Origin of the sequence: Cryptosporangium sp. NPDC048952 (genome assembly GCF_043197895.1) — a bacterium.
In the GTDB taxonomy this organism is placed as follows: Bacteria; Actinomycetota; Actinomycetes; order Mycobacteriales; family Cryptosporangiaceae; genus Cryptosporangium.
Window position 1 is genome coordinate 334,953 of sequence record NZ_JBICTY010000002.1, and the last position, 111,931, is coordinate 446,883.

Consider the following 111,931-nt stretch of genomic DNA (forward strand, 5'->3'; position numbering starts at 1 on the left):
GTCTGGATCTCTCCCCACGCGAACGGCCACATCCAGGCCGTGGGCACCGACGACGCCGGCCGTCGCCAGTACCGCTACCACGACGTCTGGCGCGAGAAGCGCGACGAGGCCAAGCACGACCGCGTGCTCGAGGTGGCGCGCCGGCTACCGAAGCTACGGCGCACCGTGGCTCGCCACCTCGACCACCGCGACCTCGACCGGCAGCGGGTGCTCGCGGCCGGCGTGCGCCTGCTCGAGCTGGGCCTGTTCCGTATCGGCGGTGAGGTGTACGCGGCGGAGAACGGCAGCTTCGGCCTGACGACGATCCGCAAGAAGCACGTCACCCTGCACAACGGCGCGATCCAGTTCCAGTATCCGGCCAAGAGCGGCATCGAGCGCAGCATCGAGGTGCGCGACGAGTCCGTGCGCCGCGTGGTGATGTCGTTGCGTCGTCACCAGAAGGACGAGGACGACCTGCTCGCCTATCGCAGCCACGGGCGCTGGTACGACGTCAAGAGCGACGACGTCAACGACTACCTGCGGGAGAATGCCGGGGTCACGCTCACCGCGAAGGACTTCCGCACGTGGCACGCGACAGTGCTGATGGCCGTCGAACTCGCGCTGGCCGGTGACCCGCCGGACGCCCAGCGGGCCCGCGACAAGGTGGTGCGGGCCGCGATCGAGGACGTGTCGGACTACCTCGGCAACACACCCACCGTCGCGCGCGCGTCCTACGTCGACCCGCGAATCATCACCGCCTACGAAGAGGGCCGGTCGATCCGGCCGACGATCGACCGCCTCGGCCACGACGACCCGAACGTCCTGGCCGCGAAACCCGCAGTGGAAACCGCCGTGCTTCGCGTACTGGGATCGAAATAGTCTGGGGCCCAAATAGTCTGGGAGACGTGGAACCCGAGCGAGTGCTGCCGCTGGTCGTCCGCGTCGAGAAGACCTCGCCGCCCACCCGCACCGACGCGCTGGAGGCCGCCGCGCGGGCGGTGCTGCTGATGGTGACGACGTCCGAGCCGGAGTGGCGGGAAGCGGTCGACGCCTGGGCGGGCAACCGGATCCGCAAGGTCGTGCGCCGGGCCCGCGGTGCGGAGTGGCGGCGCGCGGAAGCCCTTCCGGGGATCACGGTGACGCGGGGTTCGGCGGAGGTGCGGGTCTATCCGCCGATCCCGCTCGACGAGTGGCCCCGGGACCTCGCGCGGCTGCAGGTGAGCGGCACGGAGCTGGACGACCCGACGGCGCCGGGATCGCCGACGCCGAATACCCCGCTCGTGCTGCTGTCGCCGGACGTCGCCATGACCGCGGGCAAGGCCATGGCCCAGGCGGGCCACGCGGCCCAGCTCGGGCTCTGGTCGCTGGAGCCGTCCGTGGCCGAAGCCTGGGCCACGGACGGCTTTCCCCTCGCGGTGCGCACGGCGACGAAGGCCCAGTGGGCCGCCACCGACGGCCCGGTGGTGCACGACGCCGGCTTCACCGAGGTCGACCCCGGTTCCGCCACCGCCGCGTTCGCGTGGAAATCCGCGGGCTAGTTCTCCCGCGGCTTGCCCTCCGACCAGGGCGGCATGTCCTCGTTCGCGATGCGCTCGGCGTTCGCGGCGAGCACGGCCTCGCGGGCGTCCGGTTCGAGCTTGTCGACGTAGAGGATGCCGTTGAGGTGGTCGGTCTCGTGCTGCAGGCATCGGGCGAACAGCCCGGTGCCGTCCAGCCGGATCGGCCGGCCCTCGATGTCCTGCCCGGTCACCGACGCCGTGGCGGGTCTGGCGAGCGGGGAGAACTCGAGCGGCACCGAGAGGCAGCCCTCGTCGTCCTTGTCCTCCTCGACGCCCTCCGCGGGCGGGAGCAGCACGGGGTTGACGATCGCTCCCACGTGGTAGAAGCCGGTGTCGTCCGGGCAGTCGTAGACGAACACCCGGGCGTCCACGCCGATCTGGTTCGCGGCCAGGCCCACGCCTTCGGCGGCGTCCATGCTTTCCAGCATGTCGGCGACGAGCTGTTTCAGCCCGTCGTCGAATTCGGTGACCTCCTGGCACGGCCGGTGCAGCACCGGGCTGCCGTGCACGGTCACCCGGCGTGGCCGGCCCTCGGGCAGGCCGACTTCGGCCGCCCATTCGTCGATGTCGAGTTCATTCGGCACCCCAGCATTATCCCGACCCCGTCGTGAACCCCCGCGTTCACCTCATCGGAACTCACGCTCCGTGGTGTGGGGGTGGTCACCCGGCGAAGTGGGTACGAGCCTCTCCATGACTCAGACCCCCTCTGACCCGGCAGCGCACGAGCGCAGTGGCGCCGACGTTGCCTCCGCCATCGGCGCCGCCGAGAACGACAGCGCGCTGCACGAGACCCACACCCATCCGGAGCGGACGAAGAGCGGCGAGGCGCACGTCGAGCAGGCGCAGGGCGACCCGGACATGACCGAGGCGCCGTCCGAGCGCGAGCCGGAGCCCGGTCCGTCGGCCGCGTCGGCGCAGTCCGTGCGGGGCGCACGGGTGAGCGATCAGGTCGCGGGCGACTAGCTCGCGCGCAGGGCCTCGATCACGCTCTCGATGTGGCGGCGGATCGCCCGTTCCGCGCCGCCGGGGCTGCGGGCGCAGATCTCGTCGATGATCGCGAGGTGCTCCGGCAGCGACACCTGGGGACGCCCGGGACGCAGGGCCAGCCGGAACTGGTGGCGGACGTTCTGCGCGCGCAGCCGCGCGAGCACGTCCGCGGCCACCGGCTGGTCGGCGATCTGGCGGATACGGTCGTGCAGCCGCTGGTTGAGCTGGGAGTACGTGAGGACGTCGCCGGTCGCCACGGACGTGCGCATCGCCTCGCCGATTTCGCGGAGTTCGGCGATCTGGGTGTCGGTGACGCGCGCGGCGGCCTTGGCCGCGCACAGGCCCTCGACGACCATTCGCACCTCGGTGATGTCGATCGCCTCGGCGGTGCTCACCGCGCGGACGCGGGCACCGCGGTTGGCGATGCGTTCGACCAGGCCCTCGTGGGCGAGCATGAGCAGCGCGGTGCGCACGGTGCCGCGGCTGGCCGCGTAGCGGTCGGAGAGTTCGGCCTCGACCAGCCGCTGATCGCCGACGAGCTCCCCGGCGAGGATCGCGCTCCGGATGCCGTCCGCCACCCGGTCGGCGTCGGGTGGCGCGAGCGGTTCCGGGTCAGGCAGCGTCACGTATCGATCTCCGAGTCTGATTCGGGGGCATCCAGATTGTTAACATTATCGGGTCGTTCCTGGCACCCTCCCGCGCTGAAGAACCAGGCCCACCGTTTCCCCGGCCGCGGCGCGAACGTCCGGCGCAGATCGTGCGCGACGACGGGACGGCGGCGTCGGAGTGGGAGCTGATCTCGTGGACGGCGGCCGAGCGGGCCAAGGGTCAGGCCTGCGGGCTCACGACGATCGAGTCATTCCATACTGACGGGACTCCGCCGACTGAGTGAGCCACGTCGTGACGTCGGCCGCGGTCTGCGGGCGGCTGATGAAGTAGCCCTGCGCGGTGTCGCAGCCCCACTGGCGCAGCTTGTCCAGCGCGCCGGCGTTCTCGACACCCTCGGCGACCACGGCCATGCCCAGCGCGTGCGCGAGCTGGATGCTCGACCGGACGATCGCCGAGGCGCGTTCCTCGGTCTCCAGGTGGGTGACGAACCGCCGGTCCAGCTTCAGCTCGCCGGCGACCAGCAGCCGGTGCAGGTGGGCGAGCGTCGAGTGGTCGGTGCCGTAGTCGTCGATCGACACCTTGATGCCCAGCGTGTGCAGCTCGCGGACGGTGGCGTGGGCCGGTTCGGAGTTCTCCATCGCCGTGGTCTCCGTGATCTCGAGCGTCAGCGCGTTCGCGGGCAGCCCGCGTTCCCGCAGAATGCCGACGACGAGGTCGGTGAAACCGGGTGACTCCAGGTCGGCGGCGGACACGTTCACCGCGATCGCGAGTTTCAGGTCCGTCCGCCGCCAGGCCACGCACTGGTCCATCGCCTGCGTCAGCACGTTCAGCGTCAGCGACGGCATCGCTCCGATCTCCTCGGCGATCGGCAGGAACGCGTCCGGGTAGAGCAGGCCGTGCACCGGGTGCTGCCAGCGGACCAGCGCCTCGACCGCGCTCACCGCGTCGGTGTGCAGGTCGAGCTTGGGCTGGTAGTGCAGCACCATCGCCGGTCCCGTGATGTCGCGGCGCAGGTCCTGGGCCAGCTGCAGGTGCCGGCGGGCGGCTTCGTCGTCGTTCGTGCGGTAGAACGCATGGCCGCCGCCGGCGCGCTTGGCGCAGTACATCGCGATGTCCGCGTGCCGCAGCAGCATGTCCGCGGAGACGTTGTTCCCGTCCGCGCTGGCGATGCCGATGCTGACGTCGATCTCGATCGGGACGCCCGCGATGTCGAACGGCCGGCGCAGCGTCGCACGGATGCGTTCGGCGAGGCCGACCATGGCGTCGTCGGCGAGGTTGCGGCTCGCGCAGACGATGACGAACTCGTCGCCGCCGAGCCGGGCCAGGAGGTCGTCGTCGCGGGTGACCTCGCGGAGGCGATCGGCGGCCTGCCGGAGCAGTTCGTCGCCGGCCTGGTGTCCGAACGAGTCGTTGACCTGCTTGAACCGGTCCAGGTCGAGGAGCAGGCCGACGACGGTGCGCTCCTGCGGTGCGGCGCGCAGTCCGTCGAAATGATCGGCGAAGCCGCGCCGGTTGGCCAGGCCGGTGAGCGGGTCGCGCCGTGCCTCCCGCTGCCGGGCCTCGCCGGCCGCGGTCAGTTCGCGGAACGAGATCCGGAAGCGGACGACGACGAGCAGCAGCGTCACGCCGGCCAGCGTCACCGAGGGGATCGAGAGATGGGCGCGGCTGGCGACCAGCAGGATGACGAGTGACCCGCCCGCGCAGGCGCCCGCCAGGTGTCCGGTCCGGATCGCCGCCGGGCGCCCGGACCCGGTGGCGGGATCAGTCGCTATCCAGCTCGAGACGCCGAGGACGCCCAGCGACAACGCGTACAGGAGATCGACGTAGGAGCCCGGCTGGTACCCGCCGTCGAGCACGTAGGCGGTGTCGGCCCCGGCGAGGACCGCGATACCGCACGTGAACACCGTCAGGTCCCGCCGCCCGCGCCAGCTGCCCACGGCGAGCCCGGAGATCAGCGTGCCGACCATCAACGCGTCGGCGATCGGGTAGGCCAGCAGGACCACCCCGGCGAAACCGGCGACCCGCTCGACGTCACTCAACGCGTCGACGACCACCGCGGAGAACACCGCGGCGCCGCCGGCCCCGGCCACCGCACCGTCCAGCAGTGTGACGCCGGTCGCGACGCCGACCCGGAGGAACTGATAGATGCCCAGGTAGAGGAACGGGTACACCGACAACCAGCCGAGATCGGCCCAGGAGGGGAACGGCAGCGTCTCGTCGCCCCAGGTGACCGCCCAGGAGTACACCGAACCCGAGGTGTAGAGCGCGAAGCCGATCGCGATCCACGTCCACGGCCACCGCGACGCGCCTCCGCGAACGGCGGCCAGCACCATCAGGATCGTCGTCGCGATGTAGGCACCGACGGTCAGCGTGGCGACAGTCAGCGGGGTTCGGTGGACCACCTGCGGGACGCAGGCCAGTACGGCGAAGCTCACGACGAGGACGAGGTGCAGCACGCGGAACGCGCCGGTGGCGCGTCCTGCGGTTCTGCCCGATCGTGATGTGTCGCCCACTGCCGCTCCGTGCGCGCCGACTACTCGCTCTCCCGATCGGCAGGAACCGGGACGACCTGACCGCTAGCCCGATGGGTAATCGGCGAGGCCGGCCGCGAGGCGGTCGTAGATGCGCACGACCTGGGGACGCAGCCAGGTCGCGACGTCGGCGGGCGGCACGCCGGAGCGTACGCGCAGGCCGGCGGCGCGTTTGATCGAGCGTTCCGCGCCGAGCAGGGCGGCGGCGACAGCGGCGGGCAGCGGGTCGTCGGGGTCGCTGCCGGCCTCGGTGGCCAACTCCCCGGCGAGCACCTCGAGGTAGTGGTTGCGGAGCTGGTGCCAGCGGCGGGCGAGCACCGCCGACTGCTCGACCAGCGCGACCGCGCTGCGCCGCTGGGTGCCGGGCGGGGTGGCCGCGAGTTCGTCGCAGTAGGCCAGGGACACCGCGCGGAACGACTCGAGGACGCTGGTGCCGGGCGGCCGGTCACGCACCGCGGCGATCAGGCCGCTCTCGCGCTCGTCGAACCGGCTGAAGACCAGGTCCTCCTTGGCGGGGAAGTAGTTGAACACCGTCTTCTTCGAGACGCCGGCCGCCTCGGCGACCTCCTCGACGGTGACCGCGTCGAAGCCCCGTTCAGCGAACAGGCGGGCGGCGGCCGCGGCGATGTCCTCGCGCGCCTGCTGCTTCTTCCGCTCGCGGAGCCCGGTCACGGGTGTCAGCGTACCGCTTGACTTCACCTGGTAGAAGTTTACACTCGGTGTAAATTTACGGAGGAGTGCCATGCACGCAGTGGAAGCGGTCGGCCTGGAGAAGCGGTACGGCGAGTTCGAGGCCGTCCGCGGCATCGACCTGACCGTGCACGGCGGCGAGATCTTCGGGTTCCTCGGCCCGAACGGCGCCGGCAAGTCGACGACGATCAGCATGCTCTGCACGCTCGTGCGCCCGACCGGAGGCACCGCCCGGGTCGCGGGGTTCGACGTCGCGACCGAGCGCGACGCGGTGCGGCGTCGCATCGGGCTGGTCTTCCAGGATCCGACGCTGGACGGCTACCTGACCGCCGAGCGCAACCTGCGGCTGCACGCGGCGCTCTACGGCGTCCCGAAGGACGCCGTCGACGGCCGGCTGCGCGAGGTGCTGGAGATGGTCGGGCTGTGGGACCGGCGCAGCACGAAGGTGCGCACGTTCTCCGGTGGCATGAAGCGCCGGCTGGAGATCGCCCGCGGGCTGCTGCACTCACCGCGGGTGCTGTTCCTCGACGAGCCGACCGTCGGGCTCGACCCGCAACCGCGCAGTTCGATCTGGAGCTACATCCGCGAGCTCAAGAGCACCGAGGACATCACGATCTTCCTCACCACCCACTACATGGACGAGGCGGAGTACTGCGACCGGATCGCGATCATGGACTCCGGCCGCGTGATCGCTCTCGACACCCCGGCCGCGCTCAAGGCCGGGGTCGGCGAGGACCGGGTACGGATCGAGACCGACGACCACGCCGCGACGATCGCCGCGCTGGAGTCCACGTTCGGGGTGGTGGGCGCGGTGTCGGAAGGTGCTGTCACGTTCGGGGTCCGCGAGGGCGAGCACTTCGTGCCGCGCCTGTTCGCGGAGTTCCCGTTACCGATCCGCGCGGTCAGCGTCGCCCGGCCGAGCCTGGACGACGTCTTCCTCTCGTTCACCGGCTCCACGATCCGTGACGCCGAGGCCAGTACATCGGAGAAATTCCGCAACAGCGCGTTCGTGCAGATGCGGAGGGCCCGGTGACGGCGACTTTGGCACCTGCGGGTGTGCGGGTTCCCGGGCGGTCGGTGCGCGGGGACCTGCGGGCGATCGGCATCGTCTGGCAGCGCGAGCTGATCCGGTTCTCCTCCGACCGGCTGCGGATCGCGACGTCGCTGATCCAGCCCGTGCTGTTCCTGTTCGTGCTCGGGAGCGGCCTGTCGCGGCTGACCGGCGGCAGCACCGAGGGCGTCGATCTGCGGACGTTCATCTTCCCCGGCATCCTCGCGATGTCGGTGATGTTCACCGCGATGTTCTCGGCCGCGTCGATCGTCTGGGACCGGGAGTTCGGGTTCCTGCGCGAGATGCTCGTCGCGCCGGTGCGCCGCAGCGCGATCGTGCTCGGCAAATGCCTCGGTGGGGCCACGGTGGCCGGATTCCAGGGGCTGGTCGTCCTGGCGCTCGCGGGGTTCGTGGGCGTGCCCTACGACGCCGCGCTTCTCGTCGGCGTGTTCGCGTGTCAGTTGCTGTTGGCGTTCACGATCACCGCGTTCGGCGTCATGATGGCGGCGCGGGTGAGCCAGATGCAGTCGTTCATGGCGTTGACGCAGATGCTGATCATGCCGCTGTTCTTCCTGTCCGGGGCGTTGTTCCCGGTGTCGGGGCTGCCGCGGTGGCTCACGGTGCTCAATCGGATCGACCCGTTGACGTATGCGGTGGATCCGATGCGCCGGATCGTGTTCAACCACCTCGATCTGCCGGCGGCGGCGGTCGCGCGCCTGGATCCGGGGGTGACGTGGGGCGGGTGGCACGTGCCCGGGTGGCTGGAAGCGCTGGTTGTGGCCGTGCTCGGGGTGACGTTCCTGGCGGTGGCGATCGTGGAGTTCAGTCGGCCGGAATAGTGTGACCCGTGTGACTCCTGGCCCGGCTGTCACGTTGGGTCAAGAGTCCGTTGCGCTCGGTGTTGGTATCTGTGAGCGGGTTAAACGGACGTTCAGAGTACGCTCCGCGTCCTGTGAGGAACGTTTCCGTTCCCGCTGGTCACGGGCACTCTTCGCAGCATGCGATGGGTGAAGGCGGCACTCCTGTTGATCGGTAGCTTGGCGCTCGCGGGGGCCAGCTACGTCGTGTTGGACAATATCGCCGTTCCTGCGGCGATTGCTATCATCGGCGTCATCGTGGCGTGTATGTCGGTTGCGCTCGGCGGCTCCGACGACGGCGCGGCGCCGGTCGCGAACCCCCGCGCGGGCGGCTCGGTCCGGTCCCAGTCGCCCAACCGCGTGCTACCCCAGCCGGCCGACCCCACCCAGTACCCGCCGCAGCCCCAGGGCTACGCCCAGGAACCCGCCCAGGCGTACCGGCAGGAGCCGGGGTATCACCAGGGGCACGTGCAGGGGTACCCGCAGGCGCCGCAGCAGGGGTGGGGGCCCCGGGTGGATCCGGACGAGGCCGCCTGGCGCGAGGCCCAGCGCCGCTGACGCCCCCCACGACCGAAAAAACTCGTTCCTGCTCGTCCCCCGAAAAACAGCCTCCACGCACCGCCGCGTGGAGGCTGTTTCGCGTTCCGCAGCGGCGTGATCGCTCAGGGTGACATCTTCCTCATGATGTGACGTGAGCTACTGGGCAGTGCGCACGCGCACCCCTGCGACGCCCGTATATTCCACTGTGGTCGGTGGCACGCCGGGTGCCGCCGCCTCTCCGCACCCTTGTGATCCGTCGCGACCTCGAAGGGGCTCATGAGTCGACGACGCGCTACGACGTGTGCCGGACAATTCCACGGTGGGGGGCATCCCGGCGATGGCTGAACGCACCCTGCTCCGTGCCGTGCTCGACCAGCGCGGCTGGGCGAGCTGGCCGGTGTTCGAGATGCACTTCGCCGACGCCGCCCGCCGGGTCGCCGAGCGCACGGCCGCCGCACCCATGAGCATCTCCCAGGCCACGTTCAAGCGCTGGCTCTCCGGCGAGCGCGACCCTCGCAGCCTCGCCGGCGTCGTGCTCGAGGAGATGCTCGGCGTCGAGACCGAACTGCTGTTCCGCCCGGCCCCGGCGCACGACGTCGTCCTGCCGCGCCCGCTGGGGCTCAGCGAGCGGGCCGCCGCGCTCGCCCTGGATGCCCGCTGGGGCAACTCACTGCTGTTCCCCACGTCCCCGGCCGCCGGTGTGGACGGTTCCTGGCGGATGGACGGCCTGGGACTCTTCGACGGCACGTCGGTCGCCGTCCAGGCCTACGAGGGCACGGCCCTCACCGACGAGCTGGTCGGGATCGGACCCGACGACTACCCGCACCTGCGGTCGTTCGTACGGCCGCTGCGCCCGGCGCTGGTACTGGCCGCGCTACGCGCCCCCGCCGGCACCGGGCTGTACGCGATGGATGCCGCGCACGTCCGGCGGCAGCTGACGCTCGACCGGCCGGTCGACGTGCTGCCGATCCCCGCCGCGTACCGCCTCGACGACCTCACCTACGGCTTGACCTGGGCCCTGACCAACCTCGACGACGGGCTCTGCGCGGACGACGCGGCGCTGCGCGTCGGAGCCGCCGACCTGGACACCCAGCTCGTCCGGCCGCTGACCGCGGTGGCGCGGGCGGCGCTGCCGGGGTTGTCGTCGGTCGGTGCGATGTGGCTCGGTTCCCGGCACTGTGCCCGGCACGCGGTGCGCCGGATGCCCGAGGAAAGCGACGCGCTGGCGTTCTGGCACCGGGAGTGCCGCGGCGAGGAGTCCGCCGCGCGGCTGTTCTTCCGGCACGACGTGCTGCGCGAGGGCCTGCGGCGCACCACGGGCGAGACGGTGGCCGCGTACTGCGTCCCGGCGGCCGCGGTGAAGGACAGCCCCACCTTCGAACGGCTGCTGCTGTTCGCCTCGATCGCGCTCACCGAGTCCTACGGCGTTCCGACGTGGGTCTGCGCCGAGCCGGAGTACAGCCAGGTCGACGAATTCCTGCTGGTTCCGGGCCAGCGGGCGGTCGTCGGCAACTGGTTGCGTACGCCTGACGTCTGCCAGGTCGACGTCACCGACCGGAAGGCGGCGTTGCGGACCTACGAAGACGCCGTCGACCATGCCCGCGCGCGCAGCGTGGCCACCGGCGCCACCACCGGGGTCCGGTTGCGCGCGCTGGCCGACCACCTCGACCTGGACTGGTCCTGGGTGACCCGGCGGGCCCGTGAACTGAGCGAGTACGGGCTCGCCGACATGCTGCGGCCCCGCAGCCGCCTCCTGACGCTGAGCCAGGTCGATCGCGTCCTGGCATTCCTCGGAAAGCTGGATTCCGATGTATGACCCCTCTTCCTCGCACCGCGAGCCCACGGCCGACGCGAGCTCCGGGGACGCACCGACGTTCTCCGAAGCCCGCCGCGCGGATGTTCTCGCGCGTGAGACGCAGCCCCGCGAAGGGCTGACCCGGGAGCCGCACCCGCCGGGTGGTGTGCACGAATCGTCGAGTTCGCCGTCCGGGCTGCGGGCCCGGCTGTGGTGGACGGTCGTGCTCGCGCTGGTCGTCGTCGCGCTGATCGGGGCGGGCGCCGCGGTCACCACCGCGGTGTTCGAGCCGTCGATCTGGGTCGCGGTCGGCGCGGCCGCCGGGTGGCTCCTGGTGCTGCTCGGAGCGCTGCTCGGCGTCAACGCCGCGGTGCGACCGATCGGCGCCCAGCTCGCGGCCGAGCGCGCCGCCCGCGCCACCGCCGAGCGTGCGGCGTGGGAGGCGCAGTGGCGCGACAACACCCACCGCACCGCGATGGAGGAGCACCAGCGCGCCACGGCGGCCGCCGTCGCGCAGGTCAACGCGGCGCTCACGGAGTCGGTGCGCGAGCTGGTGCGGGTCGCCGACGCGATCCGCGACGGGCAGACGCCCGACGCCGGACCCCCGGCGGTGTCGGTCGAGGGCTGGCCGGCGTCGCTGGCGGAGCTGCAGGTCGGCGTGCAGCAGCTGCTCAACGCCTCGTTCGGCGTCGCGACGCTGACCGCGAGCCACCAGCCGGTCGGCGTGCTGATCACGCTCGCGCGGCGGCTGCAGCCGCTGATCCACCGCGCGATCAAGGAACTCGACGCGCTGGAGAACCAGGTCGAGGATCCGGACATGCTCAACGCGCTGTTCCAGCTCGACCACCTGGTGACGCGGGCCCGGCGGCAGGCCGAGAGCATCGCGGTGCTCGGTGGGGCGACCGCGCGGCAGATCCGCAAACCGGTTCCCGTGTACACGGTGCTGCGGCAGGCGATCGCTGAGATCGAGCACTACGGCCGGGTGAAGGTGCTGCGGCCGGTGCAGGGGATGGTGACCGGTCACGCGGTGACCGAGGTCATCCACCTGATCGCGGAGCTGATCGAGAACGCGACGGTGTTCTCGCCGCCGGATTCGCGGGTGCAGGTGCAGGTTGATCTGGTGCCCGACGGTCTGTCGATCGAGATCGACGATCTCGGGCTGGTCATGCCCGCGGAGGTGCGGCAGCGGATGAACCAACTGCTCACGACGCCCGAGGCGCTCGACGTCGGGGAGCAGCTCAAGGACGGGCGGATCGGGCTGATCGTCGTGGCCGCGATCGCGCGTCGGTACTCGATCCGCGTGCGGCTCGAGCGCAACGAGCGCGGCGGCAACCGCGCCCTGGTCGTGCTCCCCGCGAAACTCCTGGCCGAAGAACCTCTCCGCCGCCAGGACCTGGGTCCCTCCGCCCTCCCACCGGCCCCGGTGGCAGTAGCTGCCGCCCCCTCCGCGCCCGAGCGGCTGTCATCCGGCGCCACCGCGCCGGGCCTGCGCTCGGCCGCCTCCGCGGCGCCCGCGTCCGGCGAGCCCGCGGCCGCCCAACGCGAGGCCATCACGGCCGCGCCAGGGCGGTACGCGACCGGCCCGACCGCAGCGCCGACGTCGCCGGCGCCCACATCGGGCGGCTCGTCGACGTCGGGATCGTGGTTGAGTCCGTTCGTGCCCACCGGGCAGAACCCGGCGGAGACGGCCGCGCCGCGGCCGGAGCGGGAGAACACCGGCGGGATCGGACTCTCCGAGGCCGACCGGCAGCGCCTGTCGGAGCTGGGACGCGTGGCGTTCGGCGATGTCGACCGCGGACGCCCGACGGCCCCCCGCGGCACCGCCGCGGTGAACCCACCGGCCGAGCGCAACCCCGACCCGTCGCGCCCGCCGCTCCCGCGGCGCGACGGCCAGCACATGGCCCCCGAACTACGCGGCACCAACCCCGCGCGCGCCGAGGGTCCGGAGCCCGGCGCGCACAACCCCGGCCTGTTCGCGTCCTACCAGCGCGGACGCGAACGGGCAGACACCGAGGAACCGCCGACGGGCAACTGACCGCCGGCTGAGTTCGTCACCCCTCGAAGAGAGTTCTCCGCGATGACCGAGATGTATTCCACCCCTGCTCCTGCGAACCTCACCTGGCTCCTGGACGAGTTCACCCGCGACACCCCGGACGTGCGCACGGCGATCGCCGTGAGCGTCGACGGGATCTCCACGTACGCCAACACCGGCATGTCGATGGCGGACAACGAGCGGCTGGCCGCGATCACGTCCGGGTTCCACAGCCTCGCGCTCGGCATCGGCGCCCACTTCGAGGGCGGCGTCGTCCGGCAGGTCGTCGCCGAGCTGGACAACCTGCTGTTCTTCGTCGCCGCGGCCGGCCGCAACACCCTGCTCGCGGTGCTGGCCGCTCCGCACGCCGACGCGGGCATCGTCGGCTACGAGATGACCCTGCTCGCGCGCCGCGTCGGCGACTACTTCGCCACCGCGTCCCGCATCGGCAGCCACCGCATCGATGACTTCGCCGGGTGAGGGGCGTCCTCGGCCGTGGGTCGAGGACGACGACACGGAGGCGGTGCGCCCCTACGCCGTGACCGGGGGACGCACCACCCCGAGCGTGCCGGTCGACCTGATGGCGCTGGTCCGGGCCACCGGGTCGGTGCCGGAGCACCACCTGGACCCCGACCAGCTCTACGCGGTGCACGCCTGCGCCCGGGAACCCCGGACGGTCGCGGAGATCGCGGCGGCGCTGCGCCGGCCGGTCCAGGTCACCAAGATCCTGATTTCCGACCTCATCGGGCTGGGTGCCGTCCGCCTGCGGACACCCGTGGCCGCTGCCGGTGGACACACTTCCGAACGCCTCCTGGAGAAGCTGCTCGATGGTCTCGAAAATCTCTGAGTCCGACCCGGACGAGTCGTTTCCGTTCGTCCCGCTCAAGGTGTTGGTGGCCGGTGGGTTCGGCGTCGGCAAGACGACGCTGATCAAAGCCGTCAGCGAGATCACGCCCGTGACCACCGAGGCCCTGATCACCACGGCCAGCGCCGCCCTCGACCGCCTCGAAGGGATCGAGGGCAAGACCACCACGACCGTCGCGATGGACTTCGGCCGGATCTCGTTCCCCGCCCAGCAGCTCAAGCTCTACCTCTGGGGGACGCCCGGCCAGGACCGTTTCTGGTTCATGTGGGACGAGTTGGCGCTGGGGGCGGTCGGCGCCATCGTCCTGATCGACACGCGGCGGCTGGCCGACAGTTTCCCGGCCGTCGAGTACTTCCTCTCCCGCGACCTGCCGTTCGTCGTCGCGGTCAACGAATTCGACGGCGCGTACCGCTACACGCCGGACGAGATCACCGAGGCGCTGGCGCTGCGTGCGGATGTGCCGGTCGTCCACTGCGACGCCCGACTGGCCCGCTCGGTGACCGATGTGCTGATCGCGGTCGTGCGGCACTCGCTGCGCGTCGCCGCCACCGTGAATGGAGTATCTGATGCCGTTTGACGACGAGACCGGATTGGATCTGCCCCGCGAGGACGCCAACGCGCCGCAGCGCGTCGCCCGGCTGCGGGAGCTGGGGCTCTACGACACCCCCGACGAGGGGTTCGACGAGCTCGCGGCGAAGCTGGCCGCGGACGGTGCGAGCCTGGCCGGGATCGACTACGCGCCGTACGCGATGGTGAACTTCCGGACCGACCGGCACCAGTTCTTCGCCGGGCTGCACGTCCCGGCGGAGCTGGTGCCGTCGTCGGACGGCGACGGGGTCTCCCGGGTGATGGACCTGCAGCACGGTTACTGCCCGGAGGTGGTCGGCCGCGGAAAAGCCCTCGTTCTCGACGACGTGTGCGCGCACCCGCGGTTCGAGTCGAACGAGGTGGTCGACCTGATCGGGATCCGGTCGTACCTCGGGGACGTGGTGCACGATCCGCGGACGGGGATCGTGCTGGGTACGGCGTGCATCGTCGACACCGAGCGGCGGGCGTGGGGGCGGGCCGGGCTGAAGCTGATCAAGGACACCGTCGCCCAGATCGAGTCCCGCATCTGGGACATCGGTCGCTGAAGTGGTGGGTCCGGGCCTCACCGGTGAGGCCCGGACCGGTGTCAGACAGCTTCGATGAGCGGTTCGACGTGCAGGGGGACCACCTCGGCCGGTTCGGGAGTGGTGAAGCGGGTCGACCAGGGGGTGCCCTTCACGGTGCCCAGGGCGTACTCGGCGAGGCGGAGGCGCTGGACGGCGGAGGTGCCCGCGGGCGGCAGGATGTGGAACGCGTCGCGCTGGTAGCGGGCGATCGGGGAGTCCTCGGGGAACAGCCCGTGGGCGCCGTGGATCTCCACCGCGAGGCGCGCGGAATCCAACGCGTACTCCGCGTTGATCAGCTTCGCGTTCTGCAGCTCCGCGTCACACGCGACACCCGCGTCGAGCAGGTGCGCGGCGTGGTAGGCCACGAGCCGCGCGGTCATCAGCTGCGACTGCATGCGCCCGATCTGGTCGCGGACGGTCGGCAACTCGGCCACCGGCTTGCCGTACCGGTGCTGCCACTGCGCGAACCGCACGGTCTCGGCGACCAGCGCCTCGTGGATCCCGAGCGACACCGCGGTGAGGTTGGGCCGCCCGACCAGGATGCTGGAGGAGTAGGCCACGTCCAGCCCGTCACCTTCGACGCCGAGCAGGTTCTCCACCGGCACGCGGCAGTCGTCGAAGATCAGCTCTCCGAAGCTGAAGCCGGGCAGGCCGACGGCCGGCCGGTGCGGCGCGAGCGAGAAGCCGGGCCGGTCGGCCTCGACGAGGAACGCCGACAGGCTGCGGCCCCCGCGCTCACCGGTGCGGGCCACGACACCGTGCAGGTCACCGACGTGGCTGTTGCCGACGAACGCCTTGCGCCCGTTGAGCACGTAGGAGTCGCCGTCGCGTCGCGCGGTCGTCGACATGCCCAGGACGTGGCTGCCGGACGTCGTCTCGGTGACCGCGATCGTCGGCAGGCAGTCGCCGGCGGCCACCGCGGGCAGCCACCGCTTCTTCTGCGCGGGCGTGCCGAAGTGGATGATCTTCGCGACGCCGAGCTGGGAGGCCTGCGCCATCGCGCCCATCGCGCCGCTGACGCGGGAGAGCTCCTCGATGATGATCGTCTTCGCGACGTGCCCGGCGCCCATGCCGCCGTGGTCGGGGTCGATCGCGGCGCCGATCCAGCCCTGCCGCGCGATCAGTCTGGACAGTTCGTGCGCGACGCCGCGGTCGGCCTCCATGTCGGGAACGCGGGGGCGGACCTCGGTCTCCGCGAAGGCCCGCACCTCGTTTCGGATCCGGTCATGGGATTCGGTGGCGAAATAGCCGTCCATACACAGCCTCCGTCGCGAGTCGCCGCCCGGGAAGCGCCCGTAGGGGGCGCGTGCCGGATCGACGACAAAGTGCTGTAGGGGGTTCGACGCCGGTGGTGACTGCTCCGTCCTGACTGGCGCCGGAGTCAACCCTGGCGTGTGCGGGGACGCCGCGCATCCGTTGCAGGGGGTCATTCGAGGGTCACTTCTGGTATTCCCCGGTGCTCGGGTTCCCGCTGTTGGGGGCGCGGACCGGGGCGAGTCGCGCGAAAAGTGCACAGCGGATGTTCAGCTCCTGAACCCCGAATGCGCCCGGACCGGCACGTTGGCCTGTCCGCTACCGACCGGCAGGCCGGATCGATGCCCGGCCTGTGGTTTCTGCATCTCGTTGGGTCCGGCGCGCACACCGTGGCACTCGGGGCGCATTGGAGGCTTTGGGGTGATTCAAGTGATTTGCTAGGGACATGCTCAAGCCGTTCCCCGATGCCTCGGCGCCGCCGCTCATCCACGTCGGCCGGGAACCCGTGTACGACCGCGAGGGGCAGGTCGTCGCTTACCGGCTGCGGTTCCGGGACACCGCCGACGGCGCGGAGGCCACGCCGGCGCGGACCGCCGCGCTCAGCCGGCTGATCGTCACCGCGTTCACCGAGTTCGGCCTGGACGAGCTGGTCGGGCAGGCGGAGTGCTTCGTCACCGTGAACCGGGACTTCCTGACCGGTGCGGTGCCGGTGCCGTTCGCTCCGGGCCGGGCGTCGCTGCTGCTCGCGGAGCCGTTCGCGCTGGACGACGCGTCGCTCGCAGGCGCCGCGGCGCTGGTGCGGCGGGGGTTCTCGCTCGCGGTGGATGTGCGGGGCGGGGAGTGGGGGCCGTTGCTCGAACCCCTGTTCGGGTTGATGTCGTACGTGACGCTGCCGGTGCCGGACGACGCCGACGAGTTCCGGACGCGGTGGGCGCGGTTTCCCGGGGTGTGCCTGATCGCGGAGCCCGGCTCCGATCGGGCCCGGGCGCTCGAGCGGGGATTCGAGCTGTTCCAGGGGACGCTGCGTGGGGCCGGTGCGCCGGGGGTCGCGTCGCGGCCGCGGTTGTCGACGACCGCCGCCGCGCGGTTGCGGCTGATCGCGCTGCTGAGTCGCGAGGACGTCGACATCGACGACGTGAGCGAGGCCGTCGCGCAGGACCCGGCCGTCAGTTACCGGTTGCTGCACGCGGTGGGGGCGGCGGCGTCCGGGCAGACGACGCGGGTGATCTCGCTGCGCGAGGCGGTGATGCTGCTCGGCCTGGACCGGATCCAGGGGTGGGTGACGCTGATGCTGCTCTCGGACGGTGCGGCGTTGGACAAGCACGCGGCGTCGGTGGTGCTGGGGCGGGCGCGGTTCTGCCGGAATCTCGCGGGGGCGTTCGGGGCGTCGCCGGGTAGCGCGTTCACCGTGGGGCTGCTGTCGGGTCTGGCGGAACTGCTCGCCCTGCCGGTCGCGCAGCTCGTGGCCGCGCTACCGCTCGCGGAGACACTGGTCGGGGCGCTGGTGTCCGGCGAGGGCGCGCTCGGCACGGTGCTGCGTACCGCGGAGCGCTACGCCGACGGCGTCGTCGACCGCCTACCGGGCGTTCTCGCCCCACCCGACCTCGTCCACGCCCAATTCGGCGCCCTCCGCTGGACCAATCACCTACTCGCCGCCGCCTGAGCGGCCATCATCGTCGGGTGGATCAGTGACCGGCCGCCGGTGGCCGGGTCAGCGGCCCGCGCGGGACACCAGGCCCTCGGCCAGTTCCGGCGGCAGGGCGGCGGGGTGCAGGACGCCCAGGCGCTGGGTCGCGCGGGTCAGGGCCACGTACAGGTCGTTGCGACCGCGCGGCGAGGCGTCGATCATCGCGGCCGGATCGACCACCAGCACGACGTCGAACTCGAGGCCTTTGGACTGAGCCGCACCCAACACGACCATCGACGCCGTCAGATCCGGGTCGGCCCCGGACGACGCCTCCGGCAACGCGGCCGCGATGGCCGCCGCCTGCGCGTCGGGCGCGATCACGGCCAGCCGCCCCTCGTGCAGCCCGGCCAGCTCCTTGCGGGCGACCTCCGCGACGTCCGCGGGCGTCACCGCGACGCACTCCCAGGGCGGCACCCCGGCCTCCCGCACCGCCGACGGCGGCTCGGAATCGGCGTCCAGCGTCTCCAGCAGCGGCAGTGTGATCGCCATGATCTCCGCCGGCGTCCGGTAGTTGACCGACAGCCGGCTCAGCCGCCACCGGTCACCGACGAACGGTTCGAGCGCCTCGTCCCACGAGTCCAGCCCACCGGGGCTCGACGTCTGCGCGACGTCACCGACCAGCGTCATCGACCGGGTCGGACAGCGGCGCATCAGCACCCGCCACGCCATCGGCGAGAGCTCCTGTGCCTCGTCGACGATCACGTGCCCGAACGTCCACGTGCGGTCCACCGCGGCGCGCTCGGCGACCGTCCGGCGGTCCGCGACCCGGCTGCGCTCGGCCAGTCGCCGGGCGTCGATCAGGTCGGTGGCAGTGAGAATTTCCTTGTCCTCGGTGCGCGACCCGGCCGCCACGTCCAGCACGCCCTGCGCGTACGCGATCTCCTCGTCACGGGCCTGCGACGCCCGCGCCCGCACCGCCCGGTCGTCCTCGCCGAGCAGTTGGGCGGCCTCGTCGAGCAGCGGGACGTCGGCCACGGTCCACCCACTGGGCGACCCGATCCCGGCCGCGCGCACCAGCAGCGCCTGCTCGTCGTCGCTGAGCAGACCGTCGGCGGCCGACGCGAGCCGCGCGGGGTCGGAGAAGAGCTGGGAGAGCAGCCGCTGCGGGGTCAGCTGCGGCCACAGCGCGTCGCACGCCGCCGCGACCCGCGGGTCGGCCGCCGCGATCGCCCGCAGGTCCAGCGCGGTCTCCGAGTAGGGATCGACCTCGTCCTCGGGCGAGTCGGAGAACCCGAGGCGCTCCAGGTCCCCGCGGGCCGCCGCGTCCAGGTCGACGCCGCCGAGCAGCTGCGCGGACTCCGCCTCGAGGCGGTCGGCCAGCCCCTGGGCCTGCGCGGCCAGCTGCCGGGCGACCTCGTCGAGCACCAACCGGACGAACACCGGACGGGCCTTGTTGTGCGGACGGCGGGTCTCGCGGGCCTGGTCGGCGGCCGCGGTCCAGAAGTCCGGCTCGAGCGTCACCACGTCGTCGCCGACGCGCACGTCGAACGGCTCACCGCGCGGCCCCTGGCGGTCCCGGACCGCCGCCGCGACCACCTGCGCCATCACCGGCCGGCCCTTCACGGCCGCCGCGGCCGCGGCTTCCGCGCGGTTCGCCACCACACCCGGGAACAGCTCGCCGACGGTGGAGAGCAGCACGCTGGTCTCACCGAGCCCTGGCAGCACCTGACCGATGTAGCGCAGGAACGTCGGATTGGGACCGACCACCAGCACACCCCGGGTCGCGATGCGCCCCGAGTGGTAGAGCAGGTACGCGGCGCGGTGCAGCGCCACCGCCGTCTTGCCGGTACCCGGCCCGCCCTGCACGACCAGTACACCGGTCTGGTCGCTGCGGATGATCGTGTCCTGCTCGGCCTGCAGCGTCGCCACGATGTCGTGCATCCGGCCGGTGCGGCTGCTGTTGACCGCCGCCAGCAGCGCGGCCGCACCGGAGAGCTGCTCGCGTCCGGCGTCGGGTGCGCCGTCGAGAACCTCGTCGTCGAGCGAGACGACCCGCCGTTCGCGGGTGACGATGTGCCTGCGGCGGTGGACGCCTTCCGGCGCGGCGCTCGTCGCGACGTAGAACGGGCGGGCGGCCGGGGCTCGCCAGTCGAGCAGCATCGGGTCCGCGTCGGCATCGTCGGCCGGGAGCCCGACGCGGCCGATGTAGTGCAGCCCACCGTCGCTCAGGTCCAGGCGCCCGAAACACAGGCCGTGCTCGGCCGCGTCGAAGCGGGAGAGCCGGGAGGCGTACTCGCTGAATGCCGAGTCCCGCTCGGAGCGGGCCTGCGCGGTGCCGCCGGACTGCGCGGCCACCTCGGCCAGCCGGGAGCGCGTCGCGTCGCGCAGCTCGTCGAGCCGTGCGTAGAGAACGGTCAGCCGGTTCTGCTCGGTGTCCAGGTCTGTCGTGCCACTGTCCGCGAGAGACAAAAGTCCACCCTCGTGTGTTCGCCGATTGGTGCGGGCTCGATCGTGCGCGTGCGCAACGTCAAAGACCAGTCTTGTTGTTCCCGGAGAGTTCGATCGGACCGGGTGGCCGGTGACCGGATCGTTCCGGTTCGGGGCGTCATCGGGTCTGGTCCGGGGTGCGGGCGCGGGTCGAGGATTCTCGTCATGACCAGTGCATTGTTGGTGATCGACGTCCAGGAATCGTTCCGGCAGCGCGCGTCGTGGGCGGCGGTGTCGAATCCGTTCGTGGTGGAGCGGATCTCCTCGCTGGTGGACGCAGCCCGGTCGCGCGGGGAGCTGGTGGTGTGGGTGCTGCACACCGAGCCGGGCAGCGGGGGACCGTTCGACCCCTCGTCCGGGCACGTGCGGCTGATTCCGCCGCTGGCCGCCACGGCCGGGGAGCCGGTGGTGTCGAAGACGTCGCGGAACGCGTTCACCACCACCAACCTGCAGCAACTGCTCACCGAGGCCGGGGTGCGGGAGGTCGTGGTGACCGGCATCCAGACGGAGCAGTGCTGTGAGACGACGGCGCGGCTGGCCGCGGACTACGGGTACGAGGTCACGTTCGTCACCGACGCGACGGCGACGTTCCCGATTCCGCATCGGGACGCCGATGCCACCGGCGTCGACGCGATCCTGGGAGACCCGCGCACGCTCGGGACCAACGCGATCGTCGAGCGCACCGAGTACGCGCTGGCCGGACGGTTCGCACGGATCGCGAGCACCCGCGAGCTCGTGGCAGACTGACCGGATCGTGCGCCGGGTCGTGTTCTTCCTCGTGCCGGGCCTGCACCTGCTCGATCTGGCGGGCCCGGCGCAGGTGTTCTCGGCGCTGTCCGGGTTCGGCTACCCGGTCACGTTGCACTTCGTCGCCGAGCGCGCGGAGGTCACCAGCGCTCAGGGTCTGCCGCTGCGCGCCGAGCCCGACTGGCCGGCGCTCTCCCGCGACGACCTCGTGATCGTCCCGGGCTGGCGCATCCGCGCCGAGCTCTGGGAACGCCGCCCGGGCCCGGTCTCCGCGGGCGTCGGCGCGGCGGGCCGTTCGGGCGGCCGAGTCGAAGCGGAGTGGATCACGCCGGAGATGAGTGCGGGGGCGCTCGGGCAGCTGCGGGCTCATCATGCGGCCGGGGGGACGGTGGCGAGCGTGTGTGCGGGGGCTGATGCGCTCGGGCGGGCCGGGCTGCTGGACGGGCGGCGCTGCACCACGCACCACGAGATCCAGCGGGAGCTCGCGCGCCGGTACCCGCGGGCCACGGTCGTGCCCGACGTGCTGTACGTCGCCGACGACCGGGTCGTCACGTCCGCGGGGATCGCCAGCGGCATCGACCTGGCGCTCGGCATTGTGGCGTCCTGGCACGGCCCGGCGGTCGCGGCCCGGGTGGCCCGGGAGATGGTGGTGTACGCGCGCCGCAACGGCGACGAGCCCCAGGAGAGCGTGCTGCTGCGCTACCGCGCGCACCTGTCCGACGTCGTGCACCGCGTCCAGGATCTGATCGACGCCCGGTACGCCGACCCGCTCCCGCTGCGCGCGCTCGCCGACGCCGGGGGAGTGAGCGACCGCACGCTGACCCGCCTGTTCGACCGCGCGACCGGTCTCACGCCCCTGCGCTACCAGCAGCTGCTGCGCCTCGAACGCGCCGAACACCTGATCGGCCAGGGCAGCACCGTCGAATCGGCCGCCCGGACGGTCGGCTTCACCGACGCCCGCATGCTCCGCCGCCTCCGATCCCGCCCGTCCGCCTAGGCCCTGTCCTGCGAATCTCGCTCGCAGCGAGACCCGGCTGAGCGGAGCCGCAGCCGAGCATGGATTCGCAGGACAGGGCCTAGCTGGGGACGGTGGGCGTCAGGTTGCGGGAACGCGGCCTAATGTGGAGCCGACCGGGAGGCACATCGACGGGGGAGAGCTCCATGACCACCGTGTTCCGGTTGGACCGCGGAACGCGTGACCGCTACGCACAGCTCGTCCGGTTCCATCACGACATGTTCGCCGACGCCTGGGGCGACATCGCCCCGGTCGAGTTCGCCATCGTGGCCTGGCGGATCGCTACTCCGCCGCTGGCCTCCACCCGCGCGTACGTGCGCTGGCACCGCCGGGTGCTCGCCGCCGAGGCGGTCCGCAACTCCTGGGACGGCACGCTGATCGCCCGGGTGCAGCTCGTCGCGCCCTCGCCGGTGAACCTGGACGCGTTGCCGCCGGTGGCGTCCGCGACGCCGCCGACCAGCCCGTTCGGCGACGACCGCACCCGCGAGGAGGACGAGGGCGCCTGGCGGGGCTGGCCGAACACGTTCGGGCAGTTCGTCACCCCGACCGACCGTGACCTCGCGCGCGGCCCGTTCCTGCGCGCCAGCGTGCTGGTGGAGGCGCCGCTGCCACTCACCGGGCTGCCCGAGGCACCCGAGGGGCCGGTGGAGGGCTTCGAGCAGGACGCGGATCGGGCGGTCGCCGTGCTGGCGCGGGCGATGGACCGGTTGGTGGGTCCGATCGTCGCCGGCCTGGAGTCCAGCGGTCCGGACGTTCCCCTCGATCGTTCACCCTGACCCACCACCGCCCACGGTGGCTCGCCGAGTGGCGTCGATCAAAATAACAAGCCCAAACGCACGTCCCGCACCCGGCCCACCGGACCTCACGCGCCGACTACGTCGGCACACGCTTTCTCCCAGCGGGCGCGGCGCTCGGCGGTCAGGTAGGCACTGTCGGGCGGGAGCTGGCCGGACGCGGTGAGGCGGGCGTAGGAGAGCAGGTGCGCGGCCGGGGACGCCAGGTCGTGCGCGGGTTGGGCGACGAGGGGTTCGAGGACGGCGTCGGGGAAGCCCCAGAGTCCGACGAGGTAGGCGCTGGCCTGCGCGGACGTGCAGCCGAACGCGGCGACTTCCGCGGTGGCGCGCTCCCGGGGGTCCGTGATGCCGCGGAGGGTGGCCCAGCCGTCGGGGCGGGCGGTGACCTGGGCGAGCAGTCCGATGTCGTGCAGAACGCCGGCGAGGAAGACCGCGCTGGCCTCGGTGCGGTCGAGGTTTTCGGCCGACGCGAGGCGCCGGGCGAGTGCGGCGGTGCGCATGCTGTGGGCGGTGAGTGCGTCGAGGTCGAAGCCGGGGGGCAGGGGCGCGTCGGTGCGGTAGGCGCCGCTGGCCAGCGCGAGGGCCTGGAGGGTGTCGACGCCGAGCAGGACGACGGCTTCTTCGAGGCTTTCGACGTGGCTGGGTGGGCAGAAGAGGCCGGAGTTGACGAGTTTGAGCACGTCGGTGGTGGTGGTGAGGTCGCGGCGGACGATGGCGGCGAGGCCTGCGGCGTCGGTTTCGGCGGCGATGAGGTCGGTGTAGATGGTGGGGGGCTTGGGGAGGGTGAGGACGGGTCTTTTACCCCGTGCGGTGGTCACCTGGTCGACGGCGGCCAGCAGGTCCTCGGGTGCACACGGTTTGACGAGGAAGCGGTGGGCGTGGGCCAGGACGCGCAGGAGTGATTCGCGGTCGGTGCGGGCGGAGAGCACGAGGCGGGCGTGGGGGCCGTCGGCGGTGAGCAGGCCGGCGAGTGGGGGTTGGGCGGCGTCGCACACCAGTACGTCGACGGGGAAGTGCTCGACGGCTTCGGCGGTGGTTGCGGCGAAGACGACGTCCCAGTGGGGGCGGGCGCTGCGCAGGATGCGGCGCAGGGCGGCCAAGGCGTGGGGTTCGTCGTCGGCGAACAGCACTCGGACGCCGGTCACCGCACCTCGCCTATCCGTGGGAACCCTTCCTGGTTAAAGTAGGTTATTCCGGACGAAACGTCATTCTGGGGGCGCAGTGGCGCAGCGGATCCTGCTGGTGGACGACGAGCCCGGGGTACTCGACGGGCTCCGTCGAACATTGTCGGCGAAGTACCAGGTCGAAGCCGTGCTCAACCCCGCTGACGCGCTCAAGAAGCTCGAGCACAGCCGCGGCGGCTCGAACCCGTTCGCGGTGGTCGTCTCGGACATGATGATGCCGGAGATGACCGGATCGGAGTTCCTCCGCGCGGCCTCCGAGGTGGCGCCCGAGGCGGTGCTGATCCTGCTGTCGGGCAAGGCGGACGTGCGTTCGACGATCCCGGCGATCAACACCGGCCGGCTGTTCCGGTTCATCGCCAAGCCGTGCAGCCCCCGGGACCTGCAGGCCGCGATCGACGACGCGTTGCGGCAGTACCAGGTGGGCAAAGCCGGCACGGACCTGCTGGAGAAGACGCTGTCGGAGTCGGTGAAGGTGCTGGCGCAGGCCCTCGCGATGGCCAGCCCGGAGACCGGGAGCCGGATCACGACGATCAGCGAACTGGTCGGTGGGGCCGCCCGGCAGCTGGGGCAGTCCCACAGCTGGGAGCTGCGGATGGCCGCGCGGCTCTCCCAGCTCGGCCTGGTGTCGATTCCGGCGGAGGTGCTGCAGCGGGTCGAGGGCGGCATCGAGGGCAGCGCCGGGGAGAAGGCCATGTACCGGTCGCACCCGGACGTGGCCCGGAACCTCCTGGCGGGGATCCCCCGGTTGGAGCGGGTCGCCGAATGGATCGGGTCGCAGACCGCGGACGCCACCGCACCCCCGCCGAAGGGCGCCCCGGACCCGGACGACCGCGCGGAGCTGCAACGGCAGATCTTCCTCGTCGCGTGTGAATTCCTGGCGGCCAAGGACATCGGGGAGTGGCCGCCGGAGTGCGCGGCGCGGCTGACCGGCGGGGGCCGGTACCGCACCGACGTCATCCAGGCGGTGCTCAAGACCGCGCTGGAGCGCGACGCGGCGCCGGACGCGATCTCGGTGCAGATCAACCAGCTGAAGGTCGGAATGCGGTTCGTCCGTGACGTGAAGGCCACGAACGGCGCCACACTGGTGCGTAAGGGCGATCGGGTGACCGACACGGTGCGGGTGCGGCTGCAGAACTTCAAGACCTACGTCGGGGTGATCGAGCCGCTGCGTGTGACGCCGATCAAAGAGACGCTCTGAGGCCGGCCGCCCGGGCGATCGCCAGGGCGGCGGTGCGCACGGCGACGCGGGCGGCGACCTGCACGCCCTCGTCCTTGGGCCCGACCAGCGAGATCGCGCCCAGCGGCTCCCCGCCGCGGCCCAGGATCGGGGCGGCGACGCTGGAGACCGTGGCGGGGCCGGTGCCGACCGGGTTGGGTCCGGCCACCGCGCACACGCCCGCGGACCGGACGGTCGCCAGCAGCTGACGGATGCGGGGCGGGTCGGCCGCGGCGGCCAGCGCCTCGTCGCGGACCTGCTCGGGGGCGTGCGCCAGCAGCGCGATGCCGATGCCGGTCTCGGTGAGCGGGAGCCGCCCGCCGACCCGGTACTTCACGGCGGTCGCGTCCCGCGCCGAGAGGCGTTCCACCAGCACCGCGGTCTGCCCGTCGCGGACGCCGAGCAGGATGTGCTGGCGGGTGACGTGGTGCAGGTCTTCCAGGAACGGCAGCGCGGCGGCCCGCAGGCCGTGGCCGCGGGGTGCCAGTGAGGCGATCTCGAGCAGCTGCAGCCCGACGACGAAGTCGCCGTCGGCGGTGCGTTCGAGCGCGCCGACCGCGACCAGTTGCGTCGCGATCCGTGAGGTCGTGCTTTTGGGGAGCACGGCGCGGGCGGCGAGCGTGGCCAGCGGCAGGGCCTGGCCCGCGTCGGCGAAGGCGCCGAGGATGCGGAACGCCCGGTCGATGATCGGTTCGCCCTGCGGTGGGCGTCCCGAGCGGCGGGCTGACGTTCCACTCATCGGAACGGCTGCTGTGTGCGGCGGGTCATCTGGCGCACCTTAACCGGCGTGACATCCACCGTGCTGATCGCCGGCGGCGGCCCGTCACGGGGTGGCGTCGATCGTGGTCGAACCGCGCACGGAGATCAGCTGGGCCCGGCCACGACCTCGCCGACCTCGATGGAAGGAAGTCTTATGCGGATAGCTGTTCGCGCCGGACGGACCGTGGTGATTTCCCCGGACGGCGCCAATTGTGTCGACGTTGCGAAGGCCAGTGACGGGGCGTTCGGGCCTGATCCGCGCGCGGTGTACTGGGCGTGGGACGCGTTCTCGGCCTGGGCGGCGTGTGTTCAGGACTTCGGCGAACCGTTACTGATCGAGGAACTCGGACCGCCGTCACCCGATCCCCGCCAGGTCTTCGCGATCGGCCTCAACTACCGCGACCACGTGCTCGAATCCGGTCTGCAGATCCCGGCGTCCCCGTCGGTGTTCACGAAGTTCACCGGCAGCTTCGCCGGCCCGGTCGGTGACCTGGTGCTCCCCGCGGGCACCGTCGACTGGGAGGCCGAGCTCGTCGTGATCATCGGCCGGGAAGCCGACCGTGTCGCGGCCGGGGACGGCTGGTCGCACGTGGCGGGCCTCACCGTCGGTCAGGACTACTCCGAGCGGGCGCTGCAGCTGGCCGGGTCCCCGCCGCAGTTCTCGCTGGGCAAGTCCTACCGCGGGTTCGCGCCGCAGGGACCCTGGCTGGTCACACCCGACGAACTCCCGTCGTCGCTGACCATCACGTGCACGATCAACGGCGAAACCGTCCAGCACGGCGACACGTCCCAGCTGATCTTCGGAATCCCGGAGCTCGTCGAGCGGCTGTCGGCCGTCGTGCCCCTCTACCCGGGGGACGTGATCTTCACCGGCACCCCCGCCGGGGTCGGCGGCACCCGCACTCCGCCGCGTTTCCTGCGCCCCGGCGACGTCGTCGAGACCACGATCGAGGGCATCGGCACGATGCGCCAGCGCTGCGTGGAGCCGTCATGACGCTGCACGGGCTGACCGGCATCACGCTCGGGGTGCCCGACGTGGCCGCCGCGACCGCGTTCTACACCGACTTCGGGCTCACCCCGCTGGGCGATGGGCTCTTCGCGACCGCGGACGGGGGTCAGCAGCTCTCCGTGGCCTATTCACCGCAGCGGCGGTTGATCGCCCTCGGCGTCGGGGCCGATGATCCCGACGATCTGGACCGGGTCGCGCGGAGTTTGGCCCGCCTGGGAGTCACCGCGGAGCGGTCGGCGGCCGCGGTGCGGGCCACCGACCCGGGCACGCGGGTCGCCGTCACTGTTTCGCTCGCTCCTCGGGTCGGGTCCACGCCGCTCGCGGCTCCCGCGATCAACCGGCCCGGCGAGGTGGCCCGCCCCAATGCCCGGGCCGACGCGGTGCTGCGCGAGGGACCGGTGCGGCCCCGCAAACTCGGGCACGTCGTGCTCGGCTCCACCGACCAGGACACGTCGCACCGGTTCTTCACCGACGGCCTCGGGTTCCGGGTCAGCGACACGGTGCCCGGGATCGCGGCGTTTCTGCGCTGCTCGACAGACCATCACAACGTGCTGGTCCAGAGCGCCCCGGTGAGCTTCCTGCATCACACCTCGTGGCAGGTCGACGACGTCGACGAGGTGGGGCGCGGCGCGAGCGCGATGCTCGAGGGCGACCCGGCCCGGCACGTCTGGGGCCTCGGCCGCCACGCGATCGGCTCCAACTTCTTCTGGTACCTCAAGGACCCGGCAGGCAACTTCGCCGAGTACCACTCCGACCTCGACTGCATCGTCGACGACGCCCTGTGGACGCCCGGGGTCTGGGAGGGCGCCCGGTCGCTCTACCAGTGGGGCCCGCCGCCCCCGCCGTCGTTCCTCGCCCCCGACGACCTCGCCGCCCTGATGACCGGAGCCCACAGTGGTTGATTTCGCATCCCACGCCTATCCCGAACAGCATGTCGACCTCGGTGAGGTCCGACTCAACTACGCCACCGCCGGCTCACCCGAAAACCCCGCGCTGCTGCTGATCCCCGAGCAGACCGGCTCCTGGTGGGTCTACGAGGAAGCGATGGGCATCCTCGCCGAGAACTTCCAGGTGTTCGCCGTGGACCTGCGGGGCCAGGGCCGCAGCACCTGGACACCGAAGCGCTACAGCCTCGACAACTTCGGCAACGACCTGGTGCGGTTCCTCTCGGTGGTGGTGGGGCGCCCGGCGATCGTGGCCGGCAACTCCTCCGGCGGTGTGCTGGCCGCGTGGCTCTCGGCGTACGCGCTGCCCGGGCAGGTCCGCGGCGCGCTGTGCGAGGATCCGCCGTTCTTCGCGTCCGAGCTCGTGCCCGCGTACGGACACTCGATCCGGCAGGCCGCCGGGCCCCTGTTCGCGCTGTTCCGCGACCACCTGGGTGACCAGTGGAGCGTCGGGGACTGGGCCGGGTACTGCGCGGCGGCGAACGCGTCGTCGTCGCCGATGGCCGGGTTCTTCCGCGCCGAAGAGATTCCGCAGCACCTCAAGGAATACGACCCGGAGTGGGCTCGCGTCTTCTACGAAGGCACCGTCGCGTTGCACTGCCCGCACGAACTCATGCTGACGCAGGTCAAGTCGCCGATTCTCGTGACGCACCATGCGCGCTCGATCGATCCGGTGAGCGGGTCGCTGATCGGGGCGCTGTCCGACGAGCAGGCCGGGCAGGCGCGGCGGCTGATCGCGTCGGCGGGCGTGCGGGTCGACTACGAGTCGGTGCCGGATGCGCTGCACATGATGCACCAGTTCGAACCGGCCCGGTACGCGAAGATCCTCAGCGGGTGGGCGGCCACGCTCTAGGTGTTCCAGTGGGTGGGGCGGGGGAGGCGGGCGGGGATCGTTGTGGTGTGGTCGCCGCGGGCGGCGGCGAGCTGGGACGGGGTGAGGAACAGCGCGGTGAAGAGGTTCGCTCCGCGCAGATCGGCGTCGCGGAGATCGGCGCCGGTGAGGTCGGCGCCGCGCAGATCGGCGTTCCGCAGATCCGCGGCGATCAGGTAGGCGCCGCGCAGGTTGGCGCCCCGCAGCGCGGCTCCGCCCAGCCGCGCCCCGATCCGATCCGCCCCCGCCCAGTCGACCGGCCCGCGCCGGCCCCGGCGTCGTCGTTTCCCGGTGCGGGCCAGGGCGCTGGCGGCGCGGAGGAGGGGGGTGACCTCGGCGCGGAGTGCGTCGGTGTCGCAGGACTCCAGGTCGGTGGGGGTGCCGTCGGCGAGGTGGCGGAGGCGCTCGGCGGCGTCGTCGAGCGCGGGGTGGAGGTCTGCGGCCGCGGGCAGGCCCAGGGCCTCCTCCACGTACCAGCGCAACTCGTGCAGCCGCCGCACCACCGGGAAAACCTCGAACATGCTCGAGGCGACGTCCGGCGAGTCGCGCCACGAGCGACCACCGAACGTGTGCTGGGTGACGTGCTGGCCGGCACCGAGGCAGTCGAACACCGTGCAGCCGGTGTACCCGGAGGTACGAAGGTCCGCGTGGATGCCGCACCGGTCGTCCGCAGTGAGGTTTCCGCACGGGCGGCCACCGGGCTTGTCGACAGCGAAGTCCGCGGACCGCGCGAACGGCAACGCCACGCAGCACAGCGCGGCGCACCGCCGGCAGTCGGGCCGCAGGTCGCCGGGGGGTGTGGTCACTGTCCCAGCGTCCGTTCCGGCGCGTCCCACGTCGATCCGGCGCGCCACTCCACCCCGAACGCCTCCTCCCCGAGCACAGCCACCAGCCTCTCCCGAGCCACCCCGGCCTCCGGCAACCCACCCCTCATCGGCCGGCTGAGTGCAGTGTCCCCACGGTGCGGGGTGACTCCGTGGCGTAGGGCCCAGGCCGCTCCGAGCGCTCGGGCGCCGTGAGGGGCGCGGGCCTGGCTGCTGGCGCACCAGGCGGCGTAGCGTTCGAGCACGTCGGCGCGGAGGGGAGCGTCACCCGTGCGGGCGGACAGGAGCAGCGCCCGAGCGTGCCACTCGCCCGCAGTGGGCGACCCCCGCTCGGCCTCGACCCGCGCCAGGCAGGAATGCAGCTGCGCCGTGAACCGCACCGCCGCCGGCGGCCCCACCACGGGTGCCCGCTGCGGTGGGGGTTCGTCGGTGGCTAGTAGCGACAGGGCGGTGTGGTGGTGGGTGACGGCCGTGGGGAGGTCGCCGTGGTAGCGGGCTACCTCGCCACGGGCGTGGGCGATACGGGCTCGGAGCAGGCTGTCTTCGGTGCGGGCCGCGAGCGCGTCGGCGCGGGTCAGGGCATCGGCGGCGCCGTCGAACTCGCCCAGGCGCCCGGCGAGCGTGGCGATCTGGACGAGCAGCTCCGGGATCTCGCTGAGCCCGTCGAGCTCCACCGCGAGCGCCTCGGCCTCGCGTAACGCCGCCAGGGCCGCAGCGGGGTCGTCCGCTCCGGTGACCATCGCGATGCTGGACGCCGCCAGCAGCAACCCCCAGCGCTCGCCCAGCGGCGTGAACAACGCCCGTGCCGCGGCGAACGCAGCGTGCGCGCGGTCGGCGTCACCGGCGTCCCAGGCCGCGTGCCCGGCCAGTACTCGGCTGGCGGCCCGGCACCACGGATCCGGGTGCTGCGCGAACCGGACCGCGGCCGCCTCCATCCAGGCGGGCCCGCCGGTGTCCGGCGACCCCACCCCACCCCCGAGCCACGCGACCGCAAACATGCTCGCCGGGTGATCCAGCCCCGCCACCGCCTCCCACACCCCACCCGGCGCCCCGAACCCCTCCCCGGCCCGGACGGCGGTGTGGGCCCCGGACGAGTACGAGGCGCCGGGGGCAGGGGCTGTGGGAGGCCAGGGGCCTGCTGTGGCGGCCAGGAGGCAGAGGGCGGTGGCGGTGTCGGGAGTGGGGGACACCTCGCCGAGGGTGAGGGCCTGGGTGGCCCAGGTGGCGGCGGTGCGGCGCTGGCCGGTGAGCCACCAGAACCACAGGCGCGCCGCGACCAGCCTGCGTACCACCCGCACGTCGCCGGCGGCGAGCGCGCGGGACGTCGCCGCGTCCAGGTCCGCGTGCCACGCCTGGAATCGTGCGATCGCGCCCAGCTGGTCGCCGGTGCGCAGGACCGGTTCGTCGCGCTCCACGACGTCGAGAAGGTAGGCGGTGTGGGCAGCGGCCACGTGCGCACCCTCCCCGGCCTCCGCGAGCCGTTCCGCGGCGTAGGCGCGGACGGTCTCCAGGAGTCGGTAGCGACGTCCGTCGGGGCCGTCGACGGGAACGACCAGCGACCGGTCGACCAGGTCCCCGACGACGTCGGGCAGGTCGGTGCCGGGACCGCAGACCGCGTCGATCGCGGCCAAGGGGGCGGGGCCGGCGAACAGGGCGAGCCGTCGCAGGAGGGTGCGCTCCGGGGCGGTGAGCAGCTCCCAGCTGCCGTCCATCACCGCGCGCAGGGTGCGGTGGCGCGGGACCCCGCCGCGGCTTCCCCGCCCGAGCAGCGCGAACCGGTCGTCGAGCCGGGACGCGACCTCGGTGAGGCTCAGCGACCGTAAGCGGGCCGCGGCCAGTTCGATCGCCAGTGGCAGCCCGTCCAACGCCGCGCAGATCCGCGTCACCTCCGCCGCGTTCTCGGCGGTCACCGCGAACCCGGGCCGCACCGCCGCAGCCCGTTCCGCGAACAACCGCACCGCCGCCGCGCCCGGCGCCCCCTCCTCGATCGCGGACGCGACCGGCAACGGCGATACGGGGCACAGCGCCTCGCCCACGACGCCGAGCGCCTCCCGGCTGGTCACCAGTGCCCGCACCCCCGGAGCCGCGGCCAGGACCCGCGTCACGAGCAACGCCAGCGGCTCCACGACGTGCTCGGCGTTGTCGAGCACCAGCACCAGCCGCCGGGTACGCAGCAACTCCGCGAGCTGCTCCACCGGCTCGCCCTCGGCCGGGGCCAGCACCACGGTGGGGCGCGCCAGCACCGACAGCACGGCCGACGCGAGCGCGTCCACCGACGCCCCCACGCCGGCCAGCTCCACGAGCCACACCCCGTCCGGCGCGGCCGGCGCCGACACCGCCTCGAGTGCCAGGCGCGTCTTCCCCACACCCCCGGGCCCGGTGAGCGTCACCAACCGGCCGGACGCGAGCAGCTGCACCACCCGGGCCAGCTCGGCGGAACGCCCCACGAAGCTCGTCAGCGACGCCGGCAGGTTGCCCCCGCGGGGCAACACCTCGGCCGGAGCCTCCTCCCGCAGCGCCGCCAGGTGCGCCTCCCGCAGCTCCTGCCCCGGATCGACGCCGAGCCGGTCGGCGAGCATCCGGCGGGTGTCGGCGAAACGTTCGAGCGCATCCGCGCGGCGCCCCGCCGCGACCAGCGCCTGGATCAGCCGCGCCGCCAGCCCTTCCCGCAGCGGGTGGGCGGCACATGCGGCGGTCAGTTCGGTGACCAGCGCGGTGGCGTCGACACCCAGTGACAGGTCCGCCGCGACCCGGCCCTCGAGCGCGGTGAGCCGCAGTTCCTCGGCCTGCGACGCGGCGGCCAGCACGAACGGTGCGTCCCCGGCGTCGGCCAGCGCGGGACCGCGCCACAACCCCAGCGCTTCGCGCAGCAGCGACGCGGCGACCTGGGCGTCCCCGGAGCGCAACGCGGACGTACCGGCTGCGACCAGGCGCCCGAACTCGTGCAGGTCCACCAGGGCAGGGGAGAGGCTCAGCCGGTACCCCGCCGGGTGCGACCCGATCGCGTTCCGGCCGGGTGGGCCGGCCCGGTCCAGGTCACGCCGTAGCCGCGACACCGCCGACTGCAGCGCGTTGCCCGGTGCCGCCGGCGGCCGGGCGTCCCACAGGTCGTCGACGAGCCGGTCCACGGTGACCAGCCGCCCCGGGTCGAGCGCCAACCGACACAGTAGAGCGCGCTGCCGCACCCCGGTGACGGGAACCGCAAGGCCCGCGGAGTCACGCACCTCCACGGCGCCGAGCAGCCCGATGTTCATGGACACGATTCTGTCCCATCCCACCGACAAGGTAAGTAATAACAAGCCCATACGCCTGAACACGCTCAACCACCCACACCAAACGCACCCGAGCGGGGGAGGCCGCCTCGTGACGGCGCTAGGGTGTGCGACATGGCCGAGGAAATCGACGCGGAAACACTCGCGTTCGCCCACCGCATGTTCGACGCCGCACGCGAGGGCAACACCGAACTGCTCGCAGGCAACGTCGACGCGGGCCTGCCGGCCAACCTCACCAACGACAAGGGCGACACGCTGCTGATCCTCGCGGCGTACTACGACCATCCGTCGACGGTGTCGGCGCTGGTGGAACGCGGCGCGGACGTCAACCGCGCCAACGACAAAGGCCAGACACCCCTGGCCGCCGCGGTGTTCCGGCGTTCGAAGGCCAACGTCAGGACGCTCTTGGACGCCGGCGCCGACCCGAATGCGGGCGGGCCCTCCGCTCTCGACACGGCCCGCTTCTTCGACATCCCCGAGATGTTGGAACTCCTCGAATCCTGACCCCGTAGTAACAAGCCCATACGTCAGAACACACGCGCCCGAAGAGCAACAGCTCACACCGGAGGGACCGGTCCGCTCTCCCGCAGGGGAGGAGCGGTAGCGTCGACACTCGGAAGAAATCGACGGTGGGAGGCGTAATGGTGCAGGGACCAGTGACGGTCACGGTCACCGGTGCAGCGGGCCAGATCGGCTACGCGCTGCTGTTCCGGATCGCGTCGGGGCATCTGCTCGGTGCGGACGTTCCGGTGAAGCTGCGGCTGCTGGAGATCACCCCGGCTCTCAAGGCCGCCGAGGGTACCGCGATGGAGCTGGCGGACGGCGCCTTCCCGCTGCTGCAGAGCGTCGACATCTCCGACGATCCGCGGGTGGCGTTCGACGGTGCGAACGTGGCGCTGCTGGTGGGTGCCCGTCCCCGTAGCAAGGGCATGGAGCGGGGTGACCTGCTCGAGGCCAATGGTGGCATCTTCAAGCCGCAGGGCGCGGCGATCAACGAGGTCGCGGCCGACGACATCAAGGTGCTGGTGGTCGGTAACCCGGCGAACACGAACGCTCTGATCGCGCAGGCGCATGCGCCGGACGTGCCGGCGGAGCGGTTCACGGCGATGACGCGTCTGGACCACAACCGGGCGATCTCGCAGCTGGCGGCGAAGCTCGACGTGCCGGTGACGGCGATCAAGAAGCTGACGATCTGGGGTAACCACTCGGCGACGCAGTACCCGGACCTGTTCCACGCGGAGGTCAACGGGAAGGTCGCCGCGGAGCAGGTCGACGAGGGCTGGTTGCGGGACACGTTCATTCCGACGGTGGCCAAGCGCGGTGCGGCGATCATCGAGGCGCGGGGCGCGAGTTCGGCGGCGTCCGCGGCGTCGGCGGCGATCGATCACGTGCACACGTGGGTGAACGGTACGGCTGAGGGTGACTGGACGTCGGCGGCGATTCCGTCGGACGGTTCCTACGGTGTGCCGGAGGGCTTGATTTCGTCGTTCCCGGTGACGGCGAAGGACGGCAAGTTCTCGATCGTGCAGGGCTTGGAGATCGATGCGTTCTCGCGTGAGCGGATCGACGCGTCGGTGGCTGAGTTGGGTGAGGAGCGCGACGCGGTGCGCGGCCTGGGCTTGATCTGAGTCTTTCGTTCAATAGGGGGCGGCCTGCGGCCGCCCCCTATTGTGTGTCTGGTGACGGTCGATTTGCTCCCACTTGCGGTTTTTTATCTCGACGCCGGGCGGGCCGGCGTGCGGGGCAATGCGGTGTTCGAGGCGCTGCGGACGCCGGAGCTGGATGCCGTGGTCGCGTCGGTGGGGCCCGGTGAGGAGCGGGTGGTCCGGGTCGCGGGGGCGACGTATCTGGTGAAGGCCGGGCCGGGCTTGGGTGTGGTGGTCGACGTGTCGGGTGTGGTGGCGTCGGAGCATGAGGCGGCGCACGCGACGCGGCTGGAGTCGATCGGTGCGTTGGCGGCGGGGTTGGCGCACGAGATCAACACGCCGGTGCAGTACGTGTCGCACAACGTGGTGTTTCTGCGGGAGGCGTTCGAGTCGGTGTTGCCGGGCGTCGAGGACGAGTATCTGCGGGCCGAGGTGCCGGCGGCGCTGGAGCAGACGCTCGAAGGTGTGGAGCGGGTGGCGGGGATCGTGCGGGCGATGAACGAGTTCGCGCATCCGGGTGAGGGTTTGACGCAGGCGGATGTGAATCGTGCGGTGTCCTCGACGGTGGAGGTGTGCCGTAACGAGTGGAAGTACGTGGCGCGGCTGGAGCTGGCTTTGGATCCAGGGCTGGGGTTGGTGCCGTGTTATGAGGGTGAGCTGAAGCAGGTGGTGCTGAATCTGGTGGTGAATGCGGCGCATGCGGTGGCGGATGGTTCGTCGCCGGGGCTGATCACGGTGGCGACGCGTGGTCTGCCGGATGCTGTGGAGATTTCGGTGTCGGACAACGGGGTCGGGATGGATGAGGCGACGCGGTTGCGGGTGTTCGATCCGTTTTTCACGACGAAGGGTGTGGGTCGTGGGACGGGTCAGGGTCTTGCGATGGCGTGGCGGTGTGTGGTGGGTACGCACGGGGGTTCGATCGAGGTGGATTCCACCCCTGGGAAGGGCTCCACTTTCCTGATCCGTCTCCCCCGATCGGTTCGCCGATAATGTGCATTATGTCAAGTAGTGCTCGGGAGGGGTCTACTCCCCTAGCCGTTGAGCGACATGATCTTGGCGGGGTGTTCGCCGCCGAGGAAGTCGAGCAGGAGCTGGTTGGCGAGGGCGGGTTTCTCCATGAGCAGCCCGTGGGAGGTGCCGGGGACGACGCCGAGTTGTGCTTCGGGCAGGGTGGTGAGCAGGGCGGCGCTGTGTTCGATGCGCACCATGTCGTCGTCGCCCTGCAGGAGCAGGGTGGGTGCGGTGATGGTGGCGATCTGTTCGTCGGGGATGCCGGTGTCTTCGCGCCACATGCGCAGGCTTTTGGCGGCGAACGTGTCGAAGTGGTCGGCGCCGTCGGGTGAGAGTGTGGCGTAGTCGTCGCGGGCCCAGGCGGTCATGGCGTCGTCGTCGTGCAGGAGGGCCCAGGCTTCGGGGCGGGCGCCGTCGGGGTGCAAGTACTGGCCGATGAGGACGAGTTTGTCGACGAGTTCGGGGCGGTCGATGGCGACGAGGGCGGCGACCATGGCGCCGTCGCTCCAGCCGACGAGGTGGGCGGAGGCGATGCCGAGGGTGTCGAGGAATGCGCTCGTCTCGGCGGCCATGAGGCGGTAGGTGAGGCGTCCGTCGGCGTCGGGGGTGCGTCCGTGGCCGCGGCGTTCGGGGACGATGACCTGGTAGTGCTGGGCCAGTTCGGGGATCTGCGCGGTGAAGTGGGTGGCGTTGCCGAGGCCGCCGTGCAGGAGGACGACGGGGTCGCCGGTGCCGTGGGTTTCGTAGTAAGTGCGCAGGCCGTCGACGGTGGTGTAGCTCATGGGCTCAACGTAGCGCCGGCCCCACCGAATCGTTGGGGGGTGTTCGGTGGGGCCGGCGGGCAAGGTCGGTGGGGGTTGGTGACCGACCTGGGGTTGGTGCGGTGGGGTCAGTCGACGTCGGCGCGCAGGACCCAGATGCCGCGGTAGTGCCAGCCGCCGCCCTGCCAGTAGCGGTGGAACTGGTTGCCCCACTGCTGGCGCCAGTGTCCGCGGTAGCCGGTGCGGACGAAGTCGCAGTCGGCGTCGCGCCAGTAGCCGCGGTACTGGCCGGCACGGGCGGCCCAGGCGCACTGGCGGTAGGACTGGAACACCGCGACGACCTCGTCCTCGTCGCCGTCCCAGCCGTACCATCCGTGTCCGCCGTTGCTGACGGTCGTGGTGGGGGTGGTGGCGGGGGCGGCGGCCTGGGCGGTTCCGGCCATGCCGGCGACGCCTCCGGTGACCGCGAGTCCGGCCAGGGCCAGTGCGGCCCGCCGTGCTGTCGTGCTTGCCATAGAGGTGGGTCCCTCCTCGAGTTGTTTCGGGCAGGAAGTACGAAAGCACGCGAGATGTGAGTTTTGTGAGAAACCGGGGTGCGGTGGGTCGGCGCGGCGGGCGGCGCGCCCGAGTAATGCCCGTACGGAGGATGCTCGGACCCGTTCGTTCAGCCAACCAGTTACCGGACTTTCGTCTCCACAGTGGGCAAATGCGACGTTGTTTCGGGTGGTGTCGAACCAAACAGGAGTGATGGGACGTGCACCTGTCATCAACGGAGGGGCCGGACCGGACGGAGGCACGGGAGACATGCCGAAACGGGTGGACCATCAGCAACGGAGGCGGGAGATCGCCGAGGCGTTGCTGCGCGTGGTGGGTGTCCAGGGCCTCCACGGGATGAGCTTGCGGGAGGTGGCCGCGGAGGCCGGTGTCTCGCTGCGCCTGGTGCAGTACTACTTCCCCAGCAAGGAACAGCTGCTGCTGTTCACCGCCAGCTACCTGACCCGGCGGCTGACCGACGAGGTCACCACGCGGGTGGAGGCGGTGGGGCCGGCGGCGTCGCCGCGCACGGTCATCGAGGCGACGCTGGTGGCGATGCTGCCGACCGACCCGGACACCAAACGTTTCCATCTGGCGCACGCGGCGTTCGCGGTGCTGGCGATGACCGACTCGACGATCGCCGCGCAGGCCGTGCTCGCCGGCCCGGACGCGCGGGAGGAGCTGCTCACCGAGCAGTTGCGCATGGTGCTGCGGCCACCGGCGGACGCCCGCGCGGAGGCCGTGGCGCTGCTGGCGATGTCCGACGGTCTGGCGACCAGCGTCCTGGGTGGGGCGCGCAGCGTCGATGAGGCGGTGGGCGCGTTGCGTCACCACCTGGACCGGCTGCTGCCCGCCGCGTCGCGCACGCCGGCGATCGCGCGCGCCAGCGGCTGGTGAATATTCGCTAGCGGCCGTGCGCGTGCGGCCGCTAGCGTGCGTGTGGAGCAGGAACGGGTTCGAGGGAGACGGAGGTGCGCAGTCCATGGCTGCCTTCGTGGTTGACGCTGCCCTGCGCAGCGTCGCGCCGTCCCTCGTCCTCCCGGCCGCCGACTGAACCGTGCGGCCGACTACCCGCAAAGGGTTCCTGCGTTGTCTTTCTCTTTTGACGTGCTCGGGTGGGACTCCCCCTGGGCTGATTCTTTCGCGCCCCACGCCGCCGGTGGCCTGACCCCGGGGCGGGTGGTGCGCGTCGACCGCGGTCAGTGTGACGTCGCGGTGTCCGGCGGGGTGACCCGCGCGGACTTCTCCCGCCTGGACGTGTGCACCGGTGACTGGGTCGCGCTCTCCGGCCTGTCGGTTCATGCGGTGCTGCCGCGGCGGACCGCGCTGGTGCGCGCGTCGGCGTCCGGTGTGTCCTCCGGTCAGGTCCTGGCCGCCAACGTCGACGTCGTCGCCGTCGTCATCCCCTGCGAAGGCACCGTGGACCTCGGCCGCGCCGAACGTCTGCTGGCGCTGGCGTGGGAGAGCGGCGCCCGCCCCGTCGTGGTCCTCACCAAGACAGATGCCTGTCCCGACGTCGATCAGGTCCGTGACGAGGTTGCGGGGGTGGCGATCGGGGTGGACGTGGTCGCCACCAGCTCGGTCGCCGGCACCGGATTGGACACCCTCACCGCGGAGCTGACCGGCACCGTGGTGCTCGTCGGCCGCTCCGGCGTCGGCAAGTCCACTCTCGCGACCGCGCTGACCGGTGTGGAGCTGGCCGTGCAGGGCGTCCGCGCGGCCGACGGGAAGGGCCGGCACACCACCGTGCGCCGCGAACTGCTGCCGTTGCGCGGCGCGCGGGGTGTCCTCATCGACACCCCCGGGCTGCGGGGCGTCGGGTTGTTCGACGCCGAGGACGGGGTGGCGCGCGCGTTCGCCGACATCGACGCGCTGGCCGCCGACTGCCGGTTCGGTGACTGCGCCCACGGCGGTGAACCCGGCTGCGCCGTGCAGGAGGCGATCGACGCGGGGCTGCTGCCCGCGCGGCGCCTGGACAGCTACCGCAAGCTCGTCCGGGAGAACGAGTGGGCGGCGGCGCGCACCGACGCGCGGTTGCGGTCCGAGCGGCGCGCGAAGGAGCGGTCGTTCCACCGTCAGCTGCGTAACCAGTGGAACCGGCCCGGATCCGGGCGGCGCTGACGTGCACTCGCTTCTGTGCTGGCCGGCATGCACGGCATGGGGATGGGCGGTGGCCGCGCCCCGGCGCGGCGATTTTGTCGGAGGGTCCCGCTACGGTGCGGGTGCTTCCGCGAAGCAGAGCGGGCAGGTGCCGTCGAGGAGGCGGCACCTGCCCACTCGGATCCTTGACCTCACGCCCACTTCAACTTCTACGGTGCTGCCATGAGCATGGAGATGACCGCGTGGAACTCGCTGTACCACGCGATGCACGCGAGTGAGGAACGCCGGCCGTTCTCGAGGGCGACGCTGCGGCGCATCGGTGGGTTCGCCCGCCCGCACCGCCGGGCGCTGCTGGTGTTCGTGGGGTTGTCGGTGGCCGGTGCGCTGCTGGCCGTGGCCACCCCGGTGCTGGCGGGGCGGGTCGTCGACGCGATCGTCGGCGGTGAGGCCACCGGGGTGCTGGTGCGCCTGGCGGTGCTGATCGCGGTGATCGCCGTCGCCGAGGCCGGCATCGGGCTGGCCACGCGCCGCTTGTCGGCCGGCATCGGGGAGGGGCTGATCCTCGACCTGCGCACCGCGGTGTTCGACCACGTGCAGCGCATGCCGATCGCGTTCTTCACCCGCACCCGCACCGGCGCGCTGGTCAGCCGCCTGAACAACGACGTCATCGGTGCGCAGCGCGCGTTCAGCGACACGCTGTCCGGTGTGGTCGGCAACCTGGTGACGCTGATCCTCACGCTGGTGGTGATGCTCGGCATCTCCTGGCAGATCACGCTGCTGGCGTTGCTGCTGCTGCCCGTGTTCGTGCTGCCCGCGCGGCGGATGGGTGCGCGGCTGGCGCGCCTGGAACGCGAAGGCGCGGACCACAACGCGGTGATGAGCACCCAGATGACCGAACGGTTCTCCGCACCCGGCGCCACCCTCGTGAAGCTCTACGGGCGTCCCGCGCGGGAGTCCGCGGCGTTCGCCGAGCGCGCCGGGCGGGTGCGGGACATCGGGGTGCGCACCGCGATGGTGCAGTTCGTGTTCATCACCGCCCTGACACTCGTGTCCGCGCTCGCCTTGGCGCTCGTCTACGGGCTGGGTGGTTTCTACGCGCTGCGCGGGCAACTCGATGCCGGGGCGGTCGTGGCGATGGCGTTGCTGCTCACCCGCCTCTACGCGCCGCTGACGGCGCTGGCCAGTGCCCGCATGGAGGTCATGACCGCGCTGGTCAGCTTCGAGCGGGTGTTCGAGGTGCTCGATCTGCCGCCGCTGATCACCGAGAAACCCGATGCGCGGGCGGTGCCCGACGGGCCGGTGTCGGTCGCGTTCGACCACGTGCGGTTCAGCTACCCCTCGGCGGACAAGGTGTCGCTGGCTTCCCTCGAGGAGGTCGCGGCGCTCGACACCCGCGGGGGTGTGGAGGTGCTGCACGACGTGTCGTTCACCGCCGGCGCCGGGCAGATGGTCGCGCTCGTCGGGTCGTCCGGGGCCGGGAAGTCCACGATCGCGCAGCTAATCCCCCGCCTCTACGACGTCGACTCCGGGTCGGTGACGCTCTCGGGTGTCGACGTGCGGGATTTGCGCACCGACTCGGTGCGCGAGACCCTCGGGCTGGTCACCCAGGACGGGCACCTGTTCCACGAGTCGATCCGGGAGAACCTGCTGCTGGCGCGGCCCGGCGCCGGTGACGCCGAGATCTGGGACGTCCTCGAACGGGCCCGGCTCGCCGATCTGGCGGCCGCGCTGCCCGACGGGCTCGACACGGTCGTCGGGGAACGCGGTTACCGGCTGTCCGGTGGGGAGCGGCAGCGTCTCACGATCGCGCGGCTGCTGCTGGCGCGTCCGCGGGTGGTGATCCTCGACGAGGCGACCGCGCACCTGGATTCCACGTCGGAAGCCGCCGTGCAGGCCGCGCTCGCCGAGGCCCTCGCCGGGCGCACCGCGGTGGTCATCGCGCACCGCCTGTCCACGGTGCGGGCCGCCGACCAGATCCTCGTCGTCGAGGGCGGGCGCATCGTCGAGCGCGGCACCCACCCCGAACTGCTCGCCCTCGGTGGTCGCTACAGCGAGCTCTACCGCACCCAGTTCGCCGACGACCCCACCGCCACCGACTCCCTCCCCGCCCCGGTCGCCTGACCCCGTCGGCCTCCTGACGCCGTCGGCCTCCTGACCGCTCCGGTCAGGAGGCCGACGGGGTGGGCAGGGGGTTCGCGGCGATGTGGTCGGTGAAGGACGGGAGGCCCACCGAGGCGCGCCGGGCGTCCACGGTGTCGGGGTCGGCGATCGGCCACGGGATGGGGCGGCCGGCCTCGACGGCGGCGATCTGGGTGCCGTAGATCTGCGGGTGGCCCTCGTTGACCAGGACCCGGTCGCGGAGCATCGCCACCTCGCGGGCGGTGGCGTCGCCGGTCGCGGCGGCCGCTTCCAGCAGGGCGAGGGCGCGGCGCTGGACGTCGAGTTGCCGGTCGGCGTGCATCGCGATCTTCCACGCGCAGCGGGACGCTTCCTCGCCGACGAGGCCGGGGGTCGGCCAGCCGTGCCGGGCCATGAGCGTGGCGAGCCGGTCGCCGTGCTCGGCGGTCAGGCGCCGCCACGCGAGCTGATGCTCGGGGCTCGCGGTGTCCAGCCCGTACGTGGTCGCCTCCAGGTCGGCCGCCGCCATCGCGATCAGCTCCGCCGCCAACTCCCGCACCTGCTCGACCACGCCATCTCCTTGTCGTTCCCCGAGCGCTGCACTGTTTGGCCCCCTATGAGGGCCCCAACAGTGCAGCGCTCAGCCGCCCCATCGGCGGCGCCGCAACCGTAGGCCGTGCGCCGTTCCGTGGTCGTCATCTCCCAGAACGATGCCCCGGAGCCCTCGCCCGCGTCATACTGAACAGGCACCGAGATCCCGCGCGCCACGCTCGTGGCGGGAAGTCGGTGGAGGATGGCGTTCTCGCCACTGCTCACAGGCGGCGGGTGCTCCTAGCGTCGGGGTGCGTGAATGCCCCGTTCTTTCTGAGCCTCCATGTCCTCGCCGCGGTCCTCACGATCGGGCCGGTCGCCGTCGCGGCCAGCATGTTCCCGCGGTACGTACGCACCGCCGGCCAGGATCCGAAAGCCCCCGTGATCCTCGGCGTGCTGCACCGGATCTGCCGCGTCTACAGCGTCGTCGGCCTGACCGTGCCCGCGTTCGGCCTCGCCACCGCCGCCGCGCTCGGTGTCCTCACCGACGCCTGGCTACTCACCTCGATCGCCCTCACCGCACTCGCCGCCGCGGTCCTCGCGCTGGCCGTCCTCCCGCAACAAGCGGCCGCCCTCACCGCCGCCACCACCGATCCCGCCGCCGCTCCGATCCCCGCTGCCGGCCGGGGCGGGACGGCTGCTGACAGCGGTCTCGCGGGTTACACCGATGGGAGGGAAGGAGACTCACCCTCTACGGCAGGTACAGCCACCTCCACCGGGCGTCGTCCGGATGCGGCCAAGGCCGCGGCGCGGCTGGGCGTGGTGACGGGCGTGTTCAACCTGCTGTGGGCGGTCGTGGTCGTGCTGATGATCGTGCGCCCCGGCTCGACGACCGGGGTTTGACGGAACCGGGCCCGGTACGCCGCCGGGCTCACCCCCACCAGCCGCGCGAACCGGTCCCGGAACGTGCTGGCCGCGGTGAACCCGACGAGCCCGCCGATGCGCTCCACGGCGTGGTCGGTGGATTCCAGCAGGTGCTGGGCACGGCGCAACCGAACCCGGTTGAGCCACTGCACCGGCGTGGTGCCGGTCTGCTCCCGGAACCGCCGCGACAACGTCCGCGTCGACAGCGCGGCCTGCCGGGCGATGCGGTCGAGGGTCAGTTCCTCGTCGAGGTGTTCCTCCAGCCACGTCAGCAACGGCCGCAGCGACACCCCGTCGGGCACGGGCGGTTCGTGCGCGATGAACTGCGCCTGGCCGCCGTCGCGTTCCAGCGGCATCACCGAGAGGCGGGCGGCCTGCGCCGCCACCGCCGCCCCGTGGTCGCGGCGCACCATGTGCAGGCACAGGTCGAGGCCCGCGGCGGCTCCGGCGGAGGTGAGGATCTGGCCGTTGTCGACGAACAGCACGTCCGGGTCGACGTCGATCGCCGGGTATCGGGCGGCCAGCTGCCCGGTACCGAGCCAGTGGGTGGTGGCGCGCAGCCCGTCGAGCAGGCCGGTGGCCGCGAGCAGGAACGCCCCGGAGCACACCGACGCGATCCGCACTCCCCGGGTGGCCGCGCCGCGCAGGGCGTCGACGATCTCGGCCGGGACGGGCAGGTCGCCGTCGTCGACGCCCGGCACGACGATCGTGTCCGCCGCGGTCAGGTGATCCAGGTCCGCCAGTGGATGCCGCACGCGCAGGGTGAACAGCCCGGCCTCCACGTCCCCGGCCGGTCCGCACACGATCACCCGGTACGCGGGCTTCCCGTCAGCCAGCCGGGCACGGCCGAACACCTCGACCGGCACCGACAGATCGAACGGAACCACGTGCGGCGGAGCCAGCACCGCGATCGTCACCATGGCCGGAACACTACCCACCGCCGAGATCTTGCCGGCGTGAGGTCACGTAACCGGCTTGCGCCCATCCCCCGGCACCGCTACGCACGAGGCATGCCGAGAAAGCTCGTCTTGAAGATGTCGGTGTCGCTCGACGGATTTGTCGGGCGCAACGACGGTGACGTCGAATGGATCTTCCCGAGCGTCGACGAGGAACTGCAGGAATGGATGGCCGACCTGCTCGGACAGGCCGGTGCGCACCTGATGGGGCGCATCACCTACGGCGACATGGCCGGGTACTGGCCGGACTCCGACGAGCCGTACGCGGCGCCGATGAACGAGATCCCGAAGATCGTGTTCTCCCGCACCCTCGCCGAGGGCACGTGGCCGCAGACGACGGTGGCGCGCGGTGACCTGGCCGCGGAGATCAACCGCCTCAAAGCCGACGACGGCGACGATCTGCTGGCGCACGGCGGCGCCGGGTTCGCCCGCGCGCTCATCGGCCGGGACCTGGTCGACGAGTACCGGCTGGTGATCCACCCGGTGGCGCTGGGGTCGGGGCTGCCGCTGTTCACCGCGCCCACCGATCTGACGCTGGTGGCTTCCGAGCCGTTCCCGGGGGGTGCGATCGCGGTCACCTACGCGCCGGCGGGCTAGCTTTCCAGGCTCGCGAGGAAACTGTCCAGGTGCGAGCGCAGCCGCTCGATCTGCTCCTCGACGGTCAGCGACTCCTCGATGCGCCCGCCCACGGCGACGGGTTTCTTGATGCCGCGGACGTAGAGGGAGCACGCCAGGTCACTGCACACGTAGGTGCCCACCGAGTTGCCCTGCCGGCCGGCGGCGCCGGTCTTGCGGGCGGTCATCAGCGCCACACCGCTGCCCGGGTGCTGGGTCAGGCACAGCGAGCACAGGCTGCGGCGCAGGTAGCCGCGTTGCCCGGCGGCGGCGCGCAGCACCACGGCGACCGGTGCGCCGTCGTGTTCGGTGACCAGGTAGCTGCGATCAGGTGCCGACAGGTCCGTCCAGCCCAGGAAGTCCAGGTCGTCCCACAGGCGGGTGTCCAGGTCGCGGGCCATCGGGAGGCGTTTGGCCTCACCGCGGGAGCAGTTGACGAACGCATCCCGGATCTCCGGCTCGGCGAGTTGCTTCATGCAACGGACGCTACGCGCCGCGACAACTGTTTTGCCGCGCGATACCCGAAGCATGACAAAGTGACCCAATGGAGCATCATCCGATCGTGATCGTCGGTGCCGGGCTCGGCGGGCTCACCGCCGCCCGCGTGCTGCACCACCACGGTGTGCCCGCCGTCGTCTACGACCGGGACCCCGGCCCCGGCACCACCCGGCGCGGTGTGCTCGACCTGCATCCCGACACCGGCCAGGCCGCACTGCGCGCCGCCGGCCTCGAACGGGACCTCGCGGTGATCACGTCGGCGGGCGGTGGTGCGCTGCGCATCCTCGACCGCGAGGGCACTCTGCATCACGAGCAGCACGCCGGTGCGCTGCCCGACCGGCCCGAGGTCGACCGCCGCGCCCTGCGCGCGCTGCTCGTCGACTCTCTCCCGGCCGGGACGGTGCGCTGGGGTGCGGAGGTCACCGGTGCCCGGCCGGTCGGTGACGGCCGGCACGAGCTGAGCATCGCCGGGGCGCCTCCGGTCACCTCGGGTGTGCTGATCGGCGCCGACGGCGGCCGGTCCGCGGTCCGGCCGCTCGTGTCGCCCGCAGTGCCCGCGGCCGCCGGCTTGACCTACGTCGAGATGACGTTGTTCGACGCGGAGGCCCGCCACCCGCAGGCGGCAGCCGTCGTCGGGGACGGGTTGATGCTGGCCCTCGGCGACGGGCAGGGCCTGATCGGGCACCGGGACCCCGACGGGAGCCTGCAGGTGTACGCGGTGGTGACCGCCGACGTGCAGTGGGCGCCGGTGGACCTGCGGGCGGAGCTGCTCGACCGGTTCGGCGGCTGGCATCCCGGCCTGCGGTCGGTGATCGCCGACGCCGGGGGTCCGCTGGTGGCCCGCCCCATCCACGCGCTACCGCCGGGGCACCGGTGGACCCGCACGCCGGGGGTGACGCTGCTCGGCGACGCCGCGCACCTGACCGCGCCGTTCGCCTGCGACGGCGCCAACCACGCGATGCTCGACGGCGCGGAGCTGGCCGCGGCGCTGGTGGGGCACGGCAGCGACCGGGAGGCGGCACTCGGCGCCTACGAGGACCTGCTGTTCCCCCGCACCGCGGCGGTCGCGGCCGAAGCGGCGGCGGCGCTCGCGGTGTGTTTCCGGCAGGACGCCCCGCGGGGTCTGGTGGATCTGCTGACGGCGTCCGCGCAGCTGGCTACGGTCGACGGATGATCGACCGGTTCCGGATCGACGTTGCCCAGGCCGACCTCGACGACCTCACCGACCGGCTGACCCGCACCCGCTGGACCCAATCGTTACCGGGCCCGGACTGGCAGCGCGGCGTCCCCGTGGACTACCTGCGTGAGCTGGCCGGCTACTGGGCGCACGGCTACGACTGGCGCGCCGCGGAAGCCGAACTGAACGCCCATCCGCAGTACACGACCGTGATCGACGGGCAGCGCGTGCACTTCCTGCACGTCCGGTCGGCCGACCCGGACGCCGTGGCGCTGCTGCTGCTGCACGGCTGGCCGGGGTCGGTCGTGGAGTTCCTCGACGTGATCGCGCCCCTGAGCGCCGACTTCCACCTGGTGATCCCGTCGCTGCCCGGCTTCGGCTTCTCGGCCCCGCTGGCCGGTGACGGGTGGGGCATCGACCGGATCGCCGACGCGTCCGCCGAACTCATGGCCCGCCTCGGCTACCCGCGGTACGGGGTGCAGGGCGGGGACTTCGGTGCGGTGATCGCGCCCGCGATGGGCCGCCGCCACCCGGACGCGGTGATCGGGGTGCACGTGAACGCGGCGACCGGCGGGTTCATGGCCCCCGGCCGCGTCGAGCCGGACGACTCGTTCAGCGCGGCGGAGAAGCAGCGGCTGGCGCTCTCCCGCTACTACCGCCGGGAAGGCAACGGCTACTTCAAACAGCAGGGCACCAAGCCGCTGACGCTGGCCTACGGGCTGCACGACTCACCGGTCGGGCAACTGGCGTGGGTCGTGGAGAAGTTCTTCGAATGGACCCACGGCGACGCGATCCCCGTCGACCGCGACCGGCTGCTCACCAACGTGACGCTGTACTGGCTGACCGGCACCGCCGGGTCGTCGGCGAACCTGTACTACGAGGTGCTGCACACCCGCGGGATGCGGCCCACCGGGAAGTCGCCGGTGCCGACCGGGGTGGCGGTGTTCGCCGAGGACATGGCGATCCGCCGCTACGCCGAGCCGCTGAACACGATCGTGCACTGGACCGACTTCGACACCGGCGGCCACTTCGCCGCGCTCGAGGTCCCGGATCTCTTGGTCGCCGACGTGCGGGAGTTCTTCGGTAAGCTCTGACGCATGCTGACGTCGTGCCAGGCGTGGTGGCGCTCCGGATAGGAGCGGCGCCTCGTTGAGCATGACCTCGAATGGGCCGTTCGGTGCGAACGGCCCATTTTGCTGTCCACCGGCGGTCCCCTGTCTGAAAGGGAAACCCCGTGGACCGTGTGATGAGCGGTGACCGGCCGACCGGGCCGCTGCACCTCGGGCACTACTTCGGCACGCTGCAGAACCGCGTGCGCCTGCAGCAGGGCGGCGCCGAGCTGACGGTGCTGGTCGCCGACTACCAGGTGCTCACCGACCGCGACGTCGCCGCGAACCTTGGCGAGCACGTCGACGGGCTGGTGCTGGACTATCTGGCCGCGGGTATCGACCCGGGGACCACGATCGTCGCGCACAGTGCCCTGCCGGCGCTCAACCAGCTGCTGCTGCCGTTCCTGAGCCTGGTGTCGGTGGCCGAGCTGGAACGTAACCCGACCGTGAAGGACGAGATCGTCCAGTCGAGGCGGGCGGTGAGCGGGCTGATGTTCACCTATCCGGCGCACCAGGCCGCGGACATCCTGTTCGGGAAGTCGACGCTCGTGCCGGTCGGGCAGGACCAGTTGCCGCATTTGGAGCTGACCCGCACGATCGCCCGCCGCTTCAACGACCGGTACGGACCGGTGTTCCCGGTGCCGGAGGCGTTGCTGTCCGCGGCGCCGCTGCTGCTGGGCACGGACGGGCAGAAGATGAGCAAGAGCCGCGGCAACGCGATCGCGATCGGCGCGAGCGCGGACGAGACCGCGCGGCTCGTCCGCAGCGCGAAGACCGACGCCGACCGGCACATCACCTACGACCCGGCGACCCGGCCGGAGGTGTCGAGCCTGGTGCTGCTCGCGGCGCTGTGCCTGGACTCCGACCCGGTGGCGGTGGCCGCCGACGTCGGCCCGGGTGGGGCGGCGGGACTGAAGAAGGTCGTGATCGACGCGGTCAACGAGTACTTCGCGCCGATCCGCGCTCGCCGCGCGGCCTACGCGGCCGACCGGGGGGTCGTGCGGGAGGTCCTGGCGGCGGGTGCGGCGCGGGCCGGGGCGGTGGCCGACGCCACGCTCACGCAGGTGCGAACCGCCATGGGCATGGCGTACTGACCGGTACGTTGACTCGCGTGGATGCGTTCTACCGTGATCTGGGTGACGGCCGGTTCGAGAGCAGCACGGCCACGGCCGGGCCGTGGAGCCCCGAGTTGCAGCACGCCGGGCCGCCGTCGGGGCTGATCGGCGCCGTGATGGAACGGCACCGGCCGCGGGAGGGGTTCCGGATCGCGCGGGTGACCCTCGACATTCCGCGGCCGGTGCCGGTCGCGGAATTGTCGGTGGTGGTCACGACGGTGAGTTCGTCGGCGCGGACGGAGTTGCTGGACGCCGAGATCACCGCCGGTGGGCGGTCGGTGATGCGGGCGCGGGCGTGGCGGGTGCTGGCCGGGCCCGCCGATACGCCGGCGTTGCGGCACGGGGTGCAGGCGTCGCCGGTGCCCGGCACCGAGACGCCGCCGCCGATGGGCGCCGGGGCGCACACCGCCGGGTACCTGTCGGCGATGGAGTGGCGGTTCGTGTCCGGTGGTGGGTTCAGTGAGGCCGGGCCCGGTGAGGCGTGGGGGCGCCAACGCATTCCGCTCATCGCGGATGCGGAGGATTCGCCGGTGACCCGGGCGTTGACGATCGCCGACACGAACTGGGCGGTCGGGTCCGAGCTCGACTTCGTGCATCGGTTGGTGATCAACACCGACATCACGGTGGCGTTGCACCGCGAACCGGTCGGTGAGTGGTTGTGCCTGCGGTCGGAGACCGTCGCCAGCCCGGGCGGGTCCGGGCTGGCGATCGGTCGCCTCGACGACCTGTCCGGCGACTGCGGCCGCATCCTGCAGACCCTGCTGATCACCGAACGCTGACCCGCCGCGGCCTACCCGGCCCAAGCGGTCCCGTTCGGGCCGCTGGCCGCGCAGCGGTCCCGTTCGGGCGTGCTCCGGCTTGCCCGAACGGGACCGCTTAGCCGCTGGCCCGGCGTGCGGCGCTAGCGGAAGGCGGCGATGTTGTCGGCGGCCCAGCTGGTGTAGGAGCGGGGCGGGCGGCCCAGGATGTGCTCGATGTCGGGGCTCACGCGCTGCTCGTCCGGGGTGGGGGGTGCCGAGGATGTCGAGGGTGCCGTCGGCTACCGGGGCGGGCATGAACTGCGTCAGGGTGGCGCGGGCGTCGGCGCGGGACAGCTCGGTGAACGTCACCGGCTCCCCCAGTGCCGCGGCGAGCGCCGCGGCCTGCTCTCGCGGGGTGACCGCGACGGGGCCGGTCAGCTCGTAGGCTCGGCCGGCGTGCCCGGACCCGGTCAGCACCGCCGCGGCCACGGCCGTGATGTCACCCGGATCCACCACCGGCAGCGCGACGTCCGCGAACGGGGCCGCGACCGTGCGCGAGGCCCGCACCGACGGCACCCACGCGACCGTGTTCGACGCGAACCCGCCGGGACGCAGCAGCCCGGTCGCGGTCAGGTGGTGCGCGCCCGGACGTGGAGGCGTTCGCCCTGGGGACCGAAGAGGGCGAGGATCTCGGCGGCGGCCGGGCCGGGATTGCTGATCGCGTGCGGGGTGCGGCAGTCGAACTCGACGACCTCGCCGACGCCGAGCGTCAGGTCGTGCTCCCCGAGGATCAGCCGCAGCGTCCCCGACAGGATGTAGAGCCATTCGTAACCTTCGTGGACGCGTTGCTCGGTGACGTCCACGTGCTCCGGCGTCGGCGGAATGATCTGTTTGTAGGCGCGCAGGCCACCCAGGTGCTGCGACAGCGGGATCGTGGTGCGCCCGTGCACGGTGTAGGGGCGCAGGTGCACCCGCGGGTCGCCGGTGGTGGGGGCGCCGACGAGTTCGTCGAGCTGCACCTGGTGCACCCGGGCGAGCGGCAGCAGCAGTTCCAGGGTGGGTTTGCGCTGCCCGGACTCCAGCCGCGACAGGGTGCTCACCGAGATGCCGGTGGCCTCCGACAGGTCGGTGAGCGTGGTGCCGCGCTCGGCGCGCAGGGCACGCAGCCGGGGGCCGACGGCGGTCAGGACGGGATCAAGGTCGTCGCTCATCCCCCCAGTTTGCCACTTCGGCAAGAAACTTTGTCATTTCGGCGAGGTGCTGTGCATCATCGCGGCCATGACGACATACGACGTAGTGGTGGTAGGTGGCGGGGCGGCCGGACTGGCCGGCGCGGTGGCGCTGGGCCGGGCACGCCGGTCGGTGCTGGTGGTCGACGCGGGCGAGCAGCGCAACCTGCTCGCGGACGGCGTCCACAACTTCCTGACGCGGGAAGGGACGCCACCGGCGGAACTGGCCGCGGCCGGCCGCAAGGAGGCCGAGTCCTACGGCGTGCGCGTGCTGAACGCAACGGTGAGCGCCGCCGAGCCCGACGGGGAAGCGTTCCGGGTGACCCTGGACGACGGCACGGTCGTGGGGGCGTCGCGGCTGCTGCTGGCCACCGGCGTCACCGACGAACTGCCGCCCGTTCCCGGGCTGGCCGCGCGGTGGGGCCGGGATCTGCTGCACTGCCCGTACTGCCACGGCTGGGAGGTGCGCGACCGGGCGCTGGGCATCATCTCCACCGGCCCCTTCGCCGTCGAACAGGCACTGCTGTGGCGCCAGTGGAGCGCGGACGTCACGCTGTTCCTGCACACCGGCCCGGAACCGACCGAAGCGCAGTACGAGCAGCTGGCCGCGCGCGGTGTCGCGGTGGTCGACGGTGAGATCACCGGGGTCGCCGTCGACGACGACCGGCTGACCGGCGTGCGGATCTCCTCCCGCGTGGTGACGCGGGACGCGCTGGTCACCGGGACGACGATGCACGCGTCGCTGGCCGGGGTGGAGGGGCTGGGGCTGGTGCTCGAGGACCTGCAGCGCGACGGCGTCACCATCGGCACGTTCGTGAAGGCCGACTTCGCGGGGAAGACCGACGTGCCCGGGGTGTACGCGGCGGGCAACCTGACCGCGCCGGCCGCGCAGGTGGTGGCCTCCGCGGCGGCCGGGACGATGGCCGGCGCGATGATCAACATGGACCTGGTCGCGCGGGACACCGCAGCTGCCGTGGCGTTGCGCTTTTCCCCCGAGCAGGAACGTAACGTCACTGAACGAGTGCTCGGCGAGCGCCGTCACGGGTTGGAGAACACCATGCCGCAGGACAGCAGCGACGAGTTGGCGCGCACGTGGGACGAGCGGTACTCCGAGGGCGACATGATCTGGAGCGGCGAACCGAACCAGGTTCTCGTGACCGAGGTCGCCGACCTGACGCCGGGCCGGGTGCTGGACCTGGGCTGCGGGGAGGGCGGCGACGCGGTGTGGTTCGCGCGGCAGGGCTGGCAGGTGACCGCTGTCGACATTTCGCAGGTCGCGTTGGAGCGGGCGCAGCGGCACGCCGCCGAGGCCGGGGTCGGCGAGCGGATCGACTTCCAGCGGCACAACCTCGCGGTGTCGTTCCCGGAGGGTGAGTTCGACCTGGTGTCGGCGCAGTTCCTGCACTCGTGGGGGGACATGCCCAGGGAGGCGATCCTGCGGCGGGCGGCGGCGGCGGTGGCGCCGGGCGGGGTGCTGCTGATCGAAGGGCACTCCGGCGTACCGCACTGGGAGGACGGGTCGCAGCCCGAGCACGGGCACGGGGGGCACGGGCACCCGCTGCCCTCCCCCGGCGAGGTGATCGCCGGGCTGGCGCTGGGCGACGGGTGGGAGGTGCTCAAGACCGACGAGCACGCGCGCTCCCGCACGTTCCCCGACGGACGGACGATCCACCACGTCGACAACACGGTGAAGCTGCGGCGGCGGGTACCGTCGCAAGGGTGACTCGCCCCGCGGACCGTCCCCGCCACACCGACCGGAACCGCGCCGAATCGTTCGGGCCGATCGCCGGGGACTACGACCGGTACCGGCCGGAGTTCCCGGCCGCCCTGCTGGCCGACGTCGTGGCGCTCGCTCCGGCGAACGTCCTCGACGTCGGGTGCGGCACCGGCAAGGTCGCGGTGGGGCTGCGGCACGCCGGGCTGGACGTGCTGGGCGTCGAGATCGATCCGCGGATGGCCGCGGTGGCCCGCGCGCACGGGGTGCCGGTGGAGGTCGCCGGGTTCGAGACGTGGGACGACGCCGGGCGGCGCTTCGACGTGATCACGTCGGGCAACGCGTGGCACTGGATCGACCCGGTGCGCGGCGCCGAGCGTGCCGCGCAGTTGCTGCGGCCCGGGGGGACGCTGGTGCGGTCGTGGACGTTCGCGGTGCTCGACCCGGACGCCCTCGCGCTGCTGGAGGGCGTGTACGCGGGGCGGGCGGACGTGCACACGCACGCCGAGGCCGCGGTCAGCGAGGACCGGCGTGAGGCGCCGCTCGCCGGGTTCTCCGACTCCGAGGCGCGGGTGTACCGGTGGGACCTGCAGTTCACGACCGCCGAGTGGGTGGGACTGATCGCGACGTTCAGCGACCACCAGCTGCTGCCCGCCGAGGAGCGGGCAGCGCTGCTGGGAGCGGTGTCAGCCGCGATCGACGACGCGGGTGGGGTGCTGCGCGGCCGCGGCGAAGCAATCGCCTTCTTCAGCCCGCGCCTCTGACGCCGCGGCCGGCACGCCGCGCCGCGGCCGCGGGCGTCAGAGCGCGTCGTCGAGGAAGTCGATCACCGTGCGGGCGAGGGCTACGCGGTGGTCGGAGAGGGCGTGGTCGGTGGGCCACAGGTGGTGGGCCGGGTCGACGTAGGCGGCCACCAGCGGGTGGTGGTGCACCGCGGGTGGGGCGGCGGTGTCGCGGAGCCCCGCGATCAGCAGCACCCGGCGCCCCGCCAGCGCGGGCGCGAGGCTGGTGAGCCGGTCCGGGATCGCCGACATCTCCTCGACCAGCGCCGCCGAGGACGTGCCGGCCAGCGGGGCGATGTCCTCACCGAACCCGTCCACGTACGCCTGGTACACCTCCGGGTCGGCGCGGACCTGCTCGGCGGCCGCACCGAAGTCGAACCCGGCGATCGACACCACCGCCGGAATCGTGGTGTCCGCGGCCGCGGTCCGCAGCGCGGTGTACCCACCCATGCTGTGCCCGGCCAGCGCGATCCGCTCCGGGTCGATCCCCGGGTCGGCGCGCAACGCGGCGACGGCGGCCCGGGCGTCTTCCAGGACGTGCGCCCAGGCGAACGACCCGGGGCTGCCCCACGCGCCGCGGTAGTGGAACACCAGCGACGCGTACCCGGCGCGGCGCAGCACGTGCGCCAGGTCGAAGTTGCGTTCGTTGCCGGGGAAGCCGTGCAGCACCGCCACGGCCGGGTGCGGTCCGGGCCCGGCCGGGCGGTGCAGGACCCCGAGCAGGTCCAGCCCGGCGCTGGGCACGGTGAACACCTCGGTCACGGCGGGTGGCTGGGCGTCGGCGGCGGGATCGGTGATCAGCGGATCGGTCACGGCGGGAGCCTAACCGGCCCCCGCCGGCGCACCGAGCGCTACTCCGTCCGCAGAGCGACAGCGGTGCGGGTCCGGGCGGCCCACCCCGCCGGCAGCAACGCCCCGGCCCCGGCCAGCACGAGCCCGCCGAGCGCGAACACGGTCAGCTGCACCGGCCCGAACACGCTCAGCGCCATCGTCGGCAGCTCCACGCCGGCGCCGTGCCCCATCGCCGGCACCAGGACGCTGTGCAGCCACACCCCGGCCGGTACGCCGATCAGCCCGCCGACCAGCCCGATCAGCGCGACCGACGACAGCACGGAGAACAGCGTCTGGCGTGGCGTCATCCCGAGGGCTTTGTGGATGCCGATGTCGTGCACCCGGTCGCGGACGTCCAGCACGACGCTGTTGAGGACGCCGAGCCCGGCGACGGTGACCAGCATGAGCGTGAGCAGCCCGGCGAGGGCATCGACGATGACGACCAGTTCGTCGGGGCCGTCGCTGCCTTCCCGGTGCGCGGTGAGCCCCAGCGGGTCGAGCGCGGACTGCAGCGCGGTGGCGTACGCGCCGAGGTCGGTGCCGTCGGTGACCGCGACGTTCCACGACGTCGGTGTCGTGCCGGACGCGGCCTGGGTCAGCAGCAGACCGTCGTTGTTGCCCGGGTCGAACACTTCGCCGACGATCGTGAGCGTGGTGGGTTTCCCGTCGGCGGTGGCGGTGAACGTGTCACCGATGGAGCGGTCGGTGGCGGTGAGCAGTTCAGTGGGCACGACCGCTTCGCCGGGGCGGGTGAACCAGCGTCCGGAGACCAGTTCGTAGCCGGCCCAGCCGGGGTTGGTGGTGTATTCGACCAGCGTGGTGTTGCCGGTGACGCCGGGCACGACCACCTCGGTCTCGGTGAGGCCCGCCCAGTGCGCGGTGCCCTGCTGCGCGCCGAGAACCTCGGCGACCTTCGCCGGATCGACGGCACGCGGGGCGTCGTCGGGCGTGGGTTGTTGCTGTTCGCCGTGGGGACCGGCGCCCATCGAGTCGACGATCAGGTCGGTGCCGGAGTGGTCGGCGGCGACCTGGATGCGGTTGAGCGACGTCGCGAGGCCGGAGGCGAGGGTCACCGCGGCGGCACCGAACGCGATCGCGACGATCATCGCCGCGGTGCGCACGGGTGCGCTGAACGGGCGGGCCAGCCCGATCGTGACCGGCCGCGGCAGCGGCAGCCGGGCGGCGACGCGGGCGGCGCGCTGACCGCGGTGCGCGGCCGGGGTCCGCCCGACCGCGAGCGCGTCGACCGCCGACAGGCGCCCGGCGCGTCCGGCCGCCGCTGACGCGGTGAGCGTGACCAGCACGAGGACCCCGGCGAACACGGCGACGTCGACCCACGGCGCGATCGTCAGCGCGACCGCGCCGTAGAGGCGTTCGGTGTCGGCCAGCAGCGGGATCGCGACGAGGTTCCCGGCGACCAGCCCGAGGACGGCGCCGATCGTGGCGGGTACCAGGGCTTGGGCCACGTAGGCGCGGACGACCTGCGCGGGGGTGAACCCGAGTCCTTTGAGGATGCCGATGCGCCGGATCGTCGACCCGACGGCGCCGGCGATGACGGTGCCGACGATCAGCACCGACAGCAGCAGGCTCAGCCCGCCGAACGCGAGCAGGAACGGCACGAACACCGACGTCTGGTCGTTGGCGTTCTTCTTGATCGTGATCCAGGAGGTGGCCCCGGACACGGCCCCGCGGGGCAGCGCCGCGGTGACCGCGTCCCGGGCGGCAGCGACCGCGGAGGGGTCGTCGAGCCGGTAGAGCATCTGGTAGCCGGTGGACTCCGGGCGCAGCGCGGTGAGCCCGGCGGGGGTCATCCACGCGTCGGCGGTGCCGCTGACCGACCGCGCGAGCCCGACGACCTCGACCTCCTGCCCGTTCATCCACACGGTGTTACCGACGTTCATCAGCCAGCCGCTGCCCAGGCCCATGACGACCTCGCCGGGCTGCTGCGCCCAGCGGCCCTCGTCGAGGGTCACCCGGTCGACGCCGTCGCCCGGGCCGGTGCGTGCCGCGACGGGCGACACCGGACCCCGGACGTTCCCGGCGCCACCGGCCGGCATGCCCGGCGGGGGCGGTGGGGTGATCATGACCTGTCCGGTCAGGAACGGCCCCGACGCCTCCGCGACCCCGTCGGCGCTGGTGGTGGCGGCCAGTTGCGCGGTGGTGGCTTTCGCGGGGTCGGTCAGGACGGTCAGGTGCGCGCCGTGCTGGGCGTCGAAGGCGTGGTCGAACGGCGCGTTGGACGCCACCAGCAGGCCGACGCCGAGCAGCCCGGCGGTGACCGCGGCGGCGGTGGCGAGGGTGATCACGACGGTCTGCACCCAGCGGCGCTGCACGCCCGAGCGCACGACCTTGCCCAAGGCGCCGTTGGGGCGCAGGGCGCTCATCGCAGCACCGCGGCGGTGTCGGCGGCGATGCGCCCGTCGACGACCTCGATCGTGCGGGTGGCGCACTCGTCGGCGAGCGTGCGGTCGTGGGTGACCAGCACGATCGTCTGCCCGTCGGCGTGCAGGTCGGTGAGCAGCCGCCGCACTTCCGCGCCGGACGCGGTGTCCAGCGCGCCGGTGGGTTCGTCGGCCAGCAGCAGCGCCGGGCGGTTCATCAGCGACCGGGCCACCGCGACCCGCTGCCGCTCCCCGCCGGACAGGCGGCCGGGGTAGGCGCGGGCGTGCCGGTCGATGCCGAGACCTCGCAGCAGTTCGGTGGCGCGCCGCGTGGTGTCGCCGCGGGCACTGCCGGCCAGTTGCGCCGGGAGCACCACGTTGTCGAACACCGTCAGGTCGTCGAGCAGGTTGAAGAACTGGAAGACCAGGCCGATCGTGGCGCGCCGGTAGCGGGCCGAGGCGGCTTCACCGAGCATGTCGATGCGGGTGCCGCCGACGGTGACGGTGCCGTCGGTCGGTTTGTCCAGCCCCGCGATCAGGTTCAGCAGGGTGGATTTCCCGGATCCGGACGGTCCGAGGATCGCGACGGCTTCACCGGTGTGCACGGTGAGCGACACGTCGTCGAGGGCGGGTGGGCCGCTGTCGTAGCGGCGGGTGACGTGCTGGAGTTCGATGAGGGTTTCGGTCACTGGTCAGCTCCCCGTCTCGGTGGAATGCGGGGGACGCTAGGCGCGCGGGGCCGTGGGGCGCGTCGCCCGCGCTGTGGCTTTGCGGTCATCCCGGTGGGCGAGGGTCATCCTCGGGAGGTAGTCCGGGTGATCCTGTGGACGGACGCTCAGCGCCGGAGCCGCGGCGGAGAATGGGCCGGTGATCAGTTCGCTGCGTGCGCTGCCCGGCTGGGTGCTGCGCCGTTCCCCGGACACGGCGGTGCGCACGCGTCGCACCTGGCTGTTCGACGTCGGACTGGCGCTGAGCGTGGCGTTGCTCGCGATCATCACCTACGACCACGCCGACGACGTCGCGTTCCTCCCCCGGGAGGTCCCGTACGTGCCGGGCCGCCCGGGCCGGCCGGTACCGCCGGTGCCGTTGCCGCCCGGTCCGGAGATCGTCGATCCGCCGTCCGGGCTGGAGTGGGCGAGCGCCGCGTTGCTGCTGCTGTTCATCGCCGCGCCGCTGGTGTTCCGCCGCCGCTATCCGCTGTCGGCGCTGTGGGTGGTCCTGGCCACCGCCGCGTTCATCGGCGACGACGACACGAACACGCTGCGGCTCTCGTTCTACGTCGGGGTGATCGCGGCGTACAGCGCCGCGGTGTACAGCCCGTACCGGCTGCCGGCGCTGGCGAGCCTGCCGGTCGCGGCACTGCTCTTCGCGGAACTGCAGCAGGGCGCCGACCAGCCGGCGTTCGGGGAGGCGATCAGCGCCGTACCGGAGCAGGGCGTGCCGTTCCTGATCCTGCTGCCGCTGGGCGTGGCCGCGTACGGGCTGCGCAGCTGGCGGGCCCGCGCCGACGCCGAACGCGAACGCGCCGCGACGCTGGAGGGTGAGGTGCGCCGCGCCGCGCAGGAGGAACGCTCCCGCATCGCCCGGGAACTGCACGACGTGGTCACCCACAACGTCTCGGTCATGGTCATCCAGGCCGGTGCCGCCCGCAAGGTCCTGGAGGTCTCCCCCGGTGACGCCCGGCAGGCGCTACTGGCCGTCGAGGCCAGCGGCCGCGCCGCGATGACCGAACTGCGCGCGGTGATGGGGCTGCTGACGATGGACGGCGACGAACCCGATCTGGCGCCGCAACCGGGCATGGCCCAGCTGGAAGCCCTGGTGGGGCGGGTCCGGGACGCGGGCCTGCCGGTGGAACTGGTCGTCACCGGTGACCGGACCGGGCCGCTGCCCGACGGGGTGGATCTGGCCGGGTACCGGGTCGCGCAGGAAGCGCTGACCAACGCGGTGAAACACGCCGGGGGCGCGTCGGCTATCGTCCGCGTGGACCACGGGAGCGACCGGTTGTGGATCGAGGTCACCGACACCGGCGGCCTGCGTCCGCCGGCGACGGATCCCGGCTCCGCCGGTCACGGTGGGGGGAAGGGACTGATCGGCCTGCGTGAACGGCTCGCCCTCTACGGGGGGACGCTGACCGCCGGGCCGCGTATCCGCGGCGGCTACCGGGTGGAGGCGATCATTCCGCTGGCCACCGCGGACCCCGGTGCGGCCGCCGATCCGGCGCCGGTGGACGCGTGATGAGCGAGCCGGTGCGGGTGGTGGTCGCCGACGACCAGGCGCTGGTGCGCACCGGGTTCCGGCTGATCCTCACCGCCGACGGCATCGACGTGGTCGCCGAGGCCACCACCGGCGCCGAAGCCGTCGACGCCGTGCGCCGCACCCGCCCCGACGTGGTGCTGATGGACATCCGCATGCCCGAACTCGACGGTCTGGAAGCCACCCGCCGGATCGTCGCCGCCGACAGCGACGGTCCGCGGGTCCTCATGCTGACGACGTTCGACCTCGACCAGTACGTGTACGCGGCGCTGTCGGCGGGCGCGAGCGGATTCCTGCTCAAGGACGTGACGCCGGAGCAGCTGACCGCGGCGGTGCGGCTCGTGCGCTCGGGGGATGCGTTGCTGGCGCCGCAGATCACCCGCCGGCTCGTGGAGCGGTTCGCGCGCCGCGACGAGGAGGCGGTGGCGGTGCACCGGGACCTGGCGACGTTGACGCCGCGGGAGCGGGAGGTGCTGCGGATGCTCGCGCGGGGCATGAGCAACGCCGAGCTCGCCGGGCAGTTGCATCTGTCGGAGGCGACCGTCAAGACGCACGTGGCGCGGATCCTCGGGAAGCTGCAGCTGCGGGATCGGGTGCAGGCCGTGGTCGTGGCGTACGAAACGGGTCTCGTGGCGCCCGGTGAGGCATGACCGGAGTACCGTTGCGCGCTGTTCGGCCCGCTACGGCGATCTGAGGACGTTTACGCTGGTCAGCGAGGTGCGCGGCGTGTGTTACAGGGCTCGGTCTCGGCCGGCGAGGTGGCCGGCGACGAGTTGGGCGCTCATCAGGACCGCGAGGAACACCAGCGGGGTGCGCCAGCCGCCGGTGTGGTCGTAGAGCACGCCGACGATCACCGGCCCGGGGATCGAGAGCAGGTATCCGGCGCTCTGCGCGAACGCCGAGAGCCGCACGACCGACCCGGCGCCACCACCGCGCAGCCCGATCATCGTCAGCGCGAGCGGGAACGCGCAGTTGGCCATGCCCAGCAGCACCGCCCACAGCCACGGCGCCCCGGCGGGGGCGAGGAACAGCCCGGCGTACCCGGCGAGACCGAACACCGCGAGCACCACGGCGAGCAGGCTCTGGCTGCGCAGCCGCCCGGCCAGGGCACCGAGCCCGTAGGAGAGCGGCACCCCGAGCAGGGACGTGACGGCGAACAGCAGCCCGGCGTTCTGCGCGGACAGTCCCGCGTCGCGGAACATCTGCGGCAGCCAGCCCATGGTGACGTAGGCCGCGGTGGCCTGAAGCCCGAAGTACGCGGCCAGCGCCCACGCGGTGCCGCTGGAACTCATCCGCTTCCCGGTCTCCGCCGCCGGAGCGTCAGCCACGGGGACGGGTGTCACCGCCGGACGCCGGACCAGCAACACCCAGGGGGCGAGGGCGAGTGCGGCGACGGCGGCCCAGATGCCGAGGCCGAAGCGCCAGCTGTCGCCGAAGACCGACGCGACGGGCACGGTCACCGCAGCGGCGGTGGTCGCGCCGACGTTCAGCGCGGTCGAGTACACCCCGGTCGAGTACACCCCGGTCATCGCACCGACCCGGTCGGAGAACCGCTGCTTCACCACGACCGGCAGCAACACGTTCACCAGGGCGATCCCCGCGAGCGCCACCGCGGACAGCGCCAGGAACTCCGGCACCGCACCGATCAGCGGCCGCACGGCCAGCCCGAGCGTGAGCGCGACGATCCCGGCCAGGATCACCGCGTCGGGCCCGAACCGGCGCGCCAAGGCGGGCGCGGTCACCCCGACGACCGCGAAACACACGGCGGGCACCGACGTCAGCAGCCCGGCGAGCCCGGCGCTCATACCGAGATCCGCCCGGACCTCCTCGAGCACCGGCCCGAGGCTCGTCACCGCCGGCCGCAGGTTCAACGCGACGAGGACGAGTGCGGTCATCGCCAGCCACGGCGTCGCCGCGCCTGATTTGGCGGTGTTACGCGTCAGAACTGTGGATGACACAATCCCATCATAGAATCATGGGATGAATATGGTGCCTGTGTCTCGGCCCACTTCCCTGTCCGATCAGGTGATCGCGACCCTCCGCGCCCAGATCACCTCCGGGGCGTGGCCGGTCGGCTCCCGCATCCCCACCGAATCCGCGCTCGTCGCGCAGCTCGGCGTCGCCCGTAACACCGTGCGCGAAGCGGTCCGGGCGCTGGCCCACAACGGGTTGCTGGACATCCGGCAGGGCTCCGGCACCTACGTGGTCGCCACCAGCGAACTCGCCGGGGTGATGCGGCGGCGCTTCGAACGCGCCCCGAAACGTGACGTCACCGAGTTGCGCGGTGCGCTCGAAGCCACCGCCGCCGGCCTCGCCGCCACCCGCCGCACCACCGACGACCTGCGCAAACTCGACGCGTTGCTGGCCGAGCGGGAACGGGCATGGAGCGAGGGGGAACGCGACGCGTTCGTCTCCGCCGACTCCGCGTTCCACCTCGCGGTCGTGGCGGCCGCCCACAACGAGGTCCTCGGCGAGCTCTATGCCGACCTCGGCGCGGTGATCCGCGAGTCGCTGCGCGAGCATTTCAGCCCGCGGCTGCGCCCCGAGGAGTACATGGACCACGCCCGCCTGCTCGACGCCATCCGCGCCGGCGACCCCACCACCGCTGCCGCCGAAGCCGCCTCCCACACCGACAGCGTGTGCTTCACGTTCTAGCTACGGAACCAACACGGTCTTGCCGCGGCGGGGGCGGGCGGTGTGGGCGTCGGCGGCGCGGGCGAACGGGATGACGTCCTGCAGGGGGATCCGGAAACGTCCCTGCGCGGCGAGGGCGGCCGCGGCCGCCAGACCGTGATGGCCTCCCGGCTCACCGCCGAGCTCCCCGGTCGAGAGCGCCACACCATGCACGGGGCCGCTGAAGTCCGCGAGCGTCAGCACGTGCCCCGGGGCGCCGGTGAGCGCGACCAACGCCGGCAGCGACCCTTTCCCGGCCACGTCCAGCGCCCGGTCGACGCGCTCGGTGACCCGCCCGTCGAGGCCCGGGCCGTAGGCCACCGGGACGGCACCGAGCCCGGCCAGGAACCCGGCGCTGTCGGGGCGTCCCGTGCCCAGCACCCGCAGCCCCCGGGCAACAGCCAACTGCACCACCACACTGCCGACGCCACCCGCGGCGCCGTCGACCAGCAGCGTCCCGCCGTCCGGGGTCGCGAGCCGGTCCAACGCCCGGGTCGCGGTCTCCACGCTCGTCCCGGCCCCACCGGCCTGCTCCCAGGCCCACGACTCGGGCTTCGCCGCCCAGTGCGCCAGCACCGCGAACTGCGCACTGGCCCCACCGAGCCCCGCCAGCGGCACGATCCCGAACACCGCGTCCCCCGGTCCGACACCGGTCACCCCGGCGCCGACCTCGTCGACCACGCCCGCGGCGTCCACCCCCGGAACATGCGGCAGACGCAGACCCGCACCGGCCGGCGATGTCCCGGCGCGCAGCGCCAGATCCACCGGCGACACCCCGGCGGCCTCCACCCGGACCCGCACCTCACCGGGCCCGGCGTGCGGCTCCGGAACCTCACCGAGCCCCAGCACCTCGGGCCCACCGAACCGCTCGTAGCGCACCGCGAACATTCGCACCTCCCGTATCGGAGGCACTACCGTAGGCACGATCCGGAACAACCGATCCGGATCTGGGCGGAAGTGAGAGGAGCGGACGCCACAATGTCTCGCGTCGACGCCGACCGCAACCGCCGGCACCTGGTCACCGTCGCCCGCGACGCGTTCGCCGCCGACGGCCTCGACCTGCCCGTCCGCGAGATCGCCCGCCGCGCCGGCCTCGGCGTCGCCACCGTCTACCGGCACTTCCCCGCCCGCCCCGACCTGCTCGACGCCGTCCTGGCCGAACAGGTCGCCGCCTGCGAAGCCGAAATGACCGACGCGCTCGCCGACCCGGACCCGTGGCGCGCCCTGGAGACGATCGTGCGGCGCTTCGCGCAGCGTCAGATCACCGACCGGGGTCTCAACCAGGCGATACTCGGCGCCCACGCGGCCGGGGCGGCGTTCGCGGCCCAGCGCCGCGCCCACACCGAGGCCGTCGCCGGGCTCGTGGCCCGCGCCCGCGCAGCCGGTCAGCTGCGCGAGGGCGTGACCGTCGGCGACGTCCGCATCGGGCTCCTCGCGATCGCGTCGCTGCGGATGTCCCCGCCGGAAACGCTCCCGGCCGCGATCACCCGTCTCACCGGCACCCTCCTCGCGGGCCTCCGGGCCTAGCGGCGTACCGGGTAGCGCAGGTGCAGCACCCGGTCGCCCTGGATCACCACGTCCGGGTCCGCCAGCAGGTGCTGCGCGTCGACGGACCCGAAGAAGCGCTTCCCGGACCCGAACACCACCGGCACGACGTCCATCCGCACCTCGTCCACCAGGCCCGCCGCGAGTGCCTGACCGCCGACGTCACCGGCGGCGACCTCGACCACACGGTCACCCGCCAGTTCCTGCGCCGTCGCCACGGCCGCCTCGACGCCGCCGACGAAATGGAACGGCGCCGCGGGGTCCCAGCTCTCGGGCGGGGGGCGGTGCGTCACGACGACGACGTGGTCGATGCCGCTCGGCGGGGTGCCGTCCCAGCCGTCGGTGAGGTCGAAGACGTGGCGGCCGGCGATCGTCACCCCGATCTGGTCCCAGTACGCCCGGACGTAGTCGTGGGACGTCTGCGACACCGTCAGCGCGCCGCTCTCGTCCAGCGGGACGTCACCGCTGGTCAACCAGTCGAACAGCGGACCGGGCCGGTCGTTGCCGTCGGCGATGAAGCCGTCCACGGACACCGTGCTGTACAGGACCACTCTGCCCACGGGGCTCTCCTCTGCGGTTGGCGTGCCCCGAAAGTAGCGGGTCGTGGGTGGTTGTTCTTGTACGGAATCAATCGGCCGGCAGCGGCCAGCCGTCCAGCGTGTGGCCGGGGTGTTCGCGCAGGAACCGCCGCCGGACCTCGACGTACCGGGTCGGTGTGAGGCCGGTGAACTCGCGGAACTCGTGGCCGAAGTGGGCCTGGTCGAAGTAGCCGGCGCGACCGGCGAGCGCGCCCCAGTCGACGGGGGCGGTGGGGTCGATCGCGAAGACGGTCGCGGTGAACCGGTAGGTGCGGGCCAGCCGTTTCGGGGTGACGCCGACGAGCGCTTTGAACCGCTGCGCGAGGTGGGTGGTGCTGACACCGGCGGCCACGCTCAGGTCACCGATCGACGCGGCGCCACCGGACTTGGCGATGACGCTGCTCGTGTGGCCGACCAGTCCCAGGCCGTGAGTGTCGCTCAGCCGTCGCACCAGTTCGTCTTCGAGCAACGTCAGCATCGCTTGTGGTCCGTTCGCGGTGGCGAGCCGGTCGCGGAGCTCGGCGACTCCGGCCCGGCCCCACACCTGCTCGACGGTGACCGGCCGGTCACGGAGCTCGGCGGCGGGCATCGGCAGGAACGGCGCGAGTCCCCACGGTTTGACGTGCGCGCCGACCGACCGCGTCCGCGGCGGGTAGCTGAACTCGTAGGCGCGGGTAGGGGTGGTGATCACGCACCCGTCGGCGTACTCGGCGGTCGTGAGGTCGGTGCCGGCGCGGATGCGGAACGGCGCCCCGAGGTTGACGATGAGCAGCGCCGACGGCGCGGGCGGCAGCGTCAGCCGCGGGTACGGCGGGGCGCCGTCCAGGTAGTAGAGGTCGTCGATGAGCCCGTCCAGCGGCGGCCGCGGCACCCTCGACACGTACTCCACGCCCACAGCATCGCCGACGCGTCACCGGCGGAGCGCCCCGGGATGGCCCGCGCGGATCGCGGTGACCGCCGCGGACGGGTCGGGGGCGTAGAACCGCAGCGTGCGGGCCTGCGCGACACGGCCGAGCGGGCGGGTGAACGCGATCGGCCGGGTCAGTTCCACGGTCACTGTCGTCTCGCTGCCGGTGGGCAGCTCCGCTGCGCCGTCCGCGTCCACCCGCCCCAGCCTCGCCCCCGAATACCGACGCTCGGCACGCACCGCACCGATCGCGTCCGCCGGCACCCGGATGTCGAGGAACGCCCCGTACCGCAGCCGCAGCGACCCGTCGGCACCCACCACGTGCGGCCGGACCGTGCACGAGAACTGCACACCCAGCACGAAGTAGATGCCCCACACGTCCAGGACCAGCAGAATCGCGTGCACGACCGGCCACGGCACGATCAGCGCCACCACGAACGTCTCGACGACCGCGGCGAACGCCAACCCGTACATCAACGCCGCCTGCGCCCCGGCATACGGCACCGCCGTGTCCCCGGTGTGCACGTCCCGCGGCCCCCGCCGCGCCACCCACCGCACCACGTCGGTGAGCATCACCGCCTCGTGCCGCACCAACCGCACCAGCCCAGTCACCGCAACCTCCCACCCTTTCGATCCCCGTCACGTCCATACGAGCCCGGCGCATCACCGTCGGCCCAGCCGCGCGTGTCCGAGGCGCCGACCGACCCGCCATCGGCGCCACCGCCGTCGGCCTCGACACGCAGCAGGCCGATCGCCCGGCGCACCGCGGCGACCTGCGCCGGCGCGAACTCGGCGAACAACGCCGCGGTGAACCCGTCCCGCCGATGCAACTCGTCGTCGCCGGGCAGCTCCAACCCGGCGACCACACCCACGGGCACCGCCGCCGCGATCGCCCGCGCCGTCCCCTCGACCCGCGGATCGTCGACCGCGGCGTCGACCAGCGCGTCCAGCTGCTCGTACACCCCGTACACCCGCCCGGCCAGCGACGGATCGGCCTCGGCGGCCGCCACGATCGCCTCCAGCGGCCCCCGCTCGGTCACGGGCAGACCGGTGTCGAGCAACGCCAGCAACTCCCGCTCCTTCGCCGCCGACGCGGGTTCGGGCCCGCCGCGCGCGGCGGCGGCCTGCGCCATCCGCCCGAACAGCACCGCCAGGTCGTCGGAGACCGGCGCGTGCGCGGGCAGCGCCCCGTCGTCGGTCACCTGCCGCAGCAACCGCCCGAGCCGCGCACGGCGGGTCCGCAGCAGGTCCTCCTGCCGCGCCAGGTCCGCGTCGAGTTCGACGAGGATCTCGGCCAGGTCGCGTCCGGAGTCGTCGGCGAGCACGTCCCGGACCTCGTCGAGGCTGAGCCCGAGCTCGGTGAGGCGCCGGACCCGGCACAGTTCGACCGCGTCGCGCAGTGAGTACTCGCGGTACCCGTTGGACTGGCGCGCGGGCTCGGGGAGCAGCCCGATGCGGTGGTAGTGCCGCACCGCCCGCGTAGTGACGCCGGCAACGCCGGCGAGTTCTCCGATCCGCATGCCCCCAGTAAAAACCTTGCCGCCACGACAAGGTCAACCGTTGAATTCGTTACGTTAGGACAAAACGTTCAAGACGAAACGCAGGAGATAACGAAGTCCGATGCGGGGAGTGCAAGGTTCCGATAGGGTTGATTAAAGGCACCTTTCGATCCGGACGAAATGGCCAGGGGGCTAGGTCTCACATGGAAGCCGCGACTAACGAAACTGCGGTCGTCCGCACGGCCGACGCGGCTGGACTCGCCACCGACATCGACCGGACCATTTCCGAGGAGACAGCCCTCCGAATCGCCAGGGCCACTCCCCCGAACACCGTCCGGGCCTACACCGCCGACCGCGCCGCGTTCCGCCGATGGTGCGCCCTCGTCGGTCGGACACCACTCCCCGCGACCCCGGAGACCGCCGCTGAGTACGCCACGTTCCTCGCCCTCGGTGGAGCGCTGCAGGAGGACGGATCGCGCAGGGGGCCCGCCGCGCCGCGCACCATCGAGCGCGCGCTCTCGGCGATCCGCACGGAACACCGCGAGAACGGCTACCACGATGAGCCCGACCTCGGTGGCGCGCGGCGCATCATCATCGATTACCGCAGGGAACGCGCACACAATGGTGTACGTGACCGGCAGGCCGCCGCCATCACCGCCGAGGATGTCCGTGCCATGGTGGAGGCATGTGATCCCGAAACCCTGGCGGGGACACGCGATCGTGCGCTGATTGTTCTCGGGTTCAGTCTGATGGTGCGTCGCTCTGAGCTGATCGCTCTGAACACGGTGGGCGACATCGACGAGAAGCCGGGCGGTGTCGACGTACTGATCCGGTGGTCGAAGACGGACCAGGAAGCACGTGGCGTCAAGATCGCGGTGCACTACGGATCCAATCCTCAGACGTGTCCTGTTCGGTTGCTGCAGGCGTGGCGCGAACGTCTCGCCGTGGTTCGTCCCGAGGAGGGACCACTGTGGATGCCGATCGACAAGAAGGACCGGCTCCCGCACATGCCCGGCTACTGCGGGAAACCAGGCAGCGGCCGTCTGACGGGTAAAGCGGTCGGGATCATCCTGCGGGATGCCGCCCGGCAAGCGGGGGTGAGCACCGAGGCTCTCTCGGCTCACTCGCTTCGCGCAGGGGGTGCCACCGCCGCCTACACCGCCGGCAGCGACCTGCTGGCGATTTCGCGGCGTGGTCGCTGGAAGGACGGCTCTCCAGTCCTTCTCGGTTACATCCGTGAGAGGGACCGCTGGGAACATGACCCCATGTCCGGAGTGCTCTGATCCCGTCGTGACCTCAGAAGGTCGCCCCATACCCCCCAGATAGAGCGGAGGCCGCGCGGTGCCTACTCCGCGCCACCACGTTGCCCGGCGCGGAGTACCCGCCTGGCGGAGACGCTGCCGACGGCAAGCGTGATCGCGGCGCAGCTGGCGACCACGGCGAAGATCACCGACCAGGGGGCACTCGTCCGGACGGCGTCGCTGACCGGGCTCAGGGCCACGTGGACGGCGATCAGCGTGCTCGCCGTGAGCCCGAGGCCGAACGCCGTACCGGTCACGATGACAGTGAGCCCCTCGCGCCGCACCAACGAAATGACCTGGCGCCGGGTCGCACCGATCCGGCGGAGCGCGCGTAGCTCACCGGCGCGGTCGCTGACGGCAACGAGCTGGGTGTTGGCGACCGCGACCGCGGTGTAGACGAGCGCGACGCCCAGCAGCGCGAGCAGCGAGAGCCGGTTCAACCGGTCGAACTCCTCATCGAGAGTGACCAGGTGCGACTTCACGGTGACCACGGTGCCGAGCGGTGCGGCGGCGGCGCCGACCGCGTCCCTCCCGGCGTTCGGCTTGAGCGCGAGGTACACCGTGTCCGGTACCGGCGTCGCGGAATGAGCGCGCGCGAGGTCCCACGACAAGAAGACCTCAGGCAGACCCAAACGGTCTTCGACGACGGCGGCGATCCTCAGTTGCGCGGTCCCACCGTCGCCCATGCCGAGGGCGACGTTCTGTCCGACCCGCCAGCTGTGGGCCGCGGCCATCGATGCGGAGACGCCCGCAGCGCCGTCGACGAGGTCGTCGAAGGAACCGGAGGCCACGGGCACGCGCAGGACATCGGGTAGCGCAGCGCCGTCGACGAACCAGGCGGTGTGCTCCCGTGCCGCGTCGTCGACCTCGTCGAACACGCTCGTGGCCTTGACCGGGGCGGCAGCCGCGACGCCGGGCAGGTCGCGGAGCCGGTTCGCACTTTCGGACGGCAGGCGAGCAGCGCCGGCGGGGACGACCATCAGGGACGCGGTCACCTGGTGGCGGAGGTCGGCCGCCTCCGCAGCGGAGATCGTGGTGGTACCCGCCAGCGTTCCCCCGGCCAGGCCGATGGTGACGAGCACCGGGGCGATGCCGGACGCGTAGCGCCGGGGTTCGAAGCGCGCGCTCGCTCTGGCGAGCAGCGCGATCGGACCGCGGCCGATCGTGGCGAGCCGATTGACCGGCCGCATCAGCACCGGCAGCAGCAGCGTCGTGCCCAGAATCAACAGGATCACGACGATGAGGAGGTACGCGGCTCCGGCCGGACCGGACATCAACCGGGACACCGCGACAGCCCCGGCGAGGCACACCGCCCCGGACACCCATCGGACGACGTCACGAGCGGCGCCACGCCGTTCGACCATGGCCTCGCCGATAGCCTCCACCGGGCGGATCCGCCCGGCCCGCCGGGCTGCCCACCCCGCCCCGGCCACAGCGACGAGGAGGCCGACGAGATACGCGGCAACCAGGGGCCACCAGACTAAAGCCGTGGTGAACCCGTCCGGCGCGAGGCCATGTCCGGCCAGCCAGGCGGCTGCCGCAGAGGCGCCGGAGACACCGAGGACTATCCCAGCCAGCCCGCCCGACGCGCCGACCAGCACGGCCTCGCTCAGTACCAGGCGGCGGACCTGGCCAGGCGTCGCTCCCGTCGCACGGAGCAGCGCGAGCTCGCGCCGACGCTGCGTGACCGTGAAGAGGAACGTGCCGGCCACGATGTAGACGGTCACAAACCCAGCCAGCCCGGCGATGCTGCCGGTCAGCGAGGTGGCGGCGATATAGAGCCCGGCCTCGGCGTCGAATTCGGCGCCTCGGCGGTCGTCGCCGGTCAGTACCCGGAGCCTCGGGTAGCCGGGAAGGGCGGAACGGACCTCTGCGGCGAGTGCGGCCGGGTCGACGCTCGGTCGGGGGACCAGTGCGATCGCCACGATCCGGTGATGGGACAGCCGCGCGGCCAAGGCGTCGCTGACGTAGAGCGCGGGGATCGCCGGGGACTCGAGGATGCCGCTGACCGTGAGCCGCTGCGGCCCATCGGTCGTCGCCACCGTCACCACTTGGCCCACTCGCGCCTCGGTCGGAGCCGTGAGCACGACCTGCTCTGCGTCGCTCGGTGGGCTACCCGTAACGAGCGTGCCGGGATGCAACGCGCTGGCGGCCCAGGGGTGGGCCTCGGTCGCCGGACCGAACTGTGCGTAGCCGGCGCGGTCGACGACGACGGCCGACACGCCGTCGACCCGGGAGAGCGCGGTGACGACATCGGCCGGGACGGTGCCTCGTTCGTCGGGCGGTAGCGCCGGATCGGCTGCGCCTGGCCCGGCCCGATCGGGTCCGGCCACGACCACCGAGGGCGCGACGTACCAACGCGGCGGCGCTTCGCCGCCGCGTAACGCGGCGGCGAAAATCAGCCCCGCCGTCGCGAACATACCGACTCCGAGCGCCAACGCGAGGAATGAACCGACAGAACCCGTCCATCGCGCCCGTAGCGTTTGTGCGGCGATGTCGATCATCGGGCACCGTCCCACCCTGCCACCCGCCGGGCGATCCACTCGGGAGTCACCCCGGCTTCCTCACCCGCCACGCGTCCGTCGGACAGAAAGACCACCCGATCGGCGCGGGCCGCGGCGACCGGGTCATGGGTCACCATGATGACGGTCTGGTGGTGATCGTCGACCAGGGATCGCAGCAGGCTCAGCACCTCCCGGCCGCTGTTCGAATCGAGCGCGCCGGTGGGTTCGTCGGCGAAGACAATGGCCGGTGCGGTGACCAGGGCACGGGCGATCGCCACCCGCTGCTGCTGGCCGCCGGACAGCTCGCTCGGGCGATGACCGACCCGATCGGCCAGGCCGACGGTGGCCAACGCGGCCCGGGCGGTTGCCGGCACCGGACGTAGGCCGGCGAGCCGAAGCGGCAGAGTCACGTTCTGTTCAGCCGTCAGGGAGGGCAACAGATTGAACGCCTGGAAGACGAACCCGATTCGCTCCCGGCGAAACAGCGTCAGCTCGGTCTCGTTCAATGCGTTCAACAGCACGCCGTCGATCGTGACGTCACCGGACGTGGGCCGATCCAGGCCGGCAGCGCACTGCGCCAGAGTGCTCTTGCCGGAGCCCGACGGGCCCATGATCGCCGTGAAGGTGCCGGGCGGGAAGTCGAGCGTGACTCCGTCCAGCGCCGGAACGGTGACGCCGCCGGCGCCGTGGATCTTGCGGAGATCGACGACCCGCACCGCGGGTTCAGTAATCATGCGGTCCACTGTGGCGATCGCCCGGGCCCGAATTCACCATCGCAGGCACGAACATGCGGGGTAACGCCAGGTTGACTGACACCGCCGGTCCCGGCCCGTAGTGTCGGAAGTCACGATGACCACTATGGCCTTGACCAGCGATCCGCTGCGCTTCCTCACCTCGTCGTGGCCGTGGCGGTCGACTGCCTACCTGCTCACCAGCTGGATCGTCGCCATGGTGTGGGTGTCCGCCACCGCGCTGCTGCTGATCGTCCCGGCGTTCGGCCTCGCCCTGCTCCTCGGTGGCATTCCACTGGCCGCGTTCGAACGCCGACGCCTGCGCCTGATCGACCCGGCCCAGCCGGAGTCCCCCCACGTCCGGCCGCCCAGGCCTGGCTTCTGGGCTTGGCTGAGCACCAGGTTCCGGGAGGCGACGACCTGGCGTGAGCTCGGCTACGCCGTCCTCTTCTCGCTGGTGCTGGCCTGGGTGGACGCCATCGTCGGGCTGCTGGTGGCCTGTGCGCTCTACCTCATCGCCTTTCCGGTGCTGGTATCGGTGATTCCCGAGTATCAGCCGGAGCTTTTCGGCCTGATTCCGGCCCGGCGACCCGAGGCGCTGCTGGCGACGGTCGCGGGCCTCGCGTTCCTCCCGGTGACGCTCTATCTGGTCACCGCCTTTGCCTCGTGCCGCGCGAGACTGACCCGCCACTTCCTCGTCAGCCGCCGGGCGGACGCCGACCGTCGGGTGCGGGAGCTCTCTCGGTCGCGGGAGCGGATCCTGGACGCCATGGACGCCCAGCGCCGGCGTATCGAACGTGACCTCCACGACGGCGCCCAGCAGCGACTCACCGGCGTGATCATGACCCTCGGCAGGGCGCGGCTCCAGCTCGCCGCCGCTCCGGGACCGGCGCGTGAGACGGTCGAGGACGCCTATCAGCAAGCCCGGTCGACGCTGAGCGAACTGCGTGAACTCGTGCACGGGATTCATCCGCAGGTGCTCACGAACCGGGGTCTCTCCCCCGCCGTCATCGAGGTCGCCGAGCGCCTCGGAATCCCGGTCGGCGTGCGCATCGACCTTCCACACCGACCGCCGGAGACCGTGGAAGCCGCCGCGTGGTTCGTGATCAGCGAGGGCCTCACCAACATCGCGCGGCACAGCAAGGCCGATCGGGCCTGGATCTCCTGCACCTACGTGGACGGTATGGTGATCGTAGAAGTCGGCGACGACGGGTTGGGCGCCGCCGACCCGGACCACGGCACCGGACTTCACGGCCTGGGTGACCGGGTGTCGGTGCTGCGTGGCCGGATCACGCTGGACAGCCCGGTCGGCGGACCAACCGTGCTGCGAGCCGAGCTGCCATGCGACTAGTACTCGCCGAGGACGCCGCCCTGCTGCGTGAGGGGCTCGCCCTCATCCTCCGCGAGGCCGGGCACGACGTCGTCCCGGTTGCGGACGTCGACGGACTGCTCGCCGCGGTCGCAACCCGACCTCCGGCGGCGATCATCACCGACATCCGGATGCCACCCGACTACCGCGACGAGGGACTCCGGGCCGCGCTCCGAGTCCGCCGGGACCATCCCGGTCTTCCGGTGCTCGTCCTGTCGCAGTACGTCGAGCACACCTATGCGGCGGAACTCGTGACGATGGGCGGTGGCGTCGGCTACCTGCTCAAGGATCGTGTCGGCGACATCCCCGAGTTTCTCGCCGCCCTCGAGGACGTCGTGGGCGGCGGCACCGTGATCGACCCGGAGGTCGTGCGCAGGTTCCTCGGCCGACGCACCATGCAGGCTCCGCTGGAACGCCTCACGCCCCGTGAGCGTGAAGTCCTGGCGTTGATCGCGGAGGGGCGGGGCAATACCCCGATCGCCCAGCACCTCGGCGTGACCGACGCCGCGATCGCCAAACACGTCAACAACATCTTCGCCAAGCTCGACATCCCGCCCGACGCGGACGGCCACCGGCGAGTCCTCGCGGTCCTCGCGTATCTGCGGCACGACTCGCCGGACGGGTGGCCTCATCGCCGCCGCTCGTGATGCTGCCCCGCGAGATCGCGCGCAGCGCCAGCACCCATCGAGAGCCCGGTGCGGGTCACATTGGTACGACAGGACCGGTGGCTAGGATGCCGGGATGGTGTCGCGGTTGGCGCAGGTGAACGTGAAGGTCCGCGACCCCGCGGCATCCGGGCGGTTCTGGGCCGCCGCGCTCGGCTGGGAGGCGTTCGACGGGCACGGCACCAGCGTCCGCCCGGCCGGTACGGGATGGCCGGTGCCGGGGCTGGTGTGCCTGGACTTCATCCCGGTCCCCGACCCGGGAACCGTCCGGGACCGGGCGCACCTGGAGCTCGCCACCACCTCCCCGGCGCAGCACGCCGAACTGCTCACGCACCTGACAACCCTCGGGGCGACGCCGGTCGCCGGAGCCACGGTGCTGGCCGACCCCGACGGCGCCGTGTTCTGCGTCCCGGAACCCCGCGCGGAGTACGGCGACACCGGGCCGATCGCCGCGATCGTCGTCGACTGCGCGGACCCGCGCGCGCTGGCCGCGTTCTGGGGTGCGGCACTGGGCTGGACGATCCACGAGGCCACCGACGAAGTAGCACGTCTCAGGGCGAACACCGGCCCGTGGCTGGAGTTCCACCGCGCCTCCCACGTCGGCGACGCGTTCAACCGCGCCCACCTGGACCTGCTGCCGTCGCCGGTCGACGCGCAGAGCGCGGAAGTCGCCCGGCTGCGGGGCCTCGGCGCCACACCGGAGAACCTCGACGACTATCCGTGGACGGTGCTCGCCGACCCGGAGGGCAACGAGTTCTGCGTCCTCGGTTGAGCGAACACCGCGACCAACGTGGGGTCGTGGAACTTGATCACGCGCGACACCCCGGTGGGGGTGGCTTCCAGCACGACCACCCCGTCGGGACGCGACCGGTGGTGCACGACGGCGGCGGGGTGGCCGTTGGCGGCGGTGGGGGTCAGCCGCCAGTCGCCGGGTGCGCCGAGGACGTGGGTGGCGAGCAGGTGGATGCAGTCGGCCCGGCCGGACTGCCAGTCGCGGAACGGCGTGGCCTCCAAGGTCGCGTCGGCGCGCAGCACGGTTTCGAGCAGCGCCGCGTCGGAGTGTTCGAACGCGGTGATGTAGGCCTCCAGGAGGGCGCGGGCGCGCGGATCGGACGGTTCGAGGAGCTCCTCGGGGTGGGGGCGCAGTTCGTCGAGGCGGGTGCGGGCGCGGTGCAGGCCGCTTTTGACCGCGGCGGTGGTGGTGCCGAGGATCTCGGCGGTCTCCACAGCGGAGAACGCGAGGACGTCGCGGAGCAGGAGGATGGCGCGTTGGCGGGCGGGCAGGTGCTGCAGGCCGGCGATCAGCGCCAGCCGCAGCGATTCGCGGGTGACGACGGTGGTGGCCGGATCGTCGATCCACGCGGGGTCGCCGATCCACGCGTCGGGCAGCGGCTCCAGCCAGCTGACGCCGTCGTCGGTGCCGGTGAGTCCGGAGGGCAGCACCCGCACGGGCCGGGTCCGCGACGCGGTGAGGCACACGTTGGTCGCGATGCGGTACAGCCAGGACCGGACCGACGCGCGGTGTTCGAACCGGTCGTAGGAACGCCACGCCCGCAGGTACGTTTCCTGGACGAGGTCCTCGGCGTCGTGCGGGGAGCCGACCATGCGGTAGCAGTGCGCCAGCAGTTCCCGGCGGAACCGTTCGGTGTCGGCAGCGAAGTCGGCCACGGAGTCAGACAACCAAAGCCAGTTTGCCGATGGTAGTCCGCGCTTCGAGGTCGGCGAGGGCCTGCGCGCCGTCGGCCAGGGCGTACGGGGTGGGGTCGGTGGGGGTGAGGACGCCGGCGGCCAGCAGCGCGGCGAGTTCGCCCATCACCTCGCCGAAGACCTGCGGCGCGGCCTGCGCCAGGACCCCGATGTTCAAACCCATGACCTGCACCTGATCGACGTAGACCAAGTGCTCGTTGGTGAGCGACGCGGTACCGCCGGGCAAGCCGAACACGACGACACGCCCGGTGACGCGCCGGGCCGCCGCCAGGGCGGCCGCGAACGAGGGGCCGCCGCCGGACTCGAGCACCAGGTCGGCGCCGTGCCCACCGGTGAGGTCCCGCACCGCGCCGGGCAGGTCGGTACGGTGCGAGTCCAGGATGTGGTCGGCGCCCGATGCCCGCACGGTGGCGTGTTTGGCCGGCGAGGCGGTGGCGATGACCGTCGCTCCGTAGTGCTTGGCCAGCCGCACGGCGGCCTGCCCGGTACCGCCCGCGGCGGCACCGATGAGAACGGTCTGTCCCTGCGTGAGGCCGCGGAGGGCTGCCAGCGCGGTCGGCCAGTTCACCGTGAGGCCCAGGGCCTGCGCGTCGCTCCACCCCTCGGGCACGGGCATGGCCGAGGACAGCACCGTGTACTCGGCGAACGTGCCCGCGCCGACGCCGGTGACGCGCTCACCCGCGCGGGGCCCGGCGACGATCTCCCCGGCGGCTTCGAACCCGGCCACGAACGGCGCGGCGGGTCCGCCGGGGGACGTGCCGTAGGCCTGCAGGACGTCGCGGTAGTTGACGCCCGCGGCGGTGACCCGGACCAGCACCTCACCCGGCCCGGCGTCGGGAAGGTCGGCGTCGGTGATCAGCTGGAGTCCGTGCGGCCCGTCGAGGGTGGTCTGTTGCAGCGCGCGCATGCTCGGTCCTTCTCCGGTCGGTACGTCGGTCGGTGGGTAGACCTCGGTGACCGGGAAAAGGGTGCGCTTACCGGGGGCAGCCCCAGCGACGCCCGTGCCCCGGCCGCGCGGCCGGGCGATTACACCGATCCAGCTGTGAACGGCGGTTTACTAACGGTGGGGTGCTGTGGTTGCCTGGGAGCCGCCCGAGCTAGGGAGCGCGCGATGGAGTCCTTCGTCCAGTTACGACGCGGCACCACCCCGCGGCGGATCCACGCCGACCTCGACGGTCTCAAGGACGACGAGCTGGGCCGGTCGGGGTTCACCGGCAGAACCGCGCACCTCTACCGCCGCCACGACCCGACCGCGTTCCGGGTGGAGGGTCCGCTGGCCGGCACCGACCTGCTCGTCGGCACCCTGCAGCCCAGCGACGCGACCGACGCGGCGGGGATTCCGCTGCTGCTGTTCACCAACCCGGACGTGCGGATCTCGGTCAGCGCCCGCACTGCCCCGCACCCGTTCTACGTGCGGCACGTCGACGGTGACCTGCTCTATTTCATCCACGCCGGTAGGGGGGTGTTCGTCACCGAGTTCGGGGACCTGCCCTACCGGCCGGGTGACTACGTGTACCTGCCGAAAGCCACCACCCACCGGCAGGTCCCGGCGCAACCCACGACCGCGCTGGTGCTGGAGACCACCGACGAACTGCGCACACCCCCCGCCGGGGCGCTGGGCCGGCACTTCCCGTTCGACCCGGCGCTGGTCACCGTCCCCGACGCCCGGGCGATCGACGACGACGGCCGCGACGAGTACGAGGTGCGTCTCTACCACGACGGCGGACCCACGAGGCTGTTCTATCCGCACGACCCGTGCGACGCCGAAGGGTGGCGCGGCGACAACTTCCCGTTCGTGTTCAACGTCGCCGACTACACCGTCATCACCAGCGACGCGGTGCACCTGCCCCCGACCGTGCACCTGTTCCTGCAGGCCACGGGGGTGGCGGTGCTGAACTTCCTGCCGCGCCCCGCCGAAGGCGTGCCGGGCACCGAACGGTATCCGTGGTACCACCGCAACGCCGACCACGACGAGGTCGCGTTCTTCCACGGCGGCAGCGTCTTCGGCGTCGACGTCCCACCCGGGCTGCTCGCGCACACCCCGCAGGGCCTGCACCACGGCGCCCCGGAGGCCGCCCGCGAACGTGCCCGCCGCACGTTCGCCGACTACGACCGCGTCGAGTGGCGGATCATCGCGATCGACACCCGGCGCCGGCTGGTGCCCACGGCGGCGGCCCGCCGGTGAGCTCCTACGAGCGGGTCCCGTACCTGGTGGTGTTCCCCGACTCCGCCACCCACCGCGACACCTACGGCGGCGCCGGGCAGATCGTCGCCCTCGAGAGCTACCTCCTGCGTCCCCCGGCGCCCAGTGACACGGTGCTGGTGTTCATGCACCCCATCGGGGGCGGCGCCTACCTGCCGATGGTCACCGCCCTGGCGAAGGCCGGGCATCACGTCATCTACTGCGGCAGCCGCTACCGGGGCGTCGATTCGGCGCTGATCATGGAGAAGGTCGTCGAGGACCTCGGCGCGTGCGTCCGCGACGCCAAACACCGCCTCGGCTACGCACAGGTGGTGCTGGCCGGGTGGTCCGGAGGAGGCGCGCTGTCGCTGTACTACCAGCAACAGGCCCGCCACCCCACCGTCGTGGCTCCGCCCGGCGGCGGGCCGCCCGATCTCACCGCCCTCGGTCTGATTCCGGCCGACGCGATGCTGCTGCTCGCCGCGCACGTCAGCCGCCACGGCACCCTCACCGAATGGCTGGACGCGTCGGTCCTCGACGAGACCGACCCGTCGGTGCGTGACCCCGAACTGGACCTGTACGACGCCGCGCGCCCGCCCTACCGCGACGAGTTCCTCGCCGTGTACCGGGCGGCGCAGGTCGCCCGCAACCGGCGCATCACCGTCTGGGTCCACGACCAGCTCAAACGCCTCGGCCCGGACGAGGAACGCGGGTTCGTGGTGCACGGCACGATGGCCGACCCGCGGTGGCTCGACCCGGCCGTCGACCCCAACGACCGCGAACCTGGCCGCTGCTACCTGGGGGACCCGCGGATCGTCAACAACGGCCCCGTCGGCCTGGCCCGCTTCACCACATTGCGCTCGTGGTTGTCGCAGTGGAGCTACGACGACGCGCTCGGCGACGGGGTGCGCTGCGCCGCCGACGTGGGCGTGCCGACGCTGGTGATCGGCAACAGCGCCGACGACGCCTGCACCCCCAGCCACACCACCCGCCTGTTCGACGCGATCGGCCACCCGGACAAGACCCGGCACACCGTGCAGGGCGCCACGCACTACTACGCCGGAGAAAACCAGCGGCCACGGTTGGCCGAAGCCGTGCACGTGGTCAGCCAGTGGCTGGCCGCCCGCAACCTGGGAGGCACCCGGTGAGCATCCGATCCGCCGTCCGCGCGTTCATCGACGACGAGGTCGTTCCCGCGGAGCGTGAACTGAACGCCGCGAACGGGGGCGAGCCCCTCCGCAGGTTGAAACACAGCGCGAAAGACCAGGGCCTGTGGGCGCTCGGACACCCCACCGAACTCGGCGGCGGCGGCCTGTCCTTCGGCGACTTCGTCCTCGTCAACGAACACATCGGCCGCTCCAAGTGGGGCCAGCTCGCCCTCGGCACCGTGTCCATGCAGGACTCGATCATGCTGCACCGCTTCGGCACCGACGAACAGAAGAAACGCTGGCTCGAACCGCTCGTCGCCGGCGACATCATGCCGTCGGTGGGGCTCACCGAACCCGAGGTCGCCGGCTCCGACCCCACCCTCATCCAGGCCACCGCCCGCCCCGAGGGCGACGAATGGGTCGTCGACGCCCACAAGTGGTTCACCACCGGCGCGTCCGGCGCCGCGTTCACCACGATCTTCGCCCGCACCGAACCCGAGGGCACCGACCCCCACCAGGCGCTCTCCGCGATCGTCGTGTCCGCCGGCACGCCCGGCTTCCAGATCGTGCGCGTGGTCCCGACGATGGGCACCACCCACGGCGACCACTGCGAGATCCGCCTCACCGGGGTGCGGGTCCCCGCCGACCACCTGCTCGGGGAGCGCGGCTGCGGATTCCACGTCGCGCAGATCCGCCTCGGCCCCGGGCGCATCTTCCACGCCATGCGCTGGCTCGGCCAGGCCCAGCGCGCGTTCGAACTCATGCTGGAACGGGCCCGCACCCGCTACGCCCACGGCTCGGTCCTCGGCGAGAAAGGCGAGATCCAGCGCTACATCGCCGAATCCGCCGCCGACATCCAGGCCGCCCGCCTCCTCGTGCTCGACGCCGCCGACGCCTACGACCAGGACGGACGCGCCCGCGACCAGATCGCCATCGCGAAGTTCTGGGTCGCCCGCGTCCTGCACGACGTCATCGACCGCGCCATCCAGGTCCACGGCGCGCTCGGCGTCACCGCCGACACGCCCCTGGAGGAGATGTACCGCGAAGCCCGCTACGCGCGCATCTACGACGGCCCCGACGAGGTGCACCGCATGACCGTCGCCCGCCGCCTGCTCGCCGACCCCCGCCGCGCCCCCTGGCTGCGCGGCGACAATGACTGACCGCGCCGCACCACCGGTCGGCGGACACACGCCACCGGCCGCGACCCCGGCCACCGCGGCGAGCAGCACCGTCCGGGACGCGCTGCGGGCACGGCTGACGCACCTGTGGGGACAACGCGTCACCGTCGCCGAACCACGGCTGCTCACCGGCGGCGCCAGCCGCGAAACCCTCCGCGTGGCCGTACGCGCCGGCGAGAACACCCGCGACCTGGTGCTGCGCCGTGACCTGCTCGGCGCCCCCGACGGCCTCGCCCGCGAAGCCGCCGCCCAGCGCGCCGCCGCGGCCGCCCACGTCCCCGTCCCGGTCGTCGTCGACGACGGCCCCACCCTCGACGGGCACCCCTACCTGCTCATGGGCCACGTCGACGGCGAAGCCCTCCCGCAACGCCTCCTGCGCGACGACGCCTACGCCGCCGTCCGCGCGTCCCTCGCCGACACCCTCGGCACCCTCGCCGCCCGCATCCACACCATCGACCCCGACACCATCCCCGGCCTCCCCGGCTCCGACCCCCTCACCCTGCTCCGCGAGATCGCCGACGACGACACCCCCCGCCCCGCCGTCGAACTCGGCCTCGCCTGGCTCACCCACCAGCGCCCCCAACCGCGCACCGGCACCCTCGTCCACGGCGACCTGCGCAACGGCAACGTCCTCGTCGGCACCGAAGGGCTACGCGCCGTCCTCGACTGGGAACTGGTCCACCGCGGCGACCCCACCGAAGACCTCGGCTGGCTCTGCGTCAAAGCGTGGCGGTTCGGCGCCGCACCCCCCGTGGGTGGCTTCGGCACCCGCGAACAACTCCTCGCCGGGTACCGGCGCACCGCCGGCTGGGCCCCCACCCTCACCGAACTGCACTGGTGGGAGGTGTACGGAACACTGCGGTGGGTGCTGCTGTGCCGGGTCCAGGCCCTCGGATACCTGCGGGGCACCCGCGACTCGCTCGAACACGCCGTCATCGGCCGCCGCGTCGCCGAAGCCGAATACGACCTGCTGCTCGCCCTCGGCGCGTGCACCCCCCAACCCGCTGCCGACGTCCTGCGCGAGGAAACCCCACGCCACACCGCGGAAGGCCCGCACGACGCCCCGGACGCCGGGCACCTGCTCACCGCCGTCGGCGACGCCCTCACCACGGGGAAGTTCGGCGACACCTACCTCACCCGGGTCGCGGCCAACGCCCTGAAAATCGCCCGCCGCGAAATCATCCTCGGCCCCCAGCTGGCCGCCCGGCACGCCGAACGCCTGCACCTCCTAGGGGTGCCCGACGACGCCGGGATCGCCACCCGCATCCGCGCCGGCGACACCACCCCAGAGCTCTCGACCGCCGTCGTGGAGGCCCTCCGCGACAAACTCCTCGTCGCCAACCCCCGCTACCTGGGCCAGCCCGCCGAGTAGCCAACCGTCGACACCGGCACGGAGGCGTTCCTTCACCGGGGCATCAGCGAAGGAGGCATCCACACCCGCTCGCGCCAGCCCCGCCAGCTCCGCGTCGGACGCACCGAACACCTCACGCACCCGCGCGTACTCACCGGTCAGGGTCGCGCCGATCACCGCGGGCACATCGGTGTTCAGCGTGACCACCAGCCCGGCGTCGATCAGCCGCGGCAACGGATGCTCCGCCCACGACGAAACCAGGCCCAGCGCCACGTTCGACGACGGACACACCTCCAACGGCACCCGCACCGACGCCACCAGCTCACCGTCCTCGAGAATCCGGATCCCGTGCCCCAGCCGCCGGGCGTGCCCGACCGTCAACGCCTCCCGGATCGACGACGGCCCGCACGCCTCCCCGGCATGGTGCACCAACCGCACCCCGGCGTCCCGCGCCTCGTCACACACCCCCGCGAACGGGGCCAGGGGATACGACTCGTCACCCGCCACCCCCAGCCCCACCACCTCGGGATACCGCAACGCCAGCTCCAGCGTCGCCCGCATCCGGGCCACCGGGCGACGGCGGGAATGATCCAGCAGCACCCGCACCACGATCCCGTGCGCGGCCTGCCCGGCCGCAAGACCCGCCAGCACCGCCTCCAACGGCATCACAGAGTCCCCGAGACGCTCCCCGTGGGCCGCCGCGGTGAACGTCACCTCCGCGTAGCCGACGCCCTGCGCCGCCTCGTCCGCGCAGAACTCCTCCGCCACCCGCGCGAAATCCCCGGGCTCCCGCAGACACGAACGCACCAGCGCCCCGTGCTCGGCGAACGCCGCGAACCCGTCGAACGACGTGCCGGCCGGCAGCACCACCCCGTGCGCCGCCGCCAACTCGGCCAGGGTTCCCGGGCGGATCGCCGACTCCAGGTGCACGTGCAGGTGAGCCTTCGGCAACCGCGTCAGATCACGCACGCTGCTCCAGCAACGCACCGATCTCCGCGACCGTGCCCAGCTCCCCGAGGATCCGAAACGTCCACCCCACCGCCAGCTCGTGCGCCTGCCGGTTCACGTCGGTGACCGCATCCGACACGACCACCACGTGGTAGCCCCGCTCGTGCGCGCCGCGCGCCGTCGAATCCACGCCGATGCTCGTCGCCACCCCCGCCACCACCACCTGCGTCACACCCCGCCGCCGCAACCGGTCGTCCAACTCCGTGCCGTAAAACGCACCCCAGTTGCGCTTCGACACCACGAAATCACCCTCCAGGCCCGGCACGATGGCATCCCACCCCTCCGGCAACACCCGCCCGGCGCCCGACCCGAACTCCGACCGCCCCGGCACCCCGTCGCTGCCGTCCAGCGACACATCACGCACCAGCACCACCGGCTGACCCGCCGCCCGGAACGCCTCCGCCAGCCGCACCGTATTCGCCACCACCTCCGCACCCGACAACGGCGCCAGGCCCGGCTGCGCCACCGTGGCATTCTGCAGATCGACCACAACCAGCGCGACGTTCCCGTCGAGCACACTCACCGGCACGAAACACTCTCTTCTCTACGAGGGGGACGGACGAGCCGCACGGTCCAGCAACGCCATCGCCGCGATCACCGTGCGCCGCTCGTCCTCCGACAACCGCTCCCGCAACCCGACGACCAGCCACTCCTCCCGGGCGGACCGGCTGCCGTCGAACCAGGAACGGCCCGCCGCGCTCAGCGACACCACCTGCCGCCGCCCGTCACCCGGATCCAGATCCCGGCGCACCAGGCCCTGCGCCTCCAGCGCCGACAGCGTCGCGGCCATCGACTGCGGCCGCACACCCTCCTTCGCCGCCAGCGCACTACCCGACGCCGGGCCCTCCTTGCCGAGCACCAGCAGCACCGACGTCTGCGACGGCGTCAGATCCCGCACATCGATCTCGTCCCGCCAACGGCGACGCAGACGACTGAACGTCGCCTGCACGTCCCGAGCGGCCCGCACCGCCGAGTCGTCCATGCCCCACACCGTAAAACCTTCAGTCTGAACTGACCAGTCCAACCTGAAGACTGCGTAACGTAACGACGGCAGAAATTCGCGCACCGAGTATGACGGCGTTACCCTCACAGTGTGACCAAGCGGATCACCATCAGCGTCCCCGACGACGTCGCCGCCCACCTCGAACGCGTCGGCGCCCGCCGCGTCTCCGGCTACGTCACCGACGCCATCCGCCACCAAGCCCGCCGCGAAGAACAACTCCGCCAACTCGACGAAGTCTTCGCCCGCACCGGCAACCCCGAACCACCAGACCGCGAACGCGCCGAACGCTTCCTCGACGACATCGCCGCCTGGAAACAACAGATCACCCAACACGCGTGACCGCAGCGAGAACCGTCAGCCAAGTCGGACTCATCTTCGACCACCACCCCCTCACGGCCTACGCCACCAGCAAAGACCTCCTCGCGCCCTCACTCGTCGCCTCCATCCTCGAACGCGGCCAGGCCATCGCCGTCAGCCCACTCGTCCTCGCCGAGGCCTACTGCGGCTTAGACCACGGCGAAGCCGACGTCCTCGACCTGCTCACCGGAGGCGCACTCGCCGCCGCCCTCCTCGTCGAACCCTTCGACGGCGAAGCAGCCCGCCTCCTCGGACGCGACAGCGCCCCCACCCTCTCCGGCACCGGCGGCCACCGCCCCACCCTCGCCACCCTCCACACCGCCCAACTCGCACTGCGCCACTCCGCCGGCGTCGTCACCGGCGAACCCGCACCACTCCGCAAACTCCTCGGCACCGACTGGCCCCTGCTCCAGGTCTGACAACCCACGCCTGACAACCTTCGTCAGCAACCAGCCACCCGACCGAAACCCGCCAGCCAACCCACCGGGACTCGACCTAACGTCGAGACCCGTGACACTCACGGACGCCCCCCGCACCACCACCCAGGCAAAAACCCTCGCCGCCATCACCTTCACCGTCCTCGCCTGGGCCTCCGCCTTCATCGGCATCCGCTGGGTCGGCCAGCACTACACCGCAGGCCCCCTCGCCTTCGGACGCCTCGCCGTCGGCACCCTCGCACTCGGCGCCGCACTCGCCGCCACCCGCCGCTGGGTCACCCCCACCCGGAGAGAATGGGCACTCATCGTCCTCTGCGGCATCGCCTGGTTCGGCATCTACAACCTCGCCCTCAACGAAGCCGAACGACGCGTCGACGCCGGCACCGCCGCCATGCTCGTCAACCTCGGCCCCATCCTCATCGCCCTCTTCGCCGGAATCCTCCTCAACGAAGGATTCCCACGCTGGCTGCTCATCGGCGCCGGCGTCGCCTTCACCGGCGTCGTCCTCATCGGCATACCGTCCGCACGCAACAGCCACGCCGATGCCCTCGGCGTCGTACTGCTCATCGTCGCCGCGATCACCTACGCCATCGGCGTCCTCGCCCAGAAACCCACCCTCCGGCGCCTCCCCGCCCTCCAGGTCACCTGGCTCGCCTGCGCCATCGGCACCATCACCTGCCTGCCCTGGGCACCGGCCTTCACCCACCAACTCACCGACGCACCAGCAGGAGCCACCGCAGGGCTCGTGTACCTCGGACTCGTCCCCACCGCGCTCGCATTCGGCACCTGGGGATACGCCCTCGCCCGCACCGACGCCGGACGACTCGGCATCACCACCTACGTCGTCCCGCCGCTCGCCGTCCTCGGCGGATGGATCGCACTCGACGAAACACCCGCCGGACTCGCACTCGTCGGCGGAGCCGTCTGCCTCCTCGGCGTAGGCCTCTCCCGAAAGCGGTGAAGACCGAAAGACAGTGAGTGTCGCCGTCGGTTGCTTTTCGCTGTTCGAGGCGTCTATTCGAGCGTATGGGCTTGTTATTACCTGACTACTGGCAGGGCCATGTTTTCCTCCAGGTGCGGGAGCGACGCCGTGCCCGGGATCAGCAGGATGTTCGGCGCATGCCCCAGCAGCCATCCCAGCGCGTACTGCGCGGGCGTCACGCCCAGTTCACGGGCGCGCGCGACGTGCTCCGGGTCGTCGTCCACCCGTGGCCGGCCGGGGACCGCGCCGCCGAGTGGGAAGAACGGCACCCAGGCGATGCCCTGCTCGGTGCACAACTGCAGAAGGTCTTCGTCTTCGCGGCTGACGACGCTGTACGCGTTCTGCACGCAGACGATGCCCGCGGGCAGTGCGCGGCGCAGGACGTCGAGGGAGACGCCGCTCAGGCCGATCGCGCCGATCTTGCCTTCCTCGCGCAGCGCGGTCATCTCGGCCAGCTGGTGTTCGACGTCGACGACCTGGTCACCGGTCGCGGTGATGCCGGGCGCGCGGTCCATACGGCGCAGGTTGACCACCGGGATCGAGTCGATGCCGAGGCTGCGCAGGTTGTCCTCGACGCTTGCCCGCAGCTCGGCGGGCTTCTGCGCGGCACGCAGCGGAACCGGTGCGCCGGGCAGCCGCTCCGCGCCGATCTTGCTGACGACCACGACACCGTCGGACGGGTCGTAGGCGTCGCGGATGAGCTCGTTGACGAAGCCGTCGCCGTAGAACTGTGCGGTGTCGACGTGATCGGCGCCCAGTTCGCGGGCCCGGCGCAGTACCGCGATCGCGGCGTCGCGGTCGGCACGGAGGCGTTCGAGGCGCATCGCGCCGAACCCGATCCGGGACACCGTGAGGTCGCCGAGGCTGCCGGTTCCCCCGGCAGGAGTAACTGTCATGGAAAGCTGCCATTCCGTAGAATCACCAGAAGCGGAGGAGCCTCCGCTAAATCGACCGTAGCACGACTACCGGAGGGTCCTCCGTTTTGCCCACCGCAAAAAAGCCGAGGGCCGACGCCCAGCGCAACCGCGACACGATCCTGCGCGCCGCCCGTACCGCGTTCACCGACGCCGACGGCACCGTCGCGCTCGAACACATCGCCCGCGCGGCCGGCGTCGGCATCGGCACGCTCTACCGGCACTTCCCCACCCGGGAAGACCTCATCGAAGCCGTCTACGCCGCCGAACTCGACGAGGTCGTCGACAGCGCGGAAGCGCTCCTGCGCGACCACCCGCCCGAAGACGCCCTGCGCGCCTGGCTCGAGCGCTACGCCGCATTCGTGACGACCAAACGCGGCATGGCCGAGACCCTCCGCACCGCCATGGCAGCCGGCCGCATCGCCCTACCGGCCACCCGCCAGCGCATCACCGCCGCCGCCGCCACGATCCTGATCCGCGGCGCCGACGCCGGCACACTCCGCGCCGACGTCGACCCGGAAGACGTCGTCGTCCTGGCCCTCGGGTCGTTCGCGGCCAGCGTCGACGACCCGACCCGCACCACCCGCCTGACCGCGCTCATCCTCGACGCGGTCAGGTCGTAGGCGTCACCCACGTCGGGTTCGCCGCCACGAAATCGTCCATCCGGTCGTCGTTCATCGCCCGCAACAGATCCATGCTCGTGTCGCTGAGCTTCTCGTACCAGATGCCGTTGACCACCTCGGCGTTGAACTTGCCGCCGTTGGTCTTGATCATCGTCAGCTTGTCGGGCTTGATGCCCTTGAGCGTGAACACCCAGTCGGTGATCGACACGTCGTTGTTGTAGAACGTCAACGCGTCACCCAGGGACCCCAGCACCTTGTTGATCTTCGCCGGGTTGCTGATCACCCCACCCGACGTCGCCTTCTGCATGATCGCCTTGATCAACTGCTGCTGGTGCCGCTGACGACCGTAGTCACCGTCGTTGTTGGCCAGCAGGTCACGCTGCCGGGCGTAGTCCAGCGCCTGCCAGTCCTTGAACTCGTGACAGCCCGGCCAGTACACCTGCGGCTGCATGTTCTCCCGCAACCCGGCCGGCGTCCCGTCGTCGTTGATGTAGTAGGGGACGCCCACCTCGCCGGTGGTCTTGTTCCAGCCGACGTGGATCGACGTCACCTTCTCGTCGACGCACATCCGCACCCCACCCAGCGCCCGCACGATGCCCCGCAGACCCTGGAAGTTGATGATCGCCGCACCGTCGAACTTCATGCCGCCGGCGAGCTCGCTGACCGTGTTCGCCAGCAGCTCCATGCCCTTGGCCTTGCCACCGCCGGAACGGAACCCGAACTGGAACGCCGCATTGATCTTGTCCTGACCACCCGGGTACTGCGTGTCGGAGAACTCCGGGATGTCGACCAGGCTGTCACGCGGAATCGACGCCAAATACGCCTGCGTGTGGTCCGCGTTCACATGGACGACGATGATCGAGTCCGCACGGATGTTGTCCGGGGCGTCGGGGCGCTCGTCGGTGCCGATCAGCAGCAGATTCAGCGGACCGTCGATCGAATGCCCCTGGTCCGCGGCGTCACCCAGCCCGCCGTCCTTCGTGATGTTGCCCGTGTAGTGGTTGATCGCCGCCGGCAGACCGACCAGCACACCGACGCTGAACAACGTCAGCAGCGCACCGATCGCGACGACGAACCACATCCAGCGCGGCGCCCCGCGCCAGACTCCAGGACGCCGCGGCGGTACCACGGGCCCGCCGGTCCGGACGGCTCGTTCCGGGGCGGTGCGCTCCGGCGAGCCGAGCTCGGTCAGCGCTCTGCCTTCCGCGTGCGGGCCGCCCGGACGTTCCGCAGACGCATCACGAACCTCTTTCTTCCCGGAAAAGCACACGGTACGAACCACGCGCCACCTAGACGGTTGCCGTGCGGTCGCTTATTCAATCCTGCCGGACTCCCCGATGGCGGGTGTTTTGGGGTAGGTGGGGTTGGTGTCGTGTGTATGGGCTTGTTATTACGGCTGGTCTCGTCACGCTCCCCCCGCACCTGGACGTGACCCCGCAGCACTACGCGTTTCTCGTCCCCGAAGAAGCCTTTGACGGCATATTCGACCGCATGGCCGCAGCCCGGAACGGCGAGTACTGGGCAGATCCGGCCCGGCAACAGCCGGGCCGGATCAACACCAACGACGGTGGACGCGGGGTGTACTTCCTCGACCCGGCCGGTCACTACCTCGAGGTGATCACGCGGCCCTACGGCAGCGGCGAGAACTCGTGAGCGACTAGCCCCGAGTAGCCGAGCGCCTCGAGAAGCTCGAGGTGTGCGGCGATCGGGATCCGGCCGGTACCGGGTTGGTGCCGGCCGGGCCAGTCGGCGATCTGGACGTGGGCGATGCGCCCGGCGTGCGCGCGCAGAGTGGCCGGGATGTCCTGGTCGTTGGCGGCCAGGTGGTAGAGGTCGGCGAGCAGGCCGGTCTCGATGCCGACGCGGTCGAGGACGGCGACGGCCTGCTCGGCGGTGCGGATCGGGTAGTCCGGGCGGGTGCCCGAGAGCGGCTCGAGCAGCGGAACTCCGATCGCGGAGCGAAGGTAGGCCAGGTTCTCGGCGGCGGTGTCGTCCTGGGTCGCCGCCGACACGTTCGCCAGGCGCTCGCCGTAGAGGACGTTGTGCAGCGTCGAGCCGAGTTCGCTGTCGATGCGCGCGACGCTTTCGGCGTTTTCGCGGACCTCGCTGACGCGGTGGGGGTGCGAGAGGATGCCCCGCTCCCCCGCGGTGAGGTCCCCGGCGAACGTGTTGATCGCGACGAGTTCGACGTCGGAGTCGTGCAGCGCCTCGCCCAGGCGTCGGATCTCGACGTCGGAGGCGACGGGACCGGCGAACGGCCACCAGAACTCGACGGCCGGGTAGCCGTCCCGGGCCGCCGCAGCGGGAGCGTCCCACCACGGCAGGCCCGGGTACAGGATGGAGCAGTTGGCGACGGTGGCGGTCAGCATGATCCGGTCACGCGATCCGCACCGCGTGGTCGCCGACCTTCGGGTAGCGGTTCAGGACGTCCGGGTCGTGGCCGGGAACCACGATCGAGTCGGTCGCGGCTTTGCGCAGCCAGGCCAGGCCGTCGTACATGGCGGGCAGGTCGGAGGCGATGTGGAACGGCAGGTCGCTCTCGAACTCCTCGTAGGTGTGCGACGCGTCCGACGCGAGGATGACCCGGCCGGCGGCGGTGTCGACCTCGACGACGACCTGACCGGGGGTGTGGCCGGGGAGGTCGGTGAGCGTCAGGCCGGGGATGCCCGGATCGCCGAGCGTCAGGCGGCGCTGTTTCTCGGCGGCCGCGACGGCGGCGACCTCGTCGGCCTCGACGGCCTGCGCGAACAGCGGACGCCGGCCGGTCTCGCCGGTCCAGAAGTGGTACTCGGCCGCGCCGGCGACGATGCGGGCGTCCGGGAACAGGTGGACGTTGCCGATGTGGTCGTAGTGGAAGTGCGTGAGGACGACGTCGGTGATGTCCCCCGGGGTGACACCGACGGAGGCGAGGGCGTCGGGCACGGGTGTCAGCGGGGTCCGTCCTCGTTTCCGCGCGATCTCGGGGCGGAACCCGGTGTCGACCAGGATCGTGCGGTCGTTCCCGCGCAGCAGCCAGACGTAGTAGGTGATGTCGACCGGGCCGTCGGGCTGCTGGTAGGTGCCGTAGGAGTGGTAGATGGCGCTCTTGGTGGTGCGCCACTCGCCGAAGCGCACCGCGAGTACCTCGTAGGTCATTGCCGAGCCTCCGCGTCTATTCCGGTGGTCGCCGCGCCGACCGCCTCGATGCGCTCGGCTTCGTCGGCGTCGACCGGGTCGGGCTCGTCGACGGGTCCGTCGATCGGGCGCCGGGACCAGTAGTTGGCCAGCATCGACCCGGTGACGTTACCCAGCGGGCTGAACACCGCGGCGGCGAGACCGGCCGTGCCGAGCAGCCCCATGCCGGTGGCCAGACCGGTGGCCATACCGCCGTTCTGCAGCCCCACCTCGAACGTGGTGGCGCGCGCCGAGGCCTTGTCCAGGCCGAGACCGCGGGCACCCCAGTATCCGAACACGTACCCGGTCAGGTTGTGGACGAGGCCGATGATCAACAACGTGATGCCGACGTCGAGCAGGGCGTCGCGGCCGGCGGCCGTGGTGATCGTGTTGTAGTACATGATCCCGAACATCGACGCGTACGGCATGTAGCGGGTGACGACCGGCCAGCGGTTGACCGCGGCGGCGTAGGCCTCGGCGATCAGGATCGCGGCGGCGATCTGGTACAGCGACTTGAACGCGGTGACGCCGTGCGGCGACATGTTCCCGGTGAGCGCTGACCAGCCACCGGCCACCATGAACACCAGCCACCCGGCGGAGATGACGGCGGCGCCGTGCACGATCGTCCTCGCCCGCCGCGGCGCGGTCTTGATGTAGTCGACGAGCAGCGCCGCGGTGACCGGCACGAGCGTGATCTGGATGACGTCGAACACCATCTTGACCACGTCGACGTCGACGACGCGGCCACCGAGCAGCTGCACCAGCAGCGGTGTGGCCAGCGGGGCCGCGATCGTGGACATCGCGGTGATCGTGACCGCCAGGCCCAGGTTCGCCTTCGCCAGCATGCTCATGACGTTGGACGCCAGGCCGCTGGACACGCAGCCGTAGAGGATGACGCCGAGTTCGATCTCGGCCGGCAGATCGGTGATCGAGACCAGAATGAACGCGCCGAGCGGCATGACCAGGTAGTGGCCGAGCAGGCCGACCGGCAGGCCCCGGGGGTGGCGGACGACGCCGGCGAAGTCGCTGATGCTCATCTGGGTGGCCATGCCGAACATGACCAGCTGGATGATCGTCGTCATCAGGATGCCGCCGGCGAGCTGGACGCCGCCCCAGCTGTCGAAGCCGCCGGGGTAGGTGAGCGCGGCGATCACGCACGCCACGATCCAGGCCGTGTACTGGTAGCTGGCGACGCGGGCCAGCGCGCCGAGACCGAGGGCGACGCCGAAGCCGGTGACGACCAGCGCCGGATGCCAGAGCCCGTCTCTCCCGAGGGCGAGTCCGACGAGGAAGACCAGGGCCGAGATGCCCGCGACGGCGAGCGCTGCCCGCCTTAACTGAAGAACCATGACGAGCTCCATCGTTCGTATGGTGAATTGACGTCCGCAGTGCGGAGCAAGCTATCGAAGGCATCGACCCTGGTCAACGATTTGATTCGCTCTACGGTGCAAGATTCTCTTAGCGGAGCATCAGATTCACTGAGCGAGTCGTCGGACGGCCTCGGCGACCGCGTCGCCGAACGCCGAACACGACAAATCGCCGCCCAGATCCCGGGTGCGCGAACCGGCCGCCATGGTCTCGACGACCGCCCGTTCCACCAGCTCAGCGGCGTCGCGGAGGGTTTCGTCCCCGGTGCGCCGTGCGAGCCACTCCAGCATCATGCGCGCCGAAACGATCGTGGCGACCGGATTGGCGACGTCACGACCGGCGATGTCGGGCGCGGAGCCGTGCGCCGGCTGGAACATCGCGTGCTCGTCCCCGATGTCACCGGACGGCGCGAGGCCCAGACCGCCGACCAGCGCAGCAGCCAGGTCCGACAGGATGTCGCCGAACATGTTCTCGGTGACGAGCACGTCGTAGCGCTCCGGATGCTGCACCAGCAGCATCGAGAACGAGTCGACGAGCGCGTGGTCGATGCGAATCTCCGGGTAGTTCGCCGCCGTCTCGTCGAATACCTGCCGGAAGAACGCCAGCGACCGGAAGATGTTCGCCTTGTCGACGCAGGTGACCTTCCGCGCCGCCCGGGTCCGCGCCAGCTCGAGCGCGTAGCGCGAGACCCGCTCGGTCCCGGCGCGGGTCACGATCATCGTGTCGGCGTAGACCTCGCCGGTGATCTCCGCGCCCCCGCCGAACGAGGCGAACAGCCCTTCGGTGCTCTCGCGCACCAGCACCAGGTCGATCGGACCGTGGTCCGGGCTCAGCGACGGCGACCCCGGATAGGACTTGATCGGGCGCACCCCGGCGTACAGGTTGAGCCGTTTGCGCACGTTGACGATGAAGTGACCCTGCACCTCGGTGCCGTCGGGCATCCGGATGTCGGGGTGGCCCATCGACCCCATCAGGATCGCGTCGGCGCTGTTCAGCGCTTTCCACGTCGACTCGGGGGCGGGTTCGCCGTGCTCGGCGTAGTAGTCCGCACCCGCCTCGAGGAAGTCGAACTCCAGGTCGAGGCCGGGCACCGCACCGAGCACCTTCACGGCCTCGTCGACGATCTCCGGACCGATCCCGTCGCCCCGCAGCGTAGCGATCGTATAGCTCACCGAATGCTCCAATGTCCGAACTATGCTTCGCTTAACGAACCACACACCGCAACGCGGATCAATGCTTGCGGGTTGTCGGCAGGAGCGACTAGCGTCACGCGTCGTCAGCTGATCCGCATTCCGGATTGAGGTTTGTAATGTGGAGTGATTCCGTTCCCGAGGAGCCGACCACCGCGCGACGGGACCGCGAAGTCGCATCGGTCGCGAACGCCATGCGGCTGATCGAGGCGCTCGGCCGGCGCGACGACAGCGGCGTCTCCGAGCTCGCCCGCGAGCTGGCGCTCTCCAAACCCTCGGTCGACCGGCTGCTGAGCACGCTGATGACCGCCGGGTACGTCGAGCACGTCGCCGACACCCGCAAGTACCGGCTGACGATGAAGCTGGTGGCCGTCGCGAACGCGGTCAAGGACCGCACCGGTCTGATCGACGTCGCGCGCCCCTACCTGCTGCAACTGGCCGACGAGTTCAGCGAGACCGTCAACCTGGGCACGCTGCACCAGGGCTCGATCGTCTACGCCGACAGCGTCCCGTCGCGGCAGATCTTCCGCATCGAACCCCGCCCGGGCTCGGAGTTCCCCGCCCACGCCACCGCGATGGGCAAGGCCGTGCTGGCCTTCGCCGACCAGGACGTCCGCGAACGCTACCTGCGCGACTTCCGGCCCCTGCCGTTCACCCCGAACACCACGACCACGGTCGCCGACCTGCGCGCGCGCCTGCACCTGGCCCGCGAACGCGGCTACGCCCTCGACGAGGGGGAACTGGTCGAAGAGGTCTACTGCGTAGCCGCACCCGTCCTCTCCCCCGAGGGCCGGGCGATGGCCGCGATCTCGGTCACCACGATCCACAGCACGTTCACCCGCTCGGGCGACGAGATCACGAAAGCCGTCGTCAACGTCGCGCGTCGCGTCTCCGAGGAACTGGCGGGCCTGCAGTGAGGTCGCAGGAGTGGTTCGGCGGCTCGGACAAGACGGGGTTCTTCCACCGTTCCGGGCTCAAAGCCATGGGTATCCCCGAGCGGATGTTCGACGGCCGGCCCGTCATCGGCATCTGCAACACCTGGTCCCAGCTCGCCCCGTGCAACGCGCACCTGCGTGACCTGGCCGAGTACGTCGCCCGCGGCGTCTACGAGGCCGGGGGGCTGCCGCTGGAGTTCCCGGTGACCTCCCTCGGCGAGACGCTCATGCGCCCCTCGACGATGCTCTACCGCAACCTCGCGAGCATGGACGTGGAGGAGACGATCCGCGCGAACCCGCTCGACGGCGTCGTTCTCCTCGCCGGGTGCGACAAAACCACGCCGGCCGTGCTCATGGGTGCGGCCAGCGTCGACCTGCCGACGATCCTGCTGTCCGGCGGCCCGACGCTGACCGGGCGCCGTAACGGGGTTCCGCTTCCGTCGGGTACCGGTACCTACACCATGTACGACGACGTGCGCGCCGGCACGATGAGCTCCGCGGAGTTCGTCGCCGCCGAGGCGTGCATGTGGCGATCGAACGGCAGCTGCAACACGATGGGCACCGCGTCGACGATGGCGTCGCTCGTCGAGACGCTCGGCATGGCGTTGACCGGCAACGGCGCGATCCCCGCCGTGGACGCCCGGCGCCGGACGCTGGCGCACGACACGGGGGTCCGCGCTGTTTCTCTCGTCCACGAGCAACTGGCGATGTCGCAGATCCTCACCCGGGAGGCGTTCGAGAACGCGATCCGGGTCAACGCGGCGATCGGTGGCTCGACGAACGCGGTGATCCACCTGCTGGCGTTGGCCGGGCGGGCCGAGGTGCCCCTGGAGCTGGCCGACTTCGACGCGCTCGCCGCCGGGGTGCCGCTGCTCGTCGACCTGGTGCCCTCCGGGAAATACCTCATGGAGGACTTCTTCGACGCCGGCGGCGTCCCCGTCGTGCTCAACGCACTCGGCGACCTGCTGCACCGCGACACGCTCACGGTCACCGGGCGCACCCTCGGAGAGAACGTCACCGGCCTCACCGGCTGGGGTTCACCCGTCATCCGGACGCTCGACGAGCCGCTGAAGAAGGACGCCGGCATCGCCGTACTCCGCGGGAACCTCGCACCGGGCGGCGCGATCATCAAGCCCTCAGCGGCCACCGAGTCGCTGCTCGTGCACCGGGGGCAGGCCGTGGTGTTCGAGGACATCGACGATCTTCGGACCCGGATCGACGACCCCGCGCTGGACGTCTCGGCGGATTCGGTGCTGGTGTTGAAGGGAGCGGGTCCGCGCGGATATCCCGGGATGCCGGAGATGGGCAACCTGCCGATCCCCGCGAAGCTGCTGCGTGCCGGGGTCACGGACATGGTGCGGATCTCCGACGCGCGGATGAGCGGGACCGCGTTCGGGACGGTCGTGCTGCACGTCGTGCCGGAGTCCGCGGCCGGCGGGCCGCTCGCGGTCGTGCGTTCCGGAGACTGGATCGAGCTCGACGTGCCCGCGCGGCGTCTGCACCTCGACATCCCGGACTCCGAGCTGGCGTCACGGCTCGCCGCTCTCGGGACCCCGAAACTGCCGTCACCCGGCGGGTACACCGAACTGTTCCAGCAGCACGTCACCCAGGCCGACACCGGCGCCGACCTGGACTTCCTGCGCGGACGGCGCGGACCGGAGGTGGCTCGTGCCGGGCACTGAGATTGCCGTCGTGACCGGCGGGGGAAGCGGCATCGGCCGCGCCGCCGGGATCGCGCTCGCCGAGGCGGGCTTCCACGTGGTCTTCGCGGGCCGGACACAAGCCTCTCTCGACGAGTCAGTGGAGCTCGCAGGCTCGGGGACCGCTCATGTCCTCGATGTCACCGATCGGGGAGCCGTCGACGCGTTGTTCGACCGGCTGGAGCGGGTCGACCTGCTGGTCAACAGCGCGGGAATCTTCGGCGCGCAGAACCCGGTCGCCGAAACCAGCGACGAGCACTGGGATTCCGCGCTCGCGATCAACGTCACCGGCAGTTTCAACGCCGCCCGCGCCGCGTTCCGGGTCATGGCCGCCCAAGACCCCCGCGGGGGACGGATCCTCAACCTCGGCTCGGTCTCCGCGCAGGTCCCCCGCCCCCAGGCGACCCCGTACACCGTCAGCAAGCACGCCGTCTCCGGACTCACCAAGTCCCTCGCTCTCGAAGGCCGCGATCTCGACATCGCCGTCGGGCAGCTCGACGTCGGCAACGCCGCCACGCCGATGACCCGGGGCTTCGGAGTCGGCGCACTGCAGCCCGACGGAACGCGCCGGGTCGAACCGACGATGGACGTCCGGCACGTCGCCGAGACCATCGTGTTCCTCGCGCGGCTCCCGCTGAGCGTCAACGTCCCCTTCATGACCGTGATGGCCACCGCCATGCCGCTCTTCGGGCGCGGCTGAAAGGAAGTCGAGTTGGCTACGAAGATCGCCATCATCGGGTCCGGAAACATCGGCACGGACCTGCTCATCAAGTGCTTACGGGGCCACCCGTCGCTGGAACCCGTCGCGATGGTGGGCATCGACCCCGCCTCCGACGGGTTGGCCCGGGCCGCTCGGCTCGGGGTGGCAACCACCTCGGACGGCGTCGCCGGACTGATCGCGATGGACTGTTTCGATTCCGTCGACATCGTTCTCGACGCCACGTCGGCGAAGGCCCACGTCGCCAACGCGGCCGCTCTCGAGCCGTACGGTAAGACGCTGATCGACCTCACGCCGGCCGCGATCGGCCCCTACGTGATTCCGGTCGTCAACCTCGAACAGCACCTCGGCGCACCGAACCTGAACATGGTCACCTGCGGTGGTCAGGCCACGATCCCGATCGTGCACGCGGTGTCCCGGCTCGCCCCGGTCGTCTACGCCGAGATCGTCGCCTCCATAGCGTCCAAATCGGCGGGCCCGGGAACCCGGGCAAACGTGGACGAGTTCACCGAGACCACCTCCCGGGCGATCGAGGTGGTCGGCGGAGCCGACCGTGGCAAAGCCGTCATCATCCTCAACCCGGCGGAGCCGCCGATGCTCATGCGCGACACCGTGCTGTGCGTGGTGGCCGACCTTTCGCCGTCCCGGCAGGAGGAGATTCGGCAGTCGGTCGTCGCCCGGGTCGCGGAAGTCGCCGGGTACGTGCCGGGGTACCGCCTCAAGCAGGACGTGCTCTTCACCAGGATCGAGCCCGACGAGCCACTGCGGACGCTGTTCGACCCGGTCGACGGCCGGACGTACTGGAAGGTGTCGGTGTTCCTCGAGGTCGAGGGCGCCGCGCACTACCTGCCGGCCTACGCCGGCAACCTCGACATCATGACGTCGGCCGCGCTCGAGGTCGCGACCCGGCTCGGCGCGCTCTCGAAGGTGGCCTGATGACTCGAGTGTTCGTGCAGGACGTGACCTTGCGGGACGGCATGCACGCCATCCGGCACCGCCTGGGCACCGACCGGCTGGTCGCGATCGCCGCCGCGCTGGACGCCGCCGGTGTCGACGCCATCGAGGTCTCGCACGGTGATGGCCTGGCCGCATCGACGTTGACGTACGGCGCGGCGAGCCACACGGATTTCGAGTGGATCGCCGCGGTCGCCGATGTCGTGCGCAAGGCTCGGCTCACGACGCTGCTGCTGCCCGGCATCGGCACCATCGCCGACCTGGAACGGGCCTACGAGCTGGGGATCCGGTCGGTGCGGGTAGCCACGCACTGCACCGAACCGGACGTGGCGCCGCAGCACATCGAGCGGGCGCGGACGCTCGGCATGGACGTGTCGGGGTTCCTGATGCTGTCGCACTATCTGCCGCCTACCGAGCTGGCTCGTTCGGCCAAGGTGATGGAGGACGCCGGGGCGCACTGCGTGTACGTCACCGACTCGGCCGGGCGCCTGACGATGACCGGGGTGCGGGAGCGGGTCCGGGCCTACCGGGACGTGCTCGATCCGTCGACGGAGATCGGAATCCACGCGCACGAGAACCTGTCGCTGTCGGTCGCGAACTCCGTCGCCGCCGTGGAGGAAGGGGTGTTCCGGGTCGACGCGTCGCTCGCCGGGCACGGCGCCGGGGCGGGGAACACGCCGCTGGAGGCGTTCGTGGCGGTCGCGAACCTGATGGGGTGGGAGCACGGCTGCGATCTGTTCGCTCTGGAGGACGCCGCCGACGACCTGGTGCGGCCGATCCAGGACCGGCCGATCCGCGTCGACCGCGAGACGCTCACGCTCGGGTACGCCGGGGTGTACTCGAGTTTCCTGCGGCACGCGGAGAAGGCGTCGCGTGATTTCGAGGTGGACATGCGTGAGCTGTTGGTGGAGATCGGTAAGCGGGGGTTGATCGGGGGTCAGGAGGACATGATCGTCGACGTCGCGCTGACGATGCGCGCGAGTTGATTGCGCCTCTCGGGTTTTTGGTGTCTTTCGGGGTCGACTGACGTCGGATGATGTTGGACCGATGTCTGATTCCGGTCGGTCATGATCGGTCTCGTCGTTGTTGTTCCATTGGGGTTACGCGCTGGTTTAGCGTCTCTTCCCGAGGCCGGCAACGGCGCCGGTCTCACCAGCGCGCGCCCCGGCAACGGCGCCGGGGCGGCGCCGCTGGCTTCCCTATGCGGGAAGCGTGGCGGCGGGGGCGGGGAGCAGGTCGGCCAGGGTGCCGGCCAGGTTTTCGGGGTTGCTGAGGTAGGCGTCGTTGCTGCCGGGGATCGTCAGTACCGAGAGCTGCGGGGCGTCGATGGCACGCAGCGCCGCGTGGACCCAGTCGAGGTAGGCGAGCCAGACCAGGCCGAGGTCGGTCGGGAGCACCTCCGCGAGGTCGGACTCGGTGCTCAGCAGCACGACGGTCGGGCAGCGCACCGCGCGGTACAGCGCGAGCACGTCGAGCTCCTCGACCGCGCGCAACGCCTGACTCAACGTCTCAGGGAGGTCCTGCAGCGACGCGGCGAGGAATGCCGAGAACCGCACGACGTGGTCCGCGCGGTCGTCGTCCGGGAGCGCCGCGAGCTGCTCGGGGCCGGTCGGGTTGCCGTAGCCGTCGATGCTCACGGCGAGGGGGCACTCGGGGTGGGCGACGGCCCAGAACGTGGCCACCGCACCGCCGAGGCCGCGGCCGACCACCGCCGGTCGGTCCAGCTCCAGCGTGTCCGCGACGGCTTCCAGGTCGGCGAGCACCGCCGGCCAGGTCCACGCGCCGGTACCGGAGCGACCGTGCCCGCGCGGCTCGACCACGACCGGCCGGTAGCCCAAGCCGCGCAGCAGCGCGGCGACCGCGTCCCACTCGTCGGCCGTGCCCCGCGCGCCCGGGACGAGCAGGATGTCGCCGCTCCAGCCGCCGTCGTCCAGGCGCGGGTGGCGTCCGTGATCGCGGACGCCGAGCGCAACGTCGCCGGGCACGAGCAGGTCTGCGGGCGCAAGCCCCAGGTCGGTCATGCCTCCCACTGTCCCGCCCGTGTCGACCAGTTATTCCCCGCTGGGCCTGCGGCGGGCGAGGGTGGCTGCCAGGAGGCGGTCGGCGGCGATCGCCAGGAGTACGACGGCGGGCACGGCCGCGAGGAGGGCGCCGCCGATGGCCTGGTCGTCGGCGGCGGTGCGGCTCCCCCACGGCCAGGGCAACGGGAGCACGCGCAGCAGGCCGATCCACCAGTCGGCGGCGACGACTCCCACGACCTTGGCGAGCAGCACCCCGGCGACAACGGCGGCGAGTGCCGCCACGGTCGCCGTCCCGGCACGGGTGGCGTCCGTGCGGCGACCAGCCGGGCGCGGATCAGGTCCGATCAGCCACCAGAACAGCAGCGACCCGGCGCCGAGGAGGTACGCCTGCACGGCGAGGTCCGCCGCGTACGACCAGCGCGTGGCCTCGAAGACGCCGGTGAAGTAGATCCCGGCAAGCCCGAGAACCCACAGGGCGACAACAGTGCCCGGCGCGGTAAGTATCCGCGCGGCACGCGACCGCAGCGCCGCCAGCACCCACTCCCGCGGCCCAGCCACGGCGCCGCTCGCGCTGGGGGCTGCGGGGCGCAGAGCGCGGAGGGTGAGGGTCAGGGGGGCACCGCGGGTGAGCAGTAGCGGGGCCACCACCGCCAGGAAAACGTGCTGGATGATCGTGACGCTGAAGAACACCGGTGCGTAGCGGCCGACGCCGCTGCAGGTGGCGACCACGACGACCGCCAACCCGGCGAACCACGCGACGGTTCGGCCCGTCGCCCAGGGCGCCCCGGCGCGGCGCGCCCGCACCGCCAACTGGCCGTACGCCACGCCCGCTGCAACACAGAACAACACGAACAGCACATCCGGACGCCAGTCAGACGCCAACTGTGCGAAGGAGACCGACGGCGGCATGTCGAACCCGAGCATCGCCACGCCCGGCGTCTCGTGGTGGAGACCCTCCCCGGACTCCAGCGGCGACGGTGTGCGGGCGGTCGCGGCTGAGAGGCCGACGAGCGCGCCGAGCACCGTGAGCTCGAGCGCGGCGAACCGCACGAACGGGCCGGGCAGGCTCCGGCCGAGCGCGGGCACCGTCTGGGTGGTGCGCCAGCGTCCGATCGCCCCCGCGATACCCAGCGCCGCGAGCGACAGGGCGATCAGGCGACCGTAGGCGCTGTCGAGCCCCGTGTCGGACGGGCCCAGCACCACGATCGCCGACACCACTATCGCGACCACCGCGACCCACACGCCGACCAGCGCGATCCGCCCGAACCGCCGAGCAGCGACCAACACCGCCTCAGGCGCCATTCTCCCCCGCCCCGCGCCGCCAGGGCGGGAATCGGTGGTGCGGTCGCGGGCTGCTCGGAGGAGGAGGGCGCAGAGGGTGCCCAGCCAGGTCGTGAGGGCCAGGGTTTCGAGGGCCGCGGACGAGATGGCATAGCGGTGGTCGGCCGTGGAGACCGTGGACTCGACGAAGGTCGGGGACAGTACGCCGAGGAGCGCGACCAGTACGGCGGTCACCGGGGCGCGACGGCTCAGGGCGGTCGCCACGGCCGCCGCGAGGACGGTGGCCAGGCCCGCCTGACCCGCGGACGTGCGCAGGCCCAGGTTGCCGAGCGCCTCGGCGTCGAGGATGCCGCTGACCGGCACCCCGCGGATGTCGGAGAGCGTGAACAGCCAGATCGCGACGGCGGCGACCGTCCAGACGGCCGCTGCCGACCGGGCGACGTGACAGTGGAACCGGGTGACGGCGGGTCCGCCGTCCGGCGACGGGCTCCACAGCACCGCGGCGAGCAGATTGCCGACGACGAGCGCGGCGGCGAACTGCGCCACGACCTCGGTGAGCGGGAGCCCCCACCCGGTGAGCACACCGGGGTCGGGCAGACCCGGGGCCACCGACCGGCCGGCACCGCCGCCCAGCGCGAGCGCGGCCAACGCCACCAGCAGCGCGACCGCCCCCGCCATCGCCACGTGCTGCCCGGCCTGCGACGGCGAAGGCAACACCTCGTCCGCCCGCACCCGCCGCCCCCGCGACGCGACGCGCCTCGCGCCCTCGTCGTCGGACTCGTCCTCGTCGAACTCGTCCTCGTCGAAGTCGGCGGAAGCGTGCTCGGCGCCGTCGGTGTCGTCACGCACGTCGTCGTCGCTGTCCTCGCCCGGCACCTCGCCCTGCGCGGCATCGCCGTCCGGCCTCGATCGCGGATCGCGATCGAGCTCGCGCGGATCGGGATCGGCCTCGTCGTCGCGACCGGCGTCGGATGTCGAGTCCTCGGGGAGGACGGACGAGCGGCGAGGTGTGGCGTGCCCCATGCTTCCTCTACGGTCCCGGAGTGTCACTCGTTCAATCGGGAGGCAGCTTAGGCGAGGAGGCCGGCGCGGCGGGCCAGGGCTGCTGCTTCGGTGCGGCCGCCCGCACCGAGCTTGGCCATCAGGTTCGACACGTGGACGCTGACCGTCTTGTCGCTGATGTACAGGGAGCGGCCGATCTGCCGGTTGGTGCGGCCGAGCGCGAGCAGCTCGAGGACCTGTTGTTCGCGGGGCGTCAGCTCGGTGTCGCGGCGTTCCGGCACCGGCCGCGACCCCGTCAGCGCCGACAACTCGGCGAGCAGCGGCGAGGCCCCCAGCTCGGCCGCGACGACCCGCGCCGCGTCGGCCTCGCGCTGGGACCCGGCCGTGTCGCCGGTGGCCAGCAACGCCGACGCCAGCAGCGCTCCGGACCGGGCGATCTCGTACCGGTGCCCGTACCCGAACGCGTCCAGCGACGCCCGCCACGAGGCCACCAGCTCCTCCGCCGAGGGGGCGTCGGTGGCGGCCGCCCAGCGCAGCCGGGCCCACTCCGCGTCGGCCCGGGCGACCCAGGCCGCGCTCTCCGGCCCGAAGCGGCTCCGCTGCACCCGGATGCTCTCCGCGACGTCGCGGACGGACTCGACGAGCTCCTCACCGCGCCGCACCGCGGCGGCCCGCTCGCCGGCGCCCGCCGGCGCGGCCGAGCCCGCGAGCGCGCCGAGCGCCAGTGCGTGCAGCCGGAACCGGGCGTCGAACCAGGGGTTGCCCCACAGCGTCGAGACCGTCTCGACGACCTCGTCGTGCGTGGCTAGCGCGGCCCCGAGATCACCGCGCTGAGCGTGGGCGTCGATCAGCGCGGCGCCGGCGATGATCGCCAGCACCCCGTCGCGCTTCCACCAGGGCCGGTTCGTCTCGCCCCGGCGCAGGACGTCGGCGTGGCCGCGTCCGACGCGTACCGGAAGGCTCGCGGCCATCATCCCCGCGCGGGCCAGCGCCGGCGCCTCCGGATAGGCCTCGGCGGCACGCAGCGCGTCGTCCCAGTTGCCGGTGGCGTAGTCGGCCTGGATCCGCATGGCCAGCGCGTCCGCGCCGTAGGGGGCCCAGGGGCGGCCGCCGTCCCGGGCGATCGCCGCGGCCTCGGCGAACGACTCGCGCGCGGCTTCGAGTTTGCCCTGCTCGTACTCGAACATCGCCAGGCTGTAGACCGACCGCAGCCGCGCGGCCAGATCACCGGTGGCGTGTGCCCGCGCGACGCTCTCGTGCAGCAGCTTCTCGGCCTGCGCCGGTTCGGCCCGCCACCGTTCGACGCGGCCCCGGGTGGTCGCCGCGTCGGCTTCGACGTCGGGCGTCCCGGCCGCGATGGCCGCCGATCGGGCCTGTTCGGCGTAGGCGATCGCCTCGTCGGCGTGGCGGTCGTTGGCCGACAACGCCCGGGCCAACGCCGCGAGCGCCCGCGCGCGCAACGCACTCGGTGGCTGTTCGGGCACGATCTCCAGCGCCTGGCGCGCGAGGCCCACGACGTCGTGCTCGGTGTCGAACGCGACGGTGTGCTCGCTGAGCAGGATCAGCAGCGACGCGCGGACGTCGGGCGCGGCGTCGGCGGGCAACCGGCCCAGCGCCTCCTCGATCATGTGCACGGCCCGGAACGGGTAACCGGCGTGGGACGCGGCGCTCGCCGCCTTGCGGGGCAGCTCGACCACAGTGCGGGGATCGTCGACCATCGACGACAGCTCCTGCGCCGACTCGTACAGGTGCATCGCCTCGGCGGGCGCGGCGACACGCATCGCCTCGTCACCGGCGCGGATACCGGCATCGAACGCGGTGGCCAGGTCACCGGCCTCGCGGGCGTGGCGGGCCAGGTCGGCGTCGGTGCCGGGCAGCTCCAGGCTGGCGATGACCTCGGCGAACTGTGCGTGGTGGCGACGCCGCTCGCCGGGCAGCAGGTCGTCGTAGACCGCTTCGGCGAGCAGCGCGTGCTTGAACGCGTACTTGTCGCCGGGCCGCCGTTCCAGGACGTGCGCGTCGCCGGCCTCGCGGAGCGCGGCGTCCAGCGCGGCCGGAGCGAGACCGGCCACGCGCACCAGTCGGTCGTGGTGGATCTTCAGGCCCGCGACCGCCACCAGCTGTAGGACGTGCCGGGTGTCGGCGGAGAGGCGCTCGAGGCGGAGCAGCAGCAGATCGGCCAGGTCACGCGGGATGGCCACGGATGCCGAGGGCCGCACGACGAGCTCGGCGATCAGCTGCTCGGCGAAGAACGCGTTGCCCTGCGCACGGTCGAGCACGTCGTCGAGAGCGGCGTCGTCCAGGTCGGCGGTCGTGCCCTCGGCCAGGCCCCGGACCAGCGCGGCGGCATCGGCCCGCTCCAGCGGCCGCAACGTGACCCGCAGGACACCGGGCAGCCGGCCCCATTCGAGCGCGACGGTGCGCAGCGGATGACGTCGATGAAGATCGTCGGAGCGGTAGGACGCGACCGGCACCACCGGCGCACCGGGCTCGCCGGACAGGCGGGTGAGCAGGAAGCCGAACAGCTCCCGAGTGGCGCCGTCGGCCCAGTGCAGGTCTTCCAGGACGAGTAACACCCGACGGTCGGCGGCGAGCTCGAACAGCGCGCCGAGCACGGCCTCGTAGAGCACCGCCGGGTCGAGGCGCCCCTCGTCGCCGTCGGCCCCGAAGTTGCGGCGCTGCGGCAGCAGCCGGGCCAGCGGCGGGTACTGCACCCGGAGACGTTCGACGGTGTCGGGTTCGTCCCGCGCGAGCCGCCCGAAGGCTTCGCTGATCGGGAGGAAGGGAACAGCATCACCCCCGAAGCTGACGCAGTGCCCCACCAGGACCAGCGCGCCCTCGGCGTCGGCCGCGCGGGCGAACTCCCGCAACAGACGGGTCTTGCCGATGCCTGCCTCACCCGACACGACGGCCGCGCCGGCTCCACCCGGCGCGGCTCCGTCGAGCAACCCCCGTAGCGTCGCCAGTTCGGCGTCGCGGCCGACCAATGGCGCCGGCTCCGCACTCGTCATGAATGCATTGTCGCTGTCGGGTCCGACAGAATATTCGGTGACCGTCTGAGCAGCCATGATCAGCAGTCAGGTCCGGACGGACGGAGTCGGTGGCGGGCGAACATCAGCGTGAACAGCCCGGCCCGGTGGCGCCGCGGACGATCCTCCTGGTCCGCACGCGGCGCGCCGGAACCGAGGCGCTCACGGGTGTAGTCGTACTGGGCCTTCACGAAGTCTTCGGTGAGCGAGAACATGGATATTAAGGTGCGCGTCTAAGGGGGGTCGGGACATCGTCACTTATCCCTAGTCGGACGCCCCCTCAGGCCTTAGGTGGCAGGCCGAAGCCCCGGAAGTACCCCTCACCGAGGAACGACGTGATGCCGGCGATCCGGTCGTCGGCGAAGTCGAACACGTTCACCGACCAGGGCAGATACGGCCCGTCGGGATCGGTTGCCGCCAGATAGGACGCCACCGCGGGCCCCCCGTTGGCCCAGGTGACCCGGTGCCGCCAGGAACCGCACCGAGCCATCGGTACCGCCAGGGCGAAAGCCCGTACGGCCTCCGCCCCCGCGTACCACTGCGGCAGCGGCGGCATCGACCACGTCACGTCCTCGGTCAGCAACGCGACCAGCGCCTCCGCGTCACCCCGCTCGAGCGCCCCGGCGAAGCTCTCGACCGTCCGGCGCAGCTCCGCGTCGTCGGGCGAGCGCACCGACGGCAGCGGCAGCTGCGCCCGCGCGCGCTGCAGCGCGCTGTTCACCGACGCCACGCTCGTGTCCATCGTCGCGGCGATCTCCGCCGCCGAGAACCCGAGGACGTCGAAGAGCAGCAGCGCGGCCCGCTGGTTACCCGACAGGTGCTGGCAGGCCGCGACGTACGCGAGCTCCACGGCCTCCCGCTGCTCGTACTGCCCGTCCGGCGCCGGGTACGGCGTCAGCCACGGCACGTCGATCGCGGCCACGTCGTCCGGAACCGGGTGGTCGGCGGAGGGGCCCAGGTCCACCGGCAGCAGTCTGCGGCCGCGGTTCGCCAGCGCGTCCAGGCACACCCGGGTGGTCACCGTGTACAGCCAGGTCCGCAGCGAACTGCGCCGCTCGAACCGGGACAGGCCTCGCCAGGCACGCACGAGGGCGTCCTGCAGAGCGTCGTCCGCATCGTGGATCGAGCCCAGCATGCGGTAACAGTGCGCACGGAGCTCCGGTTGCAGGGGCCCGACCAAGCGGCCGAAGGCCGCGTCGTCGCCGTCCAGCGCACGGGCCAGGTCGTCGGACAGAGAAACTTCGCTCACGACCGATGAGTCTGCCCCACCGCAACGGTCACCATCCCCGAGCAATCGAGGAGGAACCATGCTGGAAGTACCCGGAGCCCGCCTGTACTACGAAGTGCGCGGGAGCGGACCGCTCGTCGTGCTGGTCGGCGCACCGATGGACGCCGCCGCGTTCGAGGGCGTCGCGACGCTGCTCGCGACCGACCACACAGTGCTGACCACCGATCCCCGGGGGATCAACCGCAGCACCGTCGACGACCCGGACCGCGACTCCAGCCCCGAGGACCGCGCCGACGACCTGGCCCGCCTGATCGCGCACGCCGACGCCGGTCCGGCGGTCGCGTTCGGGTCCAGCGGCGGCGCGGTGAGCGTGCTCGCGCTGGCGCAGCGGCACCCGGAGCACGTGCGCACGGCGATCGCGCACGAGCCACCGCTGATCGAGCTGCTCGACGACCGCGCACAGTTGCGCGCGAACACCGAGGACATGATCGCCACCTACCTGCGCGGCGACCACCGCGGTGCCTGGTTGCTGTTTCTGCAGAACGCCAACATCCAGCTGCCGGACGACGTGTTCGCGATGATGTTCGGCGGACCGCGCGAGGGACAGTCCGCCGCCGACGAGCACTACCAGTTCGCGCACATGCTGCGGGGAACGACGTACTGGCGGCCGGATCTGGGGGCTTTGACGGCGGCGAACGTGGAGATCGGCATCGGCGAGGACTCCACCGGCCAGCTCTGCGACCGCACGTCCCGCGCACTCGCCACCGCACTCGGCACCACGCCGACGATGTTCCCCGGTGACCACACCGGGTTCCTCGACCACCCGGAGACGTTCGCGGCGACGATCAGCGCTCTGGGCTGAGCGACCCCGGGAAGTCGCCGGCGCGGCCGAGCAGCGCGGGGATCTGCGATCCCAGCTCCTTCTCGATGAAAGCGGCCGCGCCGACGACGCCGGACAGCGTCAGGCCCGACGCGATTCCGGAGCGACGCAGCGCGTAGGTGAGATCCTCGGTGGCGATGTTGCCGGTCGCGTTCGGGGCGAACGGGCAACCGCCGATTCCGCCCGCGCTCGCGTCCAGCGCGGCGGCGCCGTGCTCCACGGCCGTGAGCGCGTTGGCGTAGCCGGTGTTGCGGGTGTTGTGGAAGTGGAACCGCAGCGGCAGGTCGGTGACTTCCCGCGAGGCCTCGACCAGCCGCACGACGTCGGCCGGGACGCCCACGCCGATCGTGTCGGCCAGCGCGATTTCGTTCGCCCCGGCGTCGACACAGTCTTCGACCAGGCCGGCCACGACGGACGGGGCCACCTCGCCCTCGAAGGGACAGCCGAAGCTGGCGCCGATCGTGGCCGTGACCGGCAACCCGGCCGCGCGGGCGCGGCCGCTGACCGCGGCGAACGACCGGACCGCATCGGCGACCGACATGCCCTGGTTGCGCCGGCTGAACGTCTCGCTGGCCACGAGGACGACGTTGACCTCGTCGACGCCCGCGGCCAACGCGCGGTCGAGGCCGCGCTCGTTGAGGACCAGCCCGATGTAGCGGACCTCGCCGGAGCGGGGAACGCCGGCCATCACGGCCTCCGCGTCGGCCATCTGCGGAACCCGCTTCGGGTGGACGAAGCTGGTGGCCTCGATGCGCCGGGCGCCGGCGGCGATCAGTGCCTCGATGTAGGCGATCTTCGCGCCCGTGGGCACCAGTGCGCTCTCGTTCTGCAGGCCGTCTCGCGGTCCCACTTCCACGATCTCCACCATGTGTCCTGTTTAGCATCGCCGTCGAGATGTATGCAATGCAGAAGAAACAACGGTCCAACCTCTTGAGAAAGAGGGAACCGATCCACTACATGTATGCAATCGGCGAATGAAGGGCCCTCTAATGACGGCAGCGAGCGATCGCGCGGCCGACGAGCTGCGCACCCGCATCCTCGGCGGGGAGTACGTGCCCGGTGAGCGCCTCGGCGAGGCGGAACTCGCCGGGACACTCGGCGTGAGCCGCACGCCCGTGCGCGAGGCGCTGCGCAGACTCGCGGCCGACGGGCTGGTCGAGATCACGACGAACAAGGGCGCCCGGGTCGTCGAGCACCCCGTCGACGACCTCGACGCGATCTTCGCGATCCGCGCGCACGTCGAGGGCATCGCCGCGCGCACCGCCGCCGAACGGGCGTCGGACGCCGACATCGACCGGCTCGACGAGATCGCGACCGAGCTGACGCGCTGTTCGGACGCCGGGCTGCTGGAGGAGGTGTACCGGCTCAACTCGCAGTTCCACGGCCGGATCAACAGCCTGTCGCGCAGCAGCGTGCTGACCAGCACGGTCAATCAGCTGATCCACGCGTCGGTGCTGTTCCGGACGCTGCACGCCTTCGACGAGGGCGCGCGCCGAAGGAGCTGCGCGCACCACCACGAGATCGTGGCCGCGCTGCGCGCCCGGGACGGCGACTGGGCCGAAGCCGTCATGCACGCCCACCTGTTCTCGGCCCGCGCATCGCTGCTCGGACCTCGTCCGCGTCAAGCGGACGAGGTCTCCCGATGACAACTCGGCTGCCGTCTACCCGCGCCTCGCTACTGGGCTTGCGCCCCCGTTCCAAGGAGGACCCCCGATGACCCGCCCGCTGCCGTTGCGTGACGTCCGCGTCATCGAGCTGGGCCAGTTACTGGCCGGCCCGTTCTGCGGGCAGCTGCTCGGCGACTTCGGCGCCGAGGTGATCAAGGTGGAAGACCCGTCCAAGGGCGACCCGATGCGCCAGTGGGGCCGCGAGAAGCCGCACGGACGGTCGCTGTGGTGGCCGGTCGTGGCCCGCAACAAGAAGTCGATCACCGCGAACCTGAGGTCGGCGGACGGGCAGGACCTGCTGCGCCGGCTGATCACGAAGTCCGACGTGCTGCTGGAGAACTTCCGGCCCGGAACGCTCGAACGCTGGGGCCTCGCGCCCGAGAAGCTGTGGGAGATCAACCCGCGGCTGGTCGTCACCCGCGTCACCGGCTACGGCCAGACCGGTCCGTACGCCGCACGCGCCGGGTTCGGGTCGATCGGCGAGGCGATGGGCGGCATCCGGTACGTCACCGGTTCGCCCGACCAGCCGCCGTCGCGCGCCGGGATCTCGCTCGGCGACTCGCTCGCCGCCATGCACGCGACGCTCGGCACGCTGGTCGCGCTGCACGAGCGGGACAACTCCGGGCAGGGCCAGGTCGTCGACGCGGCGATCTACGAGTCGGTGCTCGGGCTGATGGAATCGCTGCTTCCCGAGTGGCAGCAGGCCGGTTACCAGCGCGAACGCACCGGTCCGGTGCTGCCGAACGTCGCGCCGAGCAACGTGTACCCGACGCGGGACGGCGACAGCATCCTGATCGCGGCGAACCAGGATTCGGTGTTCGGGCGGTTGGCCGCGGTGATGGGGGCTTCGTCCTTGAAGGACGATCCACGGTACTCCACCCACGGCGCCCGCGGGGAGTTCATGGACGAGCTCGATGCGCTGATCGCGGACTGGACCGTGTTGCACGACACCGAGGAGCTGCTCGAGGCGCTGCACGAGGGCGGCGTCCCGGCCGGGCGCATCTACAAAGCCAAAGACATGTTCGGCGATCCGCACTTCGCCGCCCGCGACGCGATCGTCACCGTGCCCGACGCCAACCTCGGCCCGGTCGCGATGCAGAACGTGTTCCCGAAACTGTCGGCATCTCCTGGCAGTGTGCGTGCCACCGGACCGGAGCTCGGCCAGCACAACGAGGAGATCTACTCCGGCCTTCTCGGCCTGTCGGACGACGAAATTTCACGGCTCAGAGGAGCCGGCACCATCTGATAGGAAGGCGCACGGGCTATGCGTTACCGGTTAGGTGTGGACGTCGGGGGCACGTTCACCGATGTCCTGCTCATCAACGAAGACAGCGGCGAGTCGTTCCGCGCCAAGACCCCGTCCACTCCGCACGACCAGTCCGTCGGCGTACTCACCGGCATCGAGAAGGTCTGCGCGGCCGCCGGCACGTCGGTCGACGCCGTCGGGCAGGTCCTGCACGGCACCACCGTCGCCACCAACGCGATCCTCGAGGGCAAGGGCGCGACGGTCGGCCTGGTCACCACCGCCGGTTTCCGGCAGGTGCTGCAGATCGCCCGGTCGTTCGTGCCCGGCGGCCTGGCGGGCTGGATCATCTGGCCCAAACCCGAGCCGCTCGCGGCGCTGGAGAACACCGTCGAGGCCGTCGAACGGATCGGCGCCGACGGTTCGATCGTCACGCCGCTCGACGAGGACGACCTGCGCGGCAAGCTCCGCACGCTGGGTGACCGGGGCATCGAGGCCCTCGCGGTCGCGCTGATCAACTCCTACGTCTGGTCGGGCCACGAGGACCGCATCGCCGCGATCGCCGCCGAGGAACTGCCCGGCATCCCGGTGTCGATCTCGTCGCAGGTGCTGCCGGAACTGCGGGAGTACGAGCGGACGATCACCACCGTCGCCAACGCCTACGTGCAGCCGCAGGCGGCCCGGTACCTCGACAACATGAGCCAGCGCCTGTCGCGGAAGCTCTACATCCTGCGCAGCGACGGCGGCCTGGCCAGCGCCGCCGCCGCCGCGGACAACCCGGTGTCGATGCTGCTCTCCGGCCCCGCCGGCGGTGTCAGTGGCGCGGTCTGGGCGGCCACCCGCGCCGGCTACTCCGACCTGCTCACGTTCGACATGGGCGGCACCTCGACCGACGTCGCCCTGGTGGAGGGAGGCGTACCGCGCATCGGACGCGAGACGCAGGTCGGAGACCTGAAGGTCCGGTCGGCCTCGGTCGACGTGCGGACGGTCGGCGCCGGCGGTGGGTCGATCGCGCACGTGCCCGAGCTGACGCGGGCGCTGCGGGTGGGGCCGCAGTCGGCGGGCGCCGACCCCGGGCCCGCCGCGTACGGCAAGGGCGGGGCGGAGCCCACCGTCACCGACGCGAACGTGGTGCTGGGTTATCTGCCGTCCGAACTCGCCGGTGGGGAGATCGCGCTCGATCGCGAGGCCGCCCGTACCGCGGTGGCACGGGTGCAGGACGGCATGGGCCTGGAATCGGTCGAGGCAGCCGCCGCGGGCATCGTCGACATCGTCAACGAGAACATGCTCGGCGCGTTGCGCCTGGTCTCGGTGCAGCAGGGCTACGACCCGCGTGACTTCGCGCTGGTCGCGTTCGGTGGCGCCGGGCCCCTGCACGCCAACGCGCTCGGCAAACTGACCGGCGCCTGGCCCGTGATCATCCCGCCGTCGCCGGGTGTCCTGTGTGCCTACGGCGACGCCACGACCGGTCTGCGCGACGAGGCGGCGCGCACGTACATCCGGCGGTTCTCCGAGCTCACCGACGACGAGGTACGCGGGCTGTACTCGGAGCTGGCCGAGCAGGCGATCGCCACGCTCGAAGCCGAGGGGGTTCCCCGGGCCGAGCAGACGCTGTCGTACCAGGCCGACCTGCGTTACCACGGCCAGGGCTTCGAGATCACCGTCAACGTCGACCTGGACGATTTCAGTCTGTCCGCGCTGGGTTCGTCGTTCGACACCGAGCACGAGCGGCTCTTCTCGTTCCTGCTCACCCGCAACGAGCACGAGCTGGTCAGCGCCCGCGCGGCGGCGACCGGTCCACGTCCGCACGTGAAAGCCACCGAACTGGCCGAGGCCGATCCCGATCCGGCCGACGCCGTGCGCACCACCACCACGATCTACGTCGAGGGTGCAGCCACCGAGGCGCGAGTGTACGACCGGGCGAAGCTGCTCGCCGGGCACGTCGTCACCGGCCCCGCGATCGTGACCGAGATGGACTCCACGACGCTCGTCCTGCCCGGGTACGCGGCCACCGTGCATCCCACCGGCAGCCTGCTCATTCGTCCCGTCGCCGAGGAGGCGTGATGGCCGAGATCATCGAAACCGCTGTCGCGCCGGTGACGTCGGTCGACGTCGACCCGGTGACGCTCGACATCATCGAGAACGCGCTGCGCAACGCCCGGTACGAGATGGACGAGGTGCTGTTCCGCACCGCGCTCTCCCCCGGCATCCGCGAGCAGCACGACGAGTTCCCCCTCATCGGCGACCCGTCGGGGCGGATGGTCGTCGGACAGTTCGGGCTCTCGATCCCGGCGCTGCTCGACCGGTACGAGGGCACGATCGGCGAGGGCGACGTGCTGCTCACGTCCGACCCGTACTCCTGCGACGGCGCGATCAGCCACGCCAACGACTGGCTGGTGGTCATGCCCATCTACGTCGACGGGCGGGTCGTGGGCTGGTCGTCGATGTTCGGGCACATGTCCGACGTCGGCGGCAAGACCGTCAGCTCGATGCCCACCGACGCGCACACGATCTTCGAGGAGGGCGTCATCATTCCGCCCTTCAAGCTGTACGCGGGCGGGGTGCTCAACGAGGACGCGCTGCGGATCATCCTCAACCAGGTCCGCCAGCCGGAGTGGAACCGCGCCGACCTCAACGGCATCGTCGCCGCGTGCCGCACGGCGTCGCGGCGGATCCAGGAGCTGTGCGAACGCTTCGGCGTCGACACGTACGTCTCGGCACTCGACGCGCTGCTCGACCGCAACTACCAGGCAATGAAGACGCTGCTCACGACGATCTTCGAAGACGGCGAGACGGTCAGCTTCTCCGACTACATCTGCGACGACGGCGTCGGCTACGGCCCGTACAAGCTGGTGTTGTCGCTGACCCGCACCGGCGACAAGGTGCTGCTGGACTTCACCGGCTCCGCGCCCCAGTCGCCCGGGCCGATCAACTACTACATCAACGACAACCTCGCCCGGATGTTCTTCGGGATCTACATGATCACGGTGGCCGATCCGCAGATCCTGTGGAACGACGGCTTCTACCCGCTGGTCGACGTGAAGATCCCCGACGACACGTTCTGGAAGCCGAAGTACCCGGCCGCGCTCAACGCCCGCAACCACGGCGTCGGGCGGATCTTCGACCTGTTCGGCGGGCTGCTCGGTCAGAAGAACCCGTCGCTGCTCAACGCGGCCGGGTTCTCGTCGTCGCCGCACTTCATGTACTCGGGGCACTACGCCGACGGCGAGCGGGCCGGCGAGTGGTTCCAGCTGTACTCGATCGGGTTCGGCGGTATCCCGGGGCGGCCGATCGGTGACGGGCCCGATGGTCACTCGCTCTGGCCGTCGTTCGTGAACATTCCGTGCGAGTACCTGGAGTCGTACTACCCGTTACGCATCGAGCGCTGGGAAACCGTCGCCGACACGGGTGGGGCGGGGCTGCACCGCGGCGGCAACGGTGTCGACGTGGCCTACCGATTCCTGCAGCCGGGCACGATCGCGATCCACGACGACCGCTGGTTGACCTACCCGTGGGGCGTCAACGGCGGCGACCCCGGCGCGCGTGGCCGCAAGTACATCGACCGTGCCGACGGGTCGCGGGAGATCCTGCCGTCGAAGGTGCACGACGTGGCCGTGAACGTCGGCGACGTGCTGCACTTCGTCACCTGGGGCGGCGGCGGGTGGGGCGACCCGCTGGAGCGCTCGCCGGAACTCGTCGAGCTCGAGGTGCGGCGCGGGCTCGTGTCGGAGTCCGGCGCCGAACGGTACGGGGTGGTGCTCGACCCGGACGGGGGGCTGGATTCGCCGGCCACCTCGGAATTGCGGGAACGGTTGCGGGCGTCGCGTCCGGAACCGGCGGTGTTCAACATGGGGCCGCCGCTCGAGGAGATCCTGGCGCGGAGCTTGGAAGAGACCGGGTTGCCCGCGCCGCGCGACCCCGCGACGGCGCAGCGTCCCTGACGTCCCGTGCGGCCCGGGTGCTTCCCCGGGCCGCACGGCTCCCCTTCGGAGGTGGCTCGTGACTCTGTCCGACGACACTCTGTCCGATGACTACGTGGGTGCCGGGTTCGGCCAGCCGCTCGACTGGGGAACGTCACCAGCAGTGCTGGTGATCGACATGGTGCGGGCGTATTTCGAGCCGGGCGCCGAGCTCTATCTGGGATCGCGCTCGTGCCTGGACTCCGCGGCCCGGGTCGTCGGCGCGGCGCGGGCCGCCGGCGTGCCGATCGTCGTCACCCAGGTCGCGTACGCGGCGGACGGGGCCGACGGCGGGCTCTTCTACCGGAAGGTCGGCGCACTGCGGCACTTCGCCGCGGGCGCTCCCGGCGGGCTCGGCGACGTGATGCCCGAGGTCGCGCCCCAGCCGGGTGACGTCGTGGTCACCAAGCAGTACGCCAGCGCGTTCTTCGGCACGTCGCTGGCGGCGACGCTCACGTCCCGGCGGATCGACACCCTCGTGATCTGCGGGGTGAGTACCAGCGGGTGCGTCCGGGCGACCGCTGTGGACGCGATCTCGTCCGGTTACGTACCGATCGTCGTGGCCGACGCCGTGGGAGACCGCGACCCGCGTCCGCACGAAGCCAACCTGTTCGACCTGGCCGCCAAGTACGCGGAGGTCTGGTCGGAAGAACGCGTGATGGAGCGCCTGAATCGGCGTTAACATCGGGGGCGCTCGCTACCAACGACGGCGGCAGGAGCGACTGTGAGCACCTCGACCCGCACGTACGACCCGATCGACGTCAGCTCGATGGAGTTCTGGACCAGCACCGCACCCGAACGCGAGCGCACGTTCGCCGCTCTGCGCGCGGAACGCCCGATCTCCTGGCACCCCATGCCGGAAAGCGGGCTGATGGACGACCCGAACGATCCCGGGTTCTGGGCCGTCGTGCGGCACGCCGACATCGTGGAGGTCAGCCGGCGCAACGACGTGTTCGTGTCCGGCCGGGGCGTGATGTTCGGGAACGTGCCCGAGGAGCTGCTCGAGGCGTCCCAGTCGTTCCTCGCGATGGACCCGCCGCGGCACACGCTGATCCGCAAGCTGGTCAGCGCCGCGTTCACCGCCCGGCAGATCTCCCGGATCTCCGACGAGATCGACGAGGACGCCAAGACGATCGTCGAGGAGCTGGTGCGGGGCGGGTCCGACGTCGACTTCGTCGAACACTGCTCGGCCAAGCTGCCGATCCGGACGCTGGCCCGGATGATGGGCATTCCGCAGTCCGATTGGGACACGGTCGTGCACCAC

General features: G+C 71.8%; 104 protein-coding genes and 5 pseudogenes (2 of these 109 only partly in view). 64 read left to right on the top strand and 45 right to left on the bottom strand.

Going from position 1 to position 111,931, the window contains the following annotated elements:
• Together ACGFY5_RS09750 and ACGFY5_RS09755 are read left to right on the top strand one after the other, a co-directional pair.
• Positions 1-858 carry the 3' portion of a DNA topoisomerase IB gene (locus ACGFY5_RS09750; RefSeq protein ID WP_392719182.1) on the top strand. Its footprint begins 162 nt before the window's first position, so 858 of the gene's 1,020 nt are visible here — the last part of the coding sequence; its start codon lies off the left edge, out of view; the stop codon is at positions 856-858.
• Entirely contained in the window at positions 849-1,517 is a 669-nt protein-coding gene (locus ACGFY5_RS09755) for a peptidyl-tRNA hydrolase (RefSeq protein WP_392720452.1), read from the top strand. The genes ACGFY5_RS09750 and ACGFY5_RS09755 overlap by 10 nt, the downstream gene beginning before the upstream one ends.
• Here the strand turns inward: ACGFY5_RS09755 and def are convergent.
• Entirely contained in the window at positions 1,514-2,122 is a 609-nt protein-coding gene (gene def / locus ACGFY5_RS09760; protein WP_392719183.1) for a peptide deformylase, read from the bottom strand. The two genes, ACGFY5_RS09755 and def, sit on opposite strands and share 4 nt — an antisense overlap.
• A 106-nt stretch (positions 2,123-2,228) precedes the next feature.
• On the opposite strand from def, the gene ACGFY5_RS09765 reads away from it, so the two are divergent.
• Positions 2,229-2,501 carry a hypothetical protein gene (locus tag ACGFY5_RS09765; protein ID WP_392719184.1) on the top strand — a complete coding sequence of 91 codons (273 nt, stop codon included), beginning with the start codon at positions 2,229-2,231 and terminating at the stop codon, positions 2,499-2,501.
• On the opposite strand, the gene ACGFY5_RS09770 is transcribed toward ACGFY5_RS09765, so the two are convergent.
• The gene (locus ACGFY5_RS09770; RefSeq protein WP_392719185.1) at positions 2,498-3,151 is read right to left on the bottom strand and encodes a GntR family transcriptional regulator; all 654 of its coding nucleotides are present in this window, start codon (positions 3,149-3,151) and stop codon (positions 2,498-2,500) included. The two genes, ACGFY5_RS09765 and ACGFY5_RS09770, sit on opposite strands and share 4 nt — an antisense overlap.
• A 152-nt stretch (positions 3,152-3,303) precedes the next feature.
• On the opposite strand from ACGFY5_RS09770, the pseudogene ACGFY5_RS09775 reads away from it, so the two are divergent.
• A pseudogene (locus ACGFY5_RS09775) lies at positions 3,304-3,417 on the top strand (catechol 2,3-dioxygenase); the annotation flags it as partial.
• Here ACGFY5_RS09775 and ACGFY5_RS09780 read toward each other — a convergent pair.
• The gene (locus tag ACGFY5_RS09780; protein ID WP_392719186.1) at positions 3,368-5,647 is read right to left on the bottom strand and encodes a putative bifunctional diguanylate cyclase/phosphodiesterase; all 2,280 of its coding nucleotides are present in this window, start codon (positions 5,645-5,647) and stop codon (positions 3,368-3,370) included. The pseudogene ACGFY5_RS09775 and the gene ACGFY5_RS09780 sit on opposite strands and share 50 nt — an antisense overlap.
• A 63-nt stretch (positions 5,648-5,710) precedes the next feature.
• Positions 5,711-6,337, bottom strand: coding sequence for a TetR/AcrR family transcriptional regulator (locus ACGFY5_RS09785; protein ID WP_392719187.1), 627 nt, complete (start codon positions 6,335-6,337; stop codon positions 5,711-5,713).
• A gap of 70 nt (positions 6,338-6,407) precedes the next feature.
• On the opposite strand from ACGFY5_RS09785, the gene ACGFY5_RS09790 reads away from it, so the two are divergent.
• The 9 genes from ACGFY5_RS09790 (at position 6,408) to ACGFY5_RS09830 (ending at position 14,628) form a co-directional block, all read left to right on the top strand.
• Complete coding sequence (locus ACGFY5_RS09790; RefSeq protein WP_392719188.1) at positions 6,408-7,388, top strand: ATP-binding cassette domain-containing protein; 981 nt, start codon at positions 6,408-6,410, stop codon at positions 7,386-7,388.
• Entirely contained in the window at positions 7,385-8,245 is an 861-nt protein-coding gene (locus tag ACGFY5_RS09795; RefSeq protein WP_392719189.1) for an ABC transporter permease, read from the top strand. The genes ACGFY5_RS09790 and ACGFY5_RS09795 overlap by 4 nt, the downstream gene beginning before the upstream one ends.
• Positions 8,246-8,404: 159 nt before the next feature.
• Positions 8,405-8,821 (top strand): hypothetical protein, encoded by a 417-nt coding sequence (locus tag ACGFY5_RS09800; protein ID WP_392719190.1) that lies wholly within the window; start codon positions 8,405-8,407, stop codon positions 8,819-8,821.
• 301 nt (positions 8,822-9,122) lie between these two features.
• Positions 9,123-10,619, top strand: coding sequence for a hypothetical protein (locus tag ACGFY5_RS09805; RefSeq protein WP_392719191.1), 1,497 nt, complete (start codon positions 9,123-9,125; stop codon positions 10,617-10,619).
• On the top strand, positions 10,612-12,633 hold the full coding sequence (locus ACGFY5_RS09810) for an ATP-binding protein (RefSeq protein ID WP_392719192.1): 2,022 nt from the start codon (positions 10,612-10,614) through the stop codon (positions 12,631-12,633). The genes ACGFY5_RS09805 and ACGFY5_RS09810 overlap by 8 nt, the downstream gene beginning before the upstream one ends.
• A gap of 42 nt (positions 12,634-12,675) precedes the next feature.
• On the top strand, positions 12,676-13,110 hold the full coding sequence (locus tag ACGFY5_RS09815) for a roadblock/LC7 domain-containing protein (RefSeq protein WP_392719193.1): 435 nt from the start codon (positions 12,676-12,678) through the stop codon (positions 13,108-13,110).
• Positions 13,094-13,477, top strand: coding sequence for a DUF742 domain-containing protein (locus ACGFY5_RS09820; protein WP_392719194.1), 384 nt, complete (start codon positions 13,094-13,096; stop codon positions 13,475-13,477). The genes ACGFY5_RS09815 and ACGFY5_RS09820 overlap by 17 nt, the downstream gene beginning before the upstream one ends.
• Positions 13,458-14,072: an ATP/GTP-binding protein gene (locus ACGFY5_RS09825; protein ID WP_392719195.1), complete on the top strand. Its 615-nt coding sequence runs from the start codon at positions 13,458-13,460 to the stop codon at positions 14,070-14,072. Before ACGFY5_RS09820 ends, ACGFY5_RS09825 begins: the two co-directional genes overlap by 20 nt.
• Positions 14,062-14,628, top strand: coding sequence for a GAF domain-containing protein (locus tag ACGFY5_RS09830; protein WP_392719196.1), 567 nt, complete (start codon positions 14,062-14,064; stop codon positions 14,626-14,628). The genes ACGFY5_RS09825 and ACGFY5_RS09830 overlap by 11 nt, the downstream gene beginning before the upstream one ends.
• A gap of 41 nt (positions 14,629-14,669) precedes the next feature.
• On the opposite strand, the gene ACGFY5_RS09835 is transcribed toward ACGFY5_RS09830, so the two are convergent.
• Positions 14,670-15,905, bottom strand: a complete 1,236-nt coding sequence (locus tag ACGFY5_RS09835; RefSeq protein ID WP_392719197.1) for an acyl-CoA dehydrogenase family protein — start codon at positions 15,903-15,905, stop codon at positions 14,670-14,672.
• 443 nt (positions 15,906-16,348) lie between these two features.
• Between ACGFY5_RS09835 and ACGFY5_RS09840 the strand changes: the two genes are divergently transcribed.
• Positions 16,349-17,566, top strand: a complete 1,218-nt coding sequence (locus ACGFY5_RS09840) for an EAL and HDOD domain-containing protein (protein WP_392719198.1) — start codon at positions 16,349-16,351, stop codon at positions 17,564-17,566.
• Positions 17,567-17,614: 48 nt separating this feature from the next.
• On the opposite strand, the gene ACGFY5_RS09845 is transcribed toward ACGFY5_RS09840, so the two are convergent.
• Positions 17,615-19,999 (bottom strand): HelD family protein, encoded by a 2,385-nt coding sequence (locus ACGFY5_RS09845; protein ID WP_392719199.1) that lies wholly within the window; start codon positions 19,997-19,999, stop codon positions 17,615-17,617.
• A gap of 183 nt (positions 20,000-20,182) precedes the next feature.
• Between ACGFY5_RS09845 and ACGFY5_RS09850 the strand changes: the two genes are divergently transcribed.
• From ACGFY5_RS09850 to ACGFY5_RS09860, 3 genes are all read left to right on the top strand, one after another.
• A complete protein-coding gene (locus ACGFY5_RS09850) occupies positions 20,183-20,764 on the top strand; it encodes a cysteine hydrolase family protein (protein ID WP_392719200.1) in 582 nt (193 codons plus the stop codon).
• Positions 20,765-20,771: 7 nt separating this feature from the next.
• Positions 20,772-21,761: a GlxA family transcriptional regulator gene (locus ACGFY5_RS09855; protein WP_392719201.1), complete on the top strand. Its 990-nt coding sequence runs from the start codon at positions 20,772-20,774 to the stop codon at positions 21,759-21,761.
• Positions 21,762-21,925: 164 nt separating this feature from the next.
• Positions 21,926-22,555 (top strand): hypothetical protein, encoded by a 630-nt coding sequence (locus tag ACGFY5_RS09860; protein WP_392719202.1) that lies wholly within the window; start codon positions 21,926-21,928, stop codon positions 22,553-22,555.
• Between the two features lie 86 nt (positions 22,556-22,641).
• Here the strand turns inward: ACGFY5_RS09860 and ACGFY5_RS09865 are convergent, their stop codons facing one another.
• A complete protein-coding gene (locus tag ACGFY5_RS09865; RefSeq protein WP_392719203.1) occupies positions 22,642-23,718 on the bottom strand; it encodes an HDOD domain-containing protein in 1,077 nt (358 codons plus the stop codon).
• Between the two features lie 76 nt (positions 23,719-23,794).
• On the opposite strand from ACGFY5_RS09865, the gene ACGFY5_RS09870 reads away from it, so the two are divergent.
• A complete protein-coding gene (locus ACGFY5_RS09870) occupies positions 23,795-24,955 on the top strand; it encodes a response regulator (RefSeq protein WP_392719204.1) in 1,161 nt (386 codons plus the stop codon).
• Here the strand turns inward: ACGFY5_RS09870 and ACGFY5_RS09875 are convergent.
• Entirely contained in the window at positions 24,939-25,712 is a 774-nt protein-coding gene (locus ACGFY5_RS09875) for an IclR family transcriptional regulator (RefSeq protein ID WP_392719205.1), read from the bottom strand. The two genes, ACGFY5_RS09870 and ACGFY5_RS09875, sit on opposite strands and share 17 nt — an antisense overlap.
• A gap of 174 nt (positions 25,713-25,886) precedes the next feature.
• On the opposite strand from ACGFY5_RS09875, the gene ACGFY5_RS09880 reads away from it, so the two are divergent.
• From ACGFY5_RS09880 to ACGFY5_RS09890, 3 genes are read left to right on the top strand one after another with little or no spacing between them, the layout of a single operon-like run.
• Positions 25,887-26,726: a fumarylacetoacetate hydrolase family protein gene (locus ACGFY5_RS09880; protein WP_392720454.1), complete on the top strand. Its 840-nt coding sequence runs from the start codon at positions 25,887-25,889 to the stop codon at positions 26,724-26,726.
• Complete coding sequence (locus tag ACGFY5_RS09885) at positions 26,723-27,643, top strand: VOC family protein (RefSeq protein ID WP_392719206.1); 921 nt, start codon at positions 26,723-26,725, stop codon at positions 27,641-27,643. Before ACGFY5_RS09880 ends, ACGFY5_RS09885 begins: the two co-directional genes overlap by 4 nt.
• On the top strand, positions 27,636-28,538 hold the full coding sequence (locus ACGFY5_RS09890) for an alpha/beta fold hydrolase (protein WP_392719207.1): 903 nt from the start codon (positions 27,636-27,638) through the stop codon (positions 28,536-28,538). The genes ACGFY5_RS09885 and ACGFY5_RS09890 overlap by 8 nt, the downstream gene beginning before the upstream one ends.
• Here ACGFY5_RS09890 and ACGFY5_RS09895 read toward each other — a convergent pair.
• Together ACGFY5_RS09895 and ACGFY5_RS09900 are read right to left on the bottom strand one after the other, a co-directional pair.
• Positions 28,535-29,362 carry a pentapeptide repeat-containing protein gene (locus ACGFY5_RS09895; protein WP_392719208.1) on the bottom strand — a complete coding sequence of 276 codons (828 nt, stop codon included), beginning with the start codon at positions 29,360-29,362 and terminating at the stop codon, positions 28,535-28,537. The genes ACGFY5_RS09890 and ACGFY5_RS09895 overlap by 4 nt on opposite strands.
• Positions 29,359-32,634 (bottom strand): BTAD domain-containing putative transcriptional regulator, encoded by a 3,276-nt coding sequence (locus ACGFY5_RS09900; protein ID WP_392719209.1) that lies wholly within the window; start codon positions 32,632-32,634, stop codon positions 29,359-29,361. Before ACGFY5_RS09900 ends, ACGFY5_RS09895 begins: the two co-directional genes overlap by 4 nt.
• A 132-nt stretch (positions 32,635-32,766) precedes the next feature.
• Here ACGFY5_RS09900 and ACGFY5_RS09905 point away from each other — a divergent pair, with 132 nt between their 5' ends.
• The 3 genes from ACGFY5_RS09905 (at position 32,767) to ACGFY5_RS09915 (ending at position 35,288) form a co-directional block, all read left to right on the top strand.
• Positions 32,767-33,156 (top strand): ankyrin repeat domain-containing protein, encoded by a 390-nt coding sequence (locus ACGFY5_RS09905; protein ID WP_392719210.1) that lies wholly within the window; start codon positions 32,767-32,769, stop codon positions 33,154-33,156.
• A 137-nt stretch (positions 33,157-33,293) separates the two neighbouring features.
• Positions 33,294-34,280, top strand: coding sequence for a malate dehydrogenase (locus ACGFY5_RS09910; RefSeq protein ID WP_392719211.1), 987 nt, complete (start codon positions 33,294-33,296; stop codon positions 34,278-34,280).
• 51 nt (positions 34,281-34,331) lie between these two features.
• On the top strand, positions 34,332-35,288 hold the full coding sequence (locus ACGFY5_RS09915; RefSeq protein ID WP_392719212.1) for a sensor histidine kinase: 957 nt from the start codon (positions 34,332-34,334) through the stop codon (positions 35,286-35,288).
• A gap of 41 nt (positions 35,289-35,329) precedes the next feature.
• Here ACGFY5_RS09915 and ACGFY5_RS09920 read toward each other — a convergent pair whose 3' ends face one another.
• Positions 35,330-36,091 (bottom strand): alpha/beta fold hydrolase, encoded by a 762-nt coding sequence (locus tag ACGFY5_RS09920; protein WP_392719213.1) that lies wholly within the window; start codon positions 36,089-36,091, stop codon positions 35,330-35,332.
• 107 nt (positions 36,092-36,198) lie between these two features.
• Complete coding sequence (locus ACGFY5_RS09925) at positions 36,199-36,585, bottom strand: hypothetical protein (protein ID WP_392719214.1); 387 nt, start codon at positions 36,583-36,585, stop codon at positions 36,199-36,201.
• Between the two features lie 289 nt (positions 36,586-36,874).
• Between ACGFY5_RS09925 and ACGFY5_RS09930 the strand changes: the two genes are divergently transcribed.
• The 3 genes from ACGFY5_RS09930 (at position 36,875) to ACGFY5_RS09940 (ending at position 40,825) form a co-directional block, all read left to right on the top strand.
• Positions 36,875-37,501 carry a TetR/AcrR family transcriptional regulator gene (locus ACGFY5_RS09930; RefSeq protein WP_392719215.1) on the top strand — a complete coding sequence of 209 codons (627 nt, stop codon included), beginning with the start codon at positions 36,875-36,877 and terminating at the stop codon, positions 37,499-37,501.
• Positions 37,502-37,693: 192 nt separating this feature from the next.
• Positions 37,694-38,725 carry a ribosome small subunit-dependent GTPase A gene (gene rsgA, locus ACGFY5_RS09935; protein WP_392719216.1) on the top strand — a complete coding sequence of 344 codons (1,032 nt, stop codon included), beginning with the start codon at positions 37,694-37,696 and terminating at the stop codon, positions 38,723-38,725.
• Between the two features lie 201 nt (positions 38,726-38,926).
• On the top strand, positions 38,927-40,825 hold the full coding sequence (locus ACGFY5_RS09940) for an ABC transporter ATP-binding protein (RefSeq protein WP_392719217.1): 1,899 nt from the start codon (positions 38,927-38,929) through the stop codon (positions 40,823-40,825).
• A gap of 43 nt (positions 40,826-40,868) precedes the next feature.
• Here the strand turns inward: ACGFY5_RS09940 and ACGFY5_RS09945 are convergent, their stop codons facing one another.
• A complete protein-coding gene (locus tag ACGFY5_RS09945) occupies positions 40,869-41,393 on the bottom strand; it encodes a DUF6624 domain-containing protein (protein WP_392719218.1) in 525 nt (174 codons plus the stop codon).
• A gap of 275 nt (positions 41,394-41,668) precedes the next feature.
• On the opposite strand from ACGFY5_RS09945, the gene ACGFY5_RS09950 reads away from it, so the two are divergent.
• The gene (locus ACGFY5_RS09950; protein WP_392719219.1) at positions 41,669-42,256 is read left to right on the top strand and encodes a hypothetical protein; all 588 of its coding nucleotides are present in this window, start codon (positions 41,669-41,671) and stop codon (positions 42,254-42,256) included.
• Here ACGFY5_RS09950 and ACGFY5_RS09955 read toward each other — a convergent pair.
• Positions 42,232-43,197, bottom strand: a pseudogene (locus tag ACGFY5_RS09955) (GlxA family transcriptional regulator); the annotation flags it as partial. The gene ACGFY5_RS09950 and the pseudogene ACGFY5_RS09955 overlap by 25 nt on opposite strands.
• A gap of 90 nt (positions 43,198-43,287) precedes the next feature.
• On the opposite strand from ACGFY5_RS09955, the gene ACGFY5_RS09960 reads away from it, so the two are divergent.
• Entirely contained in the window at positions 43,288-43,830 is a 543-nt protein-coding gene (locus tag ACGFY5_RS09960) for a dihydrofolate reductase family protein (RefSeq protein ID WP_392719220.1), read from the top strand.
• Here ACGFY5_RS09960 and ACGFY5_RS09965 read toward each other — a convergent pair.
• Entirely contained in the window at positions 43,827-44,324 is a 498-nt protein-coding gene (locus ACGFY5_RS09965) for an FBP domain-containing protein (protein ID WP_392719221.1), read from the bottom strand. The genes ACGFY5_RS09960 and ACGFY5_RS09965 overlap by 4 nt on opposite strands.
• Positions 44,325-44,392: 68 nt before the next feature.
• Between ACGFY5_RS09965 and ACGFY5_RS09970 the strand changes: the two genes are divergently transcribed.
• The 4 genes from ACGFY5_RS09970 (at position 44,393) to ACGFY5_RS09985 (ending at position 48,526) form a co-directional block, all read left to right on the top strand.
• Complete coding sequence (locus tag ACGFY5_RS09970) at positions 44,393-45,520, top strand: FAD-dependent oxidoreductase (RefSeq protein WP_392719222.1); 1,128 nt, start codon at positions 44,393-44,395, stop codon at positions 45,518-45,520.
• Positions 45,517-46,617, top strand: a complete 1,101-nt coding sequence (locus ACGFY5_RS09975; protein WP_392719223.1) for an epoxide hydrolase family protein — start codon at positions 45,517-45,519, stop codon at positions 46,615-46,617. The genes ACGFY5_RS09970 and ACGFY5_RS09975 overlap by 4 nt, the downstream gene beginning before the upstream one ends.
• Before the next feature lie 152 nt (positions 46,618-46,769).
• Positions 46,770-47,726 (top strand): tryptophan--tRNA ligase, encoded by a 957-nt coding sequence (trpS, locus tag ACGFY5_RS09980; protein ID WP_392720455.1) that lies wholly within the window; start codon positions 46,770-46,772, stop codon positions 47,724-47,726.
• Between the two features lie 17 nt (positions 47,727-47,743).
• On the top strand, positions 47,744-48,526 hold the full coding sequence (locus ACGFY5_RS09985) for a thioesterase family protein (protein WP_392719224.1): 783 nt from the start codon (positions 47,744-47,746) through the stop codon (positions 48,524-48,526).
• Positions 48,527-48,648: 122 nt separating this feature from the next.
• Here the strand turns inward: ACGFY5_RS09985 and ACGFY5_RS09990 are convergent.
• Both ACGFY5_RS09990 and ACGFY5_RS09995 read right to left on the bottom strand, forming a co-directional pair.
• Positions 48,649-49,105: pseudogene (locus ACGFY5_RS09990) on the bottom strand (NmrA family transcriptional regulator); the annotation flags it as partial.
• Between the two features lie 11 nt (positions 49,106-49,116).
• Positions 49,117-49,698, bottom strand: coding sequence for a helix-turn-helix domain-containing protein (locus ACGFY5_RS09995; protein ID WP_392719225.1), 582 nt, complete (start codon positions 49,696-49,698; stop codon positions 49,117-49,119).
• Between the two features lie 67 nt (positions 49,699-49,765).
• Between ACGFY5_RS09995 and ACGFY5_RS10000 the strand changes: the two genes are divergently transcribed.
• Both ACGFY5_RS10000 and ACGFY5_RS10005 read left to right on the top strand, forming a co-directional pair.
• Positions 49,766-51,439 carry an FAD-dependent oxidoreductase gene (locus tag ACGFY5_RS10000; protein WP_392719226.1) on the top strand — a complete coding sequence of 558 codons (1,674 nt, stop codon included), beginning with the start codon at positions 49,766-49,768 and terminating at the stop codon, positions 51,437-51,439.
• Positions 51,436-52,194: a class I SAM-dependent methyltransferase gene (locus ACGFY5_RS10005; protein WP_392719227.1), complete on the top strand. Its 759-nt coding sequence runs from the start codon at positions 51,436-51,438 to the stop codon at positions 52,192-52,194. Before ACGFY5_RS10000 ends, ACGFY5_RS10005 begins: the two co-directional genes overlap by 4 nt.
• Positions 52,195-52,230: 36 nt before the next feature.
• Here the strand turns inward: ACGFY5_RS10005 and ACGFY5_RS10010 are convergent, their stop codons facing one another.
• The 3 genes from ACGFY5_RS10010 to ACGFY5_RS10020 are packed head-to-tail and all read right to left on the bottom strand — an operon-like array spanning position 52,231 to position 56,113.
• On the bottom strand, positions 52,231-53,025 hold the full coding sequence (locus ACGFY5_RS10010; RefSeq protein WP_392719228.1) for an alpha/beta hydrolase family protein: 795 nt from the start codon (positions 53,023-53,025) through the stop codon (positions 52,231-52,233).
• 38 nt (positions 53,026-53,063) lie between these two features.
• Positions 53,064-55,427 carry an FtsX-like permease family protein gene (locus ACGFY5_RS10015; RefSeq protein WP_392719229.1) on the bottom strand — a complete coding sequence of 788 codons (2,364 nt, stop codon included), beginning with the start codon at positions 55,425-55,427 and terminating at the stop codon, positions 53,064-53,066.
• Positions 55,424-56,113 (bottom strand): ABC transporter ATP-binding protein, encoded by a 690-nt coding sequence (locus ACGFY5_RS10020; RefSeq protein WP_392719230.1) that lies wholly within the window; start codon positions 56,111-56,113, stop codon positions 55,424-55,426. Before ACGFY5_RS10020 ends, ACGFY5_RS10015 begins: the two co-directional genes overlap by 4 nt.
• Before the next feature lie 178 nt (positions 56,114-56,291).
• Between ACGFY5_RS10020 and ACGFY5_RS10025 the strand changes: the two genes are divergently transcribed.
• Entirely contained in the window at positions 56,292-57,659 is a 1,368-nt protein-coding gene (locus tag ACGFY5_RS10025) for a sensor histidine kinase (protein WP_392719231.1), read from the top strand.
• Entirely contained in the window at positions 57,659-58,327 is a 669-nt protein-coding gene (locus tag ACGFY5_RS10030) for a response regulator (RefSeq protein WP_392719232.1), read from the top strand. Before ACGFY5_RS10025 ends, ACGFY5_RS10030 begins: the two co-directional genes overlap by 1 nt.
• An 81-nt stretch (positions 58,328-58,408) precedes the next feature.
• Here the strand turns inward: ACGFY5_RS10030 and ACGFY5_RS10035 are convergent, their stop codons facing one another.
• Complete coding sequence (locus ACGFY5_RS10035) at positions 58,409-59,572, bottom strand: MFS transporter (protein WP_392720457.1); 1,164 nt, start codon at positions 59,570-59,572, stop codon at positions 58,409-58,411.
• Between the two features lie 91 nt (positions 59,573-59,663).
• Between ACGFY5_RS10035 and ACGFY5_RS10040 the strand changes: the two genes are divergently transcribed.
• On the top strand, positions 59,664-60,332 hold the full coding sequence (locus tag ACGFY5_RS10040; protein ID WP_392720459.1) for a FadR/GntR family transcriptional regulator: 669 nt from the start codon (positions 59,664-59,666) through the stop codon (positions 60,330-60,332).
• On the opposite strand, the gene ACGFY5_RS10045 is transcribed toward ACGFY5_RS10040, so the two are convergent.
• On the bottom strand, positions 60,333-61,238 hold the full coding sequence (locus tag ACGFY5_RS10045) for an NADP-dependent oxidoreductase (protein WP_392719233.1): 906 nt from the start codon (positions 61,236-61,238) through the stop codon (positions 60,333-60,335). It abuts the gene before it with no gap.
• A gap of 90 nt (positions 61,239-61,328) precedes the next feature.
• Between ACGFY5_RS10045 and ACGFY5_RS10050 the strand changes: the two genes are divergently transcribed.
• On the top strand, positions 61,329-61,877 hold the full coding sequence (locus ACGFY5_RS10050) for a TetR/AcrR family transcriptional regulator (protein ID WP_392719234.1): 549 nt from the start codon (positions 61,329-61,331) through the stop codon (positions 61,875-61,877).
• Here ACGFY5_RS10050 and ACGFY5_RS10055 read toward each other — a convergent pair.
• The 4 genes from ACGFY5_RS10055 to ACGFY5_RS10070 form a co-directional block, all read right to left on the bottom strand.
• Positions 61,874-62,455 carry a dihydrofolate reductase family protein gene (locus tag ACGFY5_RS10055; protein WP_392719235.1) on the bottom strand — a complete coding sequence of 194 codons (582 nt, stop codon included), beginning with the start codon at positions 62,453-62,455 and terminating at the stop codon, positions 61,874-61,876. The two genes, ACGFY5_RS10050 and ACGFY5_RS10055, sit on opposite strands and share 4 nt — an antisense overlap.
• Before the next feature lie 67 nt (positions 62,456-62,522).
• Positions 62,523-63,368 carry a helix-turn-helix domain-containing protein gene (locus ACGFY5_RS10060; RefSeq protein WP_392719236.1) on the bottom strand — a complete coding sequence of 282 codons (846 nt, stop codon included), beginning with the start codon at positions 63,366-63,368 and terminating at the stop codon, positions 62,523-62,525.
• A gap of 15 nt (positions 63,369-63,383) precedes the next feature.
• Positions 63,384-63,992, bottom strand: a complete 609-nt coding sequence (locus tag ACGFY5_RS10065; RefSeq protein ID WP_392719237.1) for a hypothetical protein — start codon at positions 63,990-63,992, stop codon at positions 63,384-63,386.
• The gene (locus ACGFY5_RS10070; RefSeq protein ID WP_392719238.1) at positions 63,989-64,900 is read right to left on the bottom strand and encodes a MerR family transcriptional regulator; all 912 of its coding nucleotides are present in this window, start codon (positions 64,898-64,900) and stop codon (positions 63,989-63,991) included. The genes ACGFY5_RS10065 and ACGFY5_RS10070 overlap by 4 nt, the downstream gene beginning before the upstream one ends.
• Positions 64,901-65,028: 128 nt before the next feature.
• Here ACGFY5_RS10070 and ACGFY5_RS10075 point away from each other — a divergent pair, with 128 nt between their 5' ends.
• On the top strand, positions 65,029-66,162 hold the full coding sequence (locus ACGFY5_RS10075) for a tyrosine-type recombinase/integrase (protein ID WP_392719239.1): 1,134 nt from the start codon (positions 65,029-65,031) through the stop codon (positions 66,160-66,162).
• A gap of 62 nt (positions 66,163-66,224) precedes the next feature.
• Here ACGFY5_RS10075 and ACGFY5_RS10080 read toward each other — a convergent pair whose 3' ends face one another.
• Together ACGFY5_RS10080 and ACGFY5_RS10085 are read right to left on the bottom strand one after the other, a co-directional pair.
• Positions 66,225-68,600, bottom strand: coding sequence for an ABC transporter permease (locus ACGFY5_RS10080; RefSeq protein WP_392719240.1), 2,376 nt, complete (start codon positions 68,598-68,600; stop codon positions 66,225-66,227).
• Between the two features lie 80 nt (positions 68,601-68,680).
• Positions 68,681-69,415 (bottom strand): ABC transporter ATP-binding protein, encoded by a 735-nt coding sequence (locus ACGFY5_RS10085; protein ID WP_392720462.1) that lies wholly within the window; start codon positions 69,413-69,415, stop codon positions 68,681-68,683.
• Between the two features lie 127 nt (positions 69,416-69,542).
• Between ACGFY5_RS10085 and ACGFY5_RS10090 the strand changes: the two genes are divergently transcribed.
• The 3 genes from ACGFY5_RS10090 (at position 69,543) to ACGFY5_RS10100 (ending at position 72,221) form a co-directional block, all read left to right on the top strand.
• Entirely contained in the window at positions 69,543-70,766 is a 1,224-nt protein-coding gene (locus ACGFY5_RS10090) for a sensor histidine kinase (protein WP_392719241.1), read from the top strand.
• Positions 70,757-71,431 carry a response regulator gene (locus ACGFY5_RS10095; protein ID WP_392719242.1) on the top strand — a complete coding sequence of 225 codons (675 nt, stop codon included), beginning with the start codon at positions 70,757-70,759 and terminating at the stop codon, positions 71,429-71,431. The genes ACGFY5_RS10090 and ACGFY5_RS10095 overlap by 10 nt, the downstream gene beginning before the upstream one ends.
• Before the next feature lie 94 nt (positions 71,432-71,525).
• A complete protein-coding gene (locus ACGFY5_RS10100; RefSeq protein ID WP_392719243.1) occupies positions 71,526-72,221 on the top strand; it encodes a VOC family protein in 696 nt (231 codons plus the stop codon).
• Here the strand turns inward: ACGFY5_RS10100 and ACGFY5_RS10105 are convergent.
• Together ACGFY5_RS10105 and ACGFY5_RS10110 are read right to left on the bottom strand one after the other, a co-directional pair.
• Positions 72,164-73,129, bottom strand: a complete 966-nt coding sequence (locus ACGFY5_RS10105) for an RNA polymerase subunit sigma-70 (RefSeq protein ID WP_392719244.1) — start codon at positions 73,127-73,129, stop codon at positions 72,164-72,166. The genes ACGFY5_RS10100 and ACGFY5_RS10105 overlap by 58 nt on opposite strands.
• Positions 73,122-74,063, bottom strand: coding sequence for a zinc-binding dehydrogenase (locus ACGFY5_RS10110; protein ID WP_392719245.1), 942 nt, complete (start codon positions 74,061-74,063; stop codon positions 73,122-73,124). Before ACGFY5_RS10110 ends, ACGFY5_RS10105 begins: the two co-directional genes overlap by 8 nt.
• A 204-nt stretch (positions 74,064-74,267) precedes the next feature.
• On the opposite strand from ACGFY5_RS10110, the gene ACGFY5_RS10115 reads away from it, so the two are divergent.
• The 4 genes and pseudogenes from ACGFY5_RS10115 to ACGFY5_RS10130 form a co-directional block, all read left to right on the top strand.
• A complete protein-coding gene (locus ACGFY5_RS10115; protein ID WP_392719246.1) occupies positions 74,268-75,341 on the top strand; it encodes a homogentisate 1,2-dioxygenase in 1,074 nt (357 codons plus the stop codon).
• The gene (locus ACGFY5_RS10120; RefSeq protein ID WP_392719247.1) at positions 75,338-76,486 is read left to right on the top strand and encodes an alpha/beta hydrolase; all 1,149 of its coding nucleotides are present in this window, start codon (positions 75,338-75,340) and stop codon (positions 76,484-76,486) included. Before ACGFY5_RS10115 ends, ACGFY5_RS10120 begins: the two co-directional genes overlap by 4 nt.
• Positions 76,483-77,646 (top strand): acyl-CoA dehydrogenase family protein, encoded by a 1,164-nt coding sequence (locus ACGFY5_RS10125; protein WP_392719248.1) that lies wholly within the window; start codon positions 76,483-76,485, stop codon positions 77,644-77,646. Before ACGFY5_RS10120 ends, ACGFY5_RS10125 begins: the two co-directional genes overlap by 4 nt.
• Positions 77,639-78,955, top strand: a pseudogene (locus tag ACGFY5_RS10130) (phosphotransferase); the annotation flags it as partial. The gene ACGFY5_RS10125 and the pseudogene ACGFY5_RS10130, both read left to right, overlap by 8 nt.
• Here the strand turns inward: ACGFY5_RS10130 and add are convergent.
• Genes add through ACGFY5_RS10145 form a run of 3 tightly spaced genes read right to left on the bottom strand, consistent with a single transcriptional unit; the run spans position 78,893 to position 81,005 of the window.
• On the bottom strand, positions 78,893-79,984 hold the full coding sequence (gene add, locus ACGFY5_RS10135) for an adenosine deaminase (protein WP_392719249.1): 1,092 nt from the start codon (positions 79,982-79,984) through the stop codon (positions 78,893-78,895). The pseudogene ACGFY5_RS10130 and the gene add sit on opposite strands and share 63 nt — an antisense overlap.
• A complete protein-coding gene (locus ACGFY5_RS10140; RefSeq protein ID WP_392719250.1) occupies positions 79,977-80,552 on the bottom strand; it encodes a cysteine hydrolase family protein in 576 nt (191 codons plus the stop codon). Before ACGFY5_RS10140 ends, add begins: the two co-directional genes overlap by 8 nt.
• Before the next feature lie 15 nt (positions 80,553-80,567).
• Complete coding sequence (locus ACGFY5_RS10145; RefSeq protein ID WP_392719251.1) at positions 80,568-81,005, bottom strand: MarR family winged helix-turn-helix transcriptional regulator; 438 nt, start codon at positions 81,003-81,005, stop codon at positions 80,568-80,570.
• A 111-nt stretch (positions 81,006-81,116) separates the two neighbouring features.
• Here ACGFY5_RS10145 and ACGFY5_RS10150 point away from each other — a divergent pair, with 111 nt between their 5' ends.
• The 3 genes from ACGFY5_RS10150 (at position 81,117) to ACGFY5_RS10160 (ending at position 82,781) form a co-directional block, all read left to right on the top strand.
• Positions 81,117-81,365, top strand: coding sequence for a hypothetical protein (locus ACGFY5_RS10150; RefSeq protein WP_392719252.1), 249 nt, complete (start codon positions 81,117-81,119; stop codon positions 81,363-81,365).
• Positions 81,362-81,802, top strand: a complete 441-nt coding sequence (locus ACGFY5_RS10155) for a hypothetical protein (RefSeq protein ID WP_392719253.1) — start codon at positions 81,362-81,364, stop codon at positions 81,800-81,802. Before ACGFY5_RS10150 ends, ACGFY5_RS10155 begins: the two co-directional genes overlap by 4 nt.
• Positions 81,803-81,893: 91 nt before the next feature.
• The gene (locus ACGFY5_RS10160; RefSeq protein WP_392719254.1) at positions 81,894-82,781 is read left to right on the top strand and encodes a DMT family transporter; all 888 of its coding nucleotides are present in this window, start codon (positions 81,894-81,896) and stop codon (positions 82,779-82,781) included.
• Positions 82,782-82,858: 77 nt separating this feature from the next.
• Here the strand turns inward: ACGFY5_RS10160 and ACGFY5_RS10165 are convergent, their stop codons facing one another.
• Positions 82,859-83,698, bottom strand: a complete 840-nt coding sequence (locus ACGFY5_RS10165; protein WP_392719255.1) for an aldo/keto reductase — start codon at positions 83,696-83,698, stop codon at positions 82,859-82,861.
• Between the two features lie 86 nt (positions 83,699-83,784).
• Here ACGFY5_RS10165 and ACGFY5_RS10170 point away from each other — a divergent pair, with 86 nt between their 5' ends.
• Positions 83,785-84,339, top strand: a complete 555-nt coding sequence (locus tag ACGFY5_RS10170) for a TetR/AcrR family transcriptional regulator (protein WP_392719256.1) — start codon at positions 83,785-83,787, stop codon at positions 84,337-84,339.
• Here the strand turns inward: ACGFY5_RS10170 and ACGFY5_RS10175 are convergent.
• On the bottom strand, positions 84,329-85,621 hold the full coding sequence (locus tag ACGFY5_RS10175; protein WP_392719257.1) for an LCP family protein: 1,293 nt from the start codon (positions 85,619-85,621) through the stop codon (positions 84,329-84,331). The two genes, ACGFY5_RS10170 and ACGFY5_RS10175, sit on opposite strands and share 11 nt — an antisense overlap.
• Before the next feature lie 137 nt (positions 85,622-85,758).
• Between ACGFY5_RS10175 and ACGFY5_RS10180 the strand changes: the two are divergent.
• A pseudogene (locus ACGFY5_RS10180) lies at positions 85,759-85,992 on the top strand (VOC family protein); the annotation flags it as partial.
• Here the strand turns inward: ACGFY5_RS10180 and ACGFY5_RS10185 are convergent.
• The 4 genes from ACGFY5_RS10185 to ACGFY5_RS10200 form a co-directional block, all read right to left on the bottom strand.
• Complete coding sequence (locus tag ACGFY5_RS10185; RefSeq protein ID WP_392719258.1) at positions 85,968-86,708, bottom strand: TIM barrel protein; 741 nt, start codon at positions 86,706-86,708, stop codon at positions 85,968-85,970. The pseudogene ACGFY5_RS10180 and the gene ACGFY5_RS10185 sit on opposite strands and share 25 nt — an antisense overlap.
• A gap of 7 nt (positions 86,709-86,715) precedes the next feature.
• Complete coding sequence (locus ACGFY5_RS10190) at positions 86,716-87,474, bottom strand: N-acyl homoserine lactonase family protein (RefSeq protein ID WP_392719259.1); 759 nt, start codon at positions 87,472-87,474, stop codon at positions 86,716-86,718.
• Entirely contained in the window at positions 87,471-88,841 is a 1,371-nt protein-coding gene (locus tag ACGFY5_RS10195) for a bile acid:sodium symporter family protein (RefSeq protein WP_392719260.1), read from the bottom strand. The genes ACGFY5_RS10190 and ACGFY5_RS10195 overlap by 4 nt, the downstream gene beginning before the upstream one ends.
• A 126-nt stretch (positions 88,842-88,967) precedes the next feature.
• Entirely contained in the window at positions 88,968-90,032 is a 1,065-nt protein-coding gene (locus tag ACGFY5_RS10200) for an isocitrate/isopropylmalate dehydrogenase family protein (RefSeq protein WP_392719261.1), read from the bottom strand.
• A 137-nt stretch (positions 90,033-90,169) separates the two neighbouring features.
• Between ACGFY5_RS10200 and ACGFY5_RS10205 the strand changes: the two genes are divergently transcribed.
• From ACGFY5_RS10205 to dmpG, 5 genes are read left to right on the top strand one after another with little or no spacing between them, the layout of a single operon-like run.
• Positions 90,170-90,967: an IclR family transcriptional regulator gene (locus ACGFY5_RS10205; RefSeq protein ID WP_392719262.1), complete on the top strand. Its 798-nt coding sequence runs from the start codon at positions 90,170-90,172 to the stop codon at positions 90,965-90,967.
• Positions 90,964-92,667: an IlvD/Edd family dehydratase gene (locus ACGFY5_RS10210; protein WP_392719263.1), complete on the top strand. Its 1,704-nt coding sequence runs from the start codon at positions 90,964-90,966 to the stop codon at positions 92,665-92,667. Before ACGFY5_RS10205 ends, ACGFY5_RS10210 begins: the two co-directional genes overlap by 4 nt.
• The gene (locus tag ACGFY5_RS10215) at positions 92,654-93,385 is read left to right on the top strand and encodes an SDR family oxidoreductase (protein ID WP_392719264.1); all 732 of its coding nucleotides are present in this window, start codon (positions 92,654-92,656) and stop codon (positions 93,383-93,385) included. The genes ACGFY5_RS10210 and ACGFY5_RS10215 overlap by 14 nt, the downstream gene beginning before the upstream one ends.
• 12 nt (positions 93,386-93,397) lie before the next feature.
• Positions 93,398-94,339 carry an acetaldehyde dehydrogenase (acetylating) gene (locus ACGFY5_RS10220; protein ID WP_392719265.1) on the top strand — a complete coding sequence of 314 codons (942 nt, stop codon included), beginning with the start codon at positions 93,398-93,400 and terminating at the stop codon, positions 94,337-94,339.
• Positions 94,339-95,343: a 4-hydroxy-2-oxovalerate aldolase gene (dmpG, locus tag ACGFY5_RS10225; RefSeq protein WP_392719266.1), complete on the top strand. Its 1,005-nt coding sequence runs from the start codon at positions 94,339-94,341 to the stop codon at positions 95,341-95,343. The genes ACGFY5_RS10220 and dmpG overlap by 1 nt, the downstream gene beginning before the upstream one ends.
• A 213-nt stretch (positions 95,344-95,556) precedes the next feature.
• Here dmpG and ACGFY5_RS10230 read toward each other — a convergent pair whose 3' ends face one another.
• The 5 genes from ACGFY5_RS10230 to ACGFY5_RS10250 all read right to left on the bottom strand — a co-directional run bounded on the left by ACGFY5_RS10230 (position 95,557) and on the right by ACGFY5_RS10250 (position 102,939).
• A complete protein-coding gene (locus tag ACGFY5_RS10230; RefSeq protein WP_392719267.1) occupies positions 95,557-96,378 on the bottom strand; it encodes an alpha/beta fold hydrolase in 822 nt (273 codons plus the stop codon).
• Positions 96,379-96,408: 30 nt separating this feature from the next.
• Positions 96,409-98,682: a cytochrome c oxidase assembly protein gene (locus ACGFY5_RS10235; protein WP_392719268.1), complete on the bottom strand. Its 2,274-nt coding sequence runs from the start codon at positions 98,680-98,682 to the stop codon at positions 96,409-96,411.
• A gap of 47 nt (positions 98,683-98,729) precedes the next feature.
• Positions 98,730-101,672: an AAA family ATPase gene (locus ACGFY5_RS10240; protein WP_392719269.1), complete on the bottom strand. Its 2,943-nt coding sequence runs from the start codon at positions 101,670-101,672 to the stop codon at positions 98,730-98,732.
• A 59-nt stretch (positions 101,673-101,731) separates the two neighbouring features.
• Positions 101,732-101,905: a hypothetical protein gene (locus ACGFY5_RS10245; RefSeq protein ID WP_392719270.1), complete on the bottom strand. Its 174-nt coding sequence runs from the start codon at positions 101,903-101,905 to the stop codon at positions 101,732-101,734.
• Positions 101,906-101,970: 65 nt separating this feature from the next.
• Positions 101,971-102,939 (bottom strand): sigma-70 family RNA polymerase sigma factor, encoded by a 969-nt coding sequence (locus ACGFY5_RS10250; RefSeq protein ID WP_392719271.1) that lies wholly within the window; start codon positions 102,937-102,939, stop codon positions 101,971-101,973.
• 58 nt (positions 102,940-102,997) lie between these two features.
• Between ACGFY5_RS10250 and ACGFY5_RS10255 the strand changes: the two genes are divergently transcribed.
• The gene (locus ACGFY5_RS10255) at positions 102,998-103,780 is read left to right on the top strand and encodes an alpha/beta fold hydrolase (RefSeq protein WP_392719272.1); all 783 of its coding nucleotides are present in this window, start codon (positions 102,998-103,000) and stop codon (positions 103,778-103,780) included.
• Here the strand turns inward: ACGFY5_RS10255 and ACGFY5_RS10260 are convergent.
• Positions 103,764-104,666, bottom strand: coding sequence for a hydroxymethylglutaryl-CoA lyase (locus tag ACGFY5_RS10260; protein ID WP_392719273.1), 903 nt, complete (start codon positions 104,664-104,666; stop codon positions 103,764-103,766). The genes ACGFY5_RS10255 and ACGFY5_RS10260 overlap by 17 nt on opposite strands.
• 121 nt (positions 104,667-104,787) lie before the next feature.
• Here ACGFY5_RS10260 and ACGFY5_RS10265 point away from each other — a divergent pair, with 121 nt between their 5' ends.
• The 6 genes from ACGFY5_RS10265 to ACGFY5_RS10290 all read left to right on the top strand — a co-directional run.
• Positions 104,788-105,444 (top strand): GntR family transcriptional regulator, encoded by a 657-nt coding sequence (locus ACGFY5_RS10265; RefSeq protein WP_392719274.1) that lies wholly within the window; start codon positions 104,788-104,790, stop codon positions 105,442-105,444.
• 67 nt (positions 105,445-105,511) lie between these two features.
• Positions 105,512-106,711 (top strand): CaiB/BaiF CoA transferase family protein, encoded by a 1,200-nt coding sequence (locus ACGFY5_RS10270; RefSeq protein ID WP_392719275.1) that lies wholly within the window; start codon positions 105,512-105,514, stop codon positions 106,709-106,711.
• A gap of 18 nt (positions 106,712-106,729) precedes the next feature.
• Positions 106,730-108,772 (top strand): hydantoinase/oxoprolinase family protein, encoded by a 2,043-nt coding sequence (locus tag ACGFY5_RS10275; RefSeq protein WP_392719276.1) that lies wholly within the window; start codon positions 106,730-106,732, stop codon positions 108,770-108,772.
• Positions 108,772-110,649, top strand: a complete 1,878-nt coding sequence (locus ACGFY5_RS10280) for a hydantoinase B/oxoprolinase family protein (protein ID WP_392719277.1) — start codon at positions 108,772-108,774, stop codon at positions 110,647-110,649. Before ACGFY5_RS10275 ends, ACGFY5_RS10280 begins: the two co-directional genes overlap by 1 nt.
• A gap of 64 nt (positions 110,650-110,713) precedes the next feature.
• Positions 110,714-111,349, top strand: a complete 636-nt coding sequence (locus tag ACGFY5_RS10285; RefSeq protein ID WP_392720464.1) for an isochorismatase family protein — start codon at positions 110,714-110,716, stop codon at positions 111,347-111,349.
• An 87-nt stretch (positions 111,350-111,436) separates the two neighbouring features.
• Positions 111,437-111,931, top strand: partial view of a cytochrome P450 gene (locus ACGFY5_RS10290; RefSeq protein WP_392720465.1) — the start only. It continues 711 nt past the right edge of the window; the window shows 495 of its 1,206 coding nt (coding positions 1-495); it begins with the start codon at positions 111,437-111,439; the stop codon falls past the right edge of the window.

What these genes read in the sequence shown, in the direction of transcription:
- ACGFY5_RS09765 (WP_392719184.1), top strand. Translation starts at nt 2,229, where the DNA reads ATGACTCAGACCCCCTCTGACCCGGCAGCGCACGAGCGCAGTGGCGCC.
- ACGFY5_RS09790 (WP_392719188.1), top strand. Translation starts at nt 6,408, where the DNA reads ATGCACGCAGTGGAAGCGGTCGGCCTGGAGAAGCGGTACGGCGAGTTC.
- ACGFY5_RS09800 (WP_392719190.1), top strand. Translation starts at nt 8,405, where the DNA reads ATGCGATGGGTGAAGGCGGCACTCCTGTTGATCGGTAGCTTGGCGCTC.
- ACGFY5_RS09810 (WP_392719192.1), top strand. Translation starts at nt 10,612, where the DNA reads ATGTATGACCCCTCTTCCTCGCACCGCGAGCCCACGGCCGACGCGAGC.
- ACGFY5_RS09815 (WP_392719193.1), top strand. Translation starts at nt 12,676, where the DNA reads ATGACCGAGATGTATTCCACCCCTGCTCCTGCGAACCTCACCTGGCTC.
- ACGFY5_RS09820 (WP_392719194.1), top strand. Translation starts at nt 13,094, where the DNA reads ATGACTTCGCCGGGTGAGGGGCGTCCTCGGCCGTGGGTCGAGGACGAC.
- ACGFY5_RS09825 (WP_392719195.1), top strand. Translation starts at nt 13,458, where the DNA reads ATGGTCTCGAAAATCTCTGAGTCCGACCCGGACGAGTCGTTTCCGTTC.
- ACGFY5_RS09830 (WP_392719196.1), top strand. Translation starts at nt 14,062, where the DNA reads ATGCCGTTTGACGACGAGACCGGATTGGATCTGCCCCGCGAGGACGCC.
- ACGFY5_RS09835 (WP_392719197.1), bottom strand. Translation starts at nt 15,905, where the DNA reads ATGGACGGCTATTTCGCCACCGAATCCCATGACCGGATCCGAAACGAG.
- ACGFY5_RS09840 (WP_392719198.1), top strand. Translation starts at nt 16,349, where the DNA reads ATGCTCAAGCCGTTCCCCGATGCCTCGGCGCCGCCGCTCATCCACGTC.
- ACGFY5_RS09850 (WP_392719200.1), top strand. Translation starts at nt 20,183, where the DNA reads ATGACCAGTGCATTGTTGGTGATCGACGTCCAGGAATCGTTCCGGCAG.
- ACGFY5_RS09860 (WP_392719202.1), top strand. Translation starts at nt 21,926, where the DNA reads ATGACCACCGTGTTCCGGTTGGACCGCGGAACGCGTGACCGCTACGCA.
- ACGFY5_RS09875 (WP_392719205.1), bottom strand. Translation starts at nt 25,712, where the DNA reads ATGAGTGGAACGTCAGCCCGCCGCTCGGGACGCCCACCGCAGGGCGAA.
- ACGFY5_RS09880 (WP_392720454.1), top strand. Translation starts at nt 25,887, where the DNA reads ATGCGGATAGCTGTTCGCGCCGGACGGACCGTGGTGATTTCCCCGGAC.
- ACGFY5_RS09885 (WP_392719206.1), top strand. Translation starts at nt 26,723, where the DNA reads ATGACGCTGCACGGGCTGACCGGCATCACGCTCGGGGTGCCCGACGTG.
- ACGFY5_RS09900 (WP_392719209.1), bottom strand. Translation starts at nt 32,634, where the DNA reads ATGAACATCGGGCTGCTCGGCGCCGTGGAGGTGCGTGACTCCGCGGGC.
- ACGFY5_RS09905 (WP_392719210.1), top strand. Translation starts at nt 32,767, where the DNA reads ATGGCCGAGGAAATCGACGCGGAAACACTCGCGTTCGCCCACCGCATG.
- ACGFY5_RS09910 (WP_392719211.1), top strand. Translation starts at nt 33,294, where the DNA reads ATGGTGCAGGGACCAGTGACGGTCACGGTCACCGGTGCAGCGGGCCAG.
- ACGFY5_RS09920 (WP_392719213.1), bottom strand. Translation starts at nt 36,091, where the DNA reads ATGAGCTACACCACCGTCGACGGCCTGCGCACTTACTACGAAACCCAC.
- ACGFY5_RS09925 (WP_392719214.1), bottom strand. Translation starts at nt 36,585, where the DNA reads ATGGCAAGCACGACAGCACGGCGGGCCGCACTGGCCCTGGCCGGACTC.
- ACGFY5_RS09930 (WP_392719215.1), top strand. Translation starts at nt 36,875, where the DNA reads ATGCCGAAACGGGTGGACCATCAGCAACGGAGGCGGGAGATCGCCGAG.
- ACGFY5_RS09940 (WP_392719217.1), top strand. Translation starts at nt 38,927, where the DNA reads ATGAGCATGGAGATGACCGCGTGGAACTCGCTGTACCACGCGATGCAC.
- ACGFY5_RS09960 (WP_392719220.1), top strand. Translation starts at nt 43,288, where the DNA reads ATGCCGAGAAAGCTCGTCTTGAAGATGTCGGTGTCGCTCGACGGATTT.
- ACGFY5_RS09965 (WP_392719221.1), bottom strand. Translation starts at nt 44,324, where the DNA reads ATGAAGCAACTCGCCGAGCCGGAGATCCGGGATGCGTTCGTCAACTGC.
- ACGFY5_RS09970 (WP_392719222.1), top strand. Translation starts at nt 44,393, where the DNA reads ATGGAGCATCATCCGATCGTGATCGTCGGTGCCGGGCTCGGCGGGCTC.
- ACGFY5_RS09975 (WP_392719223.1), top strand. Translation starts at nt 45,517, where the DNA reads ATGATCGACCGGTTCCGGATCGACGTTGCCCAGGCCGACCTCGACGAC.
- trpS (WP_392720455.1), top strand. Translation starts at nt 46,770, where the DNA reads ATGAGCGGTGACCGGCCGACCGGGCCGCTGCACCTCGGGCACTACTTC.
- ACGFY5_RS09995 (WP_392719225.1), bottom strand. Translation starts at nt 49,698, where the DNA reads ATGAGCGACGACCTTGATCCCGTCCTGACCGCCGTCGGCCCCCGGCTG.
- ACGFY5_RS10000 (WP_392719226.1), top strand. Translation starts at nt 49,766, where the DNA reads ATGACGACATACGACGTAGTGGTGGTAGGTGGCGGGGCGGCCGGACTG.
- ACGFY5_RS10015 (WP_392719229.1), bottom strand. Translation starts at nt 55,427, where the DNA reads ATGAGCGCCCTGCGCCCCAACGGCGCCTTGGGCAAGGTCGTGCGCTCG.
- ACGFY5_RS10030 (WP_392719232.1), top strand. Translation starts at nt 57,659, where the DNA reads ATGAGCGAGCCGGTGCGGGTGGTGGTCGCCGACGACCAGGCGCTGGTG.
- ACGFY5_RS10035 (WP_392720457.1), bottom strand. Translation starts at nt 59,572, where the DNA reads ATGACCGCACTCGTCCTCGTCGCGTTGAACCTGCGGCCGGCGGTGACG.
- ACGFY5_RS10040 (WP_392720459.1), top strand. Translation starts at nt 59,664, where the DNA reads ATGGTGCCTGTGTCTCGGCCCACTTCCCTGTCCGATCAGGTGATCGCG.
- ACGFY5_RS10045 (WP_392719233.1), bottom strand. Translation starts at nt 61,238, where the DNA reads ATGTTCGCGGTGCGCTACGAGCGGTTCGGTGGGCCCGAGGTGCTGGGG.
- ACGFY5_RS10050 (WP_392719234.1), top strand. Translation starts at nt 61,329, where the DNA reads ATGTCTCGCGTCGACGCCGACCGCAACCGCCGGCACCTGGTCACCGTC.
- ACGFY5_RS10070 (WP_392719238.1), bottom strand. Translation starts at nt 64,900, where the DNA reads ATGCGGATCGGAGAACTCGCCGGCGTTGCCGGCGTCACTACGCGGGCG.
- ACGFY5_RS10080 (WP_392719240.1), bottom strand. Translation starts at nt 68,600, where the DNA reads ATGTTCGCGACGGCGGGGCTGATTTTCGCCGCCGCGTTACGCGGCGGC.
- ACGFY5_RS10090 (WP_392719241.1), top strand. Translation starts at nt 69,543, where the DNA reads ATGGCCTTGACCAGCGATCCGCTGCGCTTCCTCACCTCGTCGTGGCCG.
- ACGFY5_RS10095 (WP_392719242.1), top strand. Translation starts at nt 70,757, where the DNA reads ATGCGACTAGTACTCGCCGAGGACGCCGCCCTGCTGCGTGAGGGGCTC.
- ACGFY5_RS10100 (WP_392719243.1), top strand. Translation starts at nt 71,526, where the DNA reads ATGGTGTCGCGGTTGGCGCAGGTGAACGTGAAGGTCCGCGACCCCGCG.
- ACGFY5_RS10110 (WP_392719245.1), bottom strand. Translation starts at nt 74,063, where the DNA reads ATGCGCGCGCTGCAACAGACCACCCTCGACGGGCCGCACGGACTCCAG.
- ACGFY5_RS10115 (WP_392719246.1), top strand. Translation starts at nt 74,268, where the DNA reads ATGGAGTCCTTCGTCCAGTTACGACGCGGCACCACCCCGCGGCGGATC.
- ACGFY5_RS10145 (WP_392719251.1), bottom strand. Translation starts at nt 81,005, where the DNA reads ATGGACGACTCGGCGGTGCGGGCCGCTCGGGACGTGCAGGCGACGTTC.
- ACGFY5_RS10165 (WP_392719255.1), bottom strand. Translation starts at nt 83,698, where the DNA reads ATGACAGTTACTCCTGCCGGGGGAACCGGCAGCCTCGGCGACCTCACG.
- ACGFY5_RS10185 (WP_392719258.1), bottom strand. Translation starts at nt 86,708, where the DNA reads ATGCTGACCGCCACCGTCGCCAACTGCTCCATCCTGTACCCGGGCCTG.
- ACGFY5_RS10190 (WP_392719259.1), bottom strand. Translation starts at nt 87,474, where the DNA reads ATGACCTACGAGGTACTCGCGGTGCGCTTCGGCGAGTGGCGCACCACC.
- ACGFY5_RS10195 (WP_392719260.1), bottom strand. Translation starts at nt 88,841, where the DNA reads ATGGTTCTTCAGTTAAGGCGGGCAGCGCTCGCCGTCGCGGGCATCTCG.
- ACGFY5_RS10205 (WP_392719262.1), top strand. Translation starts at nt 90,170, where the DNA reads ATGTGGAGTGATTCCGTTCCCGAGGAGCCGACCACCGCGCGACGGGAC.
- dmpG (WP_392719266.1), top strand. Translation starts at nt 94,339, where the DNA reads ATGACTCGAGTGTTCGTGCAGGACGTGACCTTGCGGGACGGCATGCAC.
- ACGFY5_RS10230 (WP_392719267.1), bottom strand. Translation starts at nt 96,378, where the DNA reads ATGACCGACCTGGGGCTTGCGCCCGCAGACCTGCTCGTGCCCGGCGAC.
- ACGFY5_RS10235 (WP_392719268.1), bottom strand. Translation starts at nt 98,682, where the DNA reads ATGGGGCACGCCACACCTCGCCGCTCGTCCGTCCTCCCCGAGGACTCG.
- ACGFY5_RS10240 (WP_392719269.1), bottom strand. Translation starts at nt 101,672, where the DNA reads ATGACGAGTGCGGAGCCGGCGCCATTGGTCGGCCGCGACGCCGAACTG.
- ACGFY5_RS10245 (WP_392719270.1), bottom strand. Translation starts at nt 101,905, where the DNA reads ATGTTCTCGCTCACCGAAGACTTCGTGAAGGCCCAGTACGACTACACC.
- ACGFY5_RS10255 (WP_392719272.1), top strand. Translation starts at nt 102,998, where the DNA reads ATGCTGGAAGTACCCGGAGCCCGCCTGTACTACGAAGTGCGCGGGAGC.
- ACGFY5_RS10260 (WP_392719273.1), bottom strand. Translation starts at nt 104,666, where the DNA reads ATGGTGGAGATCGTGGAAGTGGGACCGCGAGACGGCCTGCAGAACGAG.
- ACGFY5_RS10265 (WP_392719274.1), top strand. Translation starts at nt 104,788, where the DNA reads ATGACGGCAGCGAGCGATCGCGCGGCCGACGAGCTGCGCACCCGCATC.
- ACGFY5_RS10270 (WP_392719275.1), top strand. Translation starts at nt 105,512, where the DNA reads ATGACCCGCCCGCTGCCGTTGCGTGACGTCCGCGTCATCGAGCTGGGC.
- ACGFY5_RS10275 (WP_392719276.1), top strand. Translation starts at nt 106,730, where the DNA reads ATGCGTTACCGGTTAGGTGTGGACGTCGGGGGCACGTTCACCGATGTC.
- ACGFY5_RS10280 (WP_392719277.1), top strand. Translation starts at nt 108,772, where the DNA reads ATGGCCGAGATCATCGAAACCGCTGTCGCGCCGGTGACGTCGGTCGAC.